The 94768-nt window shown below is 63.1% G+C and carries 92 protein-coding genes and 3 pseudogenes; 53 read left to right on the top strand and 42 right to left on the bottom strand.

Annotation, left to right across the window (positions count from 1 at the left end):
• Positions 1 to 431 precede the first annotated feature (431 nt).
• The gene (locus FJ957_RS28775; RefSeq protein WP_140836194.1) at positions 432 to 2411 is read left to right on the top strand and encodes a M23 family metallopeptidase; all 1980 of its coding nucleotides are present in this window, start codon (positions 432 to 434) and stop codon (positions 2409 to 2411) included.
• On the opposite strand, the gene FJ957_RS28780 is transcribed toward FJ957_RS28775, so the two are convergent.
• Positions 2408 to 3961 (bottom strand): MFS transporter, encoded by a 1554-nt coding sequence (locus FJ957_RS28780; protein WP_140836195.1) that lies wholly within the window; start codon positions 3959 to 3961, stop codon positions 2408 to 2410. The two genes, FJ957_RS28775 and FJ957_RS28780, sit on opposite strands and share 4 nt — an antisense overlap.
• Positions 3962 to 4189: 228 nt before the next feature.
• Between FJ957_RS28780 and FJ957_RS28785 the strand changes: the two genes are divergently transcribed.
• Positions 4190 to 4822, top strand: coding sequence for a TMEM175 family protein (locus tag FJ957_RS28785; protein WP_140836196.1), 633 nt, complete (start codon positions 4190 to 4192; stop codon positions 4820 to 4822).
• Here the strand turns inward: FJ957_RS28785 and FJ957_RS28790 are convergent.
• Both FJ957_RS28790 and FJ957_RS28795 read right to left on the bottom strand, forming a co-directional pair.
• Positions 4796 to 5014 carry a hypothetical protein gene (locus FJ957_RS28790; RefSeq protein ID WP_140836197.1) on the bottom strand — a complete coding sequence of 73 codons (219 nt, stop codon included), beginning with the start codon at positions 5012 to 5014 and terminating at the stop codon, positions 4796 to 4798. The two genes, FJ957_RS28785 and FJ957_RS28790, sit on opposite strands and share 27 nt — an antisense overlap.
• A gap of 50 nt (positions 5015 to 5064) precedes the next feature.
• On the bottom strand, positions 5065 to 6576 hold the full coding sequence (locus FJ957_RS28795; protein ID WP_140836198.1) for a L,D-transpeptidase family protein: 1512 nt from the start codon (positions 6574 to 6576) through the stop codon (positions 5065 to 5067).
• A gap of 94 nt (positions 6577 to 6670) precedes the next feature.
• Here FJ957_RS28795 and FJ957_RS31990 point away from each other — a divergent pair, with 94 nt between their 5' ends.
• A complete protein-coding gene (locus tag FJ957_RS31990; RefSeq protein ID WP_181180754.1) occupies positions 6671 to 6817 on the top strand; it encodes a hypothetical protein in 147 nt (48 codons plus the stop codon).
• Here FJ957_RS31990 and FJ957_RS28800 read toward each other — a convergent pair.
• The 7 genes from FJ957_RS28800 to FJ957_RS28830 form a co-directional block, all read right to left on the bottom strand.
• Complete coding sequence (locus FJ957_RS28800; protein WP_140673905.1) at positions 6814 to 7179, bottom strand: MmcQ/YjbR family DNA-binding protein; 366 nt, start codon at positions 7177 to 7179, stop codon at positions 6814 to 6816. The two genes, FJ957_RS31990 and FJ957_RS28800, sit on opposite strands and share 4 nt — an antisense overlap.
• 114 nt (positions 7180 to 7293) lie before the next feature.
• Positions 7294 to 9900, bottom strand: a complete 2607-nt coding sequence (gene clpB, locus FJ957_RS28805; protein ID WP_140836199.1) for an ATP-dependent chaperone ClpB — start codon at positions 9898 to 9900, stop codon at positions 7294 to 7296.
• A gap of 321 nt (positions 9901 to 10221) precedes the next feature.
• The gene (locus FJ957_RS28810) at positions 10222 to 11193 is read right to left on the bottom strand and encodes a DUF4167 domain-containing protein (protein ID WP_348642572.1); all 972 of its coding nucleotides are present in this window, start codon (positions 11191 to 11193) and stop codon (positions 10222 to 10224) included.
• Positions 11194 to 11533: 340 nt separating this feature from the next.
• Positions 11534 to 12403 carry a peptide chain release factor N(5)-glutamine methyltransferase gene (gene prmC / locus FJ957_RS28815; RefSeq protein WP_140836201.1) on the bottom strand — a complete coding sequence of 290 codons (870 nt, stop codon included), beginning with the start codon at positions 12401 to 12403 and terminating at the stop codon, positions 11534 to 11536.
• Positions 12396 to 13475 carry a peptide chain release factor 1 gene (gene prfA, locus FJ957_RS28820; protein ID WP_140836202.1) on the bottom strand — a complete coding sequence of 360 codons (1080 nt, stop codon included), beginning with the start codon at positions 13473 to 13475 and terminating at the stop codon, positions 12396 to 12398. The genes prmC and prfA overlap by 8 nt, the downstream gene beginning before the upstream one ends.
• A gap of 208 nt (positions 13476 to 13683) precedes the next feature.
• Positions 13684 to 15954 (bottom strand): phosphoenolpyruvate--protein phosphotransferase, encoded by a 2271-nt coding sequence (ptsP, locus tag FJ957_RS28825; RefSeq protein WP_140836203.1) that lies wholly within the window; start codon positions 15952 to 15954, stop codon positions 13684 to 13686.
• Between the two features lie 83 nt (positions 15955 to 16037).
• On the bottom strand, positions 16038 to 17291 hold the full coding sequence (locus FJ957_RS28830) for an aspartate kinase (protein ID WP_140836204.1): 1254 nt from the start codon (positions 17289 to 17291) through the stop codon (positions 16038 to 16040).
• Positions 17292 to 17503: 212 nt separating this feature from the next.
• Between FJ957_RS28830 and FJ957_RS31995 the strand changes: the two genes are divergently transcribed.
• Complete coding sequence (locus FJ957_RS31995) at positions 17504 to 17803, top strand: hypothetical protein (RefSeq protein ID WP_181180755.1); 300 nt, start codon at positions 17504 to 17506, stop codon at positions 17801 to 17803.
• Positions 17804 to 17903: 100 nt separating this feature from the next.
• On the opposite strand, the gene FJ957_RS28835 is transcribed toward FJ957_RS31995, so the two are convergent.
• Entirely contained in the window at positions 17904 to 18485 is a 582-nt protein-coding gene (locus FJ957_RS28835; protein WP_140836205.1) for a putative glycolipid-binding domain-containing protein, read from the bottom strand.
• 197 nt (positions 18486 to 18682) lie between these two features.
• Between FJ957_RS28835 and ubiG the strand changes: the two genes are divergently transcribed.
• Positions 18683 to 19432 carry a bifunctional 2-polyprenyl-6-hydroxyphenol methylase/3-demethylubiquinol 3-O-methyltransferase UbiG gene (gene ubiG / locus FJ957_RS28840; protein ID WP_140645249.1) on the top strand — a complete coding sequence of 250 codons (750 nt, stop codon included), beginning with the start codon at positions 18683 to 18685 and terminating at the stop codon, positions 19430 to 19432.
• Between the two features lie 11 nt (positions 19433 to 19443).
• Here ubiG and FJ957_RS28845 read toward each other — a convergent pair whose 3' ends face one another.
• Complete coding sequence (locus FJ957_RS28845; RefSeq protein ID WP_140836206.1) at positions 19444 to 19965, bottom strand: flavin reductase family protein; 522 nt, start codon at positions 19963 to 19965, stop codon at positions 19444 to 19446.
• Positions 19966 to 19979: 14 nt separating this feature from the next.
• Positions 19980 to 21104: an LLM class flavin-dependent oxidoreductase gene (locus FJ957_RS28850; protein WP_140836207.1), complete on the bottom strand. Its 1125-nt coding sequence runs from the start codon at positions 21102 to 21104 to the stop codon at positions 19980 to 19982.
• Between the two features lie 111 nt (positions 21105 to 21215).
• On the opposite strand from FJ957_RS28850, the gene FJ957_RS28855 reads away from it, so the two are divergent.
• Positions 21216 to 21797, top strand: coding sequence for a winged helix DNA-binding protein (locus tag FJ957_RS28855; RefSeq protein WP_140836208.1), 582 nt, complete (start codon positions 21216 to 21218; stop codon positions 21795 to 21797).
• Here FJ957_RS28855 and FJ957_RS28860 read toward each other — a convergent pair.
• Positions 21794 to 22723: a DMT family transporter gene (locus FJ957_RS28860; protein ID WP_140836209.1), complete on the bottom strand. Its 930-nt coding sequence runs from the start codon at positions 22721 to 22723 to the stop codon at positions 21794 to 21796. The genes FJ957_RS28855 and FJ957_RS28860 overlap by 4 nt on opposite strands.
• Positions 22724 to 22828: 105 nt before the next feature.
• On the opposite strand from FJ957_RS28860, the gene FJ957_RS28865 reads away from it, so the two are divergent.
• The gene (locus tag FJ957_RS28865) at positions 22829 to 23323 is read left to right on the top strand and encodes a MarR family transcriptional regulator (RefSeq protein WP_140836210.1); all 495 of its coding nucleotides are present in this window, start codon (positions 22829 to 22831) and stop codon (positions 23321 to 23323) included.
• Here the strand turns inward: FJ957_RS28865 and FJ957_RS28870 are convergent.
• The 4 genes and pseudogenes from FJ957_RS28870 to FJ957_RS28885 form a co-directional block, all read right to left on the bottom strand.
• Entirely contained in the window at positions 23320 to 23745 is a 426-nt protein-coding gene (locus FJ957_RS28870; protein WP_140836211.1) for a DUF1178 family protein, read from the bottom strand. The genes FJ957_RS28865 and FJ957_RS28870 overlap by 4 nt on opposite strands.
• Positions 23742 to 24608 carry a carbon-nitrogen hydrolase family protein gene (locus tag FJ957_RS28875; RefSeq protein WP_140836212.1) on the bottom strand — a complete coding sequence of 289 codons (867 nt, stop codon included), beginning with the start codon at positions 24606 to 24608 and terminating at the stop codon, positions 23742 to 23744. Before FJ957_RS28875 ends, FJ957_RS28870 begins: the two co-directional genes overlap by 4 nt.
• A gap of 2 nt (positions 24609 to 24610) precedes the next feature.
• Positions 24611 to 24874, bottom strand: coding sequence for a glutaredoxin 3 (grxC, locus tag FJ957_RS28880; protein ID WP_140645242.1), 264 nt, complete (start codon positions 24872 to 24874; stop codon positions 24611 to 24613).
• 71 nt (positions 24875 to 24945) lie between these two features.
• Positions 24946 to 25372: pseudogene (locus FJ957_RS28885) on the bottom strand (double zinc ribbon domain-containing protein).
• A 63-nt stretch (positions 25373 to 25435) separates the two neighbouring features.
• Here FJ957_RS28885 and FJ957_RS28890 point away from each other — a divergent pair.
• Positions 25436 to 26308 (top strand): methyltransferase domain-containing protein, encoded by an 873-nt coding sequence (locus FJ957_RS28890; RefSeq protein ID WP_140836213.1) that lies wholly within the window; start codon positions 25436 to 25438, stop codon positions 26306 to 26308.
• Between the two features lie 12 nt (positions 26309 to 26320).
• Here the strand turns inward: FJ957_RS28890 and FJ957_RS28895 are convergent, their stop codons facing one another.
• The 5 genes from FJ957_RS28895 to argJ form a co-directional block, all read right to left on the bottom strand.
• Positions 26321 to 26500: a Flp family type IVb pilin gene (locus tag FJ957_RS28895; RefSeq protein WP_140543577.1), complete on the bottom strand. Its 180-nt coding sequence runs from the start codon at positions 26498 to 26500 to the stop codon at positions 26321 to 26323.
• A 111-nt stretch (positions 26501 to 26611) separates the two neighbouring features.
• Positions 26612 to 26932: a hypothetical protein gene (locus FJ957_RS28900; protein ID WP_140836214.1), complete on the bottom strand. Its 321-nt coding sequence runs from the start codon at positions 26930 to 26932 to the stop codon at positions 26612 to 26614.
• 168 nt (positions 26933 to 27100) lie between these two features.
• Positions 27101 to 27523 carry a (deoxy)nucleoside triphosphate pyrophosphohydrolase gene (locus FJ957_RS28905; RefSeq protein WP_140836215.1) on the bottom strand — a complete coding sequence of 141 codons (423 nt, stop codon included), beginning with the start codon at positions 27521 to 27523 and terminating at the stop codon, positions 27101 to 27103.
• Positions 27520 to 28299 carry a GNAT family N-acetyltransferase gene (locus FJ957_RS28910; RefSeq protein WP_181180756.1) on the bottom strand — a complete coding sequence of 260 codons (780 nt, stop codon included), beginning with the start codon at positions 28297 to 28299 and terminating at the stop codon, positions 27520 to 27522. Before FJ957_RS28910 ends, FJ957_RS28905 begins: the two co-directional genes overlap by 4 nt.
• Positions 28299 to 29540: a bifunctional glutamate N-acetyltransferase/amino-acid acetyltransferase ArgJ gene (argJ, locus tag FJ957_RS28915; protein ID WP_140836216.1), complete on the bottom strand. Its 1242-nt coding sequence runs from the start codon at positions 29538 to 29540 to the stop codon at positions 28299 to 28301. Before argJ ends, FJ957_RS28910 begins: the two co-directional genes overlap by 1 nt.
• A 188-nt stretch (positions 29541 to 29728) precedes the next feature.
• On the opposite strand from argJ, the gene FJ957_RS28920 reads away from it, so the two are divergent.
• Positions 29729 to 30322 (top strand): TetR/AcrR family transcriptional regulator, encoded by a 594-nt coding sequence (locus FJ957_RS28920; protein ID WP_140836217.1) that lies wholly within the window; start codon positions 29729 to 29731, stop codon positions 30320 to 30322.
• A gap of 60 nt (positions 30323 to 30382) precedes the next feature.
• Here FJ957_RS28920 and FJ957_RS28925 read toward each other — a convergent pair whose 3' ends face one another.
• The gene (locus FJ957_RS28925; protein WP_140673867.1) at positions 30383 to 31297 is read right to left on the bottom strand and encodes a peptidylprolyl isomerase; all 915 of its coding nucleotides are present in this window, start codon (positions 31295 to 31297) and stop codon (positions 30383 to 30385) included.
• Positions 31298 to 31557: 260 nt separating this feature from the next.
• On the opposite strand from FJ957_RS28925, the gene secA reads away from it, so the two are divergent.
• Complete coding sequence (gene secA, locus FJ957_RS28930) at positions 31558 to 34290, top strand: preprotein translocase subunit SecA (RefSeq protein ID WP_140836218.1); 2733 nt, start codon at positions 31558 to 31560, stop codon at positions 34288 to 34290.
• A 216-nt stretch (positions 34291 to 34506) separates the two neighbouring features.
• Here secA and FJ957_RS28935 read toward each other — a convergent pair whose 3' ends face one another.
• Positions 34507 to 35604 (bottom strand): malate/lactate/ureidoglycolate dehydrogenase, encoded by a 1098-nt coding sequence (locus FJ957_RS28935; protein ID WP_140836219.1) that lies wholly within the window; start codon positions 35602 to 35604, stop codon positions 34507 to 34509.
• A gap of 29 nt (positions 35605 to 35633) precedes the next feature.
• Positions 35634 to 38219 carry an AAA family ATPase gene (locus FJ957_RS28940; RefSeq protein ID WP_140836220.1) on the bottom strand — a complete coding sequence of 862 codons (2586 nt, stop codon included), beginning with the start codon at positions 38217 to 38219 and terminating at the stop codon, positions 35634 to 35636.
• Positions 38220 to 38456: 237 nt separating this feature from the next.
• On the opposite strand from FJ957_RS28940, the gene FJ957_RS28945 reads away from it, so the two are divergent.
• The 12 genes from FJ957_RS28945 (at position 38457) to FJ957_RS28995 (ending at position 48916) form a co-directional block, all read left to right on the top strand.
• Entirely contained in the window at positions 38457 to 38729 is a 273-nt protein-coding gene (locus tag FJ957_RS28945; protein WP_140658868.1) for a DUF4242 domain-containing protein, read from the top strand.
• Positions 38730 to 38838: 109 nt separating this feature from the next.
• A complete protein-coding gene (locus FJ957_RS32000; protein WP_181177557.1) occupies positions 38839 to 38988 on the top strand; it encodes a hypothetical protein in 150 nt (49 codons plus the stop codon).
• Positions 38989 to 39253: 265 nt separating this feature from the next.
• On the top strand, positions 39254 to 39706 hold the full coding sequence (locus tag FJ957_RS28950) for a hypothetical protein (RefSeq protein ID WP_246685993.1): 453 nt from the start codon (positions 39254 to 39256) through the stop codon (positions 39704 to 39706).
• A 486-nt stretch (positions 39707 to 40192) separates the two neighbouring features.
• Positions 40193 to 41596: a lipopolysaccharide biosynthesis protein gene (locus tag FJ957_RS28955; protein ID WP_140836222.1), complete on the top strand. Its 1404-nt coding sequence runs from the start codon at positions 40193 to 40195 to the stop codon at positions 41594 to 41596.
• On the top strand, positions 41596 to 42876 hold the full coding sequence (locus tag FJ957_RS28960; protein WP_140836223.1) for a GNAT family N-acetyltransferase: 1281 nt from the start codon (positions 41596 to 41598) through the stop codon (positions 42874 to 42876). The genes FJ957_RS28955 and FJ957_RS28960 overlap by 1 nt, the downstream gene beginning before the upstream one ends.
• Before the next feature lie 67 nt (positions 42877 to 42943).
• The gene (locus FJ957_RS28965; RefSeq protein WP_140836224.1) at positions 42944 to 44104 is read left to right on the top strand and encodes a YncE family protein; all 1161 of its coding nucleotides are present in this window, start codon (positions 42944 to 42946) and stop codon (positions 44102 to 44104) included.
• A 302-nt stretch (positions 44105 to 44406) separates the two neighbouring features.
• The gene (locus FJ957_RS28970) at positions 44407 to 44739 is read left to right on the top strand and encodes a helix-turn-helix transcriptional regulator (protein WP_140836225.1); all 333 of its coding nucleotides are present in this window, start codon (positions 44407 to 44409) and stop codon (positions 44737 to 44739) included.
• Between the two features lie 24 nt (positions 44740 to 44763).
• Entirely contained in the window at positions 44764 to 45453 is a 690-nt protein-coding gene (locus FJ957_RS28975) for an MIP/aquaporin family protein (protein WP_140836226.1), read from the top strand.
• The gene (gene arsC, locus FJ957_RS28980) at positions 45450 to 45872 is read left to right on the top strand and encodes an arsenate reductase (glutaredoxin) (RefSeq protein ID WP_140836227.1); all 423 of its coding nucleotides are present in this window, start codon (positions 45450 to 45452) and stop codon (positions 45870 to 45872) included. Before FJ957_RS28975 ends, arsC begins: the two co-directional genes overlap by 4 nt.
• Before the next feature lie 65 nt (positions 45873 to 45937).
• A complete protein-coding gene (locus FJ957_RS28985) occupies positions 45938 to 46258 on the top strand; it encodes a metalloregulator ArsR/SmtB family transcription factor (protein ID WP_140836228.1) in 321 nt (106 codons plus the stop codon).
• A 54-nt stretch (positions 46259 to 46312) separates the two neighbouring features.
• Positions 46313 to 47701 (top strand): NAD(P)-binding protein, encoded by a 1389-nt coding sequence (locus FJ957_RS28990; RefSeq protein WP_140836229.1) that lies wholly within the window; start codon positions 46313 to 46315, stop codon positions 47699 to 47701.
• A 15-nt stretch (positions 47702 to 47716) separates the two neighbouring features.
• Positions 47717 to 48916, top strand: a complete 1200-nt coding sequence (locus FJ957_RS28995; RefSeq protein WP_140836230.1) for an MFS transporter — start codon at positions 47717 to 47719, stop codon at positions 48914 to 48916.
• Between the two features lie 447 nt (positions 48917 to 49363).
• Here the strand turns inward: FJ957_RS28995 and FJ957_RS29000 are convergent, their stop codons facing one another.
• The 5 genes from FJ957_RS29000 to FJ957_RS29020 form a co-directional block, all read right to left on the bottom strand.
• Positions 49364 to 50545, bottom strand: a complete 1182-nt coding sequence (locus FJ957_RS29000) for an abortive infection family protein (protein WP_140836231.1) — start codon at positions 50543 to 50545, stop codon at positions 49364 to 49366.
• 274 nt (positions 50546 to 50819) lie between these two features.
• Positions 50820 to 51905 (bottom strand): XRE family transcriptional regulator, encoded by a 1086-nt coding sequence (locus tag FJ957_RS29005; RefSeq protein WP_140836232.1) that lies wholly within the window; start codon positions 51903 to 51905, stop codon positions 50820 to 50822.
• A 3-nt stretch (positions 51906 to 51908) separates the two neighbouring features.
• Entirely contained in the window at positions 51909 to 52538 is a 630-nt protein-coding gene (locus FJ957_RS29010) for a hypothetical protein (protein ID WP_140836233.1), read from the bottom strand.
• Between the two features lie 326 nt (positions 52539 to 52864).
• Positions 52865 to 53401: a cytochrome b gene (locus FJ957_RS29015; protein ID WP_140836234.1), complete on the bottom strand. Its 537-nt coding sequence runs from the start codon at positions 53399 to 53401 to the stop codon at positions 52865 to 52867.
• Between the two features lie 145 nt (positions 53402 to 53546).
• Positions 53547 to 54383 carry a universal stress protein gene (locus FJ957_RS29020; RefSeq protein ID WP_140836235.1) on the bottom strand — a complete coding sequence of 279 codons (837 nt, stop codon included), beginning with the start codon at positions 54381 to 54383 and terminating at the stop codon, positions 53547 to 53549.
• 178 nt (positions 54384 to 54561) lie between these two features.
• Here FJ957_RS29020 and FJ957_RS29025 point away from each other — a divergent pair, with 178 nt between their 5' ends.
• Both FJ957_RS29025 and FJ957_RS29030 read left to right on the top strand, forming a co-directional pair.
• A complete protein-coding gene (locus tag FJ957_RS29025) occupies positions 54562 to 54861 on the top strand; it encodes a c-type cytochrome (protein WP_348642573.1) in 300 nt (99 codons plus the stop codon).
• Between the two features lie 145 nt (positions 54862 to 55006).
• On the top strand, positions 55007 to 56563 hold the full coding sequence (locus FJ957_RS29030; RefSeq protein ID WP_140836301.1) for a bifunctional aminoglycoside phosphotransferase/ATP-binding protein: 1557 nt from the start codon (positions 55007 to 55009) through the stop codon (positions 56561 to 56563).
• Here FJ957_RS29030 and FJ957_RS29035 read toward each other — a convergent pair.
• Positions 56547 to 59264 (bottom strand): annotated as a pseudogene (locus tag FJ957_RS29035) (bifunctional acetate--CoA ligase family protein/GNAT family N-acetyltransferase). The gene FJ957_RS29030 and the pseudogene FJ957_RS29035 overlap by 17 nt on opposite strands.
• 148 nt (positions 59265 to 59412) lie before the next feature.
• Between FJ957_RS29035 and FJ957_RS29040 the strand changes: the two are divergent.
• The 5 genes and pseudogenes from FJ957_RS29040 to FJ957_RS29060 all read left to right on the top strand — a co-directional run bounded on the left by FJ957_RS29040 (position 59413) and on the right by FJ957_RS29060 (position 63106).
• Positions 59413 to 59799 (top strand): DUF302 domain-containing protein, encoded by a 387-nt coding sequence (locus tag FJ957_RS29040; protein WP_140836236.1) that lies wholly within the window; start codon positions 59413 to 59415, stop codon positions 59797 to 59799.
• Positions 59800 to 59810: 11 nt separating this feature from the next.
• On the top strand, positions 59811 to 61670 hold the full coding sequence (locus tag FJ957_RS29045; protein ID WP_140836303.1) for a heavy metal translocating P-type ATPase: 1860 nt from the start codon (positions 59811 to 59813) through the stop codon (positions 61668 to 61670).
• A 23-nt stretch (positions 61671 to 61693) separates the two neighbouring features.
• Positions 61694 to 62017 (top strand): annotated as a pseudogene (gene trxA / locus FJ957_RS29050) (thioredoxin); the annotation flags it as partial.
• A gap of 88 nt (positions 62018 to 62105) precedes the next feature.
• Complete coding sequence (locus FJ957_RS29055) at positions 62106 to 62492, top strand: hypothetical protein (protein WP_140836238.1); 387 nt, start codon at positions 62106 to 62108, stop codon at positions 62490 to 62492.
• A gap of 23 nt (positions 62493 to 62515) precedes the next feature.
• The gene (locus tag FJ957_RS29060; protein WP_181180758.1) at positions 62516 to 63106 is read left to right on the top strand and encodes an NAD(P)H-dependent oxidoreductase; all 591 of its coding nucleotides are present in this window, start codon (positions 62516 to 62518) and stop codon (positions 63104 to 63106) included.
• An 83-nt stretch (positions 63107 to 63189) separates the two neighbouring features.
• On the opposite strand, the gene FJ957_RS29065 is transcribed toward FJ957_RS29060, so the two are convergent.
• Positions 63190 to 63678, bottom strand: a complete 489-nt coding sequence (locus tag FJ957_RS29065; protein ID WP_140836239.1) for a sulfocyanin-like copper-binding protein — start codon at positions 63676 to 63678, stop codon at positions 63190 to 63192.
• A 117-nt stretch (positions 63679 to 63795) separates the two neighbouring features.
• Positions 63796 to 64779, bottom strand: a complete 984-nt coding sequence (locus tag FJ957_RS29070; RefSeq protein ID WP_140836240.1) for a zinc-dependent alcohol dehydrogenase family protein — start codon at positions 64777 to 64779, stop codon at positions 63796 to 63798.
• A gap of 478 nt (positions 64780 to 65257) precedes the next feature.
• On the opposite strand from FJ957_RS29070, the gene FJ957_RS29075 reads away from it, so the two are divergent.
• Positions 65258 to 65905, top strand: coding sequence for a helix-turn-helix domain-containing protein (locus FJ957_RS29075; RefSeq protein WP_140836241.1), 648 nt, complete (start codon positions 65258 to 65260; stop codon positions 65903 to 65905).
• Between the two features lie 44 nt (positions 65906 to 65949).
• On the top strand, positions 65950 to 66465 hold the full coding sequence (locus tag FJ957_RS29080; protein WP_140836242.1) for a GNAT family N-acetyltransferase: 516 nt from the start codon (positions 65950 to 65952) through the stop codon (positions 66463 to 66465).
• Between the two features lie 152 nt (positions 66466 to 66617).
• Here the strand turns inward: FJ957_RS29080 and FJ957_RS29085 are convergent, their stop codons facing one another.
• Positions 66618 to 67793, bottom strand: coding sequence for an acetate/propionate family kinase (locus FJ957_RS29085; RefSeq protein ID WP_140836243.1), 1176 nt, complete (start codon positions 67791 to 67793; stop codon positions 66618 to 66620).
• A 62-nt stretch (positions 67794 to 67855) separates the two neighbouring features.
• On the bottom strand, positions 67856 to 70237 hold the full coding sequence (locus FJ957_RS29090) for a phosphoketolase family protein (protein ID WP_140836244.1): 2382 nt from the start codon (positions 70235 to 70237) through the stop codon (positions 67856 to 67858).
• 308 nt (positions 70238 to 70545) lie between these two features.
• Here FJ957_RS29090 and FJ957_RS32005 point away from each other — a divergent pair, with 308 nt between their 5' ends.
• From FJ957_RS32005 to FJ957_RS29100, 3 genes are all read left to right on the top strand, one after another.
• The gene (locus FJ957_RS32005) at positions 70546 to 70689 is read left to right on the top strand and encodes a hypothetical protein (protein WP_181180757.1); all 144 of its coding nucleotides are present in this window, start codon (positions 70546 to 70548) and stop codon (positions 70687 to 70689) included.
• Positions 70690 to 70702: 13 nt separating this feature from the next.
• The gene (locus tag FJ957_RS29095; protein WP_140836245.1) at positions 70703 to 71671 is read left to right on the top strand and encodes a helix-turn-helix domain-containing protein; all 969 of its coding nucleotides are present in this window, start codon (positions 70703 to 70705) and stop codon (positions 71669 to 71671) included.
• A gap of 168 nt (positions 71672 to 71839) precedes the next feature.
• Entirely contained in the window at positions 71840 to 72052 is a 213-nt protein-coding gene (locus FJ957_RS29100; protein ID WP_140836246.1) for a DUF1858 domain-containing protein, read from the top strand.
• Here FJ957_RS29100 and FJ957_RS29105 read toward each other — a convergent pair.
• Positions 72049 to 72753 (bottom strand): Crp/Fnr family transcriptional regulator, encoded by a 705-nt coding sequence (locus FJ957_RS29105; protein WP_140836247.1) that lies wholly within the window; start codon positions 72751 to 72753, stop codon positions 72049 to 72051. The genes FJ957_RS29100 and FJ957_RS29105 overlap by 4 nt on opposite strands.
• A gap of 205 nt (positions 72754 to 72958) precedes the next feature.
• On the opposite strand from FJ957_RS29105, the gene FJ957_RS29110 reads away from it, so the two are divergent.
• From FJ957_RS29110 to FJ957_RS29135, 6 genes are all read left to right on the top strand, one after another.
• Positions 72959 to 74158, top strand: a complete 1200-nt coding sequence (locus tag FJ957_RS29110; protein ID WP_140836307.1) for an NnrS family protein — start codon at positions 72959 to 72961, stop codon at positions 74156 to 74158.
• 149 nt (positions 74159 to 74307) lie between these two features.
• On the top strand, positions 74308 to 74754 hold the full coding sequence (locus FJ957_RS29115) for a pseudoazurin (RefSeq protein WP_140836248.1): 447 nt from the start codon (positions 74308 to 74310) through the stop codon (positions 74752 to 74754).
• 260 nt (positions 74755 to 75014) lie between these two features.
• On the top strand, positions 75015 to 76124 hold the full coding sequence (gene nirK, locus FJ957_RS29120; RefSeq protein ID WP_140836249.1) for a copper-containing nitrite reductase: 1110 nt from the start codon (positions 75015 to 75017) through the stop codon (positions 76122 to 76124).
• Positions 76125 to 76194: 70 nt separating this feature from the next.
• Positions 76195 to 77061, top strand: coding sequence for an SUMF1/EgtB/PvdO family nonheme iron enzyme (locus tag FJ957_RS29125; RefSeq protein ID WP_140836250.1), 867 nt, complete (start codon positions 76195 to 76197; stop codon positions 77059 to 77061).
• Positions 77062 to 77083: 22 nt separating this feature from the next.
• Positions 77084 to 77560, top strand: coding sequence for a group III truncated hemoglobin (locus FJ957_RS29130; protein ID WP_140836251.1), 477 nt, complete (start codon positions 77084 to 77086; stop codon positions 77558 to 77560).
• A gap of 56 nt (positions 77561 to 77616) precedes the next feature.
• Entirely contained in the window at positions 77617 to 78048 is a 432-nt protein-coding gene (locus FJ957_RS29135) for a potassium channel family protein (RefSeq protein WP_140836252.1), read from the top strand.
• Between the two features lie 17 nt (positions 78049 to 78065).
• Here FJ957_RS29135 and hemN read toward each other — a convergent pair whose 3' ends face one another.
• The gene (hemN, locus tag FJ957_RS29140) at positions 78066 to 79445 is read right to left on the bottom strand and encodes an oxygen-independent coproporphyrinogen III oxidase (RefSeq protein WP_140836253.1); all 1380 of its coding nucleotides are present in this window, start codon (positions 79443 to 79445) and stop codon (positions 78066 to 78068) included.
• A gap of 105 nt (positions 79446 to 79550) precedes the next feature.
• Between hemN and FJ957_RS29145 the strand changes: the two genes are divergently transcribed.
• The 10 genes from FJ957_RS29145 (at position 79551) to FJ957_RS29190 (ending at position 89347) form a co-directional block, all read left to right on the top strand.
• Entirely contained in the window at positions 79551 to 80264 is a 714-nt protein-coding gene (locus tag FJ957_RS29145; protein ID WP_140836254.1) for a Crp/Fnr family transcriptional regulator, read from the top strand.
• Between the two features lie 245 nt (positions 80265 to 80509).
• On the top strand, positions 80510 to 82120 hold the full coding sequence (ccoN, locus tag FJ957_RS29150; RefSeq protein WP_140836255.1) for a cytochrome-c oxidase, cbb3-type subunit I: 1611 nt from the start codon (positions 80510 to 80512) through the stop codon (positions 82118 to 82120).
• A 10-nt stretch (positions 82121 to 82130) separates the two neighbouring features.
• Positions 82131 to 82862 carry a cytochrome-c oxidase, cbb3-type subunit II gene (gene ccoO, locus FJ957_RS29155; RefSeq protein ID WP_140836256.1) on the top strand — a complete coding sequence of 244 codons (732 nt, stop codon included), beginning with the start codon at positions 82131 to 82133 and terminating at the stop codon, positions 82860 to 82862.
• A gap of 12 nt (positions 82863 to 82874) precedes the next feature.
• Positions 82875 to 83024, top strand: coding sequence for a cbb3-type cytochrome c oxidase subunit 3 (locus FJ957_RS29160; protein WP_112097608.1), 150 nt, complete (start codon positions 82875 to 82877; stop codon positions 83022 to 83024).
• A 2-nt stretch (positions 83025 to 83026) separates the two neighbouring features.
• The gene (ccoP, locus tag FJ957_RS29165) at positions 83027 to 83890 is read left to right on the top strand and encodes a cytochrome-c oxidase, cbb3-type subunit III (protein WP_140836257.1); all 864 of its coding nucleotides are present in this window, start codon (positions 83027 to 83029) and stop codon (positions 83888 to 83890) included.
• Positions 83891 to 84060: 170 nt separating this feature from the next.
• The gene (gene ccoG, locus FJ957_RS29170; RefSeq protein WP_181180759.1) at positions 84061 to 85620 is read left to right on the top strand and encodes a cytochrome c oxidase accessory protein CcoG; all 1560 of its coding nucleotides are present in this window, start codon (positions 84061 to 84063) and stop codon (positions 85618 to 85620) included.
• Positions 85617 to 86132: a FixH family protein gene (locus tag FJ957_RS29175; RefSeq protein WP_140836258.1), complete on the top strand. Its 516-nt coding sequence runs from the start codon at positions 85617 to 85619 to the stop codon at positions 86130 to 86132. The genes ccoG and FJ957_RS29175 overlap by 4 nt, the downstream gene beginning before the upstream one ends.
• The gene (locus tag FJ957_RS29180; protein ID WP_140836259.1) at positions 86129 to 88414 is read left to right on the top strand and encodes a cation-translocating P-type ATPase; all 2286 of its coding nucleotides are present in this window, start codon (positions 86129 to 86131) and stop codon (positions 88412 to 88414) included. Before FJ957_RS29175 ends, FJ957_RS29180 begins: the two co-directional genes overlap by 4 nt.
• Positions 88411 to 88581, top strand: a complete 171-nt coding sequence (ccoS, locus tag FJ957_RS29185; RefSeq protein WP_140836264.1) for a cbb3-type cytochrome oxidase assembly protein CcoS — start codon at positions 88411 to 88413, stop codon at positions 88579 to 88581. Before FJ957_RS29180 ends, ccoS begins: the two co-directional genes overlap by 4 nt.
• Positions 88582 to 88663: 82 nt before the next feature.
• Positions 88664 to 89347 carry a CBS domain-containing protein gene (locus FJ957_RS29190; RefSeq protein WP_348642574.1) on the top strand — a complete coding sequence of 228 codons (684 nt, stop codon included), beginning with the start codon at positions 88664 to 88666 and terminating at the stop codon, positions 89345 to 89347.
• A 37-nt stretch (positions 89348 to 89384) separates the two neighbouring features.
• On the opposite strand, the gene FJ957_RS29195 is transcribed toward FJ957_RS29190, so the two are convergent.
• The 4 genes from FJ957_RS29195 to FJ957_RS29210 all read right to left on the bottom strand — a co-directional run bounded on the left by FJ957_RS29195 (position 89385) and on the right by FJ957_RS29210 (position 91548).
• Positions 89385 to 89936 (bottom strand): LysE family transporter, encoded by a 552-nt coding sequence (locus FJ957_RS29195; protein ID WP_140836270.1) that lies wholly within the window; start codon positions 89934 to 89936, stop codon positions 89385 to 89387.
• 10 nt (positions 89937 to 89946) lie between these two features.
• The gene (gene ccmE / locus FJ957_RS29200) at positions 89947 to 90390 is read right to left on the bottom strand and encodes a cytochrome c maturation protein CcmE (RefSeq protein ID WP_140836273.1); all 444 of its coding nucleotides are present in this window, start codon (positions 90388 to 90390) and stop codon (positions 89947 to 89949) included.
• Positions 90391 to 90463: 73 nt separating this feature from the next.
• Positions 90464 to 90724, bottom strand: coding sequence for a DUF6455 family protein (locus FJ957_RS29205; RefSeq protein WP_140836276.1), 261 nt, complete (start codon positions 90722 to 90724; stop codon positions 90464 to 90466).
• 128 nt (positions 90725 to 90852) lie between these two features.
• Positions 90853 to 91548: a VIT family protein gene (locus tag FJ957_RS29210; protein ID WP_140836284.1), complete on the bottom strand. Its 696-nt coding sequence runs from the start codon at positions 91546 to 91548 to the stop codon at positions 90853 to 90855.
• A 259-nt stretch (positions 91549 to 91807) separates the two neighbouring features.
• Here FJ957_RS29210 and FJ957_RS29215 point away from each other — a divergent pair, with 259 nt between their 5' ends.
• Genes FJ957_RS29215 through FJ957_RS29225 form a run of 3 tightly spaced genes read left to right on the top strand, consistent with a single transcriptional unit; the run spans position 91808 to position 94753 of the window.
• A complete protein-coding gene (locus tag FJ957_RS29215; protein WP_140836291.1) occupies positions 91808 to 92590 on the top strand; it encodes an FMN-binding protein in 783 nt (260 codons plus the stop codon).
• 25 nt (positions 92591 to 92615) lie between these two features.
• The gene (locus tag FJ957_RS29220; protein ID WP_246685991.1) at positions 92616 to 93335 is read left to right on the top strand and encodes an FAD:protein FMN transferase; all 720 of its coding nucleotides are present in this window, start codon (positions 92616 to 92618) and stop codon (positions 93333 to 93335) included.
• 35 nt (positions 93336 to 93370) lie between these two features.
• Positions 93371 to 94753: an RnfABCDGE type electron transport complex subunit D gene (locus FJ957_RS29225; protein WP_246685992.1), complete on the top strand. Its 1383-nt coding sequence runs from the start codon at positions 93371 to 93373 to the stop codon at positions 94751 to 94753.
• The last annotated feature ends 15 nt before the right edge of the window (positions 94754 to 94768 follow it).

Genomic DNA, 94768 nt, shown 5'->3' on the forward strand with positions numbered 1-94768 from the left:
CAAAGAGGGCAGACTTAGAAGCAAACTTCTTCGTCGCCAGCGGCGCACCGCCCTCGTTCGTGGGCCGTATATAGTCGGACCTCCGTCGACGCGTCAACACCGATTTCGAACTTTTTTGAATTTTTTGCGACAAATTTTCCGGCCGCCATTTTCGATAGCCGACTGCCCTTGCGGCAACCCTTGGGTCATCCACGACGAGGCCCTATTGCCGCCGCATTGAGGCGTGAAACCAGCCCATATCCGAGGAAGGCGCGCGCGTATGCGTGAGGCGCCGCCACGACAGACGACAAGAGCGCCGTGCGCAGAACGCATGATTGGGGATATCGGCCCCGGCATGCCGTTTCGTTGACTTCAACCGCCGTGACAGGCAAATGTCATGGCCGCAACGATAACGACAAGCCGTTCGCCCGGGGAAGAAGCAGCCTTTCTGGATGCCAGACACGGAAGATGTCATAGCCGAACTCGGCAACGAGCCGCCGCTGATCGCGGACGGCCGCAGCGGTCCGCCGGACCGCCGCGAGGTCTCGGCACGCTGGCTGTCGGGCACGTTCCTTACCGGCGTTACATCGAGCGTTCTGATGGGCGTGGCCCTGTTCGCCGCCCTTGATGGCCGCCAGCAACTGGCGACCCCGCCGGAAATCGCCGAGCTCATCGGCCTTGCCGGCGGCGGCGATGATTCAGGCGAGCAGGCGAAGACCACCAGGCTGGTCGCGCCGCGCCAGATCGCCCGCGCAAAGGACCGGCGGCGCATGGAAGTGTCGATGGTCACCAAGGTCGGCGACCGCGAAGTTATCCACACCATGCCCTTCGTGCAGATCAAGATGGCCCTGGCCGCCGGCCACACCACCAACCGCCCCTACCCGCCGTTCGACCCGATGCAGGTGTTCGGCGACGACAGCGACGACAATGCGCAGCCGGCAACGGCCACCGCGGTCGCCGGGCAGATCTACGGCGCCAAGGTCGAAAGCGAGATGAGCCTGAAGACGGTCGATTTCCCGATCGAGACCGCTTCCTTTGACGAAAAGAGCGATCTTTCCGCCGCCGAGGTTGAAAAGGTGGTGCGGGACGCCGGCAACGGCTTGAGCGACGGCGCCGTCCAGGTGGCCGCGCTGCACTATATCGATCCGCAGCGATTCGGCGATGCCTTCGCCGAATCGATGGCCGGCTCCTATGACGTGAAGATCACGCAGGAAAACGTTTCGGTGGCGCCGCGCGCCACGCCCGACGACCAGACGCCGGCCTTTGCCGAGGAAATCATTCCCTTCACCAAGGATACCGATATCGCCGAGGCCTATGCCGATTCGGGCTACACCGGCGACGACGCCACCGGCATGGCGGAAGCGATCAGCAAGCTGTTGAACGCCCCGGCGCTCAAGGCCGGAACGGTGCTGCGCGTCGGCCTCGAGGTGCGCGGCGACATCGCCAAGGTCGTGCGCACCAGCGTCTACGACAAGACCACGCACATCGTCACCATAGCGCTCGACGACCGTGGCCAGTATGTGCCGGCGCAGGAGCCGGAGGCAAATCCCGAGCTTTTGACGGCGTTCGACGATTCGCAGCCCATCGTGGTGCGCGGCAACCTGCCCAATGTCTATGACGGCATCTACCGCGCCGCTTATTCCTACGGCATGTCGAAAGCGATGACGCAGAAGCTGATCAAGCTTCTCGCCTCCGACGTCGATTTCCAGTCGCGGATTTCACCGGCCGACCGCCTCGAAGTCCTGTTCTCGCAGCCTGATGGCGACGACCAGACCTCCGACGATTCCGAGCTTCTTTATGTATCGGCGACCTTCGGCGGCCAGACGCGCAATTTCTACCGCTTTCAGATGCAGGACGGCGGCACCGACTATTTCGACGAAAATGGTTCGAGCGCCGAGCAGTTCCTGCTGCGCAATCCACTGCCCGCCGGCAAATTCCGTTCCGGCTTCGGCGCGCGCCGGCACCCGATTCTGGGCTATGTGCGCATGCATACCGGCGTCGACTGGGCAGCGCCGATCGGCACGCCGATCATCGCCGCCGGCAACGGCGTCGTCGAGAAGGTCGGCTGGGCCGGCGGCTACGGCAAACAGATCATCATCCGCCACGCCAATGGCTACGAGACCTCCTACAATCACCAGAGCGCTTTCGCCAACGGCATCGAGCCCGGCGTGCGCGTCCGCCAGGGCCAGACGATCGGCTACCTCGGCCAAACCGGTCTCGCCACCGGCCCGCATCTTCACTACGAGCTGATCGTCAACGGCACCAAGGTCGACCCCATGCGTGTGCGCCTGCCGGTCGGCAAGGTGCTGAAAGGCGACGATCTCGTGGCCTTCAAGCGCGAGCGTGAGCGCATCGACGATCTTCTGAAGCAGGAAGACGGCAACTCGCTGAAGGTCGCCAGCGCCAAGGCTGATTCGCAGCTTCCGAACTAATCTTGCGAATCGTTTCTCTTTTGCGGCCAGGGCGATGCCTGTCCGGGAACCGTGAACCAGGCGGTGAGTGAAGAAAGCACGCAAAGCAGCGCCGTGATCGCCGCGACCGCGGCAAAAGCCGAATCGCTTGCCGCAACTCTCGCCGCATCGAGATTGGCGGCAAGCCCGGATGCGGGCGGCTCGCCGAAACCGGGTATCCCGGAAGCATTGCCGGTCACCCGCGCGTAAACCCAGGCCGCGAGCGAGCCCATGGCCGCCACAGCGATCAGGCCGCCGACGCGCGAGACCGCGTTGTTGATACCCGACGCGGCCCCGGTATCCTTGTCCTCGACCGACGTCATGACCGCCGTCGACAGCGGCGACACGACCTGCGCCATGCCAAGTCCCATCAGCGCCATCAGCGGAAAGGTCCCGATCCAGAAATCGTGGATGCCGAAATGGGTGAGCAACGCCAGGCCGGCGAAGGCGACGGCCACGACCATGCTGCCGCTGGCGATGGGGAAACGCGGACCGATCCTATCCGACCACTGACCGACCGGTCCGGACAAAAGCGCGATCGACGCCGACAGCGGCAGGAAGATGAAGCCGACCTCGGCCTCGCTCAGCCTCCAGCCGGCGATCAGAAGCATCGGCAGGTAGAACAGATTGGCCGACAGCGCGAAGTAAAGGAAGAATGTCGCCAGATTGGCGCCGGCAAAGGCCCTGATTCGGAACAGGCCGAGATCGATCATCGGGTCGCGCCGCCTGAACTCGTAAAAGATGAAGACAAAGAGCAGCACCACGCCGGCGACGATCGCCGGGCCCGACATCAAGCCGGCGCCTTCGGCATTCATCGCCGTCAACCCGTAGGCGAGCAGGCCGAAAGCGAGTGTCGCCAGCGCCGCCCCCCCGAGATCGAGGCTGCGTCTTTCGGTCGGCTTGTCGGCCGGCACCTTGGCCAAAAGCAGATAGATCGAGATCAGCCCAAGCGGCAGGTTGATGGCGAAGATCGCGCGCCAGATCCCATTGCCGAAAGTCGACAGCGCAAAGCCGCCGAGCACCGGCCCGAGCGCCGTGGTCAGCGCCGATGCGGCGGCCCAGATGCCGATCGCCCGGCCGCGCTCCTTCTTCGGATAGGCTTTGGCGATAATGGCGAGGCTGCCCGGCACCATGATCGCCGCGCCGATGCCCTGGATGGCTCGGAAGGCGATCAATATGGCCGGATCCGGCGCCATCGCGCAGGCGAGCGAGGCAGCGACGAACAGCGCGATCCCGGTCATGAAGGCGCGCCGCAGGCCAAACCGGTCGCCTGCAGCGCCTCCGGCCAGGATGAGCGCCGACAGCGTCAACGCATAGGCGTTGGAAATCCACTGCGCCTGCGCCAGGCTGGCGCCGAGATCCACGCGCAACGCCGGCATGGCGATCGCCAGGATCGAACCGTCGATGAAGCCGAGCGCCGAGGCGAGAATCGCCGCGACCAGCACGAATTTTCGCTGCGTCTGCGGACAGAACGTACCGTTCGCCCGCGCCGGCGAATGCGAATCGGAAGTGGTTTCGTTCGCGGATGACATGATGCTCTGCTTAGTCCTCCGTCGCGGCCGCAACAACAAGCCAGAGCATGGCTGTTCTTGAAACCAGATTGCGTCGGGACAATCCCCCGGAAAATGAGCAGCGGTCTTCCGTTGTCGACTCGACCTGAAATCATCCGGGCCCTGGCCGCATGGCGAGGCGGGCGCCAATTCTGATGCAAACCGCCGATCGCGTGCTAGGTTCCAGCATTGTGCGTGAGAGGGGAAGTCATGAAGCGTCCGCTCGAACCGTCGGCGGAAGGGCGCGGACGCATCGTCGGCATAACCGACGGCGTTTTCGCCATCGCGCTGACCTTGATCGTGCTGGAGATCAGGGTGCCGGCGCATGAAGCGGTGCATTCGGAAAGCGAATTGCTCGCCGCGATCCTGGCGCTGGCGCCACGGTTCCTGACCTATGCGCTGAGCTTCCTGACGCTCACCATCTTCTGGTTCGGCCAGCAGGCGCAGCATGGCCTGATCGCGAAATCGGATCGACGGCTCGCGACGCTCAATCTGTGCTTCCTTGCCTTTGTCGCGCTGCTGCCCTTCTCCACCGACCTTCTCGCCGATTTTCTGGAATTCAGGGTCGCGGTGCTGGTCTATTGGCTGAACCTGCTGACGTTGGGCGCCACGCTGTTCGCAAGCTGGTGGTATGCCGACAGGAACGGCATGATCGCCGAGGACGTCGATGTGCAAACGCGTCGCACCGTCTACAATCGCATCGTCAAGGCGCAGGTCCTCTGGATGATCGGCGCAGCGCTTTGCCTGATCGCGCCGCTGCTCAGCATCGTCTTCATCCTGCTGGTGCAGCTAATTTACGCCACCGCGCCGCGCAGCTCACTGCTGCGCCACATAATCGGCTGAAAGGCTGCCGACGAACTCCACCGTGGCGCCCGGCGACACCGGCTTGGCAAGCCCGCGCGTGGCGAAGCCGGCCTGGCTATCCGTGGCGCCGTTTGCGCGATCGACGCATGCCGCCATCTCGTCGTCCGACTGCGCATATGCGGATTGGCTGACCATCAAAAGCAGACCGGCGAGAGCATGTCTCGTGATCACAGAGGCGCCTGCAGTTTTGCTATGATGTCAATGCCGCCGCGCCGCGCGGCTCACTGCTGCGCCACATAGTCGCCTGAAGGGTCGCCGACGAACTCCACCGTGACGCCCGGCGACACCAGCTTGGCAAGCTCTCGCGCATCCCAATTGGTCAGGCGCACGCAGCCATGGCTCTCGGTCTTGCCGATCTTGGAGGGATCGGGCGTGCCGTGGATGCCGTAGGTCGGCTTGTCGAGCGCGATCCACACCGAGCCGACCGGACCGTTCGGCCCCGGCGGGATCGTGAGAATCTTGTCGTTCTGGCCCTGCTTGAAATTGATGTTCGGGTTGTAGGTGTAGTTCGGATCGAGCGCGATGCGCGAGACGGCGTGAATGCCGGTCGGCGAAGGCGTGTCGGCCGAGCCGATGGTCGCCGGATAGGCCGCGACCAGCTTGCCGCCCGCATCATAGGCGTAGACTTCCTTCTTGCTCTTGTCGGCGACGATGCGCGCTACCGGCGTCGACACCAGCTTGCCGAAATTGGCGACCTTGATCATCGTGCCGGGGCGATTGAAGTCGACCCCTTTGTTGATCGACTTCAGATAGGTCTCGTCCATGTGGAAGCGCTCGGCCAGCGCCTCGGTGACCGAGGTGTAGCACATGCAGTCGAGCCTGGCCTTCTGGCTGTAGTCCTCGGGGATCGAGGCGAGATAGTGGCCGGCCACATCCTCCGGCGTGATCGTGTAGGAGGCAAAGGCGTCGCCGCCGGACTGGGCAAGCGCCGCCTGGATGCCGACTTCATCGGTCGATTTCAAACTGGTGCCGTTGATCTCGTTGTAGGCGGCCAGCGCCTTGTCGACATTCGAGCCGAAGCGCCCGTCGATCACGCCCGGCGAGGCGCCGCCGCGGTCGAGCAGCACCTGCAGCGCGGCGACGTCCTGGCGCACCCCGAGCGACAGCGATGGATCGACGGTGGCCTTGCCGCCGGTGTTCGGCGACGGCTGGGCGTCGGGATTGGTTTGCAGCACTTCGCCCTGGCCCGGCTGTTCCGGGCCGATCGACGCCTCGTTCAGCGGCTGGCGCTTGACGGTGTTGGACTTCGGCGCCTCCGGATAGGTGGTCGCATAGCCTTCATCGTTGTTGGGCGCCGCCGGATAAGCATCGACGGAATTGTCGTCGTTGGGGTCGTACTCATCGACCGGCGGCGGGATGACGCGGCCGTTCTCCTCCAACTGCCGGCGGCGGAAGCGGGCCATGTCCTCGGGATTGTCGAGATAATAGCGGTCGTCGTCCTCGGCCGGCGCGCGGCCGAGTTCCTGCATGCGCATCTGCCGGCGAAGCGCGCGGCGGTCGGTCCTGCTCCCAGGCGGCTGGATGGCGATGACCTTTCCGGTGTCGGCATCGACTAGAACGCGGTTCCCCCTGGCGTCGTAGTAGATGTCGATATTGCCTTCCTGAGCCAGCATCAGCGCGCCGCGCTCGGTCGGGCGCGCGCTCTGCGCGCCTTCCACGCTCGGCGTGGCGAACGCACCGGAAGACACCAGCCCGGCCGCGAGTGCCGAAAGGGAAAAGATCAAGCGCAGCATGAGGGTCAAGCTCTCCGGTCGACTGGGTTTCTGGCGGGCGAACCCTTCGCCAGCAAACCAGTTACCCAAGTTAAGGTTCCAACATGAACCGGGCATGAAGATGGCGGTTTTCCGCTACCTTGAGGAATATCAGCTATGCATGTCGCGCAAAAGTGTGCAGCGGTTTTGCGATAACGACATGCATGAAAACAAAGCCTTAAAAGCGCGTCGCCTGAATCCGCTTCAGCGCGACGCGCTTTAGCCTTTGGCAAGCCCCAATTCGTTACGTGCCTGTCTGGTCAGCTTGAGGACGACCAGGCGATGGCTCTCGCGCAGATAGTCCTCGAGCGCCGCATCATCCATGCTTTGGCTCGTCTGACGCTGGATCCATTTCATGCCGCGCGAGGCAAGATAAGGCGCAGGCCGGCAGCCCGGCTGATCCTTCAGCACGTCATAGGCCATCTCGGAACATTTGAAGGTGACGAAAAGCTGGCCGCCCTCGTTCCAGCCGCCAATGGCAAACACCTTGCCGCCGACCTTCCAGACATGGGCCCCGCCCCACTGGACCACATGCGTCGTAGCGGGCAGCGAGGCGCAGAAGCCGTTATAGTCGTCAAGCTTCATCGAGTTCTTCCCAGCCATTCGAATCGGCAGCCGATTATGCGCAGTCGCCGGGAATAACAAAGCGCGCCGCACCAGTCCGATGCGACGCGCCCTTTCGTTTCAACTTCCCCGGGGTCAGGCGGCGGCTTCCGTCGCCACCACCGTCGGCTTCGAGCGGAAGTTCAACCGGTCGGAACCCGCGGTGACCTTGACGGTCGAACCGTCGAGGATCTCGCCGAGCAGGATCTTCTCCGCCAGCGGATCCTGCAGTTCCTTCTGCATCACCCGCTTCAGCGGCCTGGCGCCATATGCCGGATCGTAGCCCTTCGAGGCCAGCCACTCGATCGCGTCGTGATCGATCGACAGCACGATCTTGCGGTCGACGAGCAGGTTCTCCAACCGCTTGAGCTGGATCTCGACGATGCGATCCATGTCCTGCCGGCGCAGCCGGTGGAACAGGATCACCTCGTCGACGCGGTTGAGAAACTCCGGCCGGAACGAAGCCTTCACCACGGCCATCACCTCGTCGCGCACGGCATCGACATCCTGGTCGTCGCTGAGATTGACCAGATATTCGGCGCCGAGGTTGGACGTCATGATGATCAGTGTGTTGCGGAAGTCGACCGTGCGGCCCTGGCCATCGGTCAGCCTTCCGTCGTCGAGCACCTGCAGCAGCACGTTGAACACGTCCGGATGCGCCTTCTCGATCTCGTCGAAAAGCACGACCTGATATGGCCGGCGCCGCACCGCTTCGGTCAGCGCGCCGCCTTCCTCGTAGCCGACATAGCCGGGAGGCGCGCCGATCAGCCGGGCGACGGAGTGCTTTTCCATGAACTCCGACATGTCGATGCGCACCAGCGCCGTCTCGTCGTCGAACAGGAAGCTGGCCAGCGCCTTCGTGAGCTCGGTCTTGCCGACACCGGTCGGTCCGAGGAACATGAACGAGCCGATCGGCCGGTTCGGATCCTGCAGCCCGGCGCGGGCGCGGCGCACGGCCTTGGACACCGCCTGCACGGCTTCGCCCTGGCCGACGACGCGCTTGCCGATCTCGTCTTCCATGCGCAAGAGCTTCTCGCGCTGCCCTTCCAGCATCTTGTCGACCGGAATGCCGGTCCAGCGCGACACGACATGCGCGACATGGTCGGGCGTGACCACCTCTTCCACCATGCCAGTCTTGCCGTCCTGCGCCTCGGCTTCCTTGAGCTTCTTCTCGAGCTCCGGGATCTTGCCATAGGCAAGCTCGCCGGCGCGCTGGAACTCGCCCTTGCGCTGCGCGATCGCCAGTTCATTGCGCGTCTCGTCGAGCTGCTTCTTCAGGTCGGCGGCAAGGCCAAGCTTCTGCTTCTCGGCCTGCCACTTCGTGGTCAGCTCGCTCGATTCTTCCTCAAGGTCTGCGAGTTCCTTCTCCAGCCGGGCAAGCCGGTCCTTCGAAGCCTCGTCCTTCTCGACCTTCAGCGCCTCGCGCTCGATCTTGAGCTGCATGATGCGGCGGTCGATCTCGTCCAGCGCCTCGGGCTTGGAATCGACCTGCATGCGCAGCCTGGACGCCGCCTCGTCGACCAGATCGATCGCCTTGTCCGGCAGGAAGCGGTCGGCGATGTAGCGGTTGGAAAGCGTAGCCGCCGACACAAGCGCGGAATCGGAGATGCGCACCTTGTGGTGCTGCTCGTACTTCTCCTTCAGGCCGCGCAGGATCGAAACCGTGTCTTCCACCGTCGGCTCGTCGACGAAGACGGGCTGGAAACGGCGGGCAAGCGCGGCATCCTTTTCGACATGCTTGCGGTATTCGTCGAGCGTGGTCGCGCCGACGCAGTGCAGTTCGCCGCGCGCCAGCGCAGGCTTCAACAGGTTCGACGCGTCCATCGCGCCGTCCGCCTTGCCGGCGCCGACCAGCGTGTGCATCTCGTCGATGAACAGGATGATGTTGCCGTTGGCCGAGGTGACCTCGTTGAGCACGGCCTTCAGCCGCTCCTCGAACTCGCCGCGATATTTGGCGCCTGCAATCAGCGCGCCCATGTCGAGCGCCATCAACTGCTTGTCCTTCAGCGATTCCGGTACGTCGCCATTGACGATGCGCAACGCCAGGCCCTCGGCGATGGCGGTCTTGCCGACGCCCGGCTCGCCGATCAGCACGGGATTGTTCTTGGTGCGCCGTGACAGCACCTGGATGGTGCGGCGGATCTCGTCGTCGCGGCCAATGACCGGATCGAGCTTGCCGGCACGGGCGTCGGCGGTGAGGTCGCGCGCGTATTTCTTCAGCGCGTCATAGCTCTGCTCGGCGCTGGCCGAGTCGGCTGTGCGGCCCTTGCGGATATCGTTGATGACCTGGTTGAGCGCCTGCGCGGTGACGCCCGCCTTGGACAGGATGTCGGCGGTCTTGGCCGACTTCTCCATGACCAGCGCTTGCAGCAGCCGCTCGACGGTGACGAAGCTGTCGCCGGCCTTCTTGGCGAGGTCCTCGGCGGTCGAAAACACCTTGGCAAGAGGCTGGGCTAGGTAGAGCTGGCCATTGCCGCCCTCGACCTTGGGCATGGCTTCGAGCGCCGCCTCGACGCCGAGCTTGACGTCGCGGACATTGCCGCCGGCGCGCTCGATCAGGGATGCGGCAAGGCCTTCGTCGTCGTCGACGAGCACCTTCAGCATATGTTCAGGCGTGAATTGCTGGTGGTTGCGCGAGAGCGCCACGGTCTGCGCGGACTGGATAAAGCCGCGCACGCGCTCCGAGTATTTCTCAAGATTCATTCTCTGTCTCCTTCCATCACCGGCCCGCTTTGCGGCACCGGATCAGATTGCGGTGACGGGCCCGCCCATAAGAGCCGAACCCTGTTTCCTGGCGAGATATGGTGCGCGGGCGGCAGGCTCTCAAGACGTCTGGCTAACGCAATTCCAGGAAAAGTGTGACGCGGGTTTTCCGTTCGGAATTGCGTAAAACAAAAAAGAGAGCAGTTCGCCGTTTTCGTGAAACGGTGAAGTGCTCTATCGCCATGTTATTCCACCGCCCGCAAAAACAAAAACGGCGGAGAGTGCTCTCCGCCGTTTCCAATGCTCGAAATGGCCTTTGGCTCAGTTGTTCGCGTCGGCGGCAACGGGCTCGCCGGAAGCTTCGCTGGCGGCCGCCGCCGGCTCGCCGGCGACAGGCTCGCTCGTCGGCTTTGCCTCTTCGGCAGGCCTGGTGCTGGCCTCATCGCCATTGTTCATGGCGCTATGCGCTTCGCTTGAATTTTCGGCGCTCGAACCTTCCGGCTGACCGCCCTGCTCGCCATTGCTCGCCTGGTCGGCATAATTGCCGCGCGGGCGGCGCGGGCGACGCGGGCGGCGACCGCCGCCATTGTCCATGGCGGCTTCGTTGAGCTCGGCCTGGGCGGCAAGGGCCGCCGGCGAAAAGCTGTCGAGCTGCGGCGCCTGCTCGGCCTGTGAACCAGCCTCGCCGGCTGCCTCGGGCTGCGCCTCACTGCGGCGGTTCTGGTCGAACTGCTGGCCGCCCTGCTCGCCGCGCTGGCCGTTTTCACCGCGCTGGCCGCTCTGGCCGTAGCCGCCGTTGCGGCGGTCGCGATTCCGGTCGCGCTGGTTGTTGTTGTCGCGGCGATTGTTGTTGTCGCGGCCGCCGTCCTGGTTGTAGGCGAGTTCCGCCGGCGTGCCTTCGATCACCGGCTGCGGTCCGGAGCCGTTCGCCGCGGCCGGCGCCTCGGCGCCATTGCCGCCGTTATTGTCGAACTCTTCGCGATCCTCGTCGAGATCGTCATCGAAGTCGTCGCGGTTCTGCTGGACATTCTGGATCGGCATCTGCGCCTGCGCGGCGGCAATGATGCGATTGTAGTGCTCGGCGTGCTGGAGATAGTTCTCCGCCATTACCCTGTCGCCGGAGCTTTGCGCGTCACGGGCGAGTGTGGCGTATTTCTCGGCGATCTGCTGAGCCGATCCGCGGATCTTCACGTCCGGACCGTTGCTCTCGTAAGTGCGGGTCAGGGGGTTCGGCCCCTTGCGGTTGTTGTTGTTGTTGTTGCCACCGCCGCCATTGTTATTGCGACCGCGCATGCGCCTGTTCTGCTGTTGTGGCCTCATTAGACTCTCTTCATAGTGAATTTTCGAAAAACTCTTCACGAACGGAGGCGCTCATGCAGCCAGCCGTTTCGTTTCTTCACCGGCGTTCGCCCGCATCAATTGCGTTGGCGCCACGTGCCATCCTGTTCCGGTTACATCACTTGCCGAATGATTCCCGCACGAAGCTTGGGCGTCGTTTGCGCAAGAAGGCAGCTATTTCCAAGGAAAACCGAATCGCTGGGAGCACTGCCTGCTTCGTCTCATCCGGTTGAGGCGGACCCTAGCTGCATTCCCCGGTATTGCCAAGCGGTTTTTTCGCACTGCATCAGGGCTTTCAACGCTCGAACACGAGAACTCTGTCATTGCCGCCGAGGTCGCGATGTGTCCCGGTTAACACGTAGCCGGCTGCCGCGAATATTCCGCTGACCTCGTTTTTCTGCGTGTAGCCGATCTCGACCGCTACCTTGCCTTGCGCTTCAAGAAATGCCGCCGCCCCGGCAGCGATGACCCTGTATGGGTCCAAACCATCCGCACCGCCATCAAGGGCCAAGTACGGGTCGAAACCGCGGACCTCGTCCTGCAGATTTCCAATGTCTCCACTGGGTATATAGGGAGGGTTCGAGGCAATTACATGGTAACGGCCCAAAACTTTTTCGAACCAGTTGGAATGCAAGGCTTTGAAGCGCTCGCCGAACCCCAGGTCCCGGGCGTTTCCGGCTGCGGTCGCCAATGCATCGGGCGAAATATCGACGCCTGTCGCAGTCGCGGCTGGAACGGCGCCGAGCAAGGCCAGCGCGATGGCGCCGGTGCCCGTGCCGAGATCGAGAATACGGCATTCCCGGAGCCTTTCGGCCGTTGCCCGGGCGAAGGGCAGGACGGCGTCGACCAGCGTCTCGGTGTCCGGCCGGGGCTCCAGCGTCTCCGGCGAAAGCGACAGGCGCAAGCCGTAGAATTCGCGGTAGCCGAGGATACGGTGTACCGGCTCGCCTGCGACGCGACGCCTCAGGGCCGCTTCGATGGCCGAAAGCGCCGCCGAACCCACCTTTTGCTCCGGTTCGGCAATGGCCTGGGTGCGGGTCGTGCCGGAGAAATGCTCGACGATCAGCCGGGAATCGAGCGCCGGATCGACAATGCCGGCGGCGGCCAGGCGCTCGCGCGCCGCCCTGAGCAGCGGCCCGAGCGCCGCGGGCAGTTGGTCAGCCATCGAGGCTCATATCGGCAAGCAGCTTCGACTGATGGTCGGCGATCAGCGCGTCGACCACCTCATCGAGCTCGCCCATCATCACCCGGTCGAGCTTGTAGAGCGTAAGGTTGATGCGATGATCGGTGACGCGCCCTTGCGGGAAATTATAGGTGCGGATGCGCTCCGACCGGTCGCCCGAGCCGACCTGCGATTTGCGCGACTCCGAGCGTTCCTCGTCGGCCCGGCTGCGCTCAAGGTCGTAGAGCCGCGCGCGCAGGATCTGCATGGCGCGCGCCCGGTTCTGGTGCTGCGATTTCTCCGCCTGCACCACCATGATGCCGGTCGGCAAATGGGTGATGCGAACCGCCGAATCGGTGGTGTTGACGTGCTGGCCGCCCGAACCCGAGGCCCGCATCGTGTCGATGCGGATATCCTCGGCCCGGATCTCGATATCGACCTCCTCGGCCTCCGGCAGCACCGCCACCGTCGCCGCCGACGTGTGAATGCGCCCGCCCGCCTCGGTTTCCGGCACACGCTGGACGCGGTGCACGCCGGATTCGAACTTCAGATGTGCGAACACGCCCTTGCCCGACACCGAGGCGATGATTTCCTTATAGCCGCCGACCTCGCCGTCGCTCGCCGACACCGTCTCGAAGCGCCAGCCGCGCGAGGCGGCATAGCGCTCATACATGCGGAACAGATCGCCGGCGAACAAGGCCGCCTCGTCGCCGCCGGTGCCGGCGCGGATTTCGAGGATGGCGTTCCTCTCGTCGGCCGCATCCTTGGGCAGAAGCAGGATCTGGATGTCCTTCTGCAGCGCTTCGATGCGGCTCTCGACTTCCGGCAGGTCCGCCTCGGCCAGCGCGCGCATGTCGGCATCGGTCGCCTTGTCGGCAAGCATCGCCTCGAGGTCCGCCTGCTCCTGCTCGGCGGCGCGCAATGCCCGGATCTTGCCCACCATCTCCTGGATGTCGGCATATTCGGAGGCCATCTTGACGTATTGATCGGCGGCGGGTCCGGCCGACATCTGCGCTTCGAGCATGTCAAAACGCTTGACGACTTGATCCATACGGTCGCGGGGCAGGTTGATCATGATCTTGGAACTTCGATGAAATTCACGTCAGGGCGAGTCGAAAATGGCGAGTTTCGAAAACCGGAGCGGAATGTACATTTAGGTACATGAGCACCGGCCTGCGCCGGCCATAGCCTTAATTCAACTGCCACGCCACTCATGAATGCCTCGGCCGGCGAAGGCCGGAAGCGCAGAAAATCGCCATTTGCAGACCGCCCCTCACGTGAATCTAGAGCGGAATCGAACGATCGTCGGCAAAGGCCTGCAGCAGCGCCCGCATCGGCGTCCCTTGGGCGGGCGCCATCAGATTGTCCCTGAAGAAGGCCTGCAGCTCCTGCAGCGGAAGTTCGGTCAGCATCGCCTTGACCGGGCCGATCGAGGCCGGCGACATCGAGATCGAGCGGAAGCCGAGGCCGATCAGCGCCATCGCCGAGATCGGCTTGCCGGCCAGCTCGCCGCAAAGCGTCACCGGCGTGTGATTGCGGGCGCCGGCATCGGCGATCGTCTTCAGCACCCGCAGGAACGGCGCCGAAAGCGTGTCGAAGCGGTCGGCAAGCTGTGTATTGCCGCGGTCGACCGCCATGATGAACTGGAAGAGGTCGTTGGAGCCGACCGAGACGAAGTCCACCGCCTTCATCAATTCGTCGAGCTGGAACAGGAGCGAGGGCACCTCCAGCATCGCGCCGAGCTTGAGGCTGGTGGGCAGGTGGTGCGCGAAGCGCGACAAATGCCGGACCTCGCGGTCGATGATCTCGCGCGCCTGCGCGATTTCCGACAGCTCGGTGACCATGGGCAGCATCAGCTTCAGCTCGCGGCCACCGCTGGCTTTGAGCAGCGCCCGGATCTGCGTCCTGAGCAGGCCGGGACGATCGAGCGTCAGCCGGATCGCCCGCCAGCCCAGCGCCGGGTTCTCTTCCTGGATCGCACCCTTGAAGTAAGGCAGCACCTTGTCGCCACCGATGTCGATGGTGCGGAAAGTGACCGGTTTGCCACGCGCCGCGTCGAGCACATCGCGATAGAGCCGCTCCTGCGCCTCGGCGCGCGGGAAGGTCGAGGCAACCATGAACTGCAGCTCGGTGCGGAACAGGCCGATGCCGGCGGCGCCCGACTCGGTGAGCTGCGGCAGGTCGACGGCAAGGCCCGCATTCATCAGGAGATCGACCGGAATCCCGTCCCTGGTCAGCGACGGCTTCTTGCGCAGCTCGCGGTAGACTTCCTGCCGTCGGGCCCGGAACCGGACCTTTTCGGCATAGGCGGCTTCCAGGTCGGATTGCGGCCTGAGATGGATGGTGCCTTCCTCACCGTCGACGATGATGGCGTCGCCGTTTTCCGCCATGGAAACGGCGCCCTTCACCTGTCCGGCGACCGGAATGCCCATGGCGCGCGCGACGATCACGACATGGCTGGTGGCGGCGCCGTCCTCGAGCACCAGGCCGCGCAGCTTGTCGCGCGGATAGTCGAGCAGTTCGGCCGCGCCCATCGAGCGGGCGACGATGATGGCGTCCTTGGGCAACGCGGCCGCGACATCCTCCGGCCCGCGCCCCATCAACTGGCGCAACAGCCGGTTGGCGAGATCGTCGAAATCGCTCATCCGCTCGCGCAGATAGGGATCGGTCATGTGCAGCATGCGCGCGCGCATGTCGCTCTGCACCTTTTCGACCGCGGCTTCCGCCGTCAGGCCGTTGCGGATCGCCTCTTCCAGCCGACGCACCCAACCGCTGTCATTGGCGAACATGCGGTAGGCTTCGAGCACCTCGCGGTGCTCGCCCTCGAAGGCGACCTCGCGCCGCTCCAGCATGTCGTCGATGGAGAGGCGCAGCGAGCCGAGCGAGGACTGCAGCCGGCGCACCTCCTCCTCGCTGTCCTCGTTGAACAGGTTGGTGACGACGATGCGCGGCTCGTGCAGCACGACATGGCCGAGACCGACGCCATCGTTGAAGGAGACGCCGGTGAAGCTCGCCGGGCGGCGCAGGTCGAGCTCGAGCCCCGGCTTGGTGAGGCGGGCAAGATCGCCGGTGGCGATCATCTCGGCGATCACCATCGCCGTCGTTTCAAGCGCTTCGACCTCGTCGTCGCGATAGTGGCGCATGGTCTTGTTCTGCACCACCAGCACGCCCAGCGTGCGCCCTGCCCTCAGCACCGGCACGCCGAGGAAGGAATTGTAGATCTCTTCGCCCGTCTCCGGCAGATAGGCGAAGGCCGGATGTTCCTGCGCGTTGGAGAGATTGAGCGGCCGCGCGCTGGCGGCGATCGTGCCGACCAAGCCCTGTCCGAGCCTGAGCTGCGCCAGGTGAACGGCGTTCGGGTTCAGACCTTCGGTGGCGTAGAGTTCGAGCACCGAGTCGGCGCGCAGCACATAGAGCGAGCAGACTTCGGCGACCATGTTGGAGGCGATGTCGCGCACGATGCGGTCGAGCCGCTCCTGCGGCTCCAGCGGCTCTTGCATGAGCTCGCGAAGCCGTTTGAGCAGAACGCGCGGGCCACTGGCCGTATCACGCATCGCGGCTTGTTCTCCAATGGGCATTTCGCCCGCCGCAGTTTCTCTTGCGACCGGCGTTCACGCAACAACTGACTCAGTTCTTGCTATTGCTTATCCAGACCGTAGACGGAATGCAAAGTGCGAACCGCCAGTTCGGTATAGGGTCCGTCGATCAGTATCGAGATTTTGATCTCGGAAGTGGTGATGGCGCGGATGTTGATCGCCTTGTCGGCCAGCGCCTTGAAGGCGGTGGCGGCGACGCCGGCGTGGCTCCTCATGCCGATGCCGATGACCGAGACCTTCGACATGCCGGCTTCCGACTGTACGACGTCGTAGCCGACTTCCGGCTTCAGCTTCTCCAGCACCGCAAGCGCCTTGTCGACGTCGCCAGATGGCACGGTGAAGGTCATGTCGGTGAACTTGCCGTCCTCGGAAATGTTCTGGACGATCATGTCGACATTGATGTTGGCCTCGGCCAGCGGGCCGAAGATGCCGGCGGCGACGCCTGGACGGTCGCCGACGCGGCGCAGCGAAATCTGCGCTTCGTCCTTGGCGTAGGCAATTCCGGTGACGACCTGCTGTTCCACGATCTCTTCCTCGTCGCAAATGAGCGTTCCGGGCGGATTGAGCAAATCCCCCATTCCGGGCGCATCGGGATCGTCGAAGGACGACCGCACGAAGGTACGCACCCTGTGTACCATGGCAAGCTCGACCGAGCGCACCTGCAGCACCTTGGCGCCGAGCGAAGCCATTTCGAGCATTTCCTCGAACGAAATCTTGGCGAGACGCCGGGCTTTCGGCTCGATGCGAGGGTCGGTCGTGTAGACGCCGTCGACGTCGGTATAGATGTCGCATCGGTCGGCCTTGACCGCCGCGGCGATCGCCACGGCGCTGGTGTCGGAGCCGCCGCGGCCGAGCGTCGCGATACGGTTGTCCGGCCCGATGCCCTGGAACCCGGCGATGACCGCCACCTGGCCCTCGCCGAAGCGCTTGATCAGGAAGGCGCCGTCGATGTCGAGGATGCGCGCCGCGCCATGGGCATTGTCGGTCTTGATCGGGATCTGCCAGCCCTGCCAGGACCGTGCATGAATGCCCATGTTCTGCAACGTAATCGCCAACAGGCCGGCCGTGACCTGCTCGCCCGAAGCAACCACGGCGTCATATTCGCGCGCGTCATGCATGGGCGATGCCTCGCGGGTCCAGGCGACCAGCTCGTTGGTCTTGCCGGCCATGGCCGAGACCACCACGGCGACGTCGTGGCCCGCATCGACCTCGCGTTTGACATGGCGCGCCACATTGCGGATGCGGGCGATGTCGGCGACCGAGGTTCCGCCGAATTTCATCACGATACGCGCCATGGAAGCGAAACGCCTTTGACTCAAGCCGGCTCAAGGCCGGAACGGGAGGAAACGCCAGGGTGACCAAGCGCGGAAATGCGCGGCCTCCTTAGCCAAAACAGCAAGGCTTCGCAAGCGAGCGCGCTTATGGCCGGCCCGGCACCACTCATCCTGACGGATTCTTGTCGCCGGTCATGCCACAAGACTGCCGAAACGGCCCGTTGGAGATTCTTATGTCCGAGACCCTGGAAATCGTCACCTTCCGCCTGAAGCCCGGCACCGAAGCCGGCTTTGTCTCCAACAATGGGATCATGACGGATTGGCTTGCCCGACAGCCGGGCTTTCTAAGCCGGCAGCTCGGCAGGTGCGAGGATGGAAGCTGGGTGGACGTCGTGCGCTGGCAGAGCCTGGAACAGGCCCGGGCGGCGGCGGGCCGCATCATGGCCGAGATCGGCGGCAGCGAGGCGGTTCAGGCGATCGACCCCGCCAGCGTCGACATGAGGCACGCGGCGGTCGCGCTGTCGAAAATCTAATGCATGTCGCGCAAAAGTGTGCAGCGGTTTTGCGATAACGACATGCATGAAAACAAAGCCTTAAAGCGCGTCGCCTGAATCCGCTTCAGCGCGACGCGCTTTAGCCGGTCGAGGATGCGCAACGCAGCGCGATGGCCTTCCAAAGGCCTGGATAGTCGACAATGAAGCCGGACGGCGAGACGTCCAGCACCTGATCGTAGCCGAATTTTGGCGCGGCATAGGCGTAGCGGCTGTCGTCGAGGCGTCGGTAGGTCTGGTCCAGACGTTCAAGCCTTAGCTCCGGAAAGGCCAGATAGGCCGCCGGGGCAGGCGCCGCAGCGCCGACTGCAAGGTCGAAGCGGCGGATCGCCAGCAGGTTCGTCGCCGGCGTGAAGCCGAGGTCGACATCGACAAGCCCGGCAACCTCCGCCTGCTCCGCGCCATTCAGCGTCCATCGGCCGTCGGCCAGCCGTTCGACCTCGTAGCGCAGGATTTGCGTGCCAAGAAAGCCGTCGACGCTTGCGAAACGCGTGCGCCAGCCGGCATCGCAATCCGCCGCATAGGCAAGGTTGCAGGGCTGGCCGTCATGGAGGAAGAGGGCATGCCCCCTGAGCCGCCAACCGCTCTGGGTCGCACAAAGCAGGCAGGCATCGTGGCCTTCAAGGTCGAGACGGCGCCAGAGGATCGACGTGTGAGGTCGCATGATCGCTTTCCTTTTTGGCCAGCATGACGTTCCATTCGTCCGATGTGGCAATCCGTTTCGACCTCGGTGCGATCAAGCTGCCACGTGCTGACAGCAAAGGGCATGGCAGCAGCCGAGAAAAACCAGCCTTGACTTTCACCGGCAGGGACCCGACTTGCTAGCGTTCCCGACTTCTTGGCGTTCGAGGAGACCCGCCTATGCCAGAGCCCCGCCGATCGACCATCGATGCCGGAGAAGTCGAGCGCTTCTCCGCCCTTGCCGCCGAATGGTGGAACCCGAACGGCAAGTTCCGTCCGCTGCACAAGTTCAACCCGGTGCGGCTTGCCTATATCCGCGACCAGGTGGCGGCGCGTTTCGGTCGCGATCCGCGCGCGGCGCGGCCTTTCGATGGCCTGCGCTTCCTCGATATCGGCTGCGGCGGCGGTTTGCTGTGCGAGCCGATGGCCAGGCTTGGCGCCGAAGTGGTCGGTGCCGATGCTTCCGCGACCAACATCGAAGTGGCGAAGCTGCATGCGGCGGAGGCCGGCGTCAGCGTCGACTACCGCGCCACCACGGCCGAGGCGCTAGCCGATGCCGGCGAGGTCTTCGATGTCATCCTGAACATGGAAGTGGTCGAGCATGTCGCCGATGTCGACCTGTTCGTCGCTAAATGCGGGCAGATGGTCCGCCCCGGCGGCATCATGTTCGTCGCCACCATCAACCGCACGCTGAAAGCGCTTGGCCTTGCCATCATCGGCGCTGAATATGTGTTGCGCTGGCTGCCGCGCGGCACGCATCAGTTCGGCAAGCTGGTGCGCCCGGAGGAGCTGGCAAAGGCGCTGGGCGCGGCCGGTCTCACGGTGATCGACCGCACCGGCGTCATCTATCACCCGCTGGCCGACCGCTGGCAGCGCTCGAAGGACATGGACGTCAACTACATGGTGCTGGCCGAGAAAGCCTCGGTCTGATCAATGGGTCCTCAGGCTTCCAACGGCCGATAGCCACCGCGCCAATAGATCAGGGCCTGTCCGGCATCCTGCGTCCTCACCGCCTCGACCGAACCGATGACGATCGAATGCGTGCCGCGATCGATCATCTCGTCGAGGCTGCAGTCGAAACCGGCCACCGCGTCGCAGAGCAGCGACGCGCCCGTCTTCAGCGTCGTCCATTCGGCGCCCTTGTAACGATCCTTGCCCTTGATGCCGCCGAAGCCGGAGAAGCGCTCGGCAACCTGCTGGTGCTGGGGCCCGAGCGAGTTGACGCCGAAATGCCGGTAGCGCTCGATGATCGGCCAGGTCGATGAGGAGCGGTTGACGCAGGCGATCACCTTCGGCGGCTCGGCCGACAGCGACACCACGGAAATGACGACGAGGCCGGTACGGTCGTCGCCGACGCCGGCGGTGATGACGCTGACATTGCCGACGATGAGCCGCATGGCGGCGCGGAAATCAGCGACGCTGACCGGATCTTCTGGCGTGGACTGACCTTCTGCAGTGGACATTGCCATCTCCTTGTCTAGGCCGCCGACTGCATCGCGACCGGCGCGACACGAATGCCTCTTTCTTCGAGAATAGGCAGGACCGTGTCGCGGAAATAGGGGAATTCCTCGACATAATCGACGAAGGACAAGGTCGAGCCGCGGAAGCCGGCTTGGTGCAGTTGGGTGATGCCGTCGGCCACCTGCTCGGGCGTGCCGGTCAGCGGAAAACCCCCGTGGCCCGCCGCCATGCGGTCGCGGATGAGCGCCAGAAGATCGTGCGGGAAGGATTGCGCGTGGGCGAATTGCAGCCGCACCAGATTGTCCACCGCCGCCCAATCGGCATTGGCGCGGCCGAAATGCTCGAGATAGTCCCTGGCTTCCTTTTCCGTCGGCCGGCACACGACATGGGCGAAGGTCAGCACATCGACGTCCCTGCCCGCCGCTTTGCCCTGCTCCTTCAGCGCCGCGAGCTCGTCCTTCGAGCGCGAGAGGTCGATCGCCGGCGTGAACAGGAAATCGGCGTTGCGGACGGCAAATTTCCGCCCCTCTTCCGAGCCGGCCGCGTTGAGGATCGGCAACGGCGATGACGGGCGCGGATCGCCGAGCACGTTCCTGAGCTTGAACCAGGTTCCGTCCCAGTCGAAAGCCTCAGTGCGGCTCCACAGGGCGCGCACGATGTCGAACCATTCCTGAGCGTAGCCGTAGCGGGTGGTGTGGTCGTCGGGCAGCGTCAGCCCAAGTGCCTCGTATTCCGGCTTGTTCCAGCCGGCGACGATGTTGAGGCCGATGCGGCCGCGGCTGATCTGGTCGATGGTGGCCAGTTGCTTGGCGACGACGACAGGGTGGTTCGCCGCCGTATGGGTCGTGGCAAAGACGGTGATGTTGCGGGTGAGCGCCAGCAGCCCCGCCGCCCAGGTGGTCGTCTCAAGCACGTTGCCATGAAAATTGGTTTCGCCGCCGTAACCGATCCAGCGCGCGATCGGCAGCATGAAGTCGATGCCGGCTTCATCGAGAAGGCGGGCGAGCTTGAGATTGTTGTCCCAGGAATTGTCCCAGCGCTCGGCGACCTTGGTGACGGTCATGCCGCCGGAACAGTTGGACGCGAAGGTGCCGAGAAAGAAAGGCTGTGTGCCAGGCGCGAACTTGTCGAGCATGCTCATGACGATGTTCTCCTCACATTTTTGATTATAATTTATGATAAAAAGTCTATCATAAATTCATATGGACGCAATCGCGTGGATCGGCGCATCCTCGCGGCAAGGGAGAGGCTGATGAACGAGCGTCGCAAATCGCTGGAAACACAGGAAGAACTGCTCGACCGCGGCTGGCATCTGGCGCGCACGCCGCTTGAGATCGACGTCACCGAGGTCGAATATGCGCTGATGCGCTCCTACGAGGCATTCGGCCACTGGCAGGCGGAGTGCCTCGCCACCGTGATCGAGTTTTCGGCGAGCGGGCCGGAAAACGCGCTGCTCCACATCATCAGGATGAACGACCGGCCCAAAAGCGTCCGCGACCTCGCCCAGATGACCAATCGCGACGACATTCCCAACATCCAGTACAGCCTGCGCAAGCTGTTGAAGGGCGGGCTGATCACGCGCACCGGCAGCGGCAGGGCCGGCGTGACCTACGAAGTGACGCCGCTCGGGCATCGGGTGACGGAACGCTATGCCGATATCCGTTCGGTGCTGCTCATCGAAGCGGTGAAGCGCATTCCCGAGATGGCCGAGAAGCTCGAGGACGTCGCGCGCACGCTGGAGTTGATGACGGGCATCTATGAGCAGGCGGCGCGCGCCGCTGCCACCCATCGCCGCAGCCACCCGCGGCCGGAATCCTCCGGCAAGGAGGATTAGCTCCGGGACGACGCCGGCTCGACCCGAACCGGCGCCGGCGCGCCGGCTTGGCTTTGCGCCTTGGTCGTGATGAAAACCCCGGCGGTGATGATGGCGGCGCCCAGCCAGGTCAGAAGCTGGTAATGCTCACCGAGGAAGAGCGTGCCGGCGAACAACCCAACGGCCGCCACATAGCCGATCTGGCTGAGATAGACCGGCCCGCCGACCGCCTGCAGGCGGAAGAAGAAGGCGAACATCGCCGAGGCCGACACAACCTGGCCGACGACGACGACGGGCACGGCGCCGAGCGGGGCGAAGGCATGCGTGCCCAGAAGGCCGAGGATGCCGATGAGAAGCAGCGTGGCCGAGGCCAGGTGGCTGCCGACGGCAAGCTCGATCGGGCCGGCGTCTTGCGGCCAGTCGACGGTGCGGTAGATGTTGCCGGCGGCGAGGCTGACCGGGATGAGCAGTCCGATCGCAACCCAGAAATAATCGGCCGGCTGGCCGGCTTCGCCGCGCGTCAGCGCAACCATCGCCGCGCCGACGAAACCGACGGCGATGCCGATGACGCCGAGCAGGTTGGGGCGCCTGACACCGAGCACGATCGAGAACACCAGCGTGATCACCGGCGACAGCGTGAACATGATGCCGGTATAGCCGGCGCCGAGATGCGGGATGGCGGAGAACATCAAAAGATTGGGGATCGCATAGGAGATCGCCGCGGTGACGAAGAAATAGCGCAGCTTGTGCGGCGTCAGCCGGATCCGCTCGCCGCGCGACAGAAGCGCCAAGAGCAGCACGCCTCCGGCGCCCAGCGAAATGACGAAGGCCCAGACCATGGCGGGCACGCCGGCGGCGGTGGCGAGCTTGCCGAACGGCAGCGCCATGCCAAGCAGGCCGCCGGTCACCACCAGAAGGCCGATCGCCGAATCCCAGAGAAATTTCATCGGGCTGTCCTTTACACCTGTCTGATAACCGCCTTGGCCGCCGTTTTATCTTCAGGTAAGATAACATAAAGATTCTTGATATCAAGATACTTTACGGTGAGCGATATGGATCGAGCAGGCAGGGCCTTGGAGCAGTGGCGACGTGAGCGGCCGGACCTGGATGTGTCGCCGATGGGCGTCATCGGGCGGCTCAACGAGGCCTCGGCGCTGATCGCGCGCGACCGGCTCGCCCCGGTCTTTGCCCGCTTTGGGCTACAGGCCGGCGAATTCGACGTGCTGGCAACGCTGCGCCGGTCGGGCGCGCCCTACGCGCTGACGCCGACCGAGCTTTACGAAGCGACGATGGTGACGTCGGGCGCCATGACCGCCCGCCTCGACCGCCTGGAGAAGGCCAGCCTGACCCGGCGCGCGCCGCACCCCAGCGACCGGCGTGGCGTTGTCGTCGAGCTCACCGCGAAAGGCCGCGAGCTTATCGACGAGGCCCTTGCCGCCCACGTTGCCAATGAGCATGAAATCCTCGCCGGCCTGGCGCGCGAGGACCGGGAAACGCTTGCGAAACTGCTGGAAAAACTGATCGGAAGCCTGAGTTCGCCGTCCTAGTTGCGGTCGTCCGGAAAGCTCGGTATCGGCACGAACTCGACGCCGTCCTCGGCGAGGCTCTGCGCCTCTTCGGGGGTCGCTTCGCCGTAGATGCCGCGCGGATCGGCCTCGCCGAAATGGATCTTGCGCGCTTCCTCGGCGAACTTGTCGCCGACATAGTCGGCATTCTCGCGCACCTTCTCGGCCAGCGCCTTGAGCTGCGCCAACGCCTGCTTCTGCGCCTCGCCCGCGGCCAAAGCCACCTTCTCCTGTTTGCGTGACGTGGAAACGGCGGGCGCCATCAGCGCCTTCTCGACCTTGTGCGAGCCGCAGCTCGGGCAATCGACGAAGCCGCGCTTCTTCTGGGCGTCGAAATCATCATTGCTGCGGAACCACGCTTCGAACTCGTGCTCGTGTTCGCAGATCAGGGAGAAACGGATCAAGAGGCGGCACCCCTGAGACGCGGCGCTTCGCTTGTCCCGGCTTTGACGGCGAAATCCCGCGCGTTCTTCAGATTGGGGATCTTGCGGCGCGCGGCCAGCGACTGGGCCGGATCGATCTCGGCGAAGATCACACCGGGCTCGTTATGCGCGGCCTCGGCGATGATGCGCCCCCACGGATCGACGATCAGCGAATGGCCATATGTCTCGCGCCCGTCCTCATGCAGGCCGCCCTGCGCGGCAGCGATAACATAGGCGCCGTTCTCGATGGCGCGGGCGCGCAGCAGCACATGCCAGTGCGCTTCGCCGGTCTGGCGCGTGAAGGCGGCCGGCACCGTCAGCACTTCGGCCCCGGCCATCGCCTCGGCGCGGAACAGCTGCGGAAAGCGCAGGTCGTAGCAGACGGCAAAGCCAAGCTTCGTCCCTTCGATGTCGGTCACGGCCGCTTCCGTCCCTGGCTCGTAGGACGCGGATTCGCGCCAGCTCTCGCCATTGTCGAGATCGACGTCGAACATATGGATCTTGTCATAACCAGCAATCACGGCGCCGTCGGGCGAAAACAGGAAAGCGCGGTTGGCGAGCTTCCCGTCGGCGCGGCGAATGGCCGTCGAGCCGATATGCAGGTGAATGCCGAGTTCCTTCGCCAACCTGCGCGCGGTCGCGACGACGATGTCCTTATCCTCCGCGGTAAAAGCGGCCGCGCCGGCTTCCTTGTCGCGCACCAGCGCCCCGGTCATTTCCGGCGTCTGGACGTAGGTGGCGCCCTGGCCGGCGGCCTGGCGGACCAGGATCTCCATGTCGGCGGCGTTGCGTTCCGGGCTCGTGCCCGAACGCATCTGCACGGCGGCGGCCTTGAAACTACCCATGGTCATCTCCCGTTGGCGAGCATCGCGTCCAGCCGGCCCCGCGACTCCAGATCGTGGAGGTCGTCGCAACCGCCGACATGCGTGTCGCCGATGAAAATCTGCGGAAAGGTGGCTCGCCCATGCGCCTTGGAAATCATCTCCTGGCGCAGCTCCGGCGAGAACGAGGCGTCGTGCTCGGTATAGGCTACCCCCTTGCGGTCGAGCAGCCGCTTGGCGGCGTTGCAGTAGCCGCACATCATGCGGGTGTAGATCGTCACATCAGCCATTGGCCGGCAGTCCTCATGCATGCCGTCCAGGGAGGTACGAAAGCGACATGCGATAAACAACAAACTCAGACCTATATAGTCGCGGACTCATCGGGCCGAAAGTCCCCAGGCAGGACGCGGGCGAAAGTGAGGATGTCGACGGCTCCGGCGCCGCCCCTCTTCAGCGCCTTGGCGACCGCCCGCACCGTTGCGCCGGTCGTGTAGACATCGTCGACCACGAGCACCCGGCGCCCGGCTATCTCGATTTCGGCTTCCGGCAGAACGCGAAAGGCGGCGCGCACATTCTCCTCGCGCTCGCGTGCCCATCACCGGGCACCAGGGCTTCTCCAGCAGCCTCAGCTTCGGCCAGCAGGCGCCGCACAGCACGCCAGGCTGCGACACATGGCGACGGCAGCCGGCGCAAACCGGCGGAAACAACAGGCGTGCCGGCCAGGCCAGTGCCTGCCGGGTCATATCCTGGACCGCTATGGTCTTGATCTTGTGCACCGGATCGGCCACGTGATTGGAACCCGGCGCACCTTAACACCACTCCGGCACGCGCGGACAACAGGAAGCTTTTCGTTGCAGCCCTTGATCGACACCGAGCTCTGGCTCGCGCGCAAGCGCAGGGCTCTCGCCCGCCCTGTCGAAGGCGCCGATTTCCTGATGCGGCGCGCCGCGGAAGACCTTGCCGACCGGCTGGGTGCCGTCGAACGCCGCTTCGGCAAGGCGGCCGCGCTGTTCTGTCAGACGTCGTCGGCGGCGGACGTGCTCGCCGACAGCGGCAAGGTCGGCGAGGTCGTACGCGTCGAGATGGACGAAGCGCTTCTGGCCGGCGGCCCCGGCCTGGTGGCTCCGCCGGAGACCGTGCCGTTCGAGGAAGGCAGCCTCGATCTCGCCGTCTCCCTGCTCTCGCTGCACGCCGTGAACGACATTCCTGGCGTGCTCGCGCAAATCCGCCGGGCGCTGAGACCGGACGGGCTGTTCCTCGGCGCTCTCGCCGGCGCGGGCACATTGGCGGAACTACGCGAAAGCATGCTTGCGTCCGAGACGGAGCTTTACGGCGGCGCGAGCCCGCGCATCCTTCCCTTCACCGACGTGCGCGACGCGGGCGCGCTGCTGCAGCGCGCCGGCCTGGCATTGCCGGTCGCCGATGTCGAAACGGTTGCGGTGCGCTACGATACGCTGTTCGATCTCGCGGCCGATCTCCGCGCCATGGGCGAAACCAGCGTGCTCATCGATCGCAGCCGCCGGCCGGCCAGCAGACGCCTGTTTGCCCGCGCGGCCGAAATCTATGCCGAGCGATTCTCGGATCCGGACGGTCGTATCCGCGCAAGTTTTTCGATTGTTTGGATGTCCGGCTGGGCGCCAGATGCTTCGCAGCAAAAGCCGCTCAGACCCGGATCGGCCAAGGTCTCGCTAAAGGCTGTCCTGGAGAACCCGCCTAAGACTTGAGCGCGCCCGTCGTCAGTGAGCGAAGGCGTTGGCCAGCTTGCTGTTGTTGTCGGTGAACAGCCATACGAGCCCATCGGCCGCCTGTTTGACCCCGGCGATGATGGCGAGCGACAACACCACGACGATCAGGCCATATTCGACGGCCGTGGCGCCCGTTTCATCTTCAATGAATTGCTGCAGCAGGTTTTTCATGATCATCGATCCCTCATGCAGAAACTCTAATGTCTTACCCGTTAAGAAAGGTTAACGGCAAAAGCTTAACAGCGAGTGAAACGCCGCCGTGCCGCGAAATCATTAACCAAGTCAGCACTCGCCGCTGCGGCTGCCGTCATTGCGGATGACGCAGATTGAACTGGGCGAAGGCTGCAGCACGCTGCGGCGCAGCGTATATGTATTGGGGCGATGACCGATCGATCCGGTCGCCGTCATGTCGAGTCCGCCGGGGAAGCCGTCCCGAGCGCTCTGCGGCCGGGTCTGGCTGTCCAGGAAAGGCGTTGCGATCAGCGCCAACGCCACCGCGGCCGAGCCGAAGAGAAGCGTGATCCGCAGGATGCCCATGCCGGCGTCCACCGCGCGGAAGCCGCGGTCCGGCCGGATCGAGTCCCAGTCTCTTTCGAGGCTCATGCCGTGTTTCCCAGTCATCGATGATATCGCCGCGCAAACGGCCTCGTGCAATTTTTCACATCGAGATAAATCTTCCATTAACGCTGGCTAAAGCAGCTCCCGGGAAACGTGCGGAAACATTCACCGTCTCCGGGAAACGATGAGCTGTCGCAAGGGCGAACCGCGAAACTACAGAAGGTCGATGAGGAACTGGATCAGCGGCGCGTCGGCCGGCGGCATCGGATAGTCGCGCATCTGCCGGGGCCTGACCCATTTGAGTCCCTGCCCTTCTCTGGGCTGCGCGATCCCGCGGAAGCGGCGGCAGACATAAAGCGGCATCAGGAGATGGAAATCGTCATAGGAATGGCTGGCGAAGGTGAGCGGCGCCAGGCATGGAATCTCCGTCTCGATCCCGAGCTCCTCATGCAATTCACGCACCAGGCATTCCTCCGGCGTCTCGCCGGGCTCGACCTTGCCGCCTGGAAACTCCCACAGGCCGGCAAGCTGCTTTCCTTCTGGACGCTGAGCCAGGAGCACGCGCCGGTCGGTGTCGACCAACGCGCAGGCGGCGACCAGCAGCAGACGCTTTCCGGTTGGCTTGCTCTCGCTCATGCGCCCGGCGGCCGTCGATAATGGTAGCGATAGACTTCCTCGAAGCCGAGCGACCGGTAGAGCGAGAGCGCCGGCCCGTTGCTGGCTTCGACCTGCAGCCAGGCTTCGCGCGCGCCGCGCAGCCGGGCCCATTTCAGCGCCGACAGGATGAGATTGCGGCCATGGCCCTTCTTGCGCGCCGATTTTTCGGTGGCGACCTCGAACAGACCCGCCAGATCGCCGTCATGCACGCAGATCAGCGTCGCCAGCGGCTCGTTGCCCTCCTCGAGCGCGAACAGCCCCGCTTCCGGCTGGATGGCGCCGATGACCTCGGACAGGCCGGGCCGCAGCGAGGCGTCCGAGCCGCTCGTCCTCAGCGACGCGCCGATGAAGCGGCTGATGTCCTTGAGCGGAATCTGGTCCATGGCCGCGCCGAGCTCGACCTCCTTCAGCGGCAGCCGCATGACCAGGGATTCGTCGAACCTGTTCCAGCCGGCCTTGTCGAGATGCGTGGACAGAACTAGTCCCGATAGCGGCGACATGCGGAAGGTCAGCGGCCGGCCATAGGCGTCGAAGCGCCGCGCGGCGCGGCCGATGCGCTCTTCGATGGCGTGCGTGTCGCCCGGATCGAGCGGATTGACCGAGTTCAGGCGCTTGGCGGGGTGTCCTGCCGTGAGGCGTACCACCCAGGTCCCGTCATAATGGACGGCGGCCGCCGGCCAGGCGCGAAAGCCCGCCGCCTCGTAGCGGCGCACGACCGCCAGCACGCTTGCCGGATGCCCGGACACCGGCGCCATCAGCTGCGGTAATCGCCATTGATGGCGACATATTCCTTGGTGAGATCGCAGGTCCACACCGTCGCCTTGCCACGGCCGATGCCGAGGTCGGCGCGAATGCGGATATCGTCGCGCTTCATATAGGCCGAGGTCGCTTCCTCCGAATAGGCCAGATCGCGTTCGCCCTCATGCGCGAGCCGATTGTCGCCGAACCAGATCGACAGCCGGTCGCGGTCGGCCGGTTCGCCGGCCTTGCCGACCGCCATGACGACGCGGCCCCAATTGGCGTCCTCGCCGGCGACGGCCGTCTTGACCAGCGGCGAATTGGCGATCGAAAGCGCGATGCGCTTGGCCGAGCGGGCGGACTTCGCGCCGGTGACCGTGACCTCGACCTGCTTGCGCGCGCCCTCGCCGTCGCGCACCACCTGCAGCGCCAGCGACTTCAGCACCTTGCCGAGCGCCCGGCGGAAGGCGCCAAGCCGCGCATCCTTGGCATCGCTGATCGCCGGCGCGCCGCGGGCCGCGGCCTTGCCGGTGGCGAAGATGAGCAGCGTGTCGCTGGTCGAGGTGTCGCTGTCGACGGTCACCGCATTGAAGGTCTTGGCCGTGCCGCGCGAAAGCAGGTCCTGCAGTACGGGGGCGGCGATCGGCGCGTCGGTGGCGATGAAGGAAAGCATCGTCGCCATGTCGGGCGCGATCATGCCGGCGCCCTTGGCGATGCCGTTGATGGTGACGTCGGCGTCGCCGAGCTTGACCGTCGCCGTGGCCACCTTCGGATAGGTATCCGTGGTCATGATCGCCTTGGCCGCCTCGGTCCACAGATCCGGCTTGCCGTCCTTGACCAGGCCGGCGAGCAGGTGGCTGAATTTGGTGGTGTCGAGCGGCTCGCCGATGACGCCGGTCGAGGCCAGGAAAACCTCGCTCTGCGAGCATCCGGCGGCCTTCGCCGCCGCCTCGCCGGTCAGCGCGGTCGAAGCCTTGCCCTTCTTGCCGGTGAAGGCGTTGGCGTTGCCGGAATTGACCACCAGGACGCGTGCCTTGCCGGCAGGCAGGTTCTGACGGCAGAAGTCGACCGGCGCCGACGGGCATTTCGACCTGGTGAACACGCCGGCGACAGCCGTGCCCGGATCGAAGACCATGGCCAAGAGGTCGGTTCTGTTCTTGTATTTGATGCCGGCTTCGGCGGTCGCGATGGCCACGCCCTCGATGACCGGCATCTTCGGATACTTCTTCGGTGCGAGCGGCGAAATCGTAGCGGACATCGGAACCCCGGAGCGGCAAGAACGCGAAAGGAAGGCCGGTTTGCCCGATAGCGCGCGTCGGCGCAAGGGGCGTTCTGGCCGCGCCTTCCTGGCCTGGCCGGCGGCCTGGCAGTTGGAAACGCGTCGTTTCGTTTCGTCGCCGAAGCCAATATGATCGGCGCCAGATTCACCGGCTAAGGAAGACCTCGATGGACGAAGCCGCCGCTCGCGGGCGCAAGTCGATCGGCGCGAAACGCAATCCCGAGAGCGCCGATGCCATCGTCAAGGCCGCCGAGGCGGTGTTGCGCGAGGCGGGCTATGCCGGCTTCTCGATCGAGGCCGTCGCCCGGCGGGCGCGGGCGGGAAAGCCGACCATCTATCGCTGGTGGCCGAGCAAGGCGGCGCTGCTGATCGAGGTCTACCAGCGGCAGAAGCGCGTCGAGACGCCCGACACCGGGAACATCGAGGATGATCTGGCCGGCTTCCTCGAAAATCTGTTCGCGCATTGGCGCGACACCCCGTCGGGCAACATCTTCCGCTCGCTGATCGCGGAGGCACAGTCGGACGAGACAGCCGCGGCCGCCCTTGCAGAATATTCGAAAGGGCGCCGCAGCCATACCGGTCGGATGATCGAGCGCGCCAAGGCGCGGGGCGAGGTGGCGGCTGATGTCGATGCCGGGATCGTCGCCGACCTGATCGCTTCCTTCGCCTGGCGGCATCTTCTGGCCGGACGGCTCGACGAGGACGCCGCGCTGATCCGCGCCGCCGTGCGCTACATCACGCGGGGTATAATGAACGCTTGACCCCCGAAAGCGAAAGGGCGCCCGAAGGCGCCCTTTTAGAATTATCCAGCCGCAAGCGGATTACTTGCCGGCTTCCAGCGTGTCGATGTCCTTCTTGAGCTTCTCGTCCGGGATCTCGACCTTGGCGGCCGCGCGCAACTCCTTGACCATGGCGAAATACTTGTCGCGGATCACCGCCTGCTTGGCCTGGTCCTTGACGTCGTCGAAGGCCGGCGGCTGCTTGGCGCGCTTGTCCTCGACCTTGATGACGTGCCAGCCGAACTGCGACTGCACCGGTTCCTTCGAATATTTGCCGACGTCGAGCGCGAAGGCCGCCTTGTCGAACTCCGGCACCATCTGCCCCGGGCCGAACCAGCCGAGGTCGCCGCCACTGGTCTTGCCGCTCGGATCGCTGGTGTGTTCGTTGGCAAGCTTCTGGAAGTCGGCGCCGCCGTCGAGCTGCTTGATGATCGCCTCGGCCTCTTCCTTCGTCTTCACGAGGATGTGACGGGCGTGGATTTCGTTGACCGGCGGCGTGTTGGCGATCTCCTGGTCGTAGCGGGCGCGCACTTCGGCGTCCGTCACCTTGTCGACCACTTCCTTCTCGACCACCTCGCCATGCAGGGCGCGAGCCTGCAGGAACGCCATGCGACGCTGGAAGTCGGCGTCCTTGTCGAGGCCGCTGTCGACCGCCTTCTTGGCCATGACGCGGATTTCGATCGCGGCCGAGAGGGCAGCCGCGCGGCGCTGTTCGGGCGGCATCTGCGCGAACTGTTGCGACAGTTCGCCTTCGGCGAGCTGAAGGTCGGCCTCGGTCAGCTTCTCGCCATTGACGGTGGCGACCACGGCATTGGGATCGACCGGAGCGGCCGCCGGCGCCGTGGCGTCCTGGGCGGGCTTGGTCTCCTGCGCCATCAGAGGCGACAGGCTAAGAGCCGAGAGCCCGAAGGCCAGACCGAGGCTGGCGAGCGAGGCGCGGCGGAACGACAGGGACATCAAGATAACTCCAATGGGGATTGCCAATAAGGATCGCGTGAGCGGAAGGTCCAGATCAGTCGGATTGTGGCGGAATTTGGCGCTGCCCATAGGGCTAACGCGGCGTTGACATCGATTGAGCCCCCTCTTATCTGTCCATCGACTTGGCGTCCAGAACCGTTTTCCGGGCGCTTTTTGCGTTTGTCCGTATTCACGCGGATTTGATGGGCCCGCCAGGCGCCTGTCGCAAACGGCTAAATTGCTATCGAAAGGACCATTGGATGGTCAGTCTCGGCGGTCTCGCCCGTAAGGTTTTCGGTTCTTCCAACGACCGCCGCGTCAAGTCGACCCGGCCAAGGGTCGAAGCCATCAACGCGATGGAAAACGAGATGCGGGCGCTTTCCGATGCCGAGCTTGCGGGGCGCACGGAAAAGTTCCGCCAGGATCTCGCCAACGGCGCTGCGCTCGACGATCTGCTGGTTCCAGCCTTCGCCACGGTGCGCGAGGCGGCCCGCCGCGTGCTTGGCATGCGTCCCTTTGACGTACAATTGATCGGCGGCATGGTGCTGCACAATGGCGGCATCGCCGAGATGCGCACCGGCGAGGGCAAGACGCTGGTCGCCACTTTGCCGGTCTATCTCAATGCGCTTGCCGGCCAGGGCGTCCATGTCGTCACCGTCAACGACTATCTCGCCACCCGCGACGCCGAATGGATGGGCCGCGTCTATAAGTTCCTCGGCCTGACCGTCGGCATCATCGTCCACGGCCTTTCCGACGACGAGCGCCGCGAGGCTTACGCCTCAGACGTTACCTATGCCACCAACAACGAACTCGGTTTCGACTATCTGCGCGACAACATGAAGTATGAGCGCTCGCAGATGGTGCAGCGCGGCCATGCCTACGCCATCGTCGACGAGGTCGATTCCATCCTGGTCGACGAAGCGCGCACGCCGCTGATCATTTCCGGTCCGCTCGAGGACCGCTCGGAAATGTACAACACCATCGACGCCTTCATGCTGAAGCTCGGCCCGGCCGACTACGAGGTCGACGAGAAGCAGAAGACGACGATCTTCACCGAGGACGGCACCGAGAAGCTTGAAAACATGCTGCGCGACGCCGGCCTGTTGAAAGGCGAGTCGCTCTACGATGTCGAGAACGTCGCCATCGTCCATCACGTCAACAACGCGCTGAAGGCGCATCTTCTGTTCCAGAAGGATCGCGACTACATCGTGCGCAACGGCGAGATCGTCATCATCGACGAGTTCACCGGCCGCATGATGCCGGGCCGCCGCTACTCCGAAGGCCTGCACCAGGCGCTCGAGGCCAAGGAGCATGTGCAGATCCAGCCGGAGAACCAGACGCTGGCCTCCGTCACCTTCCAGAACTATTTCCGACTCTACAAGAAGCTTGCCGGCATGACCGGCACGGCGCTGACCGAGGCCGAGGAATTCGGCAACATCTACGGCCTTGAGGTCACCGAGATTCCGACCAACCTGCCGGTCATCCGCAAGGATGAGGACGACGAGGTCTACCGGACGGTCGAAGAGAAGTACAAGGCGATCGTCAAGGAGATCCGCGAGGCCAGCGCCAAAGGCCAGCCGACGCTGGTCGGCACCACCTCGATTGAGAAATCCGAGCAGCTGGCCGACCGCCTGCGCAAAGATGGCTTCAAGGACTTCGAAGTCCTGAACGCGCGTCACCACGAGCGCGAGGCGGCTATCGTTGCCCAGGCCGGCAAGCCCGGCGCCATCACCATCGCCACCAACATGGCCGGCCGTGGCACTGACATCAAGCTCGGCGGAAACGCCGAGATGCGCATCGCCGAGGAGCTGGGCGACATGCCCGAAGGCCCCGAGCGCGAGGCCCGGGAAAAGGAGATCTACGCCGACGTCGAGCGTCTGAAGGAAAAGGCGCTGGCCGCCGGCGGCCTCTATGTTCTGGCCACCGAACGCCACGAATCGCGCCGCATCGACAACCAGTTGCGCGGCCGCTCCGGCCGCCAGGGCGATCCCGGCCGGTCAAAATTCTTCCTGTCGCTGCAGGACGACCTGATGCGCATCTTCGGCTCCGAGCGTATGGATGGCATGCTGCAGAAGCTCGGCCTCAAGGAAGACGAGGCGATCATCCATCCCTGGATCAACAAGGCGCTGGAGAAGGCGCAGAAGAAGGTCGAGGCGCGCAACTTCGACATCCGCAAGAACCTGTTGAAATATGACGACGTCTCGAACGACCAGCGCAAGGTGGTGTTCGAGCAACGTATCGAGCTGATGGACGGCGAAGGCCTGTCGGAAACGATCGCCGAGATGCGCGAAGGCGTCATCGAGGAGATCGTCGCCAAGAACATCCCCGAAAACGCCTATGCCGAGCAGTGGAACGTCGCCGGCCTCAAGGAGGAAGTGGCGCAGTATCTCAACCTCGACCTGCCGATCGAGGAATGGGTCAAGGAAGAGGGCATCGCCGAGGACGACATCCGCGAGCGCATCGCGGCCGCGGCCTCCGCCGCCGCCAAGGAGCGCGCCGATCGCTTTGGCCCCGACGTGATGAACTATGTCGAACGTTCGGTGGTGCTGCAGACGCTCGACCATCTGTGGCGCGAGCATATCGTCAACCTCGACCATCTGCGTTCGGTCGTCGGCTTCCGCGGTTACGCCCAGCGCGATCCGCTGCAGGAATACAAGGGCGAGGCCTTCGAGCTGTTCCAGGGCATGCTCGGCAACCTGCGCCAGGCCGTCACCGCGCAGCTGATGCGCGTCGAGTTGGTGCGCCAGGCGGCGGACGCGCCGCCGCCCGAAGCTCCCGAGATGTTCGGCAGCCATATCGACGGCTCCACCGGCGAGGATGATTTCCAGGGCGGCGAGACCGCGCTTCTTATGCGTCAGGACACCAACGCCGTCGTCGCGCCGGAAAGCCGCGACCCGAAGAACCCCGCGAGCTGGGGCAAGGTCGGCCGCAACGAGCTCTGCCCCTGCGGCTCCGGCAAGAAGTACAAGCACTGCCACGGCACGTTCGCCTGAGCAGGTCTTCAGTCCCGGCTTTCGCCGGGACTTTTCAACGGATATGATCCCAGCCCCAGACAACTTTCGCAAGGGGCTGAACAGGTTCAAAGCCACGCCCGGCGTGCCTGACTACTTCCAACTGCACGACCTTAACTTCAATTCATCCATAAAACCTGTAGTCATGGTGTCGAATATCGACACGACGCGGCAAACAATTCTATCAAAGATCGCGTCCTACAACGTCGGAGGCTGGACCCCGAGCGACAACGCGGCTGCACAGATCGCATCCCATGTCTGCTTCTGCAGCGGAACGCCGGAGCGCAGGCGCTCCTCGCGGGACCGGGCTTCCGGCTCGCCTGGAACCAGGACCGGAGTACCGGGCGTGGTCGGTCGCGAGGCCTTCACATAGTTGGCGTAAGCGCGCGCTCTCTGCAGGAAATCCGGCTCTCCAAAGCGGGCCGGGTCGAGGTAGATCGACAGCATGCCGTTGCTTATGCGGCCGCGCTTGCCGCCAGGGATAGGACCGGACGTCGCGCCTCCAGCCAGGACGCCCGCCAGGATTTCGCACATGAAGGCAAGGCCGGAGCCCTTGTGCAGACCGAAAGCGACGAGAGCGCCCTCGCCGTGCGCTAAGTCCCGAACGCCGCCCGGCACGATCGGTCCGTAAAGTGCCGACGGGTCCGAGGTCAACTTTCCGTCGAGCCCGACCAGCGCTCCCTCCGGCACTGGCTTGCCGCCGTTCGATGCGACCAGGACCTTGCCTTCGGCAACAAGCGACGTCGCGAAATCAAGCAGGAACATAGGTTCCTTGCCGTCCGACGGAACGCCTATGCAGATGGGATTCGTGGAAAACCGTCGATCGATCCCACCGAACGGCGCAACCAGCTCGCCGCCGCCCACATTGACGAAATGCAACGAAACCAGACCGGCATCGGCGGCCCGTTCTGCCCAGTCGCCGATCCGGCCGAGATGGCTGGAGTTTCGCAGGCCGATCATCGAAACGCCCGCGGCCCTGGCTTTCTCCACGCCCGTGTCGACGGCCAACGGACCGATTGTTTGGCCGAAGCCCCAATTGCCGTCCACTGTGGCGAAGGAGGGACCCTCCGAGACCACCGTCAGCGTCTGCCCCGGTCGGACATAACCCTGCCGCAGCCAATAGAGATAACGCGGAGTGCGTATCACGCCGTGGCTGTCATGGCCCGCTAGATTGGCCGACAGAAGGTAGTGTCCGATCCGATCCGCTTCGTCCCGCGCGCAGCCGGCGGTCGCGAAAATAGTCGCGACGAACTCTTTCAGCCGCGCGGCAGGAATGACGTAAGTTGGCTCCTCCATCACCATTGGTTTGTGCGGTACAATCAAGTTTAGATCAATCCCGAATCGCGCGCGGCCGCCGTCGCCTCGCCGCGCGAGACGGCCTCCAGCTTGTCCAGCACCGCCGACACGTGATGATCGACCGTCTTTGGCGAGATGGTCAGATGCGCGGCGATCTTCTTGTTGGAAAAGCCGCGTTCGATCAGCTGCAGCACCTCCATCTGGCGCTGCGTGAGGCCGGCCTGGTTGGCGCGCGTCGCCTGTCGCGGTCCTCTCGCGATGTGGCTGACGCCGCTTTCCCGCATAAGGCCGCGGACGTGCTGCGCGACCGCCCTCGCGCCAAGGTCCTCAAAAATGGCAAGCGCTTCGCGCTGCGCCGCTTCGTCGCCGCGCAGCAAGGCCATTGCCTGTTCGAAAGGCGCCTCCATTTCGGCCCATAGCGCTGCGGCGGCGCGCCAGTCGCCGGTCAGTTGCAGGCGGTGCGGCTCCGCCATGCCGTCCGTGTCGCCGGGTTCGGATCCGGGCGACAACAGCTCCCGCCAGATGGCAAGTTCGCCGAACACGGCCGGCGTCGGCGCGAGGCTTTCGGCAAGCGCGATCAGGCGCAAGGCTTCCTGCCTGTCGGCTTTTCCAAGCCAGGCCAACTCAGCCAGCACCTCGGCAAACGCCACCAGGCGCTGCAGCTCCATGCCCTTGTCCAGGAACCGCCTCATCTCTTCGACGATCGGCTCGGCCGACGGGTCGCCGCGGCGGATGCGCAGCCTCGCCAGAGCCACCAGCGACGGATAGCGCACCAGCGGTGTGGTCGCGTCGTCGTCGACAACCTCATGCGCCGTTGTCGCGGCGTCGTCCCAAAGGCCGCGACGAAGCAAAAGCTGCGCCTGCACGCCGCGCATGTAATCGCGCCATGTCGCGAGATCGTTCTCGACGCAATAGCCGATGCCGCGATCCAGGAACGACGCCGCCTCCTTGAAGTTGAGGCTGTTCATCTCGACGCAGGCGCAGTTCGTGAAGGCGCGCGCCGCATGCTCCTGGAAGTTGCCCGACAGCGCGATTCCAAGGCTGCGGGCGAGATCGCGCCGCCCTTTGGGAAAATCCAGCCATTGTCCGGCGGCGCCGACATTGTTCAGCGCATGACAGAGAATGTCCGCCCGGTTGAGCCGCTCCGCCAGTTCGGCCGCCTTGCCGCCGAGCGAAAGCGTGTCCTCGAGCCGCTCGGCCAGCATCGCCAGTTGCGAGAGGTTCGAGTAGGCCATCGCCAGCTCGGCGCTGTCGGGCGCGGTTTCCAGAAGCTCCACCGCCTGCTCGCCGAAACGGTCCGCTGCCTCGCGATCGCCGAGCAGATAGGCAAAGCGCGACAAGCACCTGAGGCTGTCGCCTTCCTTGAGCCGATCGCCCAGCGCCTGGCGCAGCTGGCGCGCCCGGCCCTGCGCTTCCATCGCCGCGTCGACGCGGCCGATCAGGTGGCACTCAAAGGCATGGCCTTCATAAAGCTCCGCCCGCTTCTCGATCGGCAGGATATCCGCGTAGCGCAGGGCGACCTCGTAGTAACCCGCCGCATCGCGATGCGCGCCGACGCGGGAAGCCTCGTGCGCGGCGACCGGCGCGAGCTCGCGCACCACGTCCAGGCTTTGCGCTTCCACGGCATGATGCACGAGCCTTGCGGTGGCGACTTGCGGATTTTCCCGCAACGCTGCGAGGGCGCGCTCATTGTACTCCCGTCGTCTGCTGGGCGTCAGCGCCATCTCGATCGCCGTGCGGGCGATCTCGTGCCGGAAGGCATAACCGTCGCCGAAATCCTCGAGCAGACCGTTGGCGACGCATTCGGCAAGCTGGCCGGCGGCGGCGATTCCGCAAAGGCCGCTGAGCGCCCAGGCGTCGGCGCGGCGCGGGAACACCGAGACCGCGTCGAGCATCGAGCGGGCGCCGGAGGAGAGCCGCTCGGCGCGCGCGAGCACTGCATCGCGCACGCTGACCGGCAGCAGGCCGTCTTTCTCGCCGGCCAGCAACTCCGTCACGAAGAAGGCATTGCCTGCCGTGGCGCGGTAGATGGCGCCGCCGTCGCGGCCGGCGGCCTCGGCGAGCGACAGGACGGCCGTCTCGCTGAGCAAAGGGACCTCGATACGATGGATGTTGCCGGCCGGGATTTCGCCGAGCGCCCGGCGCACCCGCATCTGCCCCTCGCTGCGGTCGGTGCGCGCCGTGATCAGAAGCAGGATGTGGGTGTTCGCGATACGCCGGCCCAGGAAGCGCACGAAATCCAGCGTCGCGTCATCCGCCCAGTGCAGATCCTCGATGACCAGGACGCTTGGACCCTTCGTCTCGAAAACGTCGAGCGCGTCGGAAAAGAACGGCAGCCTTTGCCCCTGACGGGCATCGATCGCCCGCGGCAACTCCCATCCCGCCTCGCGCGCAAGATCGTAGAGCGCCCCGAGCGGGTCGGGAATCGAGAGGTCCTCGCAGGCACCGCGCAACAGCTTCACGCCTGCCGTCATCCGCTCCGTGAACGCCTCGACCAGCGTCGTCTTGCCGGCGCCGGCTTCGCCGGACAGCGCCACGACGCGGCCGTGGCCTCGCACGGCGCCGGCCAGCGCGGCCTCCAGTTGCGTCAGTTGCGTCTGCCTTTCCAGAAGCATCGTCACTCTCGCGAATGGGATTGTTGGCGCGGCGGATGCCGCTGGATAGTCGGTACGAAGGTGTGGAAATGTGACCTTCCACACATTCCAGTGCCTATTTCCACATACAACGCTCCAAAGATAGGGAATCGTTCCGTCGAATATGGGGAAAGGTGCCGATGCGCGCCTTCCGCGAAGGTGATTTCTGCTGGGTCGCGCTTGAACCGAGCGCAATTCACCAATGAAAGGAACCCGATCGTGCCTCGTTACCTGATTGAACGTACCTTCCCCGATGGGCTTCACGTGCCGATGAACGACGCCGGCGCGACCGCGATGGGCGGCGTCATCGCCCGCAACGCCGAGAAAGGCGTAACCTGGGTGCAATCCTTCGTCTCGCCGGACAAGTCGAAGAGCTTCTGCATCTATGACGCGCCCTCGCCGGAGGCGATCCGCAGCACCGCGCAGAAGAACGCGCTTCCGGTCGACAAGATCACGGAGGTCCGGGTCCTCGACCCCTACTTTTATCGCTGATCGGGCAGATGTCGGACAGACCATACCCGTCGCCGGCGGACCTGACGCCGTGCCAGAGGACGAGGCTGTATCCGCCGCGGCGGATATTGTCCCGCCACGGCGCGACTTCATGCGACGGGCTGTGTCGGCGTTGCTTTCGCCCCTGCGAAACCGGCGCCGTCTTCTGCCGCCGCAGGACGATTACCTGAAGCGCGACATCGGCCTGCATGAGCGGGAAAACCCGCGCGAGTACTGGGAATATTGGTGGCATCACCGCTGATCCCGCACCGGGCAATTTCAGGAAGACTGCGCGGCGGTTTTCCGGCCGGAATTGCGCAGGCCAAAGACTTGGAGCGGTTCGTTCGGTGAACCGTTCTGATCGGGATCAGCGACCATCCTTTTTACCGACAGGCGCCGCCGGCGTTCGGAGTTGGCCTTTCCCGGCCGGACTGCCGCCGCTTGCGCGCCTCAATTGGAAAGACAAGAGACAAATGAACATTCAGACCTTAACCAAATGCGTTATCGGCGCTTCTGCCTCGATCATCATGCTGATGGCGGGCGCGGCCACGGCCGAAACCGTCAATCCGCTTGCCGAAAAGGTGCGCGCGGCCAACAGCCGCTTCGAGGACGTCGCGGTGGCGACTGCAGAAGGCTATGCGCCGATCCCTTGCGCCAGCGGCATCACCGGCGGCGCCATGGGCATCCACTACGTCAATGGGACCTACCTCAAGGACGACGCCGTCGACGTCGCCAAGCCGGAGGCGGTGATGTACGAGCCGATGGCCGACGGCACGCTGAAGCTGATCGCCGTGGAATACATCACCGCGAAGGGCCCGGCCTCGCTCGAAGGCCAGCTGTTCAACTTCAACAGCGCCCCCAACCGCTACGGCCTCGGCCCGTTCTACGAGCTGCATGTCTGGGCCTGGAAGCAGAACCCGACCGGCGCCTTCGCCGACATGAACCCGAACGTCTCATGTGACGCGATGAAGGGGATGTGAAGGCACCCTTTCCTTCTCCCCGTTTCACGGGGAGAAGGTGGCCCGAAGGGTCGGATGAGGGGCGGCGCCGGCAATTGCGATTGGCCGCGTTTCGCAGCTAGTCACCTGAAATTAATGCCAAAACGGCAACAAAGTACGAGACCGCAATCATGGCGTAAGCAATCTGGAGAAAGGTCATTCCGTCACCCTTAATTCGAGAATGACCTCCCAGATATTCCCAAAAATCTTGTCCCGCCACGGGAAAATTCAGCGCGAATTCCCGTACGAGATGTCTACTTATTTGCTGTCATGCCCGCGCAGCTTTTTAGCTTTCTACGGCTTGCGTACTTCAGCGCAAATCTCCGAAAGTCCGCGCTGCCCCTCATCCGCCTGCCGGCACCTTGTCCCCGTGAACGGGTAGAAGGAAGCACTCCCACCCACCCTTTCTTAAGGTGTTTCGGATAGACCGGAACGCTGGAAAGAGGCGGAAAACGGAGAGTATTCGGGGTGCGCTTTTCCGCGGCAACGACTGCCGGGCGGTTCCTGCCGCAGCGCTTGGCGCTGCGCATGCGGCCGTTGCTTGGCCGCATCGACGCGGTGCTGTTCACCGCCGACGAACGCGGCGAAGCCGGGCGCATGTCGCTGATCGCCTTCTCCATCCGTATCATCAGCGCCTTCATCGCCTTTGTCAGCCAGGTGCTGATGGCGCGCTGGATGGGCTCGTTCGAATACGGCATCTCGGTGCTGGTCTGGGTGACGATGGTCATCGTCGGCAACCTTGCCTGCCTCGGCTTCCACACCTCGGTCATTCGTTTCATTCCCGAATATCGCGAGCGCGGCATGCTGGCCGAACTGCGCGGCATCGTGCTCGCCAGCCGCCTGTTCGTGCTCGTCGCCTCGACGCTGATCGCGGGCCTCGGCGCCCTTGGCGTGTGGCTCGCCTCGGACTGGATCGAGAACTACTACGTCATCCCCTTCATCCTCGGCGTCATCTGCCTGCCGATGATCGCGCTCGGCGATCTCCTGCAGGGGCTGGCGCGCGCCAATTCCTGGGCGCTGCTGGCGCTGTCGCCCACCTATCTGGCGCGGCCGGTGCTGATCCTGGCGTTCATGGCGCTGATGCTTGGCCTGCACTACGCGCCCGACGCCAAGACCGCGATCTTCGCCTCGATCGCCGCCACCTATGTCACGACGCTCGGCCAGCTGATGGCCGTCACCTCGCGCATGGAGAAAAAGATACCGGCCGGGCCGATGGCGGTGCATTTCGGCCAGTGGATCCTCGTTTCGCTGCCGATCTTCCTGGTCGAGAGCTTCTTCTTCCTGCTCACCAATGCCGACGTGCTGATGGTCGGCGCCTATATGAACCCCAACGATGTCGCCGTCTATTTCGCCACGGTGAAGACGCTGGCGCTGGTGCATTTCGTCTATTTCGCGGTCAAGGCCGGCGTTGCCCAGCGCTACGCGCAGTTCACCCATGGCGAACCGGACAAGCTCGCCGCCTTCGCTCGCGAGACCGTGTCCTGGACCTTCTGGCCCTCGTTGCTGATGGCGCTCATGGTGCTGGCGCTGGGCGAGCCGATGCTGATGCTGTTCGGTCCCGAATTCACCGCCGGCTACCCGCTGCTCTTCCTGCTGGTGCTGGGCGTCGTGGCGCGCGCCGCCGTCGGCCCCTGCGAAAGCCTGCTCACCATGAGCGGCAACCAGAACATCTGCGCCGCCGTCTATGCCATGACGCTTGCCCTGAACATCGGCCTCAACGTGCTGTTGATCCCGCTGTTCGGCCTCTGGGGCGCGGCAATCGCCACCAGCCTCGCCATGGTCTTCGAGGCCAGCGCGCTCTCCTTCACCGTCTGGCGCAAGCTCGGCATCGTGATGGCGATCTTCGTGCCCGCAAACAAGGAAGTCGCCTGATGGCCGCCGTCCCGTTGCTCGAAGAGACCAGCGGCGGCACCGCCGGCGCCATGGTCTCCAACCTTGCCGGCCTGGCGCGCGAGGCCGACCCCGCCCATATCGAGCTCTTCGCCAGCAACCGGCCGGAGCGCAAGCTCGCCATCTACCCGGCCTCGGCCGGCTTCGACCTTGTCGAGGAACTCGACTATCTCAGCGCCCGCACGATCGAGCCGAACGTCTTCTTCAACCCGCGCTTCCTGGCGCCGGCGATGCCCCGGCTGGAGGACCGCGTGGTGCGGCTAGCCGTCATCCGCGACGGCGACGAATACCGCAACCGGCTGCGGCTTCTGGCGCCGTTCTCGGTCGAGCGGCCGGCGATCCCGCTCGGCGTCCCGGTGATGCGCACATGGTCGAGCCCGTTCGGTCCGCTCGGCACGCCTTTGGTCGACCGCGACGATCCCGTCGGCGTCATCGAGGATTTCTTCTCGATGCTGTCGAGGCCGCATCTCAAGCTGCCCAAGGTCTTCGTGCTGCCAGACATGAGGCTCGACGGCCCGGTAGCGAGCCTCATGACCTCCTTTGCCGACAGCCGCGGCCTGACCCTGGTGACCACCGGCAAGGTCGAGCGTCCGGTGCTTGAAAGCGACGCCGATGGCGAGGACTATCTCAAGGCCTCGCTGCGCGCGCATCACAGTCGCGAATTCCGCCGGCTGAAGCGGCGTCTCGCCGATCAAGGCAAGCTCGAGCACATCGTGGCGCGCGGGCCGGACGAGATCCGCCACGCCATCGAAAACTTCCTGACGCTGGAAGCGGCCGGCTGGAAAGGCCGCGAGCGCACCGCGATGGCGATCGACCGTTACCGCGCCGCCTTCGCCCGCGAAGGCGTGCACAGGCTGGCCGAGCAGGACATGTGCCGCATCCATCTGCTGACGCTTGACGGCCGCACCGTCGCCTGCCTCGTCGTCTTCGTCGAGGCGGGCGTCGCCTACACCTGGAAGACGGCCTATGACGAGGCGCTCTCCGCCTATTCGCCGGGCACGCTGCTGATGATCGAGGTGACCAAGCAGCATCTCGACGATCCCAACATCGTCATGACCGATTCCTGCGCAGTTCCGGACCATCCGGTGATGAGCCGGCTGTGGAGCGAGCGCAAGCCGATGGGCACGCTGGTGGTCGGGCTGACGCCGGATGCCGACCGGCTGGCCCGTCAGGCGGCCTCGCAACTGCATCTCTACCGTGAGACCCGCAACATGGCGCGCATCCTGCGCAACCGGATGCGGAGTCTTTTGAAAAGGCGTTAGATCAACGGCGGGACACAAGCTATGGTCCGCGCGGCGAACTCGGGCCGGCCTACACGAAACCATCCAGATGATCAGAAGTCGTTTGCGTCACACCAGTTTCCGTGCGGCCGTGCTGCTGATTGCGCTCATGCCTGCCCGGGCCTGGGCCGATACCTGCCCGGAAGATTGCTCCGATCCGCTGCCTCCCGCGGTCAACATCTACAGCCAGACCACGGCCAGCCATCTCAGTCCTGCCACGGCGGGCGCGCTGCCGCGCGTCTATGTGCCGAACCGCTCCTCCAACAGCGTCTCGGTGATCGACACCGTCACCTTGAAGGAGGTCGGCCGGTTCCCGGTCGGCAGCAAGCCGCAACATGTCGTGCCGTCCTGGGACCTCAAGACGCTGTGGGTCGCCAACAACGGCACCGGCAGGAACGGCAGCCTGACGCCGATCGACCCGATGACGGCCAAGCCCGGCCAGCAGATCCCGGTCGACGACCCCTATAATCTCTACTTCATGCCCGACGGCAGCGCGGCAATCGTCGTCGACGAGGCGATGAAGCGGCTCGATTTCCGCGATCCGCACACCATGGCGCTGAAATCGAGCCTGCCGACGCCGACCTGCTCCGGCATCAACCATGCCGATTTCGCGATCGATGGGTCCTATGCGATCTTCACTTGCGAATACGGCGATGGCGGCCTGGCCAAGATCGACCTGAAGAACCAGAAGGTGCTCGGCCACCTCGACCTCTCCAAGATGGGCATGCCGCAGGACATCCGCCTCTCGCCCGACGGCAAGGTTTTCTACGTCGCCGACATGATGACTGACGGCGTGTTCCTGATCGACGGCGACTCCTTCAAGGAGATCGGCTTCATCCCCACCGGCATCGGCGCGCATGGCTTCGTCGTCAGCCGCGACGGCAAGCGCCTCTATGTCTCGAACCGCGGCTCGCACAAGATGGAACAGGGCAAGGCCGAGGGTCCAGGCAGCGTGACGGTGATCGACTTCGCCACCCGCGCCGTGGTCGCGCAATGGCCGATCCCGGGCGGCGGCAGCCCCGACATGGGCAATGTCAGCGTCGACGGCAGGCAGCTCTGGCTCTCCGGCCGCTTCGACAGCGAAGTCTACATGATCGACACCACGAGCGGCGCCGTGACGAAAATCCGCGTCGGCGTCGAGCCGCATGGGCTGACGGTTTGGCCACAGCCGGGCCGCTACTCGCAGGGGCACACTGGGAATATGCGGTAGCAGCCGGCTCCAACACAGCAGTTCAGGCCGGGCTGCGCCGATGCCCAAGGCGCAGGCTGGCCATCGTCGGCCTGCGCCCCACGCCCGCAACGCAGCTCTTGCGGCTCCGAGGCCGCCTCCAGAAAGTCCCAGGACCGCGATGTGCTACCTGATAGGCCGGAGACCCGGCAGAAGGAACGTGGCGTGCTGGTGATCGGATTGGGCGCGCAAATCTTTGGCCAAAATATTCCGAGCCCCATCAGCTTGTCATCCAACCGTCATGCTGCGCACTTACACATCCACAAATCCGGATGGATAGATGCATGGACAAGACTACTGCTCTGCTGGCGCTGGCCGCGCTTGGCCAGGACACACGGCTAGAGGCTTTCAGGCTGCTCGTGCGAGCGGGTGCCGAAGGCGTTCCAGCCGGCGAGATCGCATCGCAACTGGGAACGGTGCAGAACACCATGTCTGCGCATCTGAAGGTCCTCGACCGCGCCGGGTTGGTTCGCGCCGAACGGGAGGGAAGGATCATCCGGTATGTCGTCGACATGAACGCCTTTCGCGATCTGCTGGGCTACCTGATGGAAGACTGCTGCAGGGGCGCCCCGGAGCTTTGCCAGCCGGTCATCCAGGCGGTGACCTGTACATGCTGACGATTTCAATGGAGGCTCGGCACCGTGTCCGCTGACCTGTCGCGACGGCTCGCCGCCGAAGCACTTGGAACGGCGATGCTGGTCGCCACTGTGGTCGGTTCCGGGATCATGGCCGACCAGCTGACCCATGATGTGGCGCTCGCCTTGCTCTGCAACACCTTGCCGACCGGCGCGATACTGATCGTGTTGATCACCATCCTCGGCCCGATCTCCGGTGCGCATTTCAACCCAGCGGTCACGCTCGTGTTCAGCCTGAGGCACCAATTGGCCCGCGATGTGGCCCTGACCTACGTGGCAGCCCAGCTCGCGGGCGGCATACTCGGCACATTGACGGCCCATGCCATGTTTGACATGCCGCTCTTCAGTCTCTCGACCACGGTACGCTCGGGGTCTGGTCTGTGGATCGCTGAGGCGGTCGCGACCTTCGGCCTCGTCTTCACCATCCTTGCCGGTATCCGCTTTCGCGCCGACGCCATCCCGTGGCTGGTTGGCCTCTACATCGTGGCCGCCTACTGGTTCACTGCCTCGACTTCATTCGCAAACCCAGCCGTGGCCGTGGCCCGCGCCCTCTCCAATACCTTCGCGGGCATCCGGCCGCTCGATGTCCCGGCCTTCATCGCCGCGCAGCTTGCCGGGGCTCTGCTGGCAATGGCGCTCGCTGGCTGGCTGCTTGCGGAACCCCAAGCCATCGCCAATGAGGAACCCGCCGAATGACCATCACGATCTATCACAACCCCCAGTGCGGCACCTCGCGGAACACGCTGGCCATGATCAGGCAGAGCGGCGAAGAGCCCGAGATCATCGAATACCTCAAGACGCCTCCCTCACGTGCAAAGCTGGTTGAGCTGATCGCAGCCATGGGGATCACTACCCGTGCGCTGCTTCGGGAGAAGGGAACGCCCTATGAGGAGCTTGGGCTCGCGGACCCAAAGTGGTCAGACAACGATCTGATCGACGCCATGCTCAAGCATCCGATCCTGATCAACCGCCCAATCGTGGTGACCCCGCTGGGCGCGGTCCTTGCGCGACCTTCTGAGGCGATCCTCCCGATTTTGCCCAATCCCGACATCGGCCCCTTTACCAAGGAAGACGGCGAGGTCGTTATCGACGCGACCGGCAAGCGGGTCGTTTGATCGTATTTCGATCTTTATCGAAATAGGTATTGACCTGTGCCGGCGGCGGGTGCAGTGTTATTTCCATGAAACTCGAACAAGCAGCAAAACAGCTCGAAGCCATCGGCAATCCGACACGGCTCAAGCTCTATCGCACGCTGGTCAGAGCCGGCGAAGCAGGCCGGCCCGTGGGGTACTTGCAGGACAGCCTTGGCATCGCGGCCTCGACGCTGTCCCACCATCTGCATCGCCTCATTCTGACCGGCCTCGTGACGCAGGAGCGGCAGGCAACGACCCTGATCTGTCGGGCCAATTATCCTATCATGAGGGAGCTGGTCGGCTTCCTGGCTGACGAGTGCTGCGCTGACGCCGCTTGCGGTGCCGTCGAGGGCGAAGCAGCGGCATAGCGTCTATTTTTTGTTTCGTATTTCGATGATCCCGGAAGGACGGAAACAATGCCGATGAACGACCATGACTCCCTCCCTGTTGCCGTCATCGGAGCCGGCCCGGTCGGCTTGGCGGCTGCAGTTCAGCTCGTTCGGCGTGGGCTCCCCGTGAAGGTCTACGAGGCCGGCGCGGAAGTCGCCACCAATCTCCGCGACTGGGGTCATGTTCGGGTGTTCACGCCTTGGCGCTACTGTGTGGATCGGATGGCGGTAAGGCTTCTTGAGCGCAATGGCTGGACGATGCCCGATCCTGAGGCGTTCCCAACCGCTGACGAGCTGATTGCGCACTACCTTGAACCGCTCGCAAGGCTGCCTGAACTCTCAACGTCTATCGAGACCAACGCCAACGTGGTCGGCATCTCCCGCTGGGGTGCTGACAAGGTATTGAGCAAGGAGCGACAGGCAAGGCCCTTCATGTTGGTCGTGAAGGCCGCCGACGGGATCAGGCGCGACAGCGCGCGCGCTGTCGTTGATGCGTCCGGGACATGGCAGACGCCAAACCCACTTGGGGGCGGTGGTATCACGGCGGAAGGTGAAGCGGAATACGCTGACAGGATCGCCTACGGCATCCCCGACATTCTCGGCCGCGACCGCAGCCTCTATGCCGGTCGCACGACGCTGGTTGCTGGCTCCGGCCTTTCGGCCGCCAACGTTCTGCTGGAACTCGATAGACTGGCTGCTGACGAGCCGGGCACCGCTTCTCTTTGGGTGACACGCAGTACCGATCTTGTTCGCATCTATGGTGGTGGAGACGCCGACCAACTTCCCGCTCGTGGCGAGCTGGGTGCCGATGCTCGCGAGCTGGTGGAAAGTGGCGGCACAACGATGGTCACCGGCTTCGCAACGCTGGCCATCCGCGGCTCAAACGGCCGCCTGACCGTTGAAGGTCAAACGCGGGACGGCTTACAAGTGCTGGGGCCTGTTGACCGTATCATCGCCGCGACCGGCCAGCGGCCCGATCTCTCCCTCACGCGCGAACTTAGGCTGGACCTTGACCCGTGGCTTGAGAGCGTCAAGGCGCTGGGGCCTCTGATCGACCCCAACGAGCACTCCTGCGGCGACGTTCCCCCGCACGGCCATCGCGAACTGAGCCACCCCGAGCCCGACTTCTACACTGTCGGCGTCAAGAGCTACGGCCGCGCTCCGACCTTCTTGCTGCTGACCGGGTATGAACAGGTACGGTCGGTCGCGGCAGCCCTCGCCGGCGAGATGGCGGCTGCGGATGCCGTGCAACTGGTGCTACCCGAAACAGGCGTCTGCACGGTCTCTCCCTCAACCATACGCGCGACGGGTGGCGGATGTTGTGGAGGCCCAGCTCCTTCCGAGGCTGACGCCTGTTGTGTCGCCGACGCTGAAGCGAAAGCCGCTGGCAAGAGCGGCTGCGGTTGCAACGCAGCAGCATGAGCGAACCAAACCGCGATGGAGCGCAGTCGGCGAACGATCATAACCGTCCTTGGACTGACCCAGATCATGGCTTGGGGGTCCACCTACTACTTGCCGGCGGTCATCGCACCGAAGGTAGCCGCCGACACTGGCTGGCCGCTGACTTGGGTCGTTGGCGGATTGTCGCTCGGCTTGCTCGTCGCCGGCTTGATCTCGCCTCATGTCGGCTCATCCATTGAACGGCACGGCGGTCGAAACGTGCTTGCGTTCAGCGCGTGCTGCATCGGCGTCGGCCAGATCGGGCTTGCGGCCGCCCCGAACCTCGTCGCCTACATCGTGGCATGGGTCGTTGTGGGACTTGGCATGGGGGCAGGCTTGTACGACGCCGCCTTCGGCACCCTCGGGCGGCTCTATGGGCACGGCGCGCGCTCCGCTATCACAACCCTCTCGCTGTTCGGCGGGTTCGCCAGCACCGTCTGTTGGCCGATCTCGGCCTTCCTGATTGGCGAGACGGGCTGGCGCGGCACCTGCCTCGTCTATGCCTCGGTACAGTTGTTGTTCGCCCTCCCCCTCTATCTCACAATGGTGCCGCGTGGGGTGCCGCAGCCGAGCGTCCCGGACCGGCCGGGAAAGACACAGGCTGCGGTCCCTTCTGTGGCGACCTCAATTCCGATCATGGTCGTCCTGGCTGCCACGCTGACATTGGCGGCGGTCATTTCGTCGACGGTGTCAGTTCATCTGCTCACCATCTTGCAGGCAAGCGGCATGGCGCTCGCCGCCGCCGTTGGGCTCGGGGCACTCGTCGGCCCCGCTCAAGTGTCGGCGCGTGCTGTCGAAATGTTTATCGCCCGCTATCATCATCCCATCTGGACCAAGTTCGCGTCCGTGACATTCGTCGCCATCGGTATTGGTGCGCTCTGGGTCGGGGTTCCGGTTGTAGCTGTGGCGCTTGCCTTCTACGGGGCTGGTATCGGCCTCGAAACGATAGCGCGGGGCACGCTGCCGCTCGCTCTGTTTGGCCCTGCGGGATACGCGAGGCTCATGGGACGTCTCGCTATGCCCAGCTTGATCGCCCAGGCAGCAGCGCCGTCTGTGGGAGCTTTGTTGTTGGAGCAAGCCGGCCCTCATGGCACCCTTGCAGCTCTCGCCGCTTTGGCGTTGCTGAACGTCGGGCTCGCTTGCAGCTTGGGCTGGCTGATCTTCCGTCGTCGTACACTGCAGGTTCAGATGCAGTGATGCATAGCGACCGGCCGGGTTGTCACTCCCAGCGTTGCGCTCGGCTGCACTTGGCATGACACCGGCATCGTCAAGGACGCCGACGCGAACGACGATCTCGCCGGCGACAAGCTCAACATCGCGAACGGCTACAAGCACTCGCTCTGACCGCCAAGCGCAGGCTGGCCGTCCTCGGCCTGCGCCACAGTCGTCAAAACCCGAAAAGATTGGCGAAGGATGGCCTGCCAACTCGCAGAGCGAAGGACGGCCTGCCATCCGAAGCTGGCAGAGCGAAGGATGGTGCCCCTAGCCGGGGGCCAAGAACTCAATCAATTCAATTGCCAAATAGAGGAGTGGGACAAACTGCTTCGTTTCAAATCGTTATGTGTTTCGACGAGCTTGTCCCACGAAAAATGCCGATACAGGTTCCCGTTCAGGGGCGCCGTCAACGCCCAGCAATGTCTTAGTCTAGTCCTTTTTTCGCACTTCCCAAGTGGAGACTAGGAAGGTCGCCATGGTGCCGGCCAGGTTCACTGCCAGCTCCGCGTGCCGGGGGAGAGGCTTGGCGCGCTTCGGCCCAGGGCTATGGGCATCGCTCAGCTTGTTGCGGAGCGCCCCCAGCGACTCGACGATGTTCTGGCAGCTGCCGAGTATCTTCCTGAACACCTCCTCGGAGTGGTCGTCGGGGGCGAGCTTGAGGCGCTTGGATAGGCGGCGGTACAGCACGGGCAGCTCGGCTTCTTCGTCGTAGACCTCGCCGGCCTCGTGGAGGACCCATTTGCAGACGTCCTCTAGCAACGTCCGCGCCAGAGTGATCGCGCCGGCGGGGTCAGATGAGCGGCGGTCCATGGCCATTTGCCATCGACCACTTATGTCGCCGGGATTGAAGGCGGCCAGCACCGCCGAGATGCTCTCATCGGCGGGCACACCCGCCGGCAGTGGGCGCAACTCGTAGACGGGGCTGCCCGACATCCGCCCTGCATCGGCCAGATGATAACCGTCGTGGCGCAGATGTGTGTTGAGCTCGGCTACCAGTTCCTTCTGCCGCGGTGCGGATTGAGCGAGTGGGTGAACGATCTGATTCAGGAATTTGCTTACAACTGCGCGCGAGCAAGAGAAAAAGCCCAGTGCGGTCAGGAAGTCCGGCATTTTCCAATTGCGATGTTTGACCCGGTGTTCGGCTATGTCGTCTGCCAGGGTCTGAGGCGGTGCCCACACATCGCGGCTGTGATCCTCGAACACCGGTTTCATATCTTTTACCGGCCAGATGCGGCTGACGACCGCGAGATCGTCCATCTCGGTTGCGAGGGAGCCGCTTCCGAAAACATAGGCGATGCGCCTTCGAGTGAGCTCTGTGATAGGCGGACTGCCCAGCTCGTCGATCGTCGCAATGGCTTCACTGAGTGCGTAGCTATTGATTTCCTCGAGTAACTCTCGGCCGACTGACACAAGCTCGGTGGCCGGAACCTCGGCGAGGCGCTTCGAGGCGTATTTGAACTTGCTGTTAAACGCCTCGTCGGTGGTGCCATCGGCCAGGCCTAGCCGTTTGCACACGCCCGGCACTTCGTACGCTTTATAGCCCGCGATCGAGTCCGCAATCAGGGTCCGCAAGCTCTGAAGCAGTTCTGTTGAGGGGCGCGGAGGGCTCATTTGGCCAGCCAAGAGATGGTGCTCGGCGCAACATTGAAGCTGCGCGCGATCTCGCGCACCGAACAGCCTGGCGTTTCTCTCGTCATCGTCACGCCTAAACGGTAACCCCGGCTAGGCACTGCGGGAGCGACCGAGCGTCGAAACCGGCTGCTCGGCGCAAAAAACTCAAAGCCTTCCTTGGGTGCAATCGGATCCTCGCGCGCAGCGCGTTCCGGCGAGCCTCGGGAACCGGGGTCCTTGTCTCCGCTAGGGATAGAGCACCTTAGCATCCTTCTCACTTCACGATCCGCAAGTGCGGTGTCTTGGGTTCATGCGTGATGGTGATGCCGTATAGGCGGGCAAGTTCCGCCGGCTGGACATGCAGGAGGGCGCCCAGGTCGATGATCGAATAGCCCAGCTGCTGAACGTGAGCCTCGATCAGCTCGGGCAAGGTAGTCGGCTTTTCGGCCGGGAAATTTAGCTCGGGCGGCTCATTCTGGCGTATCTTGGCGATGCTGAATTGTTGCCAGAGGTAGCGCTCCTGGTTGTAGGCAAGGCATCCCAGCGAACGGGCACGCATGAGCAAGGAGGCCATGGACACCCGCCATATCGGCTTGAGTTCGGCGAGCAGCCGCAGATCAACCCGACGGGCAAAAAACGGCCGGATATCGCGCGCGGGCATCAAGAGCGCGCTGGCAAATTCGTTGGCCTCCTGCTCCATGTTTTGCGTGGGCTGCCCGTGGTGCATGACTAGGTGTCCCAACTCATGCGCTAGCGTGAACCTCATGCGGTCGGCCGGTTGTTCCGTATTCAGTACCACCAAGGGCGGCAGGCCCGGAGCTCGGAAGGTCACGCCGTCGACCGATGAGCCACCCAGCGGGGATTGCACCACGATGACGCCCGCGGCCTCCATGGCACGCGTCAGGTTCCCGAGCGGCCCCTGCGGGAGGCGCCATTGAGCTCGGACCAGGTCGGCAACGTGCCCGGCATCGCCATCAAACTCGTCGATCGGCAGTTGCGGAAGTTCGAAAGTCGCTTCTACGTCGACAGCATCGAGCAGGCGTCGCAGGTGCATGGATCGCAAGTTCAGCTCGGCCAGGATTTGATCGAGTTCCCGAGCGGATACGCTCGCCTTTTTTCGCCACATGGGGTGTAAGCTGACGGGAGCCCCTAGGACGGGATCGGGCTGACGGAAAAACGACTCCGGCAGGTCATAAACCTCGGCCGCCTTCTTAAGCACATCATCGGTGATGGCCGAGAGCTGGTTCTCGAAGCGGGACAACATGGCTTGGCTCACTCCCAAGCGCTTCGCGGCGTCCCCTTGCTGGAATCCTCGCAGTTGCCGCGCGGTGCGCAGCAGGTTGGCGTTGACGATTTGCATGGCCTATTCGACTTCCGACTTCTTATCGTCGTTGGCGGCCGGCTTCTTCACGGTGACCTTCGCGCCACGCTCCTGGTCCGGAGCAATCGGCTGGATCGGAAGAGGCACGGTCTCGGCGGTAGTATCCGGCAAGACCACGTAGTCCCACAGCCGCACGTTGCCGTCGCGGGCAACGACGACAACGCGTTCGATTTGCGTCTGCAGGCGGTTTAGAATGTACACGACTTCGACCTTATGGACGTACGGAATGCCGGGCAGATCACGCTGCTGCTCGGCGAAGTCGAGAAAAGCCTGGGTCGGAATGTTCGCGCCCAAGCCGCGGTCGTCAGCCTTCTTGAAACGGAGCAAGACCGCATCGTCGATGACGAACTTGGCTGTCTCGTCGTGCCGCAGGACGCGCACGCCTGAATTCTCCGCCCAGGCGGCGATCGCGCGCTGCATCATGAAGTCGTGGACCAGGCAGGCGCGGCTGCGACCGGGGAAAAGGAGCCGGCCCGACAAAGCCAACGCCTGCCAATCCCTCCATGCGCCGTGCGCGATCTCGAAAATGGCATTGTGATAGGACTCTAGGGCTTCCCTCACCGCGTCCTCGTCCGCTCGAATCATGGCATTCCCTTCGGTTTCCAACATCATGACTCATCGTTCTGCAAAAGCAACTTATTTTTTGCATGATGCCATTCGGCTCAACGCAACTGCTCCTCGTTTGCCCGAACGGGTGTTGGGCTTCCGCTACGCTCTCGATTGCGCGTCGACCAGCCTGCAGTTTAACCGGACCGTCTCCTTATAGGAGGTGGAATGCATTCGCCGGGAGTCCGAAATGAGGGAGCAAAGCTGCCTGCACGATTTCGCCTGAGCCTGTCATTGAGCAGGCCCGGAGGGCGTCATGGTGGAGACTGCAAGCCGAGCACGACGGTGCCATCCGTGCGCAATGCCGGCGCAGTTCGATGGTTGCTCCCGAGCTATCGACGATCCCCAGTCAAATCGGGCGACGCCATGGGATTCATGCGCTCGAGCGTCCGGTCTTTCAGAACAAATTGATGCCAGAGCGCGATCAGGGCGTGCAACCCGGCGAGCCAAAGGATCAACGTCCCACCGGTTTCGTGCAAGTCGGCGATCTCTCCTGGCGCGCCTTGCACCGGCGCCGTCAGGCTCGGTAGATCGATACCAAGAAAGGAAACCGGCACACCAAGCCGGGAGGCGGCATACCAGCCGCTCAAGGGTAGCGCGATGAGGAGAACGTAGAGGAAAGTGTGTCCGGCGCGCGCTGCAAGGTCGAGCCATGGTTTCTGCGGGTGTTCGATCGGGGGCGCAGCGCCCAGCCATCGGGCCAGCAGCCGAGGAATGACCAATAGCAACACAGCCAGGCCCACCGCAAAGTGAACGTAAGAGGGGTCTGTCCGCGCATGACGGCCGCCTACCGCCGTGAACCAGGCGACAACCACGAGCACTGCTGTCAGCCAGTGAATAGCGATCGTTATCTGCGAATATCGATGCATTGGAGTGCCTTCAAACTCGTGGGCGCTCTCACAATCGCGCAAGCGCTAGTATGTTCCAGATAGACCCTCTGCCGCCGTCGAGACAACATACAGGCCCATCGGACAGCGAAGCATGAGAATTCGATTCCCCTCTCGCTGTGAGCTTTCAACGAGCCATGATGACCGGCAGCCCCAGGTTCGTGATGATCGATCTGGTCACGCCGCCAAAAATTCTCTCGCGCAGCCGGGAATGGCCATAGGCGCCCATGACCATGAGCTCGGCGCCCGTGTCGACGGCGTGCTGACGTAGGACGTCGGCGATCGAGTGGTTTGAACTCGGCAGTCGGTCTACGGCCACCTTTACACCATGACGGGAGAGATAGCTCGCCACGTCTGCTCCGGGTTCCGCGCCGTGATGCCGTTCGTCCTCGATCGGATCGACCATGACGACCCGCACCTCATCGGCTGCCGAGAGGATTTCGAGCGACTCGCGCACGGCGCGCGACGCCTCCAGGCTGGCGTCCCATGCCACGAGAACGCGTTTCGGCTTCAACGTCGCGGACGCTCCTTTGGGAACAAGCAGGATTGGCCTTCCAGACGAAAACAGCGCGCCTTCTATGACTTTCTCCTTGAGCGTTTCGCTCGTCAGCAAGTCTGGCCCAAGGACAGTTAGATCGGCGTAGCGCGCGCGCCGGCCAATGACCTCGTCCGCCCAGGCATGGTCCGGATAGTCATCGCTCAGGTCCGTCGAAACGGGGCTCGCCGACAGCATTTTGGAAACGGCCGAATTCCGCTTCTGCAGCATTTCCATTTCGGCTTCTCGCTCCGCCAGCCAAGCCGGCGAAACCACCTCGGCATATGCTCCGCCAGAAGGAGGCGCTGCGATGACCAGCACGAGCACCGAGAGATGGGCGTTGATTTCTTCGCACAGGCCGGTGGCAAGCTTCAGATCATCGTCTCCCTGATCGGCCCCTGTAACCGTGAGTAATGTCGTGAATGGCATGGCGGCAACTCCTTGTTCGGGAAGGTTCACAGAGGAGTAGCCGTAGCCAGGAGGTCGGAAACCGTCCTTGCGCTAGATCAAACTGATCCCGTCTCGAGATTGATCCCGGTCAACGTGCGATCGCGCGACACGCCTTAGCGTGATCCGATGGCTGGAGGTGGATCAAATGAGATTCCGGATGACGATGGGTTTTTTGGCGCTGACGCTGAGCACCGCGGCGGCGCAACAAATGAGCAATGGAGAACAGGAATATCTGAACTCCTGCGCCGTGTGCCACGGCGTGGACGGCAGGGGTGACGGACCGATGGCTGACGTATTGCGGAAGCGCCCCGCGGATTTGACCACACTTGCGAGGCGCAATGGCGGGGAGTTCCCCTACTGGCGGGTCTACGCGACAATCGACGGCCGCGGCCTCGTGCCCGAGCATGTCGAGCGCGACATGCCGATCTGGGCAATCAATTCCTACCCGACGACGTGAAGAAATACGGCCCCTACGGTGGGGAGGCCGTCACCACGGAACGCATTCAAAACCTCGCCGGTTACGTCATGACGCTCCAGCGCTAGCACGACATGTGGAGCTGGCGAGCCGAAGGATGGATGCAACCAAAGTCAAGGCGCATACGATGATTGCTCAGAACCAAGACGTCGTGGTCGACATGCTGAAGGACCCTGCCACCTATGGTGAGGCTGGTCCCGTCGAGACGATTGAAACCCACATTTCCAGGATATTCCTTGTCGGGCAGCGCGCGTTCAAAATGAAGCGCGCGGCAAAGCTGCCTTATGTCGATTTCTCGACGCCGGAGTTGCGGGTCGCAGCGTGCGAAAAGGAAGTGGAGTTGAACTCCAGAACGGCGCCCGGTCTCTATCTCGATGTCCACCGCATCACGCGCGCAGGAGACCGGCTTGCCTTGGATGGATCTGGCGAGTTGGTTGATGCCGCTATCGAGATGGTTCGCTTCGATCAGTCGAACCTCCTCGATCGCATGGCCGCCGCGGGGACATTGACCCCCACGCTGATGACGGGCGTCGCGCGCATGATTGCGCAGTATCACCGCAGCGCCGACGTGATCCATGCCGGAGGCGGATCGGCGAACATTGGCGGCGTGCTTGAAATCAATTCGGCCGGATTTGCGACAAGTCACGTGTTCGATGGCAAGGAGATTGAAACGCTCAACGCTGCGTTTCGCGCCGTCCTCGCCCGCCATGCTGGTCTGCTTGACCGGCGCGAGGCGGCGGGCCGGATCCGTCGCTGCCATGGAGACCTGCATCTGCGCAACATCTGCGTCCTCGATGGCGAGCCTCGCCTTTTCGATTGTATCGAGTTCAACGATCAGATCGCCACCGTCGATGTCCTTTACGATCTCGCATTCCTGCTGATGGACTTATGGCATCGCGGTTTTCTGGAGTTCGCCAATCGGGTGATGAATCGCTATCTGGACGACGCCGACGACGAGGACGGCTTCGTCCTGCTGCCGTTCTTGATGGCGGTGCGGGCGGCGGTGCGCGCTCACGTGACCGCGACGCAGGTCGAGCAGGGCAGCCAGGACTCGACAAGGCTGATAGCCGAAGCGCGATCCTATTTCGAGCTCGCGCAGGCTCTGCTCGCCGAAACGCCGCCTCGGCTCGTCGCGATCGGCGGTCTGAGCGGCTCGGGCAAGACGACGGTCGCCGAAGCGCTTGCACCGCGGATCGGCTCACCGCCTGGCGCCCGGATCGTCGAGAGCGACCGCATCCGCAAGGCCATGCATGGCGTGCCCGCCGAAACGAGGCTGCCGGACAAGGCCTACCGGCCTGGCGTGTCGGAACGCGTCTATCGCCAGATCGCCTGGCGTTCGGAGCTGATCCTTGCAGAAGGCGGTTCCGTCGTCGCCGACGCGGTATTCGACAAGCCGGAGGATCGCGACAGGATCGAGCGCGCCGCGAGCGAGGCGAACGTCCCGTTTGCAGGATTTTGGCTGGCGGCCGATCCATCGGTGCTCTGGCGCCGGGTCAGCGAGCGCAAGGTCGGCCCGTCGGATGCTACGGTCGACATCCTGTCGCGGCAATTGCAGCGCGACGCCGGCCCGTTGACCTGGCGCAAGATCGAGGCGGACCGCAAGGCGGCCGAAATCACCGCCGAAATGCTGACCTGGGTTGAAGACAAAGCCTCATCCACGGTCAGTTTCAGAAGGACAGGATGACCGGTCTTACCGCCGCTGAGCCGACCTCCAGTGTCGCTAGGGACAGGCCCGGCTCTTCGGCGTGATGTGCAACCGAGAAGCCGAACTCCCGGCACATTTTGAGCATCTTGCTATTTTCGTTGAGGACTGTGCCCTCGATGCGGGCGACGCCCTCCGCTCTCGCATAGGCGATGAGCTGTTTCAGCAAGTCCCATCCGAGGCCATTGCCCTGCAGATCCGACCGCACGAGCAAGGCATATTCGCCGGTCCTGTGATCGGGGTCGCAAGAAAGCCGGCCGATTCCGGCCAGCGCTCCGGTGTCCTTTTCCAGCGCGACGAAGGCGATGTCGCGCGGTCATAATCCAGCTGGGTGAGCCGCTTCAGCATCTGATCCGGGAAGTTCTTCCGCAGCGACAGGAACCGCAGCCGCAGATCATCGGGTGAAATCCTGGCCAGGAACGCAGGATAGAGCGCTACGTCCGCCGGCATGATCGGTCGGATGTGGAAGGAGAGACCATCCGTGTCAAAATCCCGACACCATCCTGACGGATAGGGTCTTATCGCGAGAGCCGGATTTGGCGCCGCCTCGTCCACCCTCCGTGGATCGATTTCGATGCGGGCATCGAGCGCGATCACACCCTCTGCGTCTGCCAGCAGCGGGTTGATGTCGAGGGACACCAGGCAGGGAAAATCGACGATCATTTGCGACAGACCGTTCAGCGCGGCGATAATCGCGGCTCGATCGGCTGGCCTGCGATCGCGATAGCCGGCAAGCAGGCGGCCTATCCTGGTCGCGTCGATCGCATCCGCGGCTAGCACGTCGTCGAGCGGCGGCAGAGCGATCGCGGTGTCGTTCACAACCTCGACAGCTGTGCCGCCGGCGCCGAACAGAATGACCGGCCCGAACATCGGGTCCACGCTCATGCCCAGAATGAGTTCCTGCGCATGCTTGCGCGCGACCATTGCTTGCACGGTGTAGCCGTCCGGCTTCGATCCCGCCGCCTGTGCGCGCAAGCGTGTCTCGATCGACCGCGCGGCCTCCGCGGCCTTCTCTGGAGTGCCAATGTCAAGAACCACGCCGCCGACGTCCGACTTGTGTGAGACCACCTTCGACAGCAATTTGACGACCACTCTTTCCGAGCTTTCGAGAAGCTCGCCAGCTGCCTGCGTCACTTCGGCGACGGACCCGGCGACAATGGTTCGCGGCACCGGAATCCCGTAGGCGGCGATCGCCGCTTTTGCTTCCGGCTCCGTCAGCATGCGCCGCCCTTCGCTGGCCACCTGCCGGAAAATCGCATGCGCGGCGGCCTTGCCGTCGACCCGGTCATCCACCCTGGCTCGAGGGCGTCCGCAGGAGCGCCCGCTGAGCCTGCGACCATTCGCTGAGATAGGACGCCGCGACCACGGCGTCCTCTGGCGTCTCGAAGCAGGCGATACCGGCTTCCGTCAGGAGGCGCCTGCCCTCTCGCGCGGTATGCTCGCCGAGCCAGCACGCAAGAAGCGGCTTTCCTCCGATCTCGCCCTCGTCGCCAAGCTCGGCCACCTTCCTGGCCGCGTTTGCCGAAGAACCGAGCCCAGTGGGACAGTTCATCACCAGGATGACGTCCGTCCCCGGATCCGCCGCCAAGGCTTCGAGCGCCGCCCCGTAGCGCTCCGGGGCTGCGTCCCCGACGATGTCGATCGGGTTCGCATGCGACCAGGTTGGCGGCAGCACATGGTCGAGCCGTGTCAGCGTCGAAGGCGCAAGTTCAGCCAGCTCGCCGCCACGATCGACGAGCTTGTCGACGGCAAGAACGCCGGCGCCGCCGCCATTGGTGACGATGCCGACGCGTGCCCGCTCGAGCGGAGCGTGGCGCGCAATCGTCTCGGCCGCGTCGAGCAGCTCGGCCAGATCATCCACACGCAGCACCCCTGCCCTGTGCAAGGCGGCGTCCACCACCCTGTCCGCGCCCGAAAGCGCGCCGGTGTGTGTCGCCGCCGCCCTGGCCGCCTGTTCGTGCCGGCCAGGTTTGATTGCGATGACCGGCTTGAGGCGCGCCGCCGCCCGCGCGGCCGACATGAACTTGCGCGGATTGGGTATCGTTTCGAGATACATCACGATGGCTCGCGTGTGGAAATCGCCCGCCAGCATGTCGAGGCAGTCACCAACGTCCACGTCCGCCATGTCGCCAAGCGAGATGATCCGGGAAAAACCGACATTGTTCTCAGCTGCCCAGTCAATCAGCGATGTCGCGATCGCGCCTGACTGCGAGATCAACGCGATGTTCCCCGGTCGAGCCGCCATGTGGGCAAAACTTGCGTTGAGCTTCGCCGGAGGGACCATCAGCCCAACTGTGTTCGGCCCGATGACGCGCATGAGCGATGGCTTGGCGGCATCGAGCATCGCCTGGCGCAGACCGTTTCCATGATTGAGCCCCGCCGTGATGACGACGGCTACTCGTGTTCCCTTCTCACCCAGCTCGCGCACAATGCCGGGGACGGCATTAGGAGGGGTAACAATCACCGCCAGATCGGGAATGCCCGGCAGGTCGGCAATCCTGCCGTAGCAGCGATGGCCGGCCACCTGCGAGTGTTTGGGATTAACCGGCCAAATCTCTCCCTCGAAACCGCCGACGACGATGTTGTCGAAGACGACACGACCGACCGAACCAGCGCGTTCGGTCGCACCGACGACAGCGACGGACTTCGGTGAGACTGCGTATTCAAGATTTCGGATCGTCATCCTGGAAGACTCCTTACCGCCACATTCACCGAAGGCGGCGAGCATTCATTGCGCTGGATCAAAGCGTCACCGGCACCCCGAGGCTAGCTAAAGCGACGCTGTGACCAACCTGCTCTACGGGCGATGGCATCCGTCGAAGGAGAATCCGATGGGTTACTATTTCAGCAAAAACCTCGACATGCCGTTTGCGGCGGCGATCGAACATGTCACCAAAAAGCTTGCCGGCAAGGGCTTCGGCATCCTGACGCGGATCGATGTCCAGCACACGATGAAGGTCAAGTTGGGCGTCGACTTCAAGCCCTACATGATCCTCGGCGCCTGCAATCCGCATTTCGCATGGCGGGCGCTGCAGGCCGAGGACAAGATCGGCGCGATGCTGCCCTGCAACGTGATTGTAACCGAGATCTCGCCAGGCAAAGTCGAGATTGCCGCGGTCGATCCGGCAGCGTCGATGGGTGCCATCGAAAATCCATCGCTTGCCGCAACAGCAAAGGATGTCCGGTTGTTGCTGCAGGAACTGATCAGCGAACTTTGACGGCTGGCGCCATGGACGAGTCCGCACTACGGCGCGCGCTGCTGCTCATCGCCACAACAGGTCTGGCACTTGGGTTGGGCGTGTGGCGGAGTGGTACTGGCCCGCTCTCGCCCGACACAATCTGGGCAGCGGCAACCCTGCCGGTCGTTGTCACGCTCGCCATCTCCATCTTGCGCGATTTCTGGATCGGCCGGATCGGTGTCGACGCGATCGCGCTGGTTTCGATGTCGGCCGCCCTGTTGCTGGGGCAAGCACTGGCGGCGGTGGTTGTCGCCATCATGTATGCCGGCGGCACGGTGCTGGAAGACTTTGCGCGCGGCAGGGCGGAACGCAATCTCAGATCGCTGACCGACAGGGCGCCGCGCGTGGCGCATTTGAAATCGGCACTCGGCACGGAAACCGTTCCGATCGATCGCGTCGCGGTCGGCGACGAGCTTCTGGTGCGCGCCGGCGAGTTGCTGCCGGTCGACGGAATCCTGATCGACGCTTCGGCCTTGTTAGATGAATCGACCGTCTCCGGCGAGCCCCTGCCGGAGCGTCGCGGCGCCGGCGACGCATTGCGCAGCGGCACAGTCAATGCTGGCGAAGCCTTTGTCATGCGGGCTTCAGCTGTCGCCGACAACAGCACTTACGCCGCGATCGTGCGCATGGTCGCGGCGGCGCAAACGGCCAAAGCGCCATTCATCCGCATCGCTGATCGTTTTGCGCTGCTCTTGCTTCCGATCACGCTGCTGCTCGCCGGTATCGCCTGGCGACTTTCAGGTGACCCGATCCGCGGCCTCGCGGTGCTGGTGGTCGCCACGCCCTGTCCGCTGATCCTCGCGGCGCCGGTTGCATTCATCGGCGGCGTGTCGCGCGCTGCCCGCGCCGGCATTCTCATGAAAGGCAGCGCGGCGCTTGAGGCGCTCGCCCAGATACGCACCGCAATCTTCGACAAGACCGGAACCTTGACGCTCGGCGGCGCCGAGCTGATCGAGATCGACGTCGCTCCGGGCCAGCAAGCAGATGACCTGCTGCGGCTGCTGGCCTCCCTGGAACAGGCTTCGCACCATGTCCTCGCGGATTCGATCGTGCGCATCGCTGGCCATGGAAAGCTGACGCTTTCCCAACCTTGTGATGTCCGCGAGCATCGTGGAGAAGGCCTCAAGGGTCTGGTGGACGGGATGTCGGTCGCTGCGGGGTCGCGGTCACTCGTTCTTGGGGGTGAGCCGCTGCCAAGATGGGCGGAAAGTGGAGAAAAACGGCACCGGAGCGCGCAAGTGCTGAGGGTGTTCGTCGCCTTGGACGGCCGACTTGCCGGCATCTTCACATTCGGAGATGCCATACGCGAAGATGCTGTCGAGACGGTTGGCGCCTTGCGTTCGGCGGGTGTCACCCGGATTGTCATGCTGACCGGCGACGATGGCACGGCCGCCGAGAAAGTTTCCGCTTCGCTCAAACTCGACGCCGTGTTTGCCGATGCCACGCCGGCGGACAAGGTCGAAGCGGTCGAGGCCGAGAAGGCGACGGCGCCGACGATGATGGTCGGCGACGGCATCAACGATGCTCCTGCGCTCGCCGCGGCGACCGTTGGCATCGCGCTGGGAGCTCGCGGTGGAACGGCCTCCTCGGAGGCCGCCGATGTCGTTGTGCTGACCGATAGCCTGCAGCCAGTTGCGGAAGCGTTGCGGATCGCCAGGCGCACGCGCGGCATCGCCCTGCAGAGCATCATCGTCGGACTAGCGCTTTCGGGCGCCGCGATGATTGCGGCCGCCATGGGGCACCTGACGCCGGTGGCAGGCGCGTTGCTTCAAGAGGGGATAGACGTCGCCGTCATCCTCAATGCGCTGCGTGCGCTCGGCGAGGGGCGTTTGGAACACAAATGGAAGTAGGAGCTGGAAAGGCGATGACGCAGGATATCGACGCGGCAAATTTCGATCGTCAGGTCGGTCGCAGCGGTCTGCCCATCCTCGTCGACGTCTGGGCTCTCTGGTGCGGTCCCTGCAAGATGATGGCGCCAGCCTATGAGGCGGCTGCCAAGGCTCTTGAGCCTCACATTCGGCTGGTCAAGCTGAACTCCGACAAGGAGCAGGCCATTGCGACGAGGCTGGGTATTCGCGGCATCCCCACCATGATCCTTTTTCACCACCAGCAGGAGATTGCCCGTATCTCGGGCGCGATGAGCACCAGCCAGATCGTCAATTGGGTTCGCAACCACGTTCCGACTGGCGGCACGTGAGTTCTAACTAGCAACCAAGCGCCCGTTTGATCCTGGTCAAGGTGGCGCCCAGGCGCTGCGATAGCAATCGTCTGAAAAGGAGAATGCCATGACCACTTTGCAGGATCTCACACCGAACTTCAGGACCATCCGCCTGCTTCTGGCTCGCGAAAAGAGCCATCCTGAGGGCGACCGCGAGGAAGGCTATGACGTGCTGGCCCCTCTCACCGATGAGGGACGGTTGAATGCCGACGAATGGAAATCGCACAAGGGTTTCTGCCGTGTCCGTCGTTTCCGCACCGGCGAAGGCGATCTCATCGGCCGTTTGCGCCGCAAACCCGGCGGGCAATGGTATTTTGACTATGCAGAGGGTGATCGTGACGACGAGGTTGGCTTCCATCTCGGCGACGAACGCTTTGTGACCGGAGAATACGTCTCGATCACTCGCAACGGAGCCATGCACACATACCAGGTCGCCCGCGTGGAACGACCCTAGCAGTCCTTGGTGTGAGCGAAGTGGTGCCTCGCCGTATCCTGATTATCGTCGGCCACCCCGATCCGTTCCCGGAGCGGCTCTGCCGCGCCTTGGCCTCCGCATACGCCGACGGCGCTGAACGCGCTGGCCATGTTGTGCGCAAGATCGATCTGGCCTCGCTGGACATTCCGCTCCTTCGGACGATGCAGGAGTTCGAGCACGGAGCGATCCCCGACAGTCTCAAGGAAGCTGCCGAGGCGGTCGTTTGGGCGGAGCATTTCGTCTTTGTCTTCCCGCTTTGGCTGGGCACTGTGCCGGCTATGCTCAAAGCGTTCCTCGAGCAGGTGATGCGACCGGGAACGGCGTTCGCCTACCCTGCCAAAGGCGAGGGTTTCGCCAAATCCCTGCTGCGCGGCCGCTCAGCCCGGCTCGTGGTGACGATGGGGATGCCCGCGGCCATCTACAGGATCTGGTTCCTCAGCCACGGGATAGCCGGCATGCGCCGCGGCATTCTCAACTTTGTCGGCATCAAGCCGGTGAGGGAAACCTTGTTCGGCGCGGTCGCGAGCGCCAGCGAGGCGAAACGGGCGAAGTGGATCGGGCAAATGCGTGTGCTCGGTGAGCGGGGGCTTTGAGGCCGTCGACCGGAACAATCGTGAGGGGAAATCGGGGGTGGTGGCTCCGGCTGACAAATGCCGGAGCCAACCGAGAGCACCAGCTATGGATTGACTGTAAATTCGGCCCACATGCCGGCGCCGTAGTGGCCTGGCACGTTACAGATCAGCAGGTATTTGCCTGCTTTCAGATCAACGGTCAACGAACCAGATTTGCCGGGATCCAGCTCCGAAACCTCGCCCTTGTCGCCAGCCTTGTCTTCGTCGACCCGGTTCTCCGCATCAATGTAAGGAAGGGGCTTCTTCGGATCGGCAAGAAACATCACGATCATTTCGTGAACGGTATCCTTGGAATCGTTCTTCACCTTGAAGGTGACCTTTCCGGCTTTCACCACACCAGGGGAAACCTTCATGCCCATAGTGGCTTTTGTCATGTCCAGTCCTGGCGCTGCATAGGCAAGGCCCATCGGCATCTCCGTACTCGCCCCTTTGTCCCAAAGGGATACCTGGACACGCGAAGCAGCCCAGACCGAACTGGTACCAGCGGCGATGAGCATCGCGGTGCCAATTCCCAGCTTGGAAATGGTGTTCATAATGATCCTCCATCAGTGTGACAGCGCAAGCGTTACATTTCCGATGAATATTGCTCGCGCGGCCGCCCGCTATCCTTGCGCCAAATCAAACTGGCAGACGACAACTCATCGGCGGTGTCACGGCACCAGAACCGCGGCGCCGCTCAGCCTACCCATCCGCAAATCGTCCAGCGCCTGGTTGGCCTGCCCAAGCGGATAGACCTTTGTGTGCGTGCGCACCTGGGCACGCTTCGCTATCGGAAAGAACTCCTCCGCATCGCGGCGGGTAAGATTGGCGACTGACACCAACTCTCTTTCTTCCCACAGAAGTCGGTAGGGCATCGAGGGGATGTCACTCATGTGGATACCGCCGCAAACCACGCAACCGCCCTTGCGTACCGCCCGCAACGCCGCCGGCACCAGGTCGCCGATCGGGGCGAAGATGATCGCCGCGTCAAGCTCGGTGGTGGGCCGCTCTTCGGAAGACCCTGCCCAGACAGCACCCAACGAGCGTGCGAATTCCTGTGCCTGAACATCGCCGGGCCGCGTGAAGGCGAAGATCTGACGTCCCTGCCAGACCGCAACTTGCGTGATGATATGCGCGGCCGCGCCGAAGCCGTAGACCCCCACCCGCTTGCCACCGCCCGCCTTCTTCAGGCAGCGCCAGCCTATCAGTCCTGCGCATAGGAGCGGAGCCAACGACACTGGATCCGCCGTGGCATCGAGCTCGAAGGCAAAACGCTCGTCGGCAACCACATGACTGGCAAAGCCGCCGTCGCGTGTGTAGCCGGTGAAAAAAGGCAGATCGCAAAGGTTCTCGGCGCCGGCAACACAATAGGGGCAATGGCCGCAAGTATGACCCAGCCAAGGGACGCCTACTCTCTGGCTGAGCCGGGACCTTGACACGCCCTCGCCAACCAAGTCCACGACACCGACGATTTCGTGACCGGGGACAAGCGGCAACTTCGGCCGCGACAGATCGCCATCAACGACATGCAGGTCGGTCCGGCAGACGGCGCACGCTTCGACCCTGAGCCTTATTTCGCCCGGTCGCGGCGTAGGGTCGGTGCGATCGACGAACTTCAGAGGAGTGCCGGGCTTCTCCAGCACCATTGCCTTCATGACACACCTCGGTCCAGAGATGATTGGGACGAACTCCTTTCCGCGCTCGGCAACAAAATCGGAAATGCGCTGCCTGGCGTGGATCGGCCTATTGCCTGCGTTTCACTGTCTGCGACCGGGCGTGACGGCCAAAGCTGTAGCTCGCTGCGACGTGACTGCGCTTCCAAGCGGAAAGCATCTCGAAATAAAGGGCTAAGGCCGCGAGATAGGCGAGGCCGAGTATCCCAGCCCAGATTTCCACAGTGTCGGAGGTCATGGCTCTATTCCCATAGTTGGTTCTGACCGGATAATCGCCCAGCCAATTCATGCCGACCTTGATCGTAGTCAATTGCATAGTGCGCGACACGCTCAGCGAGGCCCCGATCGATCGGATGCTTTGAGCTCGGCTCTAGGTAGTTTCCCGTAGGGACATAACCGAATTTCGGCGTGGCGGAATTTGCGCGATTGCTGTTGTCACAAATTCACCGGGACCACAGCCATGTACGCTCAAGCTTCCGCCAAGATCGAACTGCCGTCCTATTTGCCGCAGCACGAATCCTCATCCGTCTTCGAGGGAGCGATCGTACAGCCGGTCAGCTTCTTCTCGGCAGGCGCCGAGATCTATGCCCAGGGCGAGAAAGCAGGAGCTCTCTACCGGGTCGAATTCGGCGCAGTCCGCGTCTATCGCCTGCTTGCCGACGGCCGCAGACAGATCAGCGCGTTCCATCTGGCGGGAGAGACATTCGGCTTCGAGGCCGACGCTTCCCATCACTTCTTCGCCGAAGCGATCAACGCAACCGGCGTCCGGGTTTATCGCACTCCTTCGGGCATGGACATGTCCCGCCACCTCTTGCCGCTCGCCCTCAAAGGTCTGACGCGAGCACAGGAACATCTCCTGGTGCTTGGCCGCCAGAACGCCATCGAGCGCGTCGCGGCATTCCTCGTCGAAATGTCGGAGCGCCAAGGCGGGTTGAGGCAGGTGGAGTTGCCGATGTCGCGCAACGACATCGGCGATTATCTCGGCCTCACGATCGAAACCGTCTCGCGAGTCTTCACCCGCCTGAAGGAGAAGGGCGTGATCCGTCTGCTCAGCCTTCGCAGCATCGAGATCCTCAAGCGAGACACGCTGCTGGCGATGGGGGAATGAGCCATTCTAGCCAATTCCGCGCATCAATCCTGAAAGGGACGACAATGAAAAGCACGCTCATCACGCACATCGGATTTCGGTTCGAAGTGCGGCGCGCCCGGTCTGATGACGAGCCACTCGTCGCCGAGTTCTTCAAACATGTAACGCCAGAGGATTTGCGCTTCCGTTTCCTCGGTGCCGTGCGGGAAGTGTCGCATGAGCGCCTGGTGGCGATGACCCGTTCCGACGATCCCCACATCCATAACTTTCTCGCCTTTTCGACCGATGGAATGCTGATCGCGGTGGCGACCCTCGCCGCCGATCCGGCCGACCGGCGCGGCGAGGTCGCCATCTGCATCCGCGAGGATCGCAAGCATCTCGGCGTCGGCTGGGAATTTCTCGGCTACATCGGGCATTACGCAGACGATCACGGCATCGAGACAGTCGAGTCGATCGAGAGCCGCGAAAACCGCGCGGCCATCGAACTCGAGCGCGAGATGGGCTTCACTGTCGCAGCAGACCCCGACGACCCGACGCTTGTCAGGGTCCAGCGGAAGCTCGGCGCCAAATTGGCGAGTTAAGACCTGCCACTTCGAGTCGCGTGGGAGCCCGCTACCAAGGTCGTGGAGACCGGTAGCGGGCCGGCAAATGGCTGCACCCCTGGAGGATCGACCATCCACCTCGGTTGACAACTCTGGCATGTGAGGAGCGTTCCGCCAATAGGCGGCTCTGTTCAAACCGTTTCGAAGCCGAGCAGTTCTGTGGCCACCGCGCGTTCTTCGTCTGTCGGGATGACAAGCACGTCGACACGAGAATCCGGGGCACTCACAAGAACTTCGCTGCTGCGATTCAAGCCGTCATCCATGGCGACGCCCAGCCATGCGGCAGCCTCGCATATTCGTCGCCTGATCACGGACGCATGCTCGCCGATGCCCGCAGTGAACACCAGAGTGTCGAGCCCACCCAGCGCAGCTGCGAGCGACCCGATTTCGCGCCCGACCCGATAGACGAACAGATCGACGGCGCGGGCCGCCGCCGGATCTTGCGACGCAAGCAGGGTCTGCATGTCCCCGGAGAGGCCGGATACGCCCAGCAGCCCGGACTTCTCGTAGAGCAAGTCAGTTAGTTCATCGGGTGACAGCTTGCGGTCTTGCAGAAGGTGCAGGAGGACGCCCGGATCGATCGCGCCGCAACGCGTGCTCATGACCAAGCCGTCAAGCGTCGAAAACCCCATGGTGGTGGCGACACTTCGCCCCGCGTTCATCGCGCAAAGGCTCGCACCGCTGCCGAGATGCGCGACAATGGCGCGGCCACCCGCGCTGGCTCCGTAACGCGTGCTGAGTTCGTTTGCGATATGGCTGTAGGAGAGCCCGTGGAACCCATAGGAAACTACGCCCTGCTCCGACATCTCATACGGCAGGCCATACAGTCGTGCGATCTCAGGCTGCGTGGCATGAAAGGCGGTGTCGAAGCAGCCTACCTGCTTGGCCTTGGGCAGAAGGCGGCCGGCCAGGTCGACAAGTTCCAGGTTGATCGCCTGATGAATCGGAGCGAGCGGCTCGAGCTTCCGCAAGGCATCGAGCGTCCCCAGGTCAAGCAGTGTTGCGCGGGCAAACTCCCGACCGCCATGGACGATGCGATGCCCGACTCTGCTCACTCGGTGCAACAGGTCGCGGTCCGTCAGATAGGACGCAACGGCCTCGAATGCCTTGCCGACGGAGATGCCTTGCTCGCCAAGTCTCCTGTCGAATGGCGGCGTCGTTGCCGTGGGCGCGACGTGGAGTCGGGGCCGCTCGCCGATTGACGAGACGCTGCCGCGCACCAGCAGATGAAGCTCGTCGCGCCCTTGGAAAGCAGCGAACTTCAGGCTCGATGAGCCGCCGTTGAGGACAAGAATGACACCTGTCATGGCTGAGTGGTTCCAGCCACTTTTGCGGGCCAGATCTTGTCAGCCGAGCTCTTCGTCATCGGCTACCCCTCCCACTTCCAACCGAGTATCTCGGGCATATCTTGTCCGTGCTCGCGGATATAGGCCCGGTGCTCGATCAGCTTGCCTTCCATGGCCTGCTTCAGCTGGATGTGCGCACCGGTCAGCTCGGGAATGCGATCGAGCACGCCGAGCACCAGATGATAGCGGTCGAGCCCGTTCAGCACGGTCATGTCGAACGGCGTCGTCGTCGTCCCTTCTTCATTGTAGCCGCGTACGTGGATGTTGTCGTGATTGGTCCGCCGATAGGTCAGGCGATGGATGGTCCACGGATAGCCGTGATAGGCGAAGATGACGGGCTTGTCGCTGGTGAACAACGCGTCGAACTCGCGATCCGACAGGCCGTGCGGATGATGTTCCTTCGGCTGCAGGGTCATCAGGTCGACAATGTTGACCAGCCGGATCTTGAGGTCGGGAATGTGGCGCTTCAGAATTTGAACGGCAGCCAGCGTCTCAAGCGTCGGCACGTCGCCGGCGCAGGCCATCACCACATCCGGCTCAGCCCCGCCGTCGGTCGATGCCCACCCCCATATGCCGATGCCGGCGTTGCAGTGCACCTTCGCCTCGTCAATGGACAGCCACTGCCAGGAATTGGCCTTGCCGGCGACGATGACGTTGATGCGGTTCCATGTCTGCAGCACATGGTCCGTCACGCAGAGCAGGCTGTTCGCATCCGCTGGCAGATACACGCGCACGACATCCGCCTTCTTGTTCAACGCCACGTCGATGAAACCCGGATCCTGATGGCTAAAGCCATTGTGCTCCTGCTGCCAGACATGGCTGGACAACAGATAGTTCAAAGAGGCGACCGGTCGCCGCCACGCCAGCTTGCGGCAGGCATCCAGCCATTTCGCATGCTGGTTGAACATGGAATCGACGATATGCGTGAAGGCTTCGTAGCAGGAGAAGAAGCCATGCCGCCCCGTGAGCAAATATCCTTCCAGCCAACCCTGACAGGTATGCTCGGACAGAATCTCCAGAACCCTGCCCTCTCGGCCAAGATGTACATCCTCGGGCAATATCTTCTCCATCCAGGCGCGCTCCGTGACCTCGAAGACGTCCTGCAGCCGGTTTGACGCGGTCTCGTCCGGACCGACGATGCGGAAGTTCCGGGCGCCCTGGTTAAGCGCCATTACATCGCGCAGATAGGCGCCCATTGCCCGTGTCGACTCGGCCTTCACGTCGCCCGGTCGGACCATTGCGATTGCGTGCTTGGCCAGGCTCGGCAGGTCGAGAGACCGGCGCAGCAGGCCGCCATTGGCATGCGGGTTGGCGCTCATGCGCCTTTCACCTTCCGGCGCGGTGGCGCGGATCGCGGCCACAGGCGCGCCGGCGGCATCGAAAAGCTCCTCAGGCCGGTAGCTTCTCATCCATTCCTCGAGCATCTTCAGATGCGCGGGGTTTTCGGCGAGGCCGGAGAGCGGAACCTGGTGGGCGCGCCAGAACCCCTCCGTCTTCAGTCCGTCGACCTCCTTGGGACCGGTCCAGCCCTTCGGGGTTCGCAGCACGATCATCGGCCATTTCGGCCGGGACTGCAGCGACTTTGCGCTGCTGCGAGCCGCGTCCTGAATTGCCCTTATGCGGTCGAACGCGTCGTCGAGCACGACCGCCATCCGCTCATGCATCGTGGCCGGATCGTCACCCTCGACGAACAGCGGCTCATGGCCGTAGCCAATGAACAGCGCGCGCAGCTCATCCTCGGGGATGCGGGCGAGAATTGTGGGATTGGCGATCTTGTAGCCGTTGAGATGCAGGATCGGCAGCACTGCGCCGTCACACGCCGGGTTGAGGAACTTGTTGGAATGCCATGACGTGGCGAGCGGACCGGTTTCCGCCTCGCCGTCGCCGACGACGCAAGCGACGATAAGATCCGGGTTGTCGAAGGCCGCGCCATAGGCATGCGACAGTGCGTAGCCGAGCTCGCCACCCTCATGGATGGACCCCGGAACGTCCGGCGCCGCGTGGCTCGGGATACCTCCCGGAAACGAGAACTGCCGGAAGAGCTTCTTCATTCCGGCCTCGCCCGTCGCGACGTCCGGATTGATTTCGCTGTAGCTGCCTTCGAGGTAGGTGTTGGCAACCATCGCAGGTCCACCATGGCCGGGACCGCAGACATAGATGACATTGGCGTCGCGTTGCCGAATTACTCGGTTCAAATGCGCATAGATGAAACTGAGGCCCGGCGATGTCCCCCAATGGCCGAGCAGCCGCGGTTTGACATGCTCCAGCCGAAGCGGCTCGCGAAGCAGCGGGTTGTCGAGCAGATAGATCTGCCCGATGGTCAGGTAGTTGGCGGCGCGCCAGTAGGCATCGATGTCGTGCAGCTCCTGGGCGGACAAGCGATTGATGCTGGGACGATCGGTCATTTCCGACTCCTTTGCTGGTTTTGGCCGATCCGGCTGAAGCACAACGCATCGACGCTGCCACCGGTTCAAGACAGGGAAGTGTCAAGACCGGTCGCTGTCGGTCTATCCGGTGAAAAACGATCGAGCTTTGATCCATCGCAAATGCCAAGCCCGGAAGCGCAAAGCGCAAGTCCGCCCTGTTGCGGGGGGACAGCCACGGGAAGTCGACAGCCGAACGTTTTCGGAACGCAAATTTGCGCGAGCGCAAAGAATTGCCGCGCGGCCCCGGCTAGCTTCTTCGCCGCTAAGCTCGAGGTCGAGGGCAGAAAATGATCGATGAATGGCCAAGCTTGATTTTCAGATATGAAGCCAAACGCGATGGCCGAGCTGACGGTCGAGCGCCGTTCATGTTTGTCGCCGGCATCGCCATTTTGCTGGTTGGTGCCAGCGCCGTCGCGATGGTGTTCGGGTAAGGAAGGAGGTCCGATGAGAGCAGCTCTCTCAGTTCATCATGCTGGGCGAATTCAGGCAGCGATCACCTCAGATTCCGCTGCGAAGTCGGCGCTGGTCGCCTCATGGCGGCGATCTTCCAACTTGCACCATCTCGACCCAGCCGACTGCGGTTCGCCAGACTACCTGACGGAAGCGGAGCTTAAGCAAGCCCGGCAGCGCCTCGAGCCGCTTCTCCAAGCTGCTCAGTCGAGCTTAGACAGGCTCTTCCTTGCAGTGGGAGGCGTCGGATGCTGTGTCCTCCTCGCCGACCGTAACGGTGTGACCATCGAGCGCCGAGGCGCACAAGCGGATGACCAGACTTTTCGCTCCTGGGGTCTCTGGACTGGCGCCGTCTGGAACGAGGAATGCCAGGGCACCAACGGCATCGGCACATGTCTCGTCGAGCAGCGCGCCCTGACAATCCATCGCGACCAGCATTTTTATACCCGCAACACCGGGCTGAGCTGCGTTACCGCTCCCGTCTACGATCAGGAAGGGGATCTGGCAGCCGTGCTCGACGTGTCTTCCTGCCGAGCCGATTTGACTGAGGCCTTTGCCAATCTCATATCCATGGCGGTGGGAGACGCAGCGCAGCGGATCGAGGCCGAAAACTTCAAAGCGGCATTGCCAGAGGCTCGCATTCTTCTTGCGCCATTGCGAGACAAGGGATCCGGCGCGCTGATAGCGGTCAATGCCGACGACCTTGTCGTGGGCGCCACCCGATCGGCTCGTCAGGGCCTCGGAATCACGCAGCAATATTTCCAGAATCCCAGGCCGGTGGCCGATCTGCTTGACTTGGCGCAAACTGACCCCGACCTTCTGGCTGGTGCTGAGCGCAGCGTCCTGCAACGCGCACTTGCTCGCGCGAATGGCAATGTCTCGGCAGCGGCCCAGGCACTCGGCATCAGCCGCGCGACACTTCACCGAAAGCTCAACCGCTTGGACGTCCACAGGTCTCACTGACTCTCCAACAGGGCGGCCACCTAGCTGCATGAACACGGACAATCGAAGCACAGCTTTTCGAAATAAAGCCACCGATACACCCGTAGCCAGTGCTCCCTGTTTGTCTCAGCGCAACGAGTATCCAGGCAACCGGATGCAAGATGCCGATCTTTAACGCGGACAATCGGCATGAAACGCAAACTGAACGATGACGCGACGATGGACGGGATCATGCGCGAGACGCCGGCGGCAATCCGTGTCGTTCTCCAGCGTGGAATGCTGTGCGTCGGCTGCCCGATCGCTTCCTTCCACACCGTTTCGGACGCGGCGCGCGAGCATGAGTCGGATGAAGATCAGCTTCGCCGCGATCTGGAATCGGCCATCGAACGCGACGCGAACTAACTGTTTCCCGCGCGACCCTCGGCGATGACAAGCAGCCGATGCGGCTCGACCACGACAACTCTTTGGCGACCGCTCTTGACGAGCCCTTGGTCCTCCCAGGCGGAAAGCAGGCGGCTTACGGTGTGGAGCGTGGTGCCTGTCATTTCAGCGACGTCCTGGCGTGAAATCGGGAAGTCAATCAGTATCCCTTCCTCGGTCTTTTTTCCCGACTGCTTGACCAGCTTCAGCAATGCATGCGCGACGCGCTGCTCCACCTGCTCGGTGGACATCTCGATGACGCGCGTGTGGGCATCCTGAAGCCTGGATCCGACAACCTTGTAAGTATTGGCGCTGAAACTCGGGAAGCTCGTCGCGAATGTGGGCCACAGCTGGCTTGGCCAGGCAAGCACCACGCAATCGACAGCCGCGACAGCATTTGCCGGGTAGGTCGTCCGGCCCAGCGCGGCGGCGATTCCCATCAGTTCGCCCGGGCTTATGTAACGCACGGTGACCTCCTGCCCGTCGGGAGTCGATTTCACCACGCGCACATGACCGTCGAGCAGCAGGAAGAACGAATGCGCCTCCTGCTCCTGCTCGAACACCGGTTGATCCCTGGCGATACGAATCGACCTCGCCTGGCCGATTATGCGATCGAGGTCCGCTGCGGCAATCCCCTCGAAGACGGGCAGCCCAGCAATCAATGACCGATCAAGGCTTGCCAACTGCCTTCCCTCCCCAACTCAACTGCGCAGCCCCCAAGTTGCGGACCAGACTGTGTCACGAGGGACAGGCTATCGGCAAGGGAAGCCTTGTGTCGCTGCCGCCGCCCAGTCGCTCTCTTGTTTGCGCTAAGGCAAATGTCTCTCCCTGGAGCCGGGATAGAAGAGCCGCATGGGCGCCTTTGCCCGGATTTCAACGAGGCATGCCATGGCAATTCCGCGGACGCGACCAAGCGCCTATCCGGCGATACTCTCCTACGGCTTCCGACCTTTCTTCCTGCTGGCGTCGCTGCAAGCCGCCACGGCCATCCTTATGTGGCTGCCCCTCTACTACGGCAGGCTTGAAACCCTTAGTCTGTTCTCGCCTCTCGACTGGCACATCCACGAACTGCTCTTTGGCTATCTGACGGCGGTCGTGACAGGCTTCCTGCTCACAGCGATCCCAAACTGGACCGGACGCCTTCCCGTTCAGGATGCCCGCTTGCTGATGCTGGTGCTGCTCTGGATCACGGGCCGCGTGGCTGTGTTCTTTTCGGTGGAAACGGGCTGGCTCTTGAGCGCAGTCATAGACTCCTCGTTTCTTCTTGCGGTGGTCACTGCCGCGGCACCGGAAATCGTCGCCGGGCGAAACTGGCGAAACCTCAAAGTCCTCCTGCCTGTCACGGTCCTTCTTGTGGCAAACGTCATGTTTCATGCCGAGGCGCACTTCCAAGGCGTCTCCGACATCAGCCGCCGCCTGGGTCTTGGGGCCGTCGTTATTCTCATCATGATTATCGGCGGGCGGATAATCCCCAGTTTCACCCGCAATTGGCTGGTCCGCGAGAAGCCCGGCCGGCTTCCCGCACCATTCAGCAGGTTTGATGTTGGAACGATCGCGCTGTCCGCCTTCGGCCTTGTCGCATGGACATTCTTTCCCGAAAACACGGGCACCGGCGCGTTGCTGATTGCCGGAGCAATGTTCAACGCTGTTCGGCTAACCCGTTGGGCCGGCGACCGGACGCTGGCCGACCCGTTGGTCCTGGTCCTGCACGTTGCATTCGCCTTTGTGCCGTTAGGCCTGCTACTGGCCGGACTGGCCGCGCTCGCGCCGGAAGTAGTTCCTATGGTGGCCGGCATTCATGCGCTGGCCGTGGGAGCGGTGGCCTGCATGACCCTTGCCGTCATGACCCGCGCTTCCCTGGGCCATACCGGCCGCGAGCTGGAGGCTGACGCTGGAATACGGTCGATCTTTGCTGCAACCATCATCGCCGCCATTCTGCGCATAGCGGCCGCCATGGCTCCCGACATGGCCGTTCTCCTGCATATGTCGGCGGGGCTCTGGGTTGCCGCTTTCGTCGGCTACGCCGTGCGCTTCGGTGGAGTGCTGATGCGCCCACGCCTGCAAACGCGCCGCAAGAGCGGCACATGAAGTCTGGCGGGAGACGTGCCCCGTTTTCTTGCTCCCGCACCCCTCATTTTCGTCGAGCAATTTGCGCCAGCGCAAATCGCCAAGTCGTCGGGCGATCTACAAGGGCGCAACGGTTGATGCCGTGGTGAACCAAAGAAAGGACTATTCCAATGAAACTGCCCCTCATCGCCGCGGCGATCGCGTTGCTCTCAATTGCCGGCGCTGCAAATGCCGAAGAACATGTCGTCCAGATGCTGAACAAGGGTGACAAGGGCTCGATGGTCTTCCAGCCCGACTTCGTCCGCGCCGCTCCCGGCGACACCATCAAGTTCGTGCCGACCGACAAGACCCATAACGCCGAGATCATCAAGGGCATGATCCCGGAGGGTGCCGAAGCGTTCAAGGGCAAGCCGAGCGAGGAGATCACGGTCACCCTCACCAAGGAAGGTGTCTACGGCGTGAAGTGCGCTCCCCACTATGGCATGGGCATGGTGGCGCTGATCGTCGTCGGCAAGCCCGTCAACCTGGACGCGGCCGAAGCCGTCAAGCAGATCGGCAAGGCAAAGCCCGTCTTCGCCGAGCTGTTCGCCGAGGCGACCAAAGCCGCTTCGAACTGATCCGACAGCATGTGGGATTGCCTCCGGCGGTGGCGAGCCGGAAGCACTGGCCGGGCAGACCTGGGGAGAGGTCTGACCCGGCCATTTTCATTTTTGCGATTTGGCATCCTACCGCAGCCACAGTTGTCATGACGCGAGTTGCTTTCGCCAATCATCCCAAAACCAAAATCCATTTGGCTCAGATTTGCGCAAACGCAAAGAAGCGCCGCGCAAAGATATTATCCTCGCTGCATCGAAATGGTGAAGTTGAGGAGATGAAAATGCTTACGAGACGCGAAGCTTTGTTGGGTTCTGTTCTCACCGCGGCCGCCGTCGCCGTGGTTGGCACAACGCCGGCCATGGCGAGCGCCAAGGCACAGGATGTTGCCGGATTGCCGCGCGAGAAGGTGACCTTGGCCGCACCGCCTTTTGTGCACGCTCACGATCAGGCGGCCAAGGGTGGTCCCAAAGTTGTCGAGTTCACGATGAGGATCGAAGAGAAGCCACTGGTCATCGACGCCGACGGCACGCAGCTCAACGCCATGACCTACAACGGTTCCATCCCGGGCCCCCTCATGGTCGTGCATGAAGGTGACTATCTCGAACTCACGCTGATCAACCCCGATACCAATACGCTCGCCCACAATATCGACTTCCACGCAGCGACCGGAGGGCTCGGTGGCGGCGCCCTGACGCTGATCAACCCGGGCGAGCAGGTGACGTTGCGCTTCAAGGCGACGCGGACCGGCACATTCGTCTACCACTGCGCCCCTGGCGGCGCGATGATCCCGTGGCATGTCGTGTCCGGGATGAGCGGAGCAGTGATGATCCTGCCGCGTGACGGCCTGAAGGACGACAAGGGCAAGCCCGTCCGCTACGACCGCATCTACTATGTCGGCGAGAACGACTTCTACATCCCGCGCGACGAGCAGGGGAAATTCAAGAAGTACGACTCCGCCGGCGACAACTACGACGACACCGTGAAGGTAATGCGCGGCCTGATCCCGACGCATGTCGTGTTCAACGGCAAGGCTGGATCGCTGACCGGCGAAAACGCCATGAAGGCCAAGGTCGGCGAGACTGTTCTCATCGTCCATTCTCAGGCGAACCGCGACACACGTCCGCACCTGATCGGCGGTCATGGCGACCTGGTCTGGGAACAGGGCAAGTTTGCCAATCCTCCGGCCAAGGATCTCGAGACCTGGTTCATCCGCGGCGGTTCGGCGGGCGCGGCGCTGTACACGTTCCTGCAGCCCGGCGTCTATGCCTACGTCAATCACAATCTGATCGAGGCAGTCGAGCTCGGCGCGACCGCGCACTTCACGGTCGAGGGAAAATGGGACGACGATCTGATGATGCAGGTCGAAGCGCCCAAGGCGATCGCCTCATAGGCGGAAAGGCTGATCGCCCGCAACCCGTCGGCCCTGCCGGCGGGTTGCATCAGCAGGCGGAGTTTTGAGCATGTCCTTCGATCCTGTCTTCACGTTTGGAACGATCGCGGCCGCCGCCCTCATCGGGCTCGGCGTCAGCAACGCAATCGAAGGGACGCCCTCGCGGTCCCGGGTTCCAGTTGCTGTGGCTGAACTGGTGACCCTGGCGCCCGGGTCATTCGAGCACACGCGGCCTGGCGAATTCCTCAAGGACAACCATCCTGTACCCGCTCCCGTGGCGAAGGAAACCATCGATACGCCTCTGGAAATCATGAAGTTCCAGGTGACCGCATCGGACTATGACCGCTGCGTTTCGGACGGCGCCTGCAAGCCCGCCGACTCGAGCATTGTCGGCAACGTTCCGGTCACGGGCGTGAGCTTCCTCGATGCGCAGGCTTACGCGAATTGGCTGTCGGCAAAAACCGGTGAAACCTGGCGGCTGCCCACCGACCCGGAATGGGCCTATGCGGCAGCCGAGCGGTTTCGGGCCGACATAGAAGCTGGTGAAGGCGACCCGGCCGATCCGGCGAGGCGATGGCTCACCCAATATCGCAACGAGTCGGCGCTCGGCCGCAAGGCGGATCCTGAACCGCGGCCTGTCGGGGCATTTGGAAACAACTCGAAGGATGTTGCTGATATCGCCGGCAACGTCTGGGAATGGACATCGACCTGCTATGCCCATGTGACGATGTCCGGCGATGGCGCTGCCAGTTCGCTGGGCAATTGCGGCGTCCACGTTGTGGAGGGTTTCCACCGCACTTACATGTCGAACTTCATACGCGACGGCAAAAGTGGCGGCTGCGCGGTCGGCACCCCGCCGGACAATCTCGGATTTCGCCTAGTCCATGATCGTGGCGGCCTCCTGCAGGCGGTGCTTCGCCGCCTGGGCTTGACTTGACTGCTCGCAAAAGGAACACTGAATGACTTCAAAGTCGGTCTTTCCCGACAGGGTTCGCCCTGCCGCCGAACAGCCCTTGGCCCGCCCTGGCGTCGACCGGGCTTCAATTGGATTGCTGGTTCGCGAATTCTATTCCAGCGTGCGAAAGGATGAGCGACTTGGACCCATCTTCGCCCGGGAAATCACAGGCGATTGGGAGCCTCATCTGGAGAAGATGACCGACTTCTGGTGCTCTGTGATATTGAAGAGCGGCGACTATCATGGGCGGCCGGTGCCAGCCCACCTGAAGCTCAAGGACGTCACCGAGGCCGACTTCAGTATCTGGTTGGCCCTCTTCAGCAAGACGGCGTCCGAGCTCTTCACCCCTGAGATCGCGGCTGTCCTCGTGGAGCGGGCCGAACGGATAGCGGCAAGTCTGAAGCTTGCCATGTTCTTCCGTCTCGGCTCCCAGCCAGTGATTAGGTGCGATCCCGCCGGCGCGGGGAATTCCTCAAGCTGATAGGAGGCTTGATTTTGCGCAAGGACCGCGGCGGTCAGGGTTCGTAGTCTCCACCGATGATCCTCAATCTTTGCATCGGCACGATCGTCATAAGCCTGACGGTCGGCATCCACACTTTCGGCCTTATCGCGATCACTCACGTGATGGCACGGCTCGTGGCGTTCTTCCGCATGCATGGGCGACGCAGCCGGGTGCTCGCCATGATCACCGTGGTCATGGGACTTTTCGCGATCATGACGGTGGAAGTCTGGCTATGGGCCGGAATCTACCGGCTGCTCGGAATCCTTGGCGACTTCGAGACGGCGCTCTACTTCTCGACCATCACCTTTTCGACGGTTGGCTATGGAGATGTAGTGCCCGCTCATGGCTGGCGCGTGCTGGCGGCCTTGGAGGGCATCAACGGCTTTCTGCTGATTGGCTGGTCGACTGCCTACCTGATCGCGGCCGGCACCCGTGTCGGTCCCTTCAGGATCGGCGAGCACTTCTAATCGGCGGCCCCGTTTTTTCAAACCGCCAATGAATGCCTGCCGGCCCCATTGCTAAGATATCTATCAAACTTGGCCGCCACCGTCCTGATGAGCGGACGGCTCTCCTCCGGCACGACGAAGTTTTCGCCGTCGAGCCGAAGGAGTTGGCCGGCGCCGCCCATAGCCAACCGGCTCGCTTCGCAGAGCAGCGTTTGGCCCACTGCTCCAAAGCGTTCGATAAGTTCTATCGCCGAGAAGGCGAAGTTGCACATCAGGCGCTCGATGACCCAGCCTCGCGCTAAGTCATCGAGACTAAACTCGATCCCCCGCGCTATGGCCAGTTGTCCAGAGTCCACGGCATTTTGGTACTCGCCAGTGGCGACGATGTTTTGGGCATGACCCTGGCGGAACCGGCTGATCGAGGACGGACCGAGACCGATCAGGGTTTCGCACTGATCTTCGGTATAGCCCTGGAAATTACGGCGTATCTTGCCGGCACGCGCGGCAACCGCCAGCGCATCCTGCGGTTTTGCGAAATGATCCAGCCCCAAGGCCTCGTAGCCGGCATCGACGATCAGTTGAGCGGCATGGCGCGATTGTTCCAAGCGCGCCACGGAATCGGGCAGCCAGGCCTCATCGATCATGGTCTGGTGTTTCTTGAACCATGGCACGTGGGCGTAGCCGAACAACGCCAGCCGGTCTGGCGTCAGCGTCAGCGCCTGAGCGACAGTCGCGGCCACGCTCTCGCAAGTCTGATGCGGAAGGCCGTAGAGAAGGTCCAGGTTGACGGAGACAACACCTCGCGCCCGCACGGCGTCGACAATGCTCTTCGTAAGCGCGAAACTCTGCTCTCGGTTGATCGCCTTCTGCACCTTGGGATCGAAGTCCTGAACACCAAGGCTCGCTCGCGTCATGCCGATGGTCGCGAAGGCATCGAGCCTGCCATCATCCATGTCGTTAGGATCGATCTCGACGCTGATGCTGGCATCTGGGGGCAAGTCGAACTGTTCCCGCAACGCTTTTCCAAGCATGAGGATATCGGCGGGCTTCAGCATGGTCGGAGAACCGCCCCCGAAATGAACGGCGCGGACCCTGCCTCGGCCAGTCACAATGCGGCCGACTGTTTCGATCTCCTTGTGCAGTGAGCGGAGGAACGCGGCGACGGGCGCATAGTGTCGCGTCTGCTTGGTATGGCAGGCACAGAACCAGCACAAGCGGTCGCAATAGGGGATATGCAGATAGAGCGATATCTCGTCGTCGCCTTCAAGCGCGTTCATCCATCCCTGGACAATCACCGCGTCGACGCCCGGATGAAAATGCGGGGCCGTCGGGTAACTCGTGTAACGCGGTACATTGTCGCCAAACCCAACGATGGGGTTGGGCGGTATGGGAGAAAGGGGAACAGGGAGACGCGTCATGGCGGCCAAGCTGCCTGAACGACACCGGCAAAACCTTGATCTCGATCAAAGCGACGCTTGTCGCACTGGCGCAAACTGGCATCCCGATTCACCACGGGCGTGACTATGACCGCCAGACAGGACGTTCAACAGGCTGATGTACTCGCAATCTGCAAATCCTGCGAAGCGCGGCAGGGCGGGTTGTTCGGTGCGCTCAATGCCCGGCAACGTGCCGAGTTGGCCCAAGCTTCGTCCAATCACGAGATTTTGGCCGGGACGGAACTGCCCGACGATGGAACCTACTCAAGCCTGCTGTCCGGCGTGGTCAAGCTCACCAGGAACCTGTCCGATGGTCGGCAGCAGATTGTCGGATTCTACTTCGCACCCGATTTCCTCGGCAGGCCGTTCGAGGCGAAAAGACCCGTCAAGGCCGAAGCCCTCACGAATGTAGCGCTTTGCTCGTTTCCAACAACGGTCATCGACCGAATGATCAACGAGACGCCGGAGCTTGGACACCAGCTGCTGAAACACGCGTTGAGCGAACTCGACGAAGCACGCGACTGGATGGCAGCGCTGGGACGCAAGACGGCATCAGAGAAAGTCGCGAGCTTCCTTCTCATGGTCGCCAGAAACCTCGCTGCCTTTAAATATCCGGTAGACTCGATGAGCTTCGCTCTGCCGCTGACTCGCGCCGACATAGCCGATTTCCTTGGGCTGACGATCGAGACGGTAAGCCGAGAGCTCTCCCGGCTGAGATCCGAGGGCGCGATCCGTATCGCAAACAAACGGCAGGTCAGCGTCCCAAGCATTGCTCAACTCGAACAACGCTGCGGCGACTGAACAGCAACCTGCCCTTGCCAAACCGCAGCTCGCCCTGACTCCACCAAGGCCTACTGCAGCTCGCTTCCCCAGGCGCGATCTTCTATTTGCGCCCTGGCGGCGGCGTTGTGGCTGGCGGCACGAACTCCCAAAACAAAAAGCGATCCACGTTTGACTTGGATCAAGGCTCCGAAATCGAAAATCCCGAAATGGTGCCGCGAGCGGGAATTCCGCCGGAACTTTCGAGACGAGATCGGGGACTTGCAATGAGATATGGCACGGAGATCGTCCTTCTAAGCCTGTTTGCTTTTGGAGCTGTCGTGGCCGCCGGCTTCGGCGTGGACGAGCCCTTCCGCCAGCATATGTGGGTTTTGTTCTTCGCCATCGCTGGCTTCACCGCGATCTTGCTGCGCAATTCGGATTTCAAGCCGGCGCCGCCGATCGATCCCGAAGCCTACATGGATGGTCCGATCCGCTACGGTGCCATAGCGACCATGTTCTGGGGCGTCGTCGGCATGCTGGTGGGCGTGATCATCGCGCTTCAGCTTGCTTTCCCCGACCTCAACATCCAGCCCTGGTTCAACTTCGGCCGGTTGCGGCCGGTCCATACTTCCGGCGTAGTCTTTGCCTTTGGCGGCAACGCGCTGATTTGTACCTCGCTCTACGTCGTTCAGCGCACCTGCCGGGCGCGCCTGTTCGGCGGCAATCTCGCCTGGTTCGTGTTCTGGGGATATCAGCTTTTCATTGTCATGGCCGCGACCGGCTATCTGCTCGGGATTACCGAGAGCCGCGAATATGCCGAGCCGGAATGGTATGTCGACATCTGGCTGACAATCGTCTGGGTTGCGTATCTCCTACTCTTCCTCGGCACGATCCTGAAGCGTAAGGAACCGCATATCTACGTCGCCAACTGGTTCTACCTGTCCTTCATCGTCACCATCGCAATGCTGCACGTCGTCAACAATCTGTCGATGCCGGCATCGTTCCTTGGGTCGAAGAGCTATTCGGCCTTCTCCGGAGTCCAGGACGCGCTCACGCAATGGTGGTACGGCCACAACGCGGTCGGCTTCTTCCTCACCGCCGGTTTCCTGGGCATGATGTATTACTTCGTGCCCAAGCAGGTGAACCGGCCAGTTTATTCCTACCGCCTTTCGATCATCCACTTCTGGGCGCTGATCTTCTTGTACATCTGGGCGGGCCCGCACCACCTCCATTACACCGCTCTGCCCGATTGGGCACAGACGCTGGGCATGGTGTTCTCGATCATGCTGTGGATGCCGTCCTGGGGCGGCATGATCAACGGCCTCATGACGCTCTCCGGAGCCTGGGACAAGATCCGCACGGACCCGATCGTCCGCATGATGGTCGCTGCCATCGCCTTCTACGGCATGTCGACCTTCGAAGGTCCGATGATGTCGATCAAGACCGTGAACTCACTGTCGCACTACACGGATTGGACAATCGGCCACGTCCATTCGGGCGCGCTCGGCTGGGTCGGCCTGATCTCGTTCGGCGCCATCTACTACATGGTGCCGAAGCTGTGGGACCGTCCGCGCCTCTACTCGACGCGGCTCGTGACTTGGCACTTCTGGCTGGCGACGCTTGGAATCGTCGTCTACGCGGCGGTCATGTGGGTCTCCGGCATCATGCAGGGCCTGATGTGGCGCGAGTACGACGAACAGGGCTTCCTCGTCTATTCCTTCGCTGAGACCGTCGCCGCCATGCATCCCTATTACATCATGCGCGCCGCCGGCGGCGCCATGTATCTCGCCGGCGCCCTGATCATGGCCTGGAACATCACCATGACCATCCGCGGCTACCAGCGCGAGGAACAACCGCTGCCGGGCTCCGCGCCCGCTCTCCAGCCTGCCGAATGAGGAGCCTGACATGGGCCTAATGGATAGACACGCTCTGATCGAGAAGAATGCAACGCTTCTTCTCGTCGGATCCCTGCTGGTCGTGACGGTCGGCGGCATCGTCGAGATCGCGCCGCTCTTCTATCTCGACAACACGATCGAGAAGGTCGACGGCATGCGGCCCTACTCGCCGCTCGAGCTTGCCGGTCGCAACATCTATGTGCGCGAGGGATGCTATCTCTGCCACAGCCAGATGATCAGGCCATTCCGGGACGAGGTGGAACGCTATGGCCACTACAGCCTGGCGGCCGAGTCGATGTACGACCACCCGTTCCAGTGGGGATCCAAGCGAACTGGGCCCGATCTCGCTCGCGTCGGCGACCGCTACTCCAACAGCTGGCATGTCCAGCACCTTAGCGATCCGCGTTCCGTCGTGCCCGAGTCGATCATGCCGCGCTACGCGTTCCTGAAGGACACGCCGATCGAGGTGAAGAACTTTTCGACACATCTCGTCGCCAACCGGCGCGTCGGTGTCCCCTACTCCGACGACATGATCGCCAATGCCAATGCTGATCTGATGGCGCAGGCCGACCCCAATGCGGACACGTCGGGCCTGGAAAAGAGATACCCGAAGGCCAAGACGGGCGACTTCGACGGCAACCCCCAGCAGGTCACCGAGATGGACGCCTTGGTGGCCTACCTTCAGATGCTCGGCACTCTTGTCGATTTCAAGAACTACGACGAAGCCGCCGGCTACCGCTGAGGAGAACAACCAATGGACTACAACTTGATGCGGGAGTTCGCCGACAGCTGGGGCTTGCTTGCGATGGCCCTGTTCTTCGTCGGCTGCATTGCTTTTGCGCTGCGCCCGGGCGGCAAGGCGCATGCCGATCACGCAGCGCAGATTCCTCTCCAGGACGACTGATCATGAGCAACGAGCATATCGACGAAATCTCGGGCGTCGCGACCACCGGCCACGAGTGGGACGGGATCAAGGAATTGAACAACCCGCTGCCGCGCTGGTGGGTGATAACCTTCTACATCACCATCGCCTGGGCGATCGCCTACACGATTGCCTACCCCGCATGGCCGATGCTGAGTTCCGCCACCAGGGGTGTTCTGGGCTTTTCCAGCCGCAACGACGTCAAGAATGAACTGGCCGCGGCGGAGGCCGCCAAGACCAAGTATGTGGCGGCTATACAATCCAAGTCTGTCTCGGAGATCGCCACGGATGACGCATTGCGCGAATTTGCCGTTGCGGCGGGCGGTGCTGCATTCAAGGTCAACTGCGTGCAATGCCACGGCTCCGGCGCCCAGGGATCGACAGACTTTCCGAACCTCAACGACGACGATTGGCTTTGGGGTGGCCAGGCGGAACAGATCCAGCAGACAATCACCCACGGCATCCGGTTCGCTGCCGATGCCGATACCCGCCAGTCCGAGATGCCAGCCTTTGTCGATGTACTCAAGCCAGATCAGATCGCGCAGGTCAGCGCCTTCGTGGCCAGCCTTTCGGGACCAGTGCAGGACAAGAACCTGATCGAGCCCGGCGCGAAGGTCTTCGCCGACAATTGTGTGGCCTGCCACGGTGAAAACGCAAAAGGCAATCGCGACCTCGGGGCACCCGATCTGACAGACGCTATCTGGTTGCACGGCTCCGGTGAAGCCGCGATTGCTTCCCAGATACGCACGCCGAAAAACGGCGTGATGCCCGCATGGGTCGGCCGGCTCGGCGAGACGACAGTGAAGGAACTGGCCGTCTACGTCCATTCGCTTGGTGGTGGAGAATAGGAGGCGGGGCCTGTTCTTTGCCCTCGACCGCCAAGCGACGAGGCCCGGCCGAGCCGGGCCTCGACTTGTTTTTTGATGATCCAATTTGACCTGCATCAACGCAATGCGCGCGCGCGATTGCAAAACTGCAGGAAACAGGCGGCATCGTTTCGCCGCGATTGGAGATCGTCGTGCTCGATCAGACGCAGGTAGAACGGCTCGAGGCCGAAGCGGTCAACTCCGCAAAGACGCGACAGCCGCTTTATGCCGCGCGTAAGAAGATCTTTCCAAAGCGAGCCTCCGGTCGCTTTCGCCAGTTCAAATGGCTGGTGATGGCGATCACGCTCGGCATCTATTACCTGACGCCGTGGCTGCGTTGGGATCGTGGCCCGTTCGCGCCCGATCAGGCCGTCCTCATCGACCTGGCCAATCGCCGGTTCTATTTCTTCTTCATTGAGATCTGGCCACAGGAATTCTACTACGTCGCCGGTCTTCTCATGATGGCGGGTGTCGGCCTTTTCCTGATCACATCGACGGTCGGACGAGCCTGGTGCGGCTATGCCTGCCCACAGACTGTCTGGGTGGACCTGTTCCTTGTCGTTGAGCGCGCGATCGAAGGCGATCGCAATGCTCGCATCAAGCTTGAAGCCGCCCCGTGGGGTATGCGCAAACTTGTCCTGCGCGCATCCAAGCATGCGATCTGGCTCATCATCGCGGTCGCCACGGGCGGTGCCTGGATTTTCTACTTCGCCGATGCGCCGAAGCTGATCGGTGACGTCGTCGCTGGCACGGCGGCGCCTGTCGCCTATGTCACGGTCGCCGTCCTGACCGGCACAACCTACGTCTTTGGCGGACTGATGCGCGAACAGGTCTGCACCTACATGTGCCCCTGGCCGCGAATTCAGGCCGCCATGCTCGATGAAAACTCGCTGACCGTCACATACAACGACTGGCGCGGCGAACCGCGTTCGCGCCACGCCAAGAAGGCTCTTGCCGCCGGTTTGCCAGCCGGCGATTGCGTCGACTGCAACGCCTGCGTTGCTGTCTGCCCGATGGGGATCGACATCCGCGATGGGCAGCAGCTCGAATGCATCACCTGCGCGCTCTGCATCGATGCCTGCGATGGTGTCATGGACAAGCTCGGTCGCGAGCGCGGGCTGATCTCCTACGCAACGCTGGCGGACTACAATGCCAACATGGCGGTGGCGACCGCGGGCGGCACAAGTTCATTCAATCCGTCGCTGGTAAGAACAACGAGCGGCGTTTTCGTCGACGGCCTGGCGCATTTCCATCTAGGCAAGGTCTTCCGGTTGCGCACCTACATCTATCTCGGCGCATGGTCGGCGATCGGATTGGTCCTCGTCTATTCGCTGCTGACGCGCGAACGGCTGGAACTGAATGTCCTGCATGACCGCAATCCTCAATTCGTGACCCTGTCGGACGGCTCGATCCGCAACGGGTACACCGTCAAACTGCTCAACATGATACCAGAGCCGCGGACGATCGAAGTTGCGCTGCAGGGCCTCGACGGCGGCGAGATGAGCATTGTCGGTATCGACCAACCCCCGAGCCGCTCATTCTCCATCGCAGCCGAACCAGATCGGCTGAAGGTCCTCAAGGTTTTCGTTCGCCAACCGGCGAACCTGGTCAAAGGACCGGCCCAACGTTTCGAGTTCCGCATCCAGGACAACGCGAGTTCCGAATCCGCCGAATACACAGCCAGTTTCAACGCGCCGGAGAAGGGCAGATGAGCACCGATACACAAAAGGCGCGCGAGTTCACCGGCTGGCACATGTTGGTCGTGATCGTCAGTTTCTTTGCCGTGGTGATCGGGGTCAACGTCACCATGGCCACGCTGGCCCGAAAGAGTTGGACCGGCCTCGTTGTCGAGAACACCTATGTGGCGAGCCAGCAGTTCAATGAGGAGGCTCGGAAAGGACGAGCGCAGGCGGCATTGGGCTGGACGGGCAAGCTGGCCATCGCCTCCGGAGAAGTCCGCTACAGCCTTGTCGATGCACACGGCAAAGCGCTGCCGCTGCACGGCGTCAGAATATTTTTTCGGCATCCGGCTTACGAGGCCGAGGACGAAGCTCTGACACTTGCCGCGCCGGCCGGTGCCACGCCGGGGAACGCAGCACAGTTCGCCGCGCGTCACACGCCAAAGGACGGAGTCTGGATCGTCGAGATCGACGCCGACGCGGGCCTTGCCTCTCCATTCCGTGATGTTCGCCGCGTCATGATCTCGAACGGAGCCCTGCAATGAGCTGTTGCGCGCCGGGAGCTGAAATGGCTCTGGAGGTCGCGGGTGCGGCATCCGCTGTGCCGTCCAGCGACGAAGTAAAGCTGGCCAGTCGCTCTTTGGGCGGCGGCATTCATCAGACCGACCTCTCGGTGCCGACTGTTCATTGCGGGGCCTGCATCCAGGCGATCGAGGCTGCGCTCGGCGTGGTCGAGAATGTCGAATCCGCTCGCGTCAACCTGTCGACGAAGCGTGTATCGATCCGCTGGCATGGAGACACCGTACCGCCATTCTTTGCGGTGCTCGGTCGTCTCGGTTATCAGGCACATCTGTTCGACCGGGAAATCGACGAGAAGGACAGGACGCTGTCGGAGTTGATCCGGGCCGTCGCCGTCGCCGGCTTTGCGGCCGGCAACATCATGCTGCTCTCGGTGTCGGTCTGGTCCGGCGCCGAAGGCGCGACGCGGGATCTGTTTCATTGGCTGTCGGCGCTGATCGCCATTCCGGCTCTGGCATTCGCCGGCGGCATCTTCTTCCGCTCCGCTGCTAACGCGCTGCGTCACGGCCGCATGAACATGGACGTGCCGATCGTGGTGGGTGTGTCGCTCGCCTACGCGATGAGTCTCTACGAGACCATCAACCATGGCGAACACGCCTATTTCGACGCCTCGGTTTCGCTGCTCTTCTTCCTGCTGATCGGCCGCACGCTCGATCATGTCATGCGGGAGCGGGCGCGAAAGGCGGTTAATGGCCTCTCGAGACTCGCAGCGCGGGGCTCGATGGTGCAGCGGGACGATGGCACGCGCGAATACGTGCCCGTCGCCGAACTGATGCCGGGAATGCGCCTGCTCATCGTTGCCGGAGAACGCATACCGGTCGACGGCGATATCGTCAGCGGGAATTCCGACCTGGATTGCTCGATCGTCTCCGGGGAGAGCGCGCCAAAGGTGGTCGGGGCCGGCGCTCACGTGCAGGCCGGCACGCTCAACCTGACTGGCCCGCTTACGATGCAGGCGACCGCCGCCGCGAAGGATTCGTTCCTGGCGGAAATGGTTAGACTGATGGAGGCCGCCGAAGGTGGCCGCTCGCGCTACAGGCGGATTGCCGACCGCGTATCGGCACTCTACGCGCCCGTGGTCCATCTGGCGGCCTTGGTCACATTCCTCGGCTGGATGGCTGCGTCCGGCGACTGGCATCGCGCCATGACCATCGCCATCGCCGTGCTCATCATTACCTGTCCGTGCGCGCTCGGCCTCGCGGTTCCGATCGTCCAGGTCGTTGCGGCCAGACGCCTCTTTGAGGCTGGCGTCATGGTCAAGGATGGTTCGGCCATGGAGCGCCTCGCGGCGATCGACACGGCTGTCTTCGACAAGACCGGAACGCTCACGCTCGGGCGCCCAAAACTGATGAATGCATCCTCGATCGATCCGACCATGCTTGCGATCGCGGCAGACATGGCGGCTCATTCCAACCATCCGTTCTCGAGGGCGATCGCCCTTTACGCGGGGTATGCCGGCCAGCCTAGTGTCGAATTTGTCAGCGAGCATCCGGGCTTCGGCGTCGAAGCCATAACGGAGGGGAATACGTGGCGGCTTGGAAGACGCGGATGGGCGGGCTGGAAGGCCAGCACTGGCGGGGAAAGCAAGCTCGGCGGCTACGGCGGCACCGTGCTTTCCAAGAATGGGAACATCGTTGCGTGCTTCGCCTTTGAGGACGCCCTTCGGCAAGACGCCAAGGCAACGATCCAGCAGTTGAAGAACGCCGGGATTTCGGTCGATATCTTGTCCGGAGACACCGCGAAGGCCTGCGGCGAAGTTGCCAAATCGTTGGGAACCGACAGTTTCGTTCCTGCGCTGCTGCCCTCGGGAAAGGTGGAGTGGATCGAAACGCTGACCCGTGCCGGACACAAGGTGCTGATGGTAGGCGACGGCCTAAACGACACGCCGGCATTGCGGGCAGCCCACGTTTCGATGGCTCCGGCAACAGCGGCCGACATTGGCCGCCAGGCCGCGGATTTCGTCTTCCTGCGCGAAAGCCTGCTTGCGGTCCCACTGGCGATGGATGTCTCTCGCAAAGCTGGCCGTCTCATTCGCCAGAACATCGGCATTGCGATCGTGTACAACGCCTTCGCCGTTCCGACCGCCGTTATGGGCCACGTGACGCCGCTCATCGCGGCGATCGCGATGAGCGCCTCCTCGCTGATCGTCATCGCCAATGCTATGCGGCTTCAGGCAACGGCGAAAGCGGCACCTACAGCCTCTCCGGCCCGACGCCGCCCCGACGTCATCAGCGCGGCCCATCCATGACCACGCTTGTCTATCTCATTCCAGTGGCCCTGTTCCTGGGCGCGCTCGGCTTGTCCGGCTTCCTGTGGGCGCTGCGCAGTGGCCAGTACGAAGATCTCGATGGAGCTGCCGAGCGGATTCTGATCGAGCCCGAAGCGCGGGACAACGAGGGGCGGCAATCAAACTGACGCAGATCAAAGCGCCGTTGCCCCCTATGTCCGAAAAAGCTCTGACGAAAGGCGGGAGATTTCGATGCAAGCTCAGGACATCATGACGACGCCGGTGGTCACGATTACCGCCTCTGCCTCCGTCGCAGAAGCGGCCGATCTGATGCTGACCAGGAACATCCGCTGCCTGCCGGTCGTGGGAGGCGATGGATCGTTGACTGGCGTCATCAGCGAAGGCGATTTCCTGCGCCGGGGCGAACTTGGCACCAGACGGGCGCGGCCTCGCTGGCTCGAATTTCTGGTCGGTCCAGGCAAGCTCGCTGACGAGTATGTCCATTCGAGCAGCCGCAGAGTGGTCGAGGTTATGAGCACTGGCGTTGTTTCAGCAGCGCCTAGCGCTCCGCTTGCCGAGATCGTAGACCTCATGGCGACCCACGACATCAAGAACGTGCCTATCCTTGACGCAGGGAAGATCGTCGGCATCGTCAGCCGCTCCGATCTGATGCGCATCCTGCTTCGCACTCTGCCCAAGTCAGGCTCCGCGACCGTCGATGACGAGGTCATCCGCAGGAACATTCTTGCCGAGTTGCGGGAGCAATCCTGGAGCGTCGCCGGCGACCTTATCGGCGTCACCGTCAAAAAAGGAGAGGTCGAACTGAATGGCGCCATTTTCGACGAGCGCCAGCGAAAGGCCGCTGTCGTTGCGGCGGAGAACGTCGCAGGGGTCACGAAAGTCACTGACAAGCTCTTCTACGCCGGACCGTTGTCGGTCGTGCTCGTCTCCTGACGAGCGTGCGTCGGCCTTTATCGCTTCCTGCCGAGCGTCAGACCGCGGCCGCGAGCAACAGCGGTCGAAGCAGCAGCAGGGCAAATCCGACAAGCGCCGCGCCCGCGACCTTGTCGGCTATCCGCCTGCCTCTGCGAAGCCGCCTGCCCAGCAATACCCATAGCGATCCTGTTATGGCGGTGATGCCGAGAAGCACCAGCCAGAAGATGCCAAGTTCGTTTGGACCGACGGCTATCGGCACCATCGCCAGGCAATAGATGAAAGCCTTGGGATTGAGCGCGGTGGTTGCCAGCACGGAAAGGCCATCGCGGCGTTGCGATGCGTCGATAGAATTGCTGGCCATCAGGCGCAGTCCCAGGACTGAAAGCCATCCAACCGCGACGAATTTGAGCACCTGAATGGCGTCAGGCGGCATCAATGGACGCGACAAAAACCAGAAACCCGCCGCGATCCCATAGCCGCACGCCTGTGCCACCAGGAGCCTGGTCGCCTGCTCGTGCTTGACCGCGCCCGCCATCAGGAGAGCGTTGGTTGGCCCCGGAGCGACAAAGAGCAGAAATGCTTCAAGAAGAAATAGGCTGTTCGACATTAGCCTGCCGCTATTTGCTCACGCTTACCTGCCAGACGCCCTTGGCCTTCAGACCCTCGGCGACTTCCTTGGGCATATAGCGCTCGTCGTGTTTGGCAAGCACGCTGTCGGCGATGAAGACGCCGTCAGGCCCAAAGGCGCCCTCTGCAATAACGCCCTGCTCTTCCCGGAAAAGATCAGGAAGGATGCCAGTGTAGTTGACCTTGACAGACCGCTGCGTGTCCGTGACCGAGAAGGCGACCATAGCGCCCTGCCCGCGTACAATCGTGCCCTTTTCAACGAGGCCGCCGAGGCGAATGCGCTGCCCTGGCGGGACGCTTGCGGCGGCGAGGTCAGCAGGCATGTAGAAATAGGAGGCCTTCTGACCCAGCGCATAGAAGGTGAGTCCAGAAGCGGCACCCAGGAAGAGCAACCCGGTGACAATTACCGACAATCGTTTCTGTTTGCGCGTCATTCCTTACTCCTTGCCGTCATGCAGGAGAGCGGCCAAGGCGGTGACTTCCGAGCCTGCTTGCTGTCGGTGCCGATCAGCGGAGGGACTGCAATCGAGCGATCAAATCGCTATTGCGGCAATAGGCCGGCGGATGGTCGGCATGCGCGGTTTCGTCGAGCCAGGCGGAGCATTCGTCCTGGTGGCCGCAAGACCGGCACCGGTCAACGGCACGACTGGTGACGCCCGCATGATCCGCCACAACTTTCAGCTGCCTGTCGACGCCCATCTTCTGCATCATGCGTCCCAGCAAGGCAGTTCTTGCGTCGACCCCGATCAGATATTCGAGAAAGCTCATGTCATCACACTCCTCAGATGACAATTCATTGCCATCTCAGGCGGCTCGCGACGTTGATCTCGATCAAGGAGCGCTGTCCATTTCGTGAAATTGCTTCGCCCCAGGGGGCGATTTTCGCGCCAAGGAACCTAGCTGGCAGTACCGAATATTGCTCCAATGCCTGCGGTCAATGCCATTGCCAGCGCTCCCCAAAAAGTGACGCGAGCAGTGGCTTTCAGCACATTGGCGCCGCCTGCCCTCGCGCCGATTGCGCCGAGCACGGCCAGGAACAACAACGATGCGATCGAAACGACGGCAACAAGTCGGGAGGGCGGTGAAAGAAGCACCATCGCCAACGGCATGATCGCGCCGATTGAAAATGCCGCCGCCGAAGCCAGCGCGGCCAGTATCGGTCGTGCAGCGGTTACCTCGGAAATGCCAAGTTCGTCGCGGGCGTGTGCGCCAAGAGCATCCTTGGCCATTAACTGGTCAGCCACCTGCAACGCCAACTGAGGCTCGACACCGCGATCGATGTAGATCTGGGCAAGCTCCTGCCTCTCGAGCTCAGGTTGGCTCGCCAATTCCTTCCGTTCACGCGCGAGATCCGCGTGCTCGGTGTCGGCCTGGGAACTGACGGATACATATTCGCCGGCGGCCATCGACATAGCGCCCGCCACCAGACCGGCGACGCCAGCCACCAGCACGCTGGCGGTGGTGGCATTGGCGCTTGCAACTCCAATGATCAGGCTGGCGGTCGAGACGATGCCGTCGTTGGCGCCGACCACCGCGGCCCGTAGCCAGCCGATGCGTGACACCAGGTGATTTTCGGTATGAAGACGACTCATCGGAGCAAAGGAACACTAGTCGGTTCGGTCATGGTTCGCGTCCACATCGGCAAGCACAGGAAGGCAGCCCGACCGTTCACTGCTCCTCGAGCCGAACAAATGCCTTGATCAAAGTCAATTGGCGACCGCAGTTCGCCGTCGGACATTTCTGGCAGGCCAAGGCGCGCTGACAGCCAGTTGTCAGCTAGCTCATGAGATATTGTTCCCAACAGGCACGCAATGGCTCAGCCGCAGCGCGCTCGAAACTGGAACAGTGCTTATGAAACAGATCGCCCTGTCTCTCTTCGTGATCGCCTCGTCAGGGGCTTATGTCTGGGATCAGGCGGGTAAGCTTACCGACAGCGATCTGATGGACACACAAGGGGCCAACGCGGCAGAGCAGACTGCGTTACCGCAGGTCACTCCGCTTCCCCATGCCGATCCGGTTCAGGCGCCGGCGGCGACCCAGCCGGTAATTCCCGAGTTGGATGTATCAAGGACGCCGGTGCCACGCACAACGGTCGAGGCCAGCAAGGATAGCCCCACGACGATTGCGGCCGCTGCACTGCAGGCCACCTTTGCCGATAGCCAGCCGGAAGTCGCACAGCCGCCGCCTTCCCCGCCGGAGCCACGGGCGGAGCGCCAGAGAGCAAATGCCGCGCCGCTGCAGACATCGTCATTCGCCGTGACGCCTGCCGTCTACATTCCCATCCCGCAGCCGCGGCCGGATTATCCCCAAGCTCGCGTTATCCATACGGGCATGAAGGTCGCGGCACACGGCTATACCGACGGGGTCTACACCGGCCCTTCGGCCGACGCCTACTACGGCATCATTCAGATCCAGGCACTTGTCCAGGGTGGTCGTGTGACGGCACTCAAGGTGCTGAAATACCCCAACGACCGCCGTACCTCTGTCAACATCAACCGGCAGGCCTTGCCGATGTTGCGCGACGAAGCAATCAGCGCGCAAAGCGCAAATGTAGACATCATCTCGGGCGCGACGCTGACCAGCAAGGCCTTCATCCAGTCGCTCGGCGGCGCCTTGAGGAAGGCTTCTTCCTAATTCGATGCGCGAAACCCGAATTCTGATGGGAATGCCGGTCACGGTCGATGTCGGAAGCGCTGTCGGCTTTGTGGTCGAGTCCGTCTTCGACTATTTCAGGCAGATCGATCGGCGCTTCAGCACCTACAGGACCGACAGCGAGATTTCGGCCATCAACCGGGGCGACGTTCCGGTGAGGGATTGGAGCGGCGAGATGATGGAAGTGCTGGCGCTGGCCGAGCGTACAAGAAGCGAGACGAACGGATATTTCGACATCCGCAAGGCCGACGGTTCGCTTGACCCGTCCGGGATCGTCAAGGGCTGGGCCATCCGCAATGCCGCCGATATTGTTGGCAAGGCCGGCATCGGCAATTTCTTCATCGAGGCAGGCGGCGACATTCAGTCCTGCGGCAGGAATGCGTCCGGCGGAGATTGGAGCGTCGGCATCCGCAATCCCTTCAACACGGATGAGATCATCAAGGTCATCTATCCACGTGGGCGCGGCGTCGCCACGTCGGGCACCTATGCGCGCGGCCAACATATCTACAATCCCCATGAGCCTTCCGGCGCTATCATCGACATCGTCAGCCTGACGGTCGTCGGATTCGACGTGCTTGAAGCCGATCGCTTTGCCACGGCAGCCTTCGCTATGGGTCGCGACGGTATCCTCTTCATCGAGCAGACTCCGGGGCTGGAGGGGTATGCCGTCGACATCAACGGCCGCGCCACGCCCACAAGCGGATTCGGAGATCTTTGCGAACCATGATCAAGGCAATCGACAGGTTCCTCGATCACCTGACCATGTACCGGCTGGTGCTCTACTACCTGATGGCACTCCTGGGCACGGCCTTCGCTTTCTGCTTTCTCAAGCTCGTACCGAATGATCCGCTTGCGCTTGCCTACACCACTGCCCTGACGATTTCGGCCTGCTGGGTTACTAACAAGGCCTTCGCGCTGGTCTTCGAGGTTCCGGCAAACAACGAATCCGTCTATATCACGGCGCTCATTCTGGCCCTCATCCTCGACCCTGTCGCCGTCACCGACCTGAAAGGTATCGCGGCAGTTGCTTTCGCCTCTGTTTGGGCGATCTCATCGAAATACATCCTGGCCATTGGTCGAAAACACCTTTTCAATCCGGCGGCCATCGGCGTGGCGTTGTCGGCATTGTTGCTGAACCAGCCCGCCACCTGGTGGGTCGGTGGCAATCCATGGCTGCTTCCCTTCGTCCTCATCGGCGGGATTCTGGTCGTCCGGAAACTGCGCCGCCTGGATCTTGTCGCGACATTTCTGGTCGTGGCCATTGCGACCGTCCTAGCAACAACCGAGCCAGCGCAATATGGCGCCGCCTTCAAGGAAACGCTGGGCTCGTCGCCGCTATTGTTCTTTGCTTTCGTGATGTTGACCGAGCCCCTGACGGCGCCCGCACAGCGCTGGTCGCGGATCGCCTTTGCCGCCATCGTCGGCTTCCTGTTCGCACCCAACATCCACGTCGGCTCGCTCTATTTCACACCCGAGCTTGCGCTTCTGGTCGGCAATCTCTTCGCCTATTCGGTCGGTCCGAAAGGGCGCTTCGTGCTGACCCTGGAACGCATCGAGGAAACAACCGCCGACAGCTATGATTTCATCTTCAGGTCACAGCGAAAGCTTGCCTTCCAGGCGGGCCAGTACCTTGAGTGGACACTTGGCCTCGACCATTCCGACAATCGCGGAAACCGGCGTTATTTCACCGTCGCCTCATCGCCTACCGAGCAATCCGTGCGGCTTGGCGTAAAGTTCTATCCGCAATCGAGCGCCTTCAAGCGGGCGCTGGGCGCCATGAAGCCCGGCGCCACGATCCACGCTTCACAACTGGCCGGCGATTTCACGCTGCCATCCGATCCGAAGACGAAGATCGCTTTCCTGGCGGGCGGCATCGGCATCACGCCGTTCCGTTCGATGCTGCAATATCTCATCGATCGCGAGGAAGTGCGCCCCATCGTCGTTCTCTATGGTACAGAGGGACAAGACGACATCGCCTATCGAGACGTGCTGGGCTTGGCGAGACGCGAACTGGGCATAAGGACGTTTCACGCCGTAGCCAAGGGTGCCAAGCGCGGCCAGTACCCTGGTTATATCGATGCCCGCCTAGTTGTTTGGTCCCGGCATTTGCTGGAGCGGATTGAGTTTGAAACGTTCCGGTTGTGAGACCCACGCCTTGCA

It is taken from the genome of Mesorhizobium sp. B2-4-6, from assembly GCF_006442775.1.
Taxonomy (GTDB): domain Bacteria; phylum Pseudomonadota; class Alphaproteobacteria; order Rhizobiales; family Rhizobiaceae; genus Mesorhizobium.

What these genes read in the sequence shown, in the direction of transcription:
- FJ957_RS28775 (WP_140836194.1), top strand. Translation starts at nt 432, where the DNA reads ATGCCAGACACGGAAGATGTCATAGCCGAACTCGGCAACGAGCCGCCG.
- FJ957_RS28780 (WP_140836195.1), bottom strand. Translation starts at nt 3,961, where the DNA reads ATGTCATCCGCGAACGAAACCACTTCCGATTCGCATTCGCCGGCGCGG.
- FJ957_RS28785 (WP_140836196.1), top strand. Translation starts at nt 4,190, where the DNA reads ATGAAGCGTCCGCTCGAACCGTCGGCGGAAGGGCGCGGACGCATCGTC.
- FJ957_RS28795 (WP_140836198.1), bottom strand. Translation starts at nt 6,576, where the DNA reads ATGCTGCGCTTGATCTTTTCCCTTTCGGCACTCGCGGCCGGGCTGGTG.
- FJ957_RS31990 (WP_181180754.1), top strand. Translation starts at nt 6,671, where the DNA reads ATGAAGATGGCGGTTTTCCGCTACCTTGAGGAATATCAGCTATGCATG.
- FJ957_RS28800 (WP_140673905.1), bottom strand. Translation starts at nt 7,179, where the DNA reads ATGAAGCTTGACGACTATAACGGCTTCTGCGCCTCGCTGCCCGCTACG.
- clpB (WP_140836199.1), bottom strand. Translation starts at nt 9,900, where the DNA reads ATGAATCTTGAGAAATACTCGGAGCGCGTGCGCGGCTTTATCCAGTCC.
- FJ957_RS28810 (WP_348642572.1), bottom strand. Translation starts at nt 11,193, where the DNA reads ATGCGCGGTCGCAATAACAATGGCGGCGGTGGCAACAACAACAACAAC.
- prmC (WP_140836201.1), bottom strand. Translation starts at nt 12,403, where the DNA reads ATGGCTGACCAACTGCCCGCGGCGCTCGGGCCGCTGCTCAGGGCGGCG.
- prfA (WP_140836202.1), bottom strand. Translation starts at nt 13,475, where the DNA reads ATGATCAACCTGCCCCGCGACCGTATGGATCAAGTCGTCAAGCGTTTT.
- ptsP (WP_140836203.1), bottom strand. Translation starts at nt 15,954, where the DNA reads ATGCGTGATACGGCCAGTGGCCCGCGCGTTCTGCTCAAACGGCTTCGC.
- FJ957_RS28830 (WP_140836204.1), bottom strand. Translation starts at nt 17,291, where the DNA reads ATGGCGCGTATCGTGATGAAATTCGGCGGAACCTCGGTCGCCGACATC.
- FJ957_RS31995 (WP_181180755.1), top strand. Translation starts at nt 17,504, where the DNA reads ATGTCCGAGACCCTGGAAATCGTCACCTTCCGCCTGAAGCCCGGCACC.
- FJ957_RS28835 (WP_140836205.1), bottom strand. Translation starts at nt 18,485, where the DNA reads ATGCGACCTCACACGTCGATCCTCTGGCGCCGTCTCGACCTTGAAGGC.
- ubiG (WP_140645249.1), top strand. Translation starts at nt 18,683, where the DNA reads ATGCCAGAGCCCCGCCGATCGACCATCGATGCCGGAGAAGTCGAGCGC.
- FJ957_RS28845 (WP_140836206.1), bottom strand. Translation starts at nt 19,965, where the DNA reads ATGTCCACTGCAGAAGGTCAGTCCACGCCAGAAGATCCGGTCAGCGTC.
- FJ957_RS28850 (WP_140836207.1), bottom strand. Translation starts at nt 21,104, where the DNA reads ATGAGCATGCTCGACAAGTTCGCGCCTGGCACACAGCCTTTCTTTCTC.
- FJ957_RS28855 (WP_140836208.1), top strand. Translation starts at nt 21,216, where the DNA reads ATGAACGAGCGTCGCAAATCGCTGGAAACACAGGAAGAACTGCTCGAC.
- FJ957_RS28860 (WP_140836209.1), bottom strand. Translation starts at nt 22,723, where the DNA reads ATGAAATTTCTCTGGGATTCGGCGATCGGCCTTCTGGTGGTGACCGGC.
- FJ957_RS28865 (WP_140836210.1), top strand. Translation starts at nt 22,829, where the DNA reads ATGGATCGAGCAGGCAGGGCCTTGGAGCAGTGGCGACGTGAGCGGCCG.
- FJ957_RS28875 (WP_140836212.1), bottom strand. Translation starts at nt 24,608, where the DNA reads ATGGGTAGTTTCAAGGCCGCCGCCGTGCAGATGCGTTCGGGCACGAGC.
- grxC (WP_140645242.1), bottom strand. Translation starts at nt 24,874, where the DNA reads ATGGCTGATGTGACGATCTACACCCGCATGATGTGCGGCTACTGCAAC.
- FJ957_RS28895 (WP_140543577.1), bottom strand. Translation starts at nt 26,500, where the DNA reads ATGAAAAACCTGCTGCAGCAATTCATTGAAGATGAAACGGGCGCCACG.
- FJ957_RS28900 (WP_140836214.1), bottom strand. Translation starts at nt 26,932, where the DNA reads ATGAGCCTCGAAAGAGACTGGGACTCGATCCGGCCGGACCGCGGCTTC.
- FJ957_RS28905 (WP_140836215.1), bottom strand. Translation starts at nt 27,523, where the DNA reads ATGAGCGAGAGCAAGCCAACCGGAAAGCGTCTGCTGCTGGTCGCCGCC.
- FJ957_RS28910 (WP_181180756.1), bottom strand. Translation starts at nt 28,299, where the DNA reads ATGGCGCCGGTGTCCGGGCATCCGGCAAGCGTGCTGGCGGTCGTGCGC.
- argJ (WP_140836216.1), bottom strand. Translation starts at nt 29,540, where the DNA reads ATGTCCGCTACGATTTCGCCGCTCGCACCGAAGAAGTATCCGAAGATG.
- FJ957_RS28920 (WP_140836217.1), top strand. Translation starts at nt 29,729, where the DNA reads ATGGACGAAGCCGCCGCTCGCGGGCGCAAGTCGATCGGCGCGAAACGC.
- FJ957_RS28925 (WP_140673867.1), bottom strand. Translation starts at nt 31,297, where the DNA reads ATGTCCCTGTCGTTCCGCCGCGCCTCGCTCGCCAGCCTCGGTCTGGCC.
- secA (WP_140836218.1), top strand. Translation starts at nt 31,558, where the DNA reads ATGGTCAGTCTCGGCGGTCTCGCCCGTAAGGTTTTCGGTTCTTCCAAC.
- FJ957_RS28935 (WP_140836219.1), bottom strand. Translation starts at nt 35,604, where the DNA reads ATGGAGGAGCCAACTTACGTCATTCCTGCCGCGCGGCTGAAAGAGTTC.
- FJ957_RS28940 (WP_140836220.1), bottom strand. Translation starts at nt 38,219, where the DNA reads ATGCTTCTGGAAAGGCAGACGCAACTGACGCAACTGGAGGCCGCGCTG.
- FJ957_RS32000 (WP_181177557.1), top strand. Translation starts at nt 38,839, where the DNA reads ATGCGACGGGCTGTGTCGGCGTTGCTTTCGCCCCTGCGAAACCGGCGC.
- FJ957_RS28950 (WP_246685993.1), top strand. Translation starts at nt 39,254, where the DNA reads ATGCTGATGGCGGGCGCGGCCACGGCCGAAACCGTCAATCCGCTTGCC.
- FJ957_RS28960 (WP_140836223.1), top strand. Translation starts at nt 41,596, where the DNA reads ATGGCCGCCGTCCCGTTGCTCGAAGAGACCAGCGGCGGCACCGCCGGC.
- FJ957_RS28965 (WP_140836224.1), top strand. Translation starts at nt 42,944, where the DNA reads ATGATCAGAAGTCGTTTGCGTCACACCAGTTTCCGTGCGGCCGTGCTG.
- FJ957_RS28970 (WP_140836225.1), top strand. Translation starts at nt 44,407, where the DNA reads ATGGACAAGACTACTGCTCTGCTGGCGCTGGCCGCGCTTGGCCAGGAC.
- arsC (WP_140836227.1), top strand. Translation starts at nt 45,450, where the DNA reads ATGACCATCACGATCTATCACAACCCCCAGTGCGGCACCTCGCGGAAC.
- FJ957_RS28985 (WP_140836228.1), top strand. Translation starts at nt 45,938, where the DNA reads ATGAAACTCGAACAAGCAGCAAAACAGCTCGAAGCCATCGGCAATCCG.
- FJ957_RS28990 (WP_140836229.1), top strand. Translation starts at nt 46,313, where the DNA reads ATGAACGACCATGACTCCCTCCCTGTTGCCGTCATCGGAGCCGGCCCG.
- FJ957_RS28995 (WP_140836230.1), top strand. Translation starts at nt 47,717, where the DNA reads ATGGAGCGCAGTCGGCGAACGATCATAACCGTCCTTGGACTGACCCAG.
- FJ957_RS29000 (WP_140836231.1), bottom strand. Translation starts at nt 50,545, where the DNA reads ATGAGCCCTCCGCGCCCCTCAACAGAACTGCTTCAGAGCTTGCGGACC.
- FJ957_RS29005 (WP_140836232.1), bottom strand. Translation starts at nt 51,905, where the DNA reads ATGCAAATCGTCAACGCCAACCTGCTGCGCACCGCGCGGCAACTGCGA.
- FJ957_RS29010 (WP_140836233.1), bottom strand. Translation starts at nt 52,538, where the DNA reads ATGATGTTGGAAACCGAAGGGAATGCCATGATTCGAGCGGACGAGGAC.
- FJ957_RS29015 (WP_140836234.1), bottom strand. Translation starts at nt 53,401, where the DNA reads ATGCATCGATATTCGCAGATAACGATCGCTATTCACTGGCTGACAGCA.
- FJ957_RS29020 (WP_140836235.1), bottom strand. Translation starts at nt 54,383, where the DNA reads ATGCCATTCACGACATTACTCACGGTTACAGGGGCCGATCAGGGAGAC.
- FJ957_RS29025 (WP_348642573.1), top strand. Translation starts at nt 54,562, where the DNA reads ATGACGATGGGTTTTTTGGCGCTGACGCTGAGCACCGCGGCGGCGCAA.
- FJ957_RS29030 (WP_140836301.1), top strand. Translation starts at nt 55,007, where the DNA reads ATGATTGCTCAGAACCAAGACGTCGTGGTCGACATGCTGAAGGACCCT.
- FJ957_RS29040 (WP_140836236.1), top strand. Translation starts at nt 59,413, where the DNA reads ATGGGTTACTATTTCAGCAAAAACCTCGACATGCCGTTTGCGGCGGCG.
- FJ957_RS29045 (WP_140836303.1), top strand. Translation starts at nt 59,811, where the DNA reads ATGGACGAGTCCGCACTACGGCGCGCGCTGCTGCTCATCGCCACAACA.
- FJ957_RS29055 (WP_140836238.1), top strand. Translation starts at nt 62,106, where the DNA reads ATGACCACTTTGCAGGATCTCACACCGAACTTCAGGACCATCCGCCTG.
- FJ957_RS29065 (WP_140836239.1), bottom strand. Translation starts at nt 63,678, where the DNA reads ATGAACACCATTTCCAAGCTGGGAATTGGCACCGCGATGCTCATCGCC.
- FJ957_RS29070 (WP_140836240.1), bottom strand. Translation starts at nt 64,779, where the DNA reads ATGAAGGCAATGGTGCTGGAGAAGCCCGGCACTCCTCTGAAGTTCGTC.
- FJ957_RS29075 (WP_140836241.1), top strand. Translation starts at nt 65,258, where the DNA reads ATGTACGCTCAAGCTTCCGCCAAGATCGAACTGCCGTCCTATTTGCCG.
- FJ957_RS29080 (WP_140836242.1), top strand. Translation starts at nt 65,950, where the DNA reads ATGAAAAGCACGCTCATCACGCACATCGGATTTCGGTTCGAAGTGCGG.
- FJ957_RS29085 (WP_140836243.1), bottom strand. Translation starts at nt 67,793, where the DNA reads ATGACAGGTGTCATTCTTGTCCTCAACGGCGGCTCATCGAGCCTGAAG.
- FJ957_RS29090 (WP_140836244.1), bottom strand. Translation starts at nt 70,237, where the DNA reads ATGACCGATCGTCCCAGCATCAATCGCTTGTCCGCCCAGGAGCTGCAC.
- FJ957_RS32005 (WP_181180757.1), top strand. Translation starts at nt 70,546, where the DNA reads ATGATCGATGAATGGCCAAGCTTGATTTTCAGATATGAAGCCAAACGC.
- FJ957_RS29095 (WP_140836245.1), top strand. Translation starts at nt 70,703, where the DNA reads ATGAGAGCAGCTCTCTCAGTTCATCATGCTGGGCGAATTCAGGCAGCG.
- FJ957_RS29100 (WP_140836246.1), top strand. Translation starts at nt 71,840, where the DNA reads ATGAAACGCAAACTGAACGATGACGCGACGATGGACGGGATCATGCGC.
- FJ957_RS29110 (WP_140836307.1), top strand. Translation starts at nt 72,959, where the DNA reads ATGGCAATTCCGCGGACGCGACCAAGCGCCTATCCGGCGATACTCTCC.
- FJ957_RS29115 (WP_140836248.1), top strand. Translation starts at nt 74,308, where the DNA reads ATGAAACTGCCCCTCATCGCCGCGGCGATCGCGTTGCTCTCAATTGCC.
- nirK (WP_140836249.1), top strand. Translation starts at nt 75,015, where the DNA reads ATGCTTACGAGACGCGAAGCTTTGTTGGGTTCTGTTCTCACCGCGGCC.
- FJ957_RS29125 (WP_140836250.1), top strand. Translation starts at nt 76,195, where the DNA reads ATGTCCTTCGATCCTGTCTTCACGTTTGGAACGATCGCGGCCGCCGCC.
- FJ957_RS29130 (WP_140836251.1), top strand. Translation starts at nt 77,084, where the DNA reads ATGACTTCAAAGTCGGTCTTTCCCGACAGGGTTCGCCCTGCCGCCGAA.
- FJ957_RS29135 (WP_140836252.1), top strand. Translation starts at nt 77,617, where the DNA reads ATGATCCTCAATCTTTGCATCGGCACGATCGTCATAAGCCTGACGGTC.
- hemN (WP_140836253.1), bottom strand. Translation starts at nt 79,445, where the DNA reads ATGACGCGTCTCCCTGTTCCCCTTTCTCCCATACCGCCCAACCCCATC.
- FJ957_RS29145 (WP_140836254.1), top strand. Translation starts at nt 79,551, where the DNA reads ATGACCGCCAGACAGGACGTTCAACAGGCTGATGTACTCGCAATCTGC.
- ccoN (WP_140836255.1), top strand. Translation starts at nt 80,510, where the DNA reads ATGAGATATGGCACGGAGATCGTCCTTCTAAGCCTGTTTGCTTTTGGA.
- ccoO (WP_140836256.1), top strand. Translation starts at nt 82,131, where the DNA reads ATGGGCCTAATGGATAGACACGCTCTGATCGAGAAGAATGCAACGCTT.
- FJ957_RS29160 (WP_112097608.1), top strand. Translation starts at nt 82,875, where the DNA reads ATGGACTACAACTTGATGCGGGAGTTCGCCGACAGCTGGGGCTTGCTT.
- ccoP (WP_140836257.1), top strand. Translation starts at nt 83,027, where the DNA reads ATGAGCAACGAGCATATCGACGAAATCTCGGGCGTCGCGACCACCGGC.
- FJ957_RS29175 (WP_140836258.1), top strand. Translation starts at nt 85,617, where the DNA reads ATGAGCACCGATACACAAAAGGCGCGCGAGTTCACCGGCTGGCACATG.
- FJ957_RS29180 (WP_140836259.1), top strand. Translation starts at nt 86,129, where the DNA reads ATGAGCTGTTGCGCGCCGGGAGCTGAAATGGCTCTGGAGGTCGCGGGT.
- ccoS (WP_140836264.1), top strand. Translation starts at nt 88,411, where the DNA reads ATGACCACGCTTGTCTATCTCATTCCAGTGGCCCTGTTCCTGGGCGCG.
- FJ957_RS29190 (WP_348642574.1), top strand. Translation starts at nt 88,664, where the DNA reads ATGACGACGCCGGTGGTCACGATTACCGCCTCTGCCTCCGTCGCAGAA.
- FJ957_RS29195 (WP_140836270.1), bottom strand. Translation starts at nt 89,936, where the DNA reads ATGTCGAACAGCCTATTTCTTCTTGAAGCATTTCTGCTCTTTGTCGCT.
- ccmE (WP_140836273.1), bottom strand. Translation starts at nt 90,390, where the DNA reads ATGACGCGCAAACAGAAACGATTGTCGGTAATTGTCACCGGGTTGCTC.
- FJ957_RS29205 (WP_140836276.1), bottom strand. Translation starts at nt 90,724, where the DNA reads ATGAGCTTTCTCGAATATCTGATCGGGGTCGACGCAAGAACTGCCTTG.
- FJ957_RS29210 (WP_140836284.1), bottom strand. Translation starts at nt 91,548, where the DNA reads ATGAGTCGTCTTCATACCGAAAATCACCTGGTGTCACGCATCGGCTGG.
- FJ957_RS29215 (WP_140836291.1), top strand. Translation starts at nt 91,808, where the DNA reads ATGAAACAGATCGCCCTGTCTCTCTTCGTGATCGCCTCGTCAGGGGCT.
- FJ957_RS29220 (WP_246685991.1), top strand. Translation starts at nt 92,616, where the DNA reads ATGGGAATGCCGGTCACGGTCGATGTCGGAAGCGCTGTCGGCTTTGTG.
- FJ957_RS29225 (WP_246685992.1), top strand. Translation starts at nt 93,371, where the DNA reads ATGTACCGGCTGGTGCTCTACTACCTGATGGCACTCCTGGGCACGGCC.